Here is a 115,343-nt window from a genome sequence, read left to right as displayed (position 1 = left end):
AGATCCCGAGCGACTCCAGAGCCTTGGCCGCTACGCCCTCACCCTCGTGGATGAGGCCGAGCAGGATGTGCTCCGTGCCGATGTAGTTGTGGTTCAGCATCCGCGCCTCTTCCTGGGCGAGGACGACGACCCGACGGGCGCGATCCGTAAATCTCTCGAACATGTGCTGCTCCCTCACGAGCGGCGTACACCTGCACCGGCGGTACCAGGCCTGACCGCAATGACTCTATGCGCTCCCAACGCACCCACCTACCGGTTGATGCCCTTGTTCGCCAGGGGCGTGACGATGGACGGTCCAGGGACGGCAAACGGCGACCCGCGGGGCGCGACACGCCCGGGAACGGCCCGCGGACGGCGCGTCCAGGCTGATTTCGCGCCGATTCCGCGCAGTTTCTGGCCGTGGTCGTTGACGCCTCACCCGCTACCCGGCAGTCTCGTCCCAGACGCAACCCGCCCCGGGGAGGCCACATGGCGGACGAACCGAGCCCGACCCCCGAGTCCTGGGAACAGATCGTCGCGCGCTTCGCCCGGTTCTCGGGCGTCGTGGGCGAGGTGGACGACCCCCTGACCTGGGGACTGGACCTCGTCGAGGAGGAGGTCACCGGCGCGGCCGACAGCGACGACCCCACCGAGGAGCGGTTCCTGCGGTCCTACCGCACCTTCTCGGGCGAGACGGTCGAGGTCGAGACGCTCCGGGTGCCCGCGACGCCCGCCCAGGTCGAGGACATCGTCCGCGCCGCCTGCAGCGGCGCGCTCGTGGCGCCCCTGCACGCCGACGTCGACCCGGCCGCGCCGCCGGAGATCACCGACGTCGCGGACCTGGCGGAGTCGTACCAGGACTACCGCAGCGCGATGCGGGCCATCGTCGCGGAGGTCGACGACGTGCCCTGCGAGACCCGGCAGTTCCGGGTCGACGGCACCGCCACGCGCTGCATGCGCGTCACCGTCCGCAACGTGACCGCCGTCTACTCACCCGCGGCCGACCGTGCGGTGGTCGTGACGGGTCCGACGGACCTGGTGGACCGCGTGGACGTCGTCACTCGGCCCATCCGCAACCTGCTGCACGGTGAGGAAGGCCCGCGGTTCTGACCCGGCCTCACCCCGGTTACGCACCCTTTGGGGTGGTGTGCGGCGGTAGGATCACCGCTGTGATCCGCGCCACTGCCTCCACCGCACGCCTGCGGTCGACGGCGCAGGGCCCCCGCGCACGGCGCGCCGCTCTGGTCCCCGTGCTGGTGGCGACGGCGTTCGCCCTGGTGAGCGGGGTCGTCGTCGGGCCGGGGGCGGCCGCGGCCGAGCTCGACGACGACGAGCTGCGGGTCAGCGCCGCCGGCGTCGCCTTCGAGCCGAGCCGCTGGACCGACGAGCTCGCGTACGTCGTGCGGCCCGCCGGATCCGGTCGCGGCGGGCAGGCCTTCACCCGTCGCCTGAGCCGCGACGAGCAGCGCGCCGGCTGGGCCGCGTTCTGGGAGGCCCACCAGAGGTACCCGGACGGCTACTGCGTCGTCTGGGTCGAGGTGGAGGACACGGGCACCTGGCACGACCCGGGACAGGGCAGCGCCTGCACCGCGGCCCCGCCGCCGACGGCGCAGCCCACGCCCGCGCCGACCGCCACGACGTCCCGGCCCACGCCGGCTCCGACCCCGGAGCCGGGACGGCCGGAGCCCACACCGACGCCGGACCCGACACCGGCCGCGAGCAAGACCCCGAGCCCGACGCCGACGCCGTCCGCGTCCGCGACACCCAGCCCGAGCGCGTCGCCGTCCGCGACATCCACGCCGAGCCCGTCGCCCTCGCGCGCGCTGCCGACGGCGGCGCTCATGGAGGGCATCCCTCCGCAGCAGCCACCACCCGCCCGGACGCAGGCCGGCGCCGTCGAGGAGCACGAGCTCATCTCGCCGCTGGGCTGGGTGGCCGTGCTCGGCACAGGTGCCGGGCTCACCGCCGGCGGCCTGCTGCTGCTCTGGCGGCGCCTCACCTGACGTCACGGCAGACTGGCCCCGTGACCATCCCCGCGGGCCTCCTCCTGACACCCGGCGCGGGCGCGAGCCGGGAGAGCCCGGCGCTCGTGACCGTCGAGCGCACCCTGGCCGACGCCGACCCGCCGCTGGCGGTACGCCGGGTCGACTTCCCGTACCGCCTGGAGGGGCGCCGCATGCCCGACCGGCCACCGGTCGCCGTCGCGCACCTGCGGGCCGAGGCCGGGGCCTGGGCCGGCGAGCTCGGGGTGCCGACGGACCGCCTGCTGCTCGGCGGGCGCTCCTACGGGGGTCGGATGTGCTCGATGGCCGTCGCCGAGGGGCTGCCGGCGGCGGGTCTGGTGCTGCTGAGCTACCCCCTGCACCCGCCGGGCAGGCCGGAGAAGCTCCGCGTCGAGCACTTCGGGGACATCGAGGTGCCCACGCTGTTCGTGTCCGGCGACAAGGACCAGTTCGGTACGCCCGAGGAGCTCGCCGAGCACGCCGCGACCATCCCGGGGCCGGTCACCACCGTGACGTTGTCCGGCGCCCACGACATGCGCGGCGTCGCACGCGAGAAGGCCGTGGCCGAGGCCGTCGCGGCCTGGGTCGTGACGCTCTGAGAGCCGCTCAGCGTCCGCCGGCCGGCTTCTCGGGGTAGTCCGGCGGCGTCTTGTCGAGCTCGATCGCGATCTCGCGCCGCTCGGCGACGATGTGGGCGCGCTCCTCGTCGCGCTGCTTCAGCGCGTCGGTCTGGAGGTCGGGGCTCAGGTGGTCCCAGTACAGGGTGCCGTCGAGGTGCTGCGACTCGTGGATGAAGCAGCGCGCCAGGTATCCGGCGCCCGAGAGCTGCACCGGAGCCCCGTGCTGGTCCACGCCCCGCACGCTCGCCCGGCCCGGCCGCTCCAGCGGCTCGTAGGCGCCCGGCACGGACAGGCAGCCCTCCTCCTCCGTCGCCGGCTCGGCGTCGAGGTCCATCTCGAGCACCGGGTTCACGACGTGCCCGACGTGCCGGTCCCCCGCGGCGTCCGTGAGGTCGTACACGAACACCCGCAGGTCGACGCCGACCTGGGGCGCGGCGAGGCCCACGCCCTGCGCGGACTCCATGGTGGCGAACATGTCGTCGATCAGGCGGGCGAGCTCCGGCGTCGAGAACTCCTCGACCGTCCGCGCGGGCGTGTGCAGCACGGGCTCGCCGATCTCGGTGATGCGCAGCACCCGGCCGCGCTCCACCTCGGGGGCGATCGCGGGGTACTCCTCGACCGGCTCGCCGAGCAGGTAGGTGACGGGCTTGCTGCGCCGGGTGCGGGTCCATGCCATGGCACAGAGGGTACCTTCGACGCATGCAGCCCAGCCCGATCCGCGACGCCGCGCGCGGGGCGGGCTACGTGCTCGACGACGCCCAGCGCGCCGCCGCCGACCGTCTCGAGGACGTGCTGCGCGGCACGGCTCCGCGTTCCGGCGTCTACCTGTGGGGTCCCGTGGGCCGGGGCAAGACCTGGCTCCTGGACCGGTTCCACGACGCGGCCGGCGGGCCGCGCTTCCACTTCCACGAGTTCTACCGCGCCCTGCACGCGGAGGTCTGGGCCCGTACCGGCACTGCCGACGCCATGGACCGCGCCCTCGACACCCTGCTCGGCGACGCCTCCGTGCTCTGCTTCGACGAGCTCCACCTGCACGACGCCGGGGACGCGACACTGCTCTCCCGGGCGCTGCGCGTGCTGCTCGCGCGGGGCGTGACGCTCGTCGCGACGTCGAACTACCCGCCACAGGGCCTGCTGCCCGACCCGCTGTTCCACGAGCTCGCGGAGCCGCTCATCGCGGCCCTGGAGACGGCACTGGAGGTGGTCCCCGTGGACGGCCCGGTGGACTACCGCACGCGGCGGCCCGCAGCCGACGGCGGGTCGCTCGGCGGCGGGTGGCGCTCCGGCGCCGTCGTCCCGGCGACGGACGGCGAGCCCGCACCGCCGGCACCCCACGAGGCAGTGGACGTGCCCCTGCGCGGCGGGCGGAGCATCCGGGCCCTGCACGCGACCGACGACGCCGTGTGGTTCGACTTCCTGGGCCTGTGCGCCGCACCGGTGTCCGCGCTGGACGTGCTCGGGCTGGCAGAGCGGTTCGACCGCTGGGTGGTCTCCGACCTGGTGCCGTTCGCCGACTGCCACGTGAACACGCAGCAGCGGTTCGTGCACCTGGTGGACGTGCTGTACGACCGCGACCAGCCCCTCGTCGTCACGACGCCCGGACCGCTGGACGACGTGCTCGCGGTGCCGGCCGACCGTCCTGCGCCGCCCGACCTGGCCCGCGCGGTGAGCCGGCTGCGCCAGCTGGGCACCGGACGGGCCGCGACCGCCGGGCGTGCGGCGCGATGAGCCTGCGCGCACGCGCCGTTCCCGCCCTCGCCGCCCTGCTCACGGTCGCGGCAGGCCTGTCCGTCCGGTCCGTGCTCACCGGGGACCTGGCCAAGTACGGGGGCGACGCGCTCTACGCCCTGCTCATCTTCTGGCTGGTGCTGGTGGTCGCTCCGCGCACGCGCGGGTGGGTCGCGGCGCTGGTCGCGGCCGGCTTCAGCGTCACGATCGAGCTCTTCCAGCTCACCGGCGTCCCCGCCGCGCTGGGCGGCACAGCGCGCTCGCGCGCTTGGTGCTCGGCACCACGTTCAATGCGCCGGACCTGCCGTTCTACGTCGTCGGCGCGGCGCTGGGCTGGGCTCTGAGGGCCACGGCGTGTCGCGCCCGGGCGCGTCGCCCGGGGAAGAGCCGCCTTCCCGCGGACGGGTTGCTCTGAGTAGACCGTGTCTACCGTCCGCAACACACCCGCGAGAAAGTGGTCCCCGGCCGAGGCCCGTGCCGGCCCCGGCGCCCACCGGGCGTGCGCCGGGAGTACCCGCGATGCGCAGCGCCCCTCCCGAGACGCAGGAAAACCCCGCCCTACCGTGGCGTGACGCCTGGTAGACCGGGGTTTCCTGAACGGAGCCGCCTGTGGGAATCGAACCCACGACCTTCTCATTACGAGTGAGACGCTCTGCCGACTGAGCTAAGGCGGCGCTCGCACCGCACACCGGTCACGACCGGATGGGTGAGCGGGCCCAACTGTACCCAATGCACCGCCCAGGTTCCAAAGCGAAACCGTGTGACGTGCTCGACCCGCCCCGAGCGGCTCTCAGCAGGTGAGCCCGTCGTCCGGCACGGTGCCCTCCAGCAGGTACTTCTCGACGGCGTTGGCCACGCACGCGTTGGACCGCCCGTACGCCGTGTGTCCCTCGCCCTCGTAGGTCACCAGCACGGCCGAGGACAGGGTCTTGGCCAGCGACTGGGCCCAGCGGTAGGGCGTGGCGGGGTCGTTCGTGGTGCCGACGACGACGATCGGCGGGGCACCCTCGGCTGCGGGGTCGAACTCCTGCTTCGCCGGCGGGTACGGCCAGTCGGTGCACTCGATGCCGGAGTAGCCGAACGACTCGCCCAGCGTCGGGGCCGCCTCCTGGATCTGGGCGGCCAGCGCCTGCATGGTGCCCATGTCTTCCTCGGCGCGGGCGTCGGCGCAGTTGATCGCGCGGAACGCCTCCTCGCTGTTGGACTTGAACGTGCCGTCCTCGTTCCGGTCGTTGTAGACGTCGGCGAGGTAGAGCAGGTCGTCGCCCGTGCCCTGCTGGAGCACCTCCCGCAGCGCCTGCGTGAGGAACGACCAGGACGCCTCGTCGTACATCGTGACCGCGACGCCGTAGAACGCGAGCTTCTTCGTCACGAAGCGTCCGGACGACGTCGGGATGGGGTTGGGCTCGGCGTCCTCGACGATGGCCTGGATCTGCTGGAGGCCGCTGGTGACGTCGCCCGTGAGCGGGCAGTCGCTACCGGCCTGGCAGTCGGTCACGTAGGCGCGCAGGGCGCTCTCGAAGCCCTCGGCCTGCTGGAGCGCCACCTCGTCCGAGCTCAGCGTCGGGTCGAGCGCACCGTCCAGGACCAGGCGGCCCGCACGCTTCGGGAACAGACCGGCGTAGGTGGCGCCGAGCTGGGTGCCGTAGGAGTAGCCCAGGTAGCTGAGCTTGTCGTCGCCCAGCGCGCCACGGAGCATGTCCATGTCGCGTGCCGCCGACTGCGTGTCCACGTTGCCCAGCAGCGGCCCCGTGTTCTCCGCGCACGCCTGGCCCCACGCCCGCACGGAGTCCTTCCGGGCCTCGAGACCCGCCTCCGTGTAGGGGTAGTCCTTGCTCAGGAACTCGTCCTTGCCGGCGTCGTCGTAGCACGTCACCGGCGTCGACTGGCCCACACCGCGCGGGTCGAAGCCCACGATGTCGTACGACGAGCGCAGCGCCTGCCCGAACCGCCCCGGGTCGCCCACGAACTCGACCCCGGAGCCGCCCGGCCCGCCCGGGTTGACCAGCAGCGACCCGATCTTCTGCCCCGTGGCCGGGATCCGCTTGAGCGCGATCTCGATGCTGCCGGCGCCCGCGTCGTGCCAGGACAGCGGCGCGGACGCCGTGGCGCACTGGAAGGGTTCGCCGCAGTCGGTCCACTCCAACGACTGGCCGTAGTAGTCCTCGAAACCCTCGGGCGCGCCCTCCGTCGCCGAGCCGTCCGACCGGCCCACGTCCTCCAGCGCCGTCTGCACCTTCGGCGGCGCGCCGCACGCGGCGAGGAGCAGGACGGTGGTGAGCAACGTGGCGACGACGGCCGCAGGCTGACGACGGCGGGCGGGGCGAATCACCCGGACAACCTACCGGTAGTGCTGGGTAGATTTCTTACCCGCTGGCGAACCGACACGCGACCCTCACGAGTCGAGCCACGCGACCGGTCCGGGCTCCCCCTCCGCAGGTCGCGGCTGCAGCTGGACCTTGCCCTTGTCGCCCAGCATCACCGGGATCTCCGCACCCGTGTCCGCCTCGGCGGGCACCTCGACCACCGTGGTGGTCGGCACGAAGTCCATGGTGCAGATGCCGTCGTCCGCGGGCACGAGCTGCACCGCGAGAACGCCGTCCGCCGCGGCGACGCCGCCGTCCTTGCCGCCCGCGCCGAAGGTCGCCTCGGGCTCGGCGAAGGTGGGGCACGAGCTCGACCCGTTGGTCACGACGTACAGCAGCCCCGCCTCGGGCGACCAGGCCACGCCGACGGTCGACTCGGTGCTGCCCTCCAGGCCCGGCGGCAGGCCGCGCCCGGAGGTGCCCGGCGTCGTCTCCATCTCGGCGGCGTCCGGCAGGCGGTCTTCGTCCGCCGGTTCGCTCGCGTCGTCGGACGGCTCGTCCGTCGGGCTGGGGCTCGCGTCGCTCTGCTCGTCCGACGGCGCCGTGGCCGAGGAGTCGCCACCGGACCCGCCGACGTCGGACTGCGCGCACCCGGAGAGGGCGAGCGCCGCCGTCACCCCGAGTCCCAGCGCCGCCGCCAGTGCTCGTGCCGTGCTGCCGGACTGCTGCATCCGCCTGATCCTCATGCCCAGATCCTTCCACTCGCCGGTGAGAACTGCCGGTCGGGAGGCCGACGACGTCCTCGCGCCGCGCCCCCTACCCCTCACATGTTGCGGCGAGCCCGCGTCTTGCACACGCGGGTGAAACCGGCCGGACGGATCTCAGCGGCTCACACGCGGGCCGTCGAGAAGCGCAGCTTCTCCGGGGTGGCGTCGGCGGGCGTCTTGCGCAGGAACGCCCGGCGGTGCACCGAGAAGGCGTTGCGGTCGTCGAAGAAGTCGCGCGCCATCTCGGCCAGCTCGATGGTCTGGTAGTACGACAGCGGGCGGTCCGTCGCGCGGCGCTCGGCGCGCGCGGCGAGCATCCAGCCGAGCGTGGCGGGCTCCTCGTAGCCCTGGGCGGCCGAGGCCAGCCAGGTGTTGAACTCGCCCCACTCGCGCGGGCCGACGGCGCTGATCAGCCCGATCCGGGCCGCCTCGGCCACCGAGATCGGCAGCTTGCGGTTGAGCAGCAGCGAGGCGCGGTGCTCGCCCACGCGGGCCGGCACGCTCCACGAGTGCAGCTCGGACCCGTAGATGCCCATGTCGTAGTAGGGGTTCAGCACCACGCCCTCGCGAGCGAGGGTCACGTCGGCGCACAGACCGGCCATCACGCCGCCCGCACCCGCGTTCGCCGTGAACGCCGCGACGGTGAGCTGCTCGGCCGTGGCGATCGCCAGGCAGAGCTCGTCGATCGCGCAGATGTTGTCCCACGCCTCCGCGGCCGGGTCCGGCGACGCGTCGATGGCGCCGAGGTGGATCCCGTTGGAGAACGCGTGCTCGGTGCCCTTGATGACCAGGACGCGGGTGTCCTCGGTGAGGGCCTTCTCCACGGCGCTCGTCAGGCGGCGGCACTGCTCGGTGTACATCGCGCCGTTGTAGGAGCGGAACGTCAGGTACCCGACGGCGCCGTCACGCACGTACGTCGTCTCCGCGAGGGCGTCGGGCACCCGGCGGAACGGCGCGTGGTTCGCGTCGATCACCTGCGCGGCGGGGAGCTTCGGGCCGCGGCGGCCGCTCAGCTCGGCCGCGTAGCCCACCCAGAGCGTGCCGACGCCGCAGGCGATCGCCACGGCGTCGAGGTTGCGGCCGACGACGGTGCCGGGCGCCGCGCCGGTGTGCTCGGGCGACGCGACGGCGTCGAACACGCAGACCGACCGGCCGTGCACCTCGGCGGGTGCGCCGGGGGCGCCGTCGGCCGCGGCCACGAGACGCTCGAGCTCGTTCGCCGGGCGGTTCCAGTCGATGCGGAAGTCGGCGCGGCGCAGGAGCGGCAGCTCGCCGTCGACGGGCACGATCCGCAGGCAGGCCTCCGCCGGGATGGGCCGCTCGCCGTCGGCGACCTTGCGGACCACCTCGCCGATGCAGGCCATGGCCGCGTCCGCGACGCGGCTGTTGTAGAGCGCGCTCTTGGAGATCGGCTCGTCCGGCATGTCGAAGACGGCGGTGGCCCACACGGGGCCGGCGTCCAGCTCCTCGACGGCGGACAGCGCGGTGACGCCCCACCGGTCCCGGCCGTCGCGGATCGCGTGGTCCAGCGACGACGGCCCGCGGTCGCCCACGGGGCCCGGGTGCACGATGACGGTGGGCCAGCGGTCGTAGATCGTGTCCGGCACGCGGTGCTTGAGGAACGGGCACAGGATCAGGTCGGGGTCGGCGCGCTCGACGGCGCGTGTCATGGCGGCGCCGGACTCGAAGGTCGGGGCGAGCTCCACGCCCACGTCGTGCCCCTGCTCCCTCAATGAGCACCAGACCCGCTGGGTGAGACCGTTGAAAGCGGATACCAGGAGGAGAATCCTCATCGTCTGGTGGACTCCTTGTTGGATGGAAGTGCTCTGGGGGCGCCCTGCACTCTAGCCAGGGACGGCAATCGGGACAATGTGCCTCGGTGGTTAGATATCACCCGCGCGAAATCTTCACAGGGGGCGCGTCACCCCTGGGGCCGCAGCGCGATGGCCATCGCCTCGAGCGCGAGCAGCGGCGCCACGTTGCCGCCCAGACGGGTGCGGGCCACGCCGATCGAGTCCATGCGGCGGACGGTCTGCTCCGGGGTGGAGTCGGCGGCGAGCGAGCGCACCGTGTCGGCGAGCTCCGCGTTCACGAGCTCCACCTCCGCGCCGAGCTGCACCACCAGCACGTCCCGGTACAGGGACAGCAGGTCGACCATGGCGCGGTCGAGCACGTCGCGCTGGTGCCGCGTGGCGCGCCGCTTCTGGTCGTCCTCGAGCTGCTTGAGCTGGGAGCGCAGGCGCGGCGGCAGCGTCTCGCCGTCGGCCACGCCGAGGGTCCGCAGCAGCTCCGCCTTCTCGGCCGCGTCACGCTCCTGCGTGGCCGACGTCGCCTCCGCCTTGGCCACCTCGACGAGCTCCCCCGCCGCGATCACCGCGTCGCCGACGCCACGGATGCGCCGCGCGATGCTCAGCACGGCGGTACGTCGCTCACGCGCCCCGGCGTCGCGCGCCAGGCGCCGTGCGAGGCCGACATGACTCTGCGCCGCCCGGGCCGCGCTCAGCGCGACCGCCGGGTCGGCGCCGTCCCGCCGCACCAGCAGGTCGGCCACGGCCTGCGGCGGCGGCACGCGCAGCACGACACCGCGGCAGCGCGAGCGGATGGTCGGCAGCACGTCCTGGACCGAGGGCGCGCAGAGCACCCACACGGTGTGCGGGGGCGGCTCCTCGATGGTCTTGAGGAGCACGTTGGTGCTGCGCTCCGCCATGCGGTCGGCGTCCTCGACGATGATGACGCGCCACCGCCCGCCGGACGGCGACCGCGACGCCGTCGTGATCAGGTCCCGCACCTCGTCGATCGTGATGACCACCTTCTCGGTGGCCAGGAGCGTGACGTCGGGGTGGGTGCCCGCCATCGTCGTGGTGCACGCCTGGCAGACGCCGCAGCCGCCCTGCGGGCACTGGAGCGCGGCCGCGAAGGCCCGCGCGGCCACCGACCGCCCGGAGCCGGGCGGCCCCGTCACCAGCCACGCGTGCGTCATCGCGGCCGGGTTCGCCACGGCGGCCTGGAGCGTGGCGACGGCGGACTCCTGCCCGACGACGTCGTCCCAGACCGTCACGACGCGTCCTCCTCCGGGTCGGAGCCCGGCCCCTCGATGCCCGTGGCCTCGACCACCACCGGGGTGAGGCCGAGCCGGACCGCGACGTCCACCCGGACCTGCGCCTGGATGTCCTCGATCGACGCCGCCGCGTCGATGACCACCCAGCGGTCCGGGTCGGCCGCCGCACGCTCCAGGAAGGTGTTCCGCACGCGGGTGTGGAAGTCCAGGCCCGCGCGCTCGAGGCGGTCCAGCCCGCCCTTGCCCTCCGCGGCGGCACGACGCTGCACCGCGTACCCCGGCTCGAGGTCCAGCAGCACGGTGACGTCCGGGCGCAGGCCGCGGGCGGCCCAGAGCGAGATGTGCTCGACCTCGTGCGCGGGCAGGTCCCGGCCGCCGGACTGGTAGGCCACCGACGAGTCGAGGTAGCGGTCGGTGACCACGATGCCGCCCCGCTCCAGCGTGGGGCGCACGACGGTCTCGACGTGGTGGGCGCGGTCGGCGGCGTAGATGAGCGCCTCGGCCCGCGGGCCCATGTCCTGCCCGTGCATCACGGCGGCCCGCAGCTCCTCGCCGAGCGCGGTGCCACCGGGCTCGCGCGTCAGCACGACCTCGCGGCCGGTCAGGCCGGCCAGCCAGTCGCCGAGGAGGCGCGCCTGCGTCGACTTGCCGACGCCCTCGCCGCCCTCGAAGGAGATGAAGTAGCCCGGTGCGTTCACGCCGCAACACTAACCGCGACCACCGACATCTTCAGCGGCGCCCTCACCGGCGCAGCCGGCGGCCCGTCACGTGGGCCGGCGTGATGCGCACCCACGTGTCCCGGGTGTCCTCCAGGTAGCTGATCAGGTTCGTGGCCTCGGCGGCCGCGATGTCGGCGTCGGTCTCCAGGATCTCGGCCGTGCCCTTCACCACCACGCTGTACGCGATCTCCGGACCCCACTGGTCCACCTCGAAGGCGACCTTCTCGTTGATCGCCACCTCGGCGACCTTGGTGCCGGGGATCGTGTGGAAGTAGATGGTCCGGTCCGCGACGGCGAAGTTGAGCGGGAAGATCTCGGGCTCCCCGCCGACGGCCGTGCCCAGCCGCCCGATCGGCTGCATCGAGAGGAACTCCCAGCACTCGTCCTCGGTCATCGCCGTGATGCTCTGCTCGTTGGCGTCCATGTACTCATCGTGCGCCCGTCGGGCCGGCGCCGCCCGCCTTGTGACGTGTCGGACGCCCAGGTCACCCGGGTGACCTGGGCGTCCGACACGTCGTCACTTCTTGGCCGTCGACGCCTTCTTGGCGGCGGGCTTCTTCGCGGGGGCCTTCTTCGTCGTCGTCCGCGTGGTGCGCTTCTTGGCCGGGCCCTGGGCGCGCTTCTCGGCGAGCAGCTCGATGGCCCGCTCGGCGGTGACCGTCTCGGGCGTGAGGTCCCGCGGCAGGGTGCGGTTGGTCTCGCCGTCGGTCACGTACGGGCCGAACCGGCCGTCCTTGACCTGGATCGGCTTGCCGCTGTTCGGGTCGTCGCCCAGCTCGCGCAGCGGCGGCGTCGCCGTCCGCCCGCGCCCGCGCTTGGGCTGCTTGTAGATCTCGAGCGCCTCGTCGAGGGTGACCGTGAAGATGGCCTCCTCGGACGGCAGCGTGCGCGAGTCCGTGCCCTTCTTGAGATACGGGCCGTAGCGGCCGTTCTGCGCGGTGATCTCGTCGCCCGACTCGGGGTCCACGCCCACGACCCGCGGCAGCGACATGAGCTGCAGCGCGTCCTCGAGCGTCACCGAGTCCAGGGACTGCGTCTTGAGCAGCGACGCCGTCCGCGGCTTGGGCAGCGCGGCCAGGGCGCGCTTGCGCGCCGCGGCCGACAGGTCCGGGTCCAGGTCGGGCTCGGGCAGCTGCTCGGTCACGTAGGGGCCGTACCGGCCGTTCTTCGCGACGACGGGGTTGCCCGACTCGGGGTGGGTGCCCAGCACGCGGCCGTCGTCCGCCCCCGCGGCGAGCAGCTCGCGCGCCTTCTCCACGGTCAGCTCGTCGGGCGCGATGTCGTCGGGCACCGAGGCGCGCGGCGGGTTCTTGCCCTCCTCCACCTCGGCCGCGAGGTCCTCGACGTACGGGCCGTACCGGCCCACGCGCACGCGGATGCCCTCGCCGATGTCCACCGAGTTGACGGCCGCGGCGTCGATCTCGCCGAGGTTCTCCACGAGCGCGCGCAGGCCGCCGCCGTCGCTGTCCACGCCGAGCTCGTCGGACGTGCCGAGGTTGCCCTCGGCCTCGCCGAAGTAGAACTCCTTGAGCCAGGCCACCCGCTCGCGGGAGCCCGCGGCGATCTGGTCGAGGTCGGCTTCCATCGTGGCCGTGAAGTCGTAGTCGACGAGCCGGTCGAAGTGCTCCTCCAGCAGGCGGACCACCGCGAAGGCGAGCCACGTGGGCACGAGCGCCTGGCCGCGCGTCACGACGTACCCGCGGTCCTGGATGGTCGAGATCGTGGCGGCGTACGTGGACGGGCGGCCGATGCCGCGCTCCTCCAGCGCCTTGACCAGCGAGGCCTCGGTGTAGCGGGCGGGCGGCGTCGTGGAGTGGCCGTCGGCCGCCAGGTCGGTCCCGGTCAGGGCGTCGCCCTCGGCCATCGTCGGCAGGCGGGTCTCCTTGGCCGCAGCGGCGCCCTCGGCCTCGCTGTCGGCGTCGGCGCCCTCCTCGTACGCGGCCAGGAAGCCGCGGAACGAGATGACCGTGCCCGACGCCGAGAACACCGCCTCGTCGCCGCCCCGCGCACCCCCGACGACGACCGCACCGAGCCGCACGGACGCCGTCGACCCCTTGGCGTCGGCCATCTGGGACGCGACCGTGCGCTTCCAGATCAGCTCGTACAGGCGGAACTGGTCGCCGCTCAGCTCGCCGGCGACCTGCGCCGGGGTGCGGAACGAGTCGCCCGCCGGGCGGATGGCCTCGTGCGCCTCCTGGGCGCCCTTGGACTTGGACTGGTACAGCCGCGGCGCACCCGGCACGTACTCGGGGCCGTACAGCTCGGCGGCCTGCCGGCGGGCGGCGTCGGTCGCCTCCTTCGACAGCGAGGGGCTGTCGGTGCGCATGTAGGTGATGTAGCCGTTCTCGTACAGGGCCTGCGCGGTGCGCATCGCCTGGCGCGACGACATCCGCAGCTTTCGGCCCGCCTCCTGCTGCATCGTGGAGGTGGTGAACGGCGCGGCGGGGCGCCGCGTGTAGGGCTTGGTCTCCAGGCTGCGGACCGAGAAGTCGGCCGCCTGCAGCCCCGCGACGACGGCGTTCGCCGTCGCCTCGTCGAGCTGGACCACGCCCGTGCGGACCTTGAGCCGGCCCCGGTCGTCGAAGTCACGGCCCGAGGCGACCTTGTCGCCGGCGAGCTGGGTGAGGCGCGCGCGGAAGGTGGGCTGGCCGTCGTCCGCCACCGCGAAGGTGCCCGCGACGTCCCAGTAGTCGGCGGGCACGAACGCCATGCGCTCGCGCTCCCGCTCCACGACGAGGCGCGTCGCCACGGACTGGACGCGGCCCGCGGACAGGCCCTGGCGCACCTTGCGCCACAGCACCGGCGAGACCTCGTAGCCGTACAGGCGGTCGAGGATGCGCCGCGTCTCCTGCGCGTCGACGAGGTCCTGGTCCAGCTCGCGGGTGTTCTCCAGCGCGCGGAGGATCGCGTCCCGCGTGATCTCGTGGAACACCATGCGCTTGACGGGGACCTTGGGCTTGAGCTCCTGGATCAGGTGCCACGCGATGGCCTCGCCCTCGCGGTCCTCGTCGGTGGCGAGGAAGAGCTCGTCGGCGTCCTTGAGCGCCTTGCGCAGCTCGCTGACCTTCTTCTTCTTGTCCGCGTGCACCACGTAGTACGGGTCGAACCCGTTGTCCACGTCCACGGCGAACTTGCCGTACGGGCCCTTCTTCATCTCCGCGGGCAGGTCCTTGGGCTGCGGGAGGTCGCGGATGTGCCCGACGCTCGCCTCGACCTCGTAGTCGTCGCCGAGGTAGCTCTGGATCTTTCGAGCCTTCGTGGGCGACTCCACGATCACGAGCTTGCGTGCCTGGGACATCCGGTCCTGCCTGCTTCCTGCGGGTCTGGGGTGGTGCGCCGAGTGGCGTTGGAGAGTTCACGGTACGCCAGGCGCGACGGATCGCACCCTATCCGGCTGACATCGGGTTGCCCCGTGCTTTCACATGACCGTGGTGATTTCGCCTGTGGGATCTCTTCAGGCCGGTCCCTTACGGTGGGCCCATGACGGACCGTACCCTTCCCGCGCCACGGCTGCGGCCCCGCGTCACCGCAGCGGCCGTCGCGCTGCTGGCGCTGTGGGGCGTGTGGTCGACGTGGGACGTCTTCGTCACGTCGGGCCGCGGCCAGCGCGCCGACCAGCTCGCGCTCGACGGTGCCGTCCGCGGGCAGGGCGTGCTCTGGGACCTCGCCGAGCCGGTGCTCGATGTGGTGTCCGCCACGTTCGTCGTCCTGGGCGTGGGCGCGGCGGTCGTCGTCGCGCTGGCCCGTGGGCGCTGGTGGCTCGCGGCACAGGTCGCGGTCCTGGTCGTGGGCGCCAACCTCACCACGCAGGTGCTCAAGCACCTCGTGCTCGGGCGCCCGCCGCTGCTCGACGTGCCCCGCGCCGACGTCAACACCCTGCCGAGCGGGCACACCACGGTCGCCGCGTCGGTCGCGGCGGCGCTCCTGATCGCCGTGCCCCGCCGCTGGCGGCCGCTCGTGGCGCTGGCGGGGGCCGCCTACACGGGCGCCACCGGCATCTCGACGCTGGTCGGGCAGTGGCACCGGCCGTCCGACGTCGTCGCCGCCGTGCTCGTGGTGCTCGCCTGGGGTGCCGGGGTGTCCGCCCTCGGCATGCCGTCCTCGCTCGACGACACCGCCCAGGCCGGCGCGGGTGCGGGCACCGCCGCGACCGCCGGCCTGCTGCTGCTCGGCGGCGCGGGCGCCGGCGTCCTCGCCGCCGGCGCGCTCGGCGGCGTGCTCGGCTACCGCTGGGGCCTGCCCGTGGGCGGCGACCTCACGGCCTACATGGGCGGGCTGCTCGGCGTGGTCGCGGTGACGGCGGTGGCGTTCGCCGTGCTGCTCGTGGTCCGGCAGTCGACGGCACGGCCCTGATCTTTCCTGGCCGACCGGCCGGGCGTGCGGGTCGCGCCGGCGACCCGCACGCCCGGCCTGCCGTCACGGGGTGGACCAGCCGCCCGTGTACGAGCCGGAACCGGAGTAGGCGCGCACGACCCAGCGGTAGGTGCCGGACGTGCCCGAGTAGCTCACGCGCTCGTCGGGCGAGGTGGTGATGCCCTGCGCGACGGTGACCCACGAGCCGCCGCTGACCTTCTGCAGGTACAGGTCGAAGTCGGTGCCGCTCGGGCCGTCGAGGCAGCCCGTGATGGTGCCGGAGCCCGAGGAGAACCCGGAGGTGCCCGGCTCGGCGGCCTGGGCGCCCGAGCTCAGCGAGCCGCTGAACGCCGACTCCTCGCCCGAGCAGCCCGTGGGCGTGCTGCCGCCACCGTTCGTGATGAGCGAGACGCCCGCGGCGCTCAGCGCCTCGTTCACCGGCTGGAAGTAGGTGGTGCCGCCCGAGCGGCAGTTGCCGCTGCCGCCCGACGTCATGCCCTGGGCCTGGCTGCCCGCGAGCAGCGAGCCGCCCGAGTCACCCGGCTCGGCGCACACGTTGGTGCGGATCAGGCCGCTCACGGTGCCCTCGGCGTAGGTGACCGAGGCGTTGAGCGCCTGGATGGTGCCGCAGTGCCAGCCGGTCGTGGAGCCGGAGCGGCAGACCGTGGCGCCGACGGCGGCCGGGGTCGAGCCCGCGACGTTGACCGTGCCGCCGCTGTAGTTGTTCACGGCGCCGATCAGGGTGTCGTCGGAGCCCGTGTTCACGTAGGCGTAGTCGTTGCCGGGGAACGAGGAGACCTGGAAGGTGCCGCTGGGCGAGGTGGTCGTGGCCCCGCGCGAGCCGCAGTGACCCGCCGTGACGAAGCCGCCCGTGGCGGAGAAGCCGACCGAGCAGCGGCCGCCGCCGATGTAGTAGGCGTTGCCGCCGATCACGTTGATGAAGGTGCGCGGCATCTGGGCGACCTCGACCACGGACACGGAGCCCGCCGGGACGCCGGCCTGACGGACGGCGGAGACGACGTCGGCCCGGGAACCCTCCGCGACCTCGACGACCACGGTGTTGGACTCGACGTCCACGTAGGCGCCCGCGACCTTCGAGCCGGCGGCCGCCCGGTAGGCCTGGGTGGCGATCCGGTCGAGACGCTCGAGCGACCGGCCGACGGTGACGGCGTTGGCACCGGCGGCGCGGACCTTCGCGGCCCCTGCCGTGTCGGTCACGGCGACGAACAGCTCGTCGCCCTCGACCCAGGCGCCCGCGTACCGCGCGTCGAGGGTCTTGGCGAGGGTGTGCTGCGTGGCCGACAGGGCCTCGTCGGTGCGCAGGCGGTCCACGGCCTGCGCGGTGGTGAGGCCGAGGTCGCGCTCCATCGCGGCGACCATGCCCGGCGCGTACCGGGACGCCTCGGAGGTGTCGGAACGGGCCGCGGTGCCTGCGGTGGCGGCGGTCATGCCTGCGGCGAGGAGCGTCGCGGCGGCGGTGGCCACGGTGACTGCTCTGAAGGATGTGCGTCTCATGTCCAGCGACTCCTTGTCGTCGGGGCAATGGATTCACCCAGTGCCGGACAGCGTAGGGTCGCTCCCAGGTAACTCCCAGATACCGTTTAGGCCATATCGGGGCAATATGCGGACAAGCCGAAAGGGCGGGTAGGGGAAGCCCCTACCCGCCCACCTGCGGGGTCGGTCAGCTGGTCAGCAGGGACACGCCGGCCGCGCTCAGCGCCTCACCGACGGGCTGGAAGAACGTCTGGCCGCCGGAGGAGCAGTTGCCGCTGCCGCCGGAGGTCATGCCCTGGGCCTGCGAGCCGGCGAGCAGCGAGCCGCCCGAGTCGCCCGGCTCGGCGCAGACGTCGGTCTGGATGAGGCCGGAGACGCTGCCCTCGGCGTAGTTCACCGTGGCGTTCAGCGCCTCGATGGTGCCGCAGTGCCAGCCGGTCGTGGAGCCGGAGCGGCACACGGAGGCGCCGACGGCGGCAGGCGAGGAGCCCTCGACGGCGACCGTGCCGCCGTTCCAGTCGTCGACCACACCCACCGGGGTGTCCGAGTCGACCGAGACGTAGCTGTAGTCGCTGCCCGGGAACTCCGAGACCTCGAACGTGCCCGAGGGCTCGCTCGCCGAGGAGCCGACCGAGCCGCAGTGCCCGGCCGAGACGAAGCCGCCGGTGACCGCGAAGCCGACCGAGCAGCGCGCGGAGCCGTCGATGAAGTACGCCTCCCCGCCGATCACGTCGGCGAAGGTGCGCGGGCGCTCCGTCGCCTGCCGCAGCGAGACGGCGGAGGCGGGCACGCCCGCCGCTGCCACGTCGGCCCGCACGTCGGCCGTCGCGCCCTCGACCACGTCGATGACGATCTCGTTGGTCTCCACGTCCACGTGGTACGAGGTCACGTCGGACGACGACAGCGCGCCGTCCAGGTCGGCCGTCCAGGCGTCCAGCGCCGCGAGCGAGCTGTCGACGACGACCGGGGTCGCTCCCGCCGCGCGGACGGCGGCCGCCCGTGCGGAGTCGGTCACGGCGACGTGCAGGGCGTCCGCGCCCTCGAGCCAGGCGCCGGCGTACGACGCACCGAGCGACTTCTCCAGACCGTGCTGCGTGGCGGCCAGCGCCTCCTGGACCGCGAGGCGGTCCACGGCCTCGGCGGTGGTCAGGCCCAGGTCGCGCTCCATCGCGGCGACCAGGCCGGGCGTGTAGCCCGCGGCGGCGGACTCGGCGTCGGTGGACCCGGCAGCAACGGCGTTGATGGTGCCGGCAAAGAGGCCCACGGTGGCGGTTGCCACGGCGACGCCCCGGAGGGAAGTGCGTCTCATCTCCTGCGACTCCTCAGGTAGGAGAGGGTGAAGTTCCACCCACAGGTGATTTTTCACCCGCTCGCCCACCGTAGGAGGAGTCGGTCGTCACGCCCAGATCACACTCAGGTCATACATATTTCCTATGGAGGGCAAACCACACCCGGCGCGCCGAGCTGGCGGGTCAAGCGAGCATGCCGTACATCGCGAGCCACTGCTCGTACTGCGGGCTGCGGCGCACGGCGTCCCGGTGCGCGCGGTGGGCCGCACCCTCGACGGCCTCCAGGTCCACGCGCAGGTCGGCGTCGTGCCGCCAGCCGAGGTAGTGGGTGCGGCGCAGCGGCGCCCCCGCGAGCGGCACCGTCACGGCCCCCGGTGGGTCCAGCTGGCCGGGCTCCACGAGCGCCACCGCCCGCCCCGCCCGCACCTGGTCGACGGCGGTGGTCCACTCCGCCTCGCCCATGCCGCGCGGCGTGAACCCCGCCCGCACGCACGCCGACACGAAGCACTCCTCGAGGCAGCTGTGCGAGGGCACGCAGAGCCACTGCTCCTCGGCGAGCTCGGTCAACGAGACCTCGGGCTTGCCCGCGTACGGGTGGTGCTCGTCGATCAGCACGAACATGGGGTCGGTGCAGACCCGGGTCCACGCCACCTCGCCCGCCGACGGCGGCGAGACGTCGGAGCACATCCCGACCAGGCCGACGTCGATGGTGCCGCGGGTCAGCCGGGACGCCACGTCGTCGGCCAGGTGGGGCATGGCCGTGGTGACCTCGGCGCCGGGGATGGCGATGTGCAGCTGGTTCACGAACAGGCCGCCGAGCGACGTGCCGGTGATGCCGACCCGGACCGTCTCGCCGCGCGCGACGTCGCCGTTGACGAGCCGCTCCGCGTCGTCCGCCAGGGCCGCCATCGCGGGCAGGAGCACGCGGGCGTGCCGGAGGATCAGGTCGCCGAGCTCCGTCGGGCGCGCGCCGAAGCGGTCGCGGACGAACACGTTGCCGCCCAGCGACCGGTCGATGCGGTTCAGCTGCGCCGTCAACGCCGGCTGCGCGATGCCGAGGGCAGCGGCCGCCTTGGTGACGCTGCCCGACTCGGCAACGGCGACGACCATCTTCAAGTGCCGCATGTCGAGTTCCACACGTTGGAAAATAACTGTCATATCGGCGGATGTCTCGGTTCCGACCAGAATTTATCGGTTCACCCGCCTGACCGTTACGTCCCGGAAACGAACGTGCCGCCGCGGTGCACCCGGGTACAGGGGTTCCGACACCGGCACGTCACTCCGCCAGGAAACCGTCCCGGACCAGGCCACGGACGGCCGGCAGCAGCTCGGCCGCCAGGGCGTCGGCGGGCACCTCGAACAGCGCGGCGAGCGCACCGACGATCTGTCCCACGGTGAGCTCGCCGTCGCACGCGCCGACCAGGGCGGCCAGCGGGCTGGACGCCTGGATGCCGCGGCCGAGCCCGTCACCCTGCCGCACGATCACGACGTTCGGGTCGGCCGCGCCGGGGGTCAGGTAGCGCTCCTCGGTCACGTCGGCGGCCGTGACCAGCCGCGCGGCGGCCAGGGCGGCGTCGTCGCGGGCCGCGAGCCAGTCGTGCCCCGCCAGGCTGCGGGCGATGTGTGCCCCGAGCGGCTGGCGCACCGAGCCGGTGTGCTCCTCGAGGCGGCGGAGCGTGGGCTCCCCCGCCTCCGGGCGGCGCAGCGTGACGATGCCGAAGCCGACCGCCTCGACGTCCCGGCTCGCGAAGTCGTCGAGCCACGCACCGTACGCCGCGGCCCAGGCCCCGGGCTCCCGGTCGGGCGTCGTTCCGCCGTCGCGGATCCAGGTCTCCGCGTACTCGGCGGGGTCCAGCACCTCGCGCTGGATGATCCAGCCGTCCAGGCCGGCCTGGTCGAGCCAGGCGCCCACGCGCTCCGTCCACGGCTCGCCCCTGCGGTGCTCCCAGTTGCCCAGGAGCTGCGCCACGCCACCCGGCGCCAGCACGTCGCCGACGCCGAGCACCAGGTCGCGCACCAGGTCGTCGCCCGCCCGGCCGCCGTCGCGGTACTCGTAGTCGCCCAGCGCGTCGGCGACGGCCTGCCCGGCGGCACCGGCGTGCGGCGTGATGACGAACGGCGGGTTGGAGACCACGAGGTCGAACCGCTCGCCCGCCACCGGGTCGAGCATGGATCCCTCGCGCAGCTCGACGTCCGCGTCGGCCAGCGCGTTGAGCGCGACGTTGAGGCGCGCGAACGCCAGGGCCCGGCGCGAGATGTCGGTGGCGACCACACGCTGCGCGTGCCGAGCCGCGTGCAGCGCCTGGATGCCGCACCCGGTGCCGAGGTCGAGCACGCGGCCGGTCGGGGTGCGCACGGTGACCTGCGCCAGCGTGAGGGAGGCCCCTCCGGCGCCGAGCACGTGGTCGGTGGCGAGGCGGTCGCCGGTGGCCAGCTCGCCCAGGTCGGAGGCCAGCCACCAGCGGGCGTCGCCGAGCGCGTCGGCGGACGAGTACGGGCGCAGGTCGGCGGTGGCGCGCACCTCGTCGTCCGCCCCCTCGCCCTGGGCGGTGACCAGGCCGAGCCGGGCGGCACCGGAGGACCCGGTGGCCGGCAGCGCCCGGTCGAGCGCGGCGCGCGGCACGGGCAGGCCCAGGAGGAACAGCGCGGCCAGCGTGGCGCGCGGGTCGTGGTCGGACGGCGCGACGCCCGCCACCGCCGCGGCCACCGCCCGGCGGGCCGGCAGGGCCTGCTCCCGGTGCAGGGCGGCCGCGGCCAGCGGTCCGAGGAGGTCCTCGACGCCGTCGACGTCGTAGGAGCCGGAGACCAGGTCGGAGCGGAGCGAGGCGACGAGCGCGGGGTCGGTCACGGGAGGCTGCACGAGCCCATCCTGCCCGCAGAACCGGGCCCGGGTCGCGCTAGCCCCGGCAGTTGGACGCCACGTACTCCTGCACCCGCTGGGACGCCGCCACCATCGCGTCGGTGTCCAGCTCCTGCTGCGCGCCGCCGACGGCGGAGGCCACGGCGGGTCCGTCGTTCGGCTTCACCTTCTCGATGTTGTTCGCGACCGTCGAGTAGTAGGTGAAGGCGACCGCCCAGTCCTCGGCGATGGCCTCGGGCGGCGTCACGCCCTCCAGCGCGTTGCGGGCGTTGATGAACCCCTTGCGGAGCGTCTCGGGCTGGTCCGCGACCATCGCCGACTGCGCGTTGGCGGCCTGCGTCCACGCCATCTGGGTCTGGGCGCACGACGCGGCGTCGGCGGCCGAGAGCTCGCCCCCGCCGCCGGCGAGGCTCGTGGCCCAGCCGGTGCCCAGGCCCAGCAGGGCCGCCGTGACGCCCGCCGAGACGAGCACGAGGGGCTTGTCCAGGAGCTTGGGCAGGCCCCGGCGGAGCGTCTTCTTGATGCGCTTCTGCTGCGCGGTGTCCGGGGCTGCCAGGCGACCCCGGGGGCGGGTGCCGCCGGAGCTCTTCCCGCCGGGCCGCTCGGCGGCCCGGCCCGCGGCGGGCGCGGCGGGATCCCCGTCGGTCCCGCCGGGCACGTCCGGCAGGGCGGGCGCCGCGTCGGGCAGGGCGTCGGGCCCGTCGCCGGGCATCGGAAGGGCAGGCGCGACGTCGTCCGCCCGGTCCGCGCCGTCGGCCTCGGTCACCGGGCCGATGTTCAGCGGGAAGCCGCCGGCGGGCGTGGGCGCGACGTCGGCGCCGCTCTTCGGGGCGCCCTTGGCGCCGGACCGCGCGCCCTTGCCCTTGGCGCGCGACTTGCCCGACCGGCCGCCCGACTTCCCCGACTTCCCGCTCTTGCCGCCGGCGTTCTTGCCCCGGCCCCGGGGCAGCGCCGGCTCGGTCGCGGCGACGGACCCCCAGGGGTTGGCGTCGCCGTCCTCGGCCGGGTCGGCCACAGCGGGGGCAGGGATCGGCCCCCACGGCGATCCACCGTCGCCCTCCGCCGGGCTCGGCGGGGTCACGGGCGCCGCGGCGCCCGCACTGCCCCACGGGCTGGGTGCCGGCTCCTTCGCCGCCAGGCCCTCCGCCCACTCCAGCGCGCTGGCGCCGGGGGCCGACTCACCCGACGCGAGGCTCTCCGCCCAGGTGAGCGCGTTGGACGCCGGGGGACCGCCGGCGCGGGACGCAGCACGACCACCCCGTGAGCCCTTGCGCCGTGTCGCACTCATAGCCGCGAACTTTACCCGCAACCACTGGGAGGACAGGAAGGGCGATCGTGTGATAGCCGACGATCCACGGGTGAAGTCTCTACCCGGCCGTCTATCGGCTCAAGTAGCTGATGCTGGCCCAGAACACGACCGCCAGCATGGCGACCAGACCGATCGCGAGCGTGAGCAGACCCCAGTTGCGCGCCCGCCGAGAGGCTTTCCGCGCTTTGTCGTGCTGCCCCGACTTCCAGAGGCCGTTGACGCGCAGCGCGTTCACCAGTGCGACGATTCCGGTCGGAAAGAAGAAGAAGATCGTCACCAGCACCGAGAACAGCAGGTAGGTCCGCGGCGGGTACTGGAGCTGCGCCGGGTAGGTGTGGACGTTGACGTGCACGGGTCCGCGGTCCCCGCCCGGCACGGCCGGCGGCGTGGCAGAGCTGCTCATGGACGTCCCCTTCACTGGTGTAAAGGGAGAACTTAGTCCAATTTCGGCGATTTGTTGAATGCGCAGGTCAGCCCGGGATCTTGCGCAGCACCTCGCGATAGAAATGCACTCCGCGACCCAGGGAATCGACACTCAGTCGTTCACCGGCACCGTGCACCGACCGCCGCTGCTCACGCGTCATGAGGAACGGGCTGAACCGGTAGACGTGGTCGCTGATGGGGGTGAAGGTGCGCGCGTCGGACGAGGAGAGCAGCACCGAGGGCACCACCACCGCGTCGGGGTACGCGGCACCGATCGCCTCGCCGAGGAGCGTGAACTGCTGCCCGTCCGACGGCGAGACCTCGCTGGGCTCGCTGCTCGTCGCGACCTCGATCTCGACCTGCTTGTCCCCCACGACGCGCCGCAGACGCGCGACGGTGCGCTCCACCGTCTCGCCGAGCGCGACCCGGACGTCCAGGTGGGCGCGGGCCGACGTCGCCGCGACGGTGGGGCCCGCGCTGCCCTCGAGCTCGGTGACCGCCGCGGTGGTGCGCACGGCGGCGAAGGCCTCGGGCCCGCCCCGCGCGACCAGCCAGGCGGCGGCCTTCCCGAACGGGCCGGAAGTCAGCCGGGTCGCGACCCGCAGGAGCGCGCCCTGGAAACCCTTCGCCCCGGGCGCCACGCGCTCCAGGAGGGCAGCCGTCGGGGGGCTGACCCGGGCGGCGAACCGGTGCCGGCTCACCCGCGCGACGGCGCGGCCCAGGCGCCCGGTCGCCGTCTGCCGGCCGGGGGTGGCCCCGTGCCCGCCGACGTCGGTGGTGACCAGGTCGATGCCCACCCGCCCCTTCTCGGCCACGCCGACGAGGGCCACCTGACGGTCGCTGCCCGGGACGAGGTCGGTCACGACGCCGCTGCCCTGGTCGACCACGAGCCACGGCCGCACGCCCAGCTCGTACAGCCGCCGGACGGCGCGCTCCGCGGACTGCCCGCCGACCTCCTGGTCGGCGCCGAAGAAGAGCCAGACGTCCCGCTCGGGCACGAAGCCGTCGCCGAGCAGCGTCTCCACGGCGTCCAGCACGGCGACGAGCCCGCCCTTGTCGTCGAGCGTGCCGCGGCCGTGCACCACCCCGTCGCGGATCTCGCCCGAGAAGGGGTTGGTCGGCCAGTCGGTCTCCTGGACCGGCGCCACGTCCTGGTGCGCCATCAGCACCACGGGGAAGGGGTGCAGCACGTCCTGACGCCCGCGGCCCGGCCAGCGGAACAGCAGGCCGTGCTCACCCACGGGCTCGCTCTGCAGCGCGTGCACCCGCGGGTAGAAGGTCGCCAGTGCCGCACGGTGCCGTGCGAACGACTCGTGGTCGAGGTCCTCGGGGTCCCAGGACGACACCGTGGGGATCTGCACGAGCGAGGACAGGTGCGCGGCCGCGATGTGCCCGGCGGCGGCGTGCCCGTCGCCGTACGGCTCGGAGGACGTGAACGACGACGCCCCGGGCCGGTCGGGCAGCACGGCGTCGGGCGCCGCGGGCTGCTCGGGGACGGGCGCCTGCGCCGAGGCCGCGCGTGCCGTCCGGGGGGCCGCGCCGCCGGCGGGCTCGACGGGCGGGGCGGGCGGCGCCGGTGGTGCCGGCCGGGCGGCTGCCTTCGCGATCATCTCCGCCGTGACCTGCGGGATCGCCTCGGTCGGGTCGATGTCGGCACTCACGGGACCTTCTCCTGATCCGGGTCTGCCCCGAGGGGCTCCTGCGTCGGGGCACTCGATAGCACAACACCGCAGACGATAGCGGTCGCACTGCCTTTTCCACATACCCCGGATGCGGTGTATGCCTGCCCATTTTGCCGGATACAGCCCGCTCGCGCCCGACGGCCCGCGCCACGCCGTCGTTGCCGTTGACCTCGGGCGAGGACGCGGGTCCACTGTGGGCATGACGACTGAACGCTGGAGCCGGGCCACGGTCTACCCCGACATGTGGACGGACCCCGACGACGATCCGCGCGAGGTGCTGGCCGACCCGGTCGGCGAGAAGGAGACCCTCTGGAACTACCTCAAGCACTACCGTCTGACGCTGGAGATGAAGTGCGACGGGCTCGACGCCGAGCAGATGGCGCGCCGCTCGGTGCCGCCGTCGACCATGTCGCTGCTCGGGCTCGTGCGGCACCTGGCCCACGTCGAGCAGAGCTGGTTCCAGCGCGTGCTCCAGGGACGGGAGGAGCTGCCGCGCCTGTTCGGCAAGTCCGAGGACCGGCCCGACGCGGACTTCGACGGTGCCGTCGCGGACCCCGCCGTCGTCGCGGACGCGTGGGAGAGCTGGCGGCGCGAGGTCCGGGACGCCGACGCCTGGATGGAGACGCTGCCCGAGGACGGGCTGGGCGCGACCGTCACGCGACGCGGCGACCAGATCCCGGTGCGTGACGTGCTCGTGCACATGGTCGAGGAGTACGCCCGCCACGTGGGCCACGCCGACCTGCTCCGTGAGTGCATCGACGGCCGCGTCGGTCAGTGACGCGGACCCCGACCCACGAGAACGACCTCGGGTACCTAGTCCGGCCGGACTCGGTACCCGAGGTCGTTCTGGAAGCGGACCGCCTGCCGGCGGGCGGGGTCAGACCGAGGCCTGGGCCCTGGCCTGCTCCGCCTCCTGGGCGGCGTCCACGCGGGTCGCGCGCACACGGGACCACACCACGGCGCCGAACGCCACGGCCGCCGCCACCAGCGCGATGCCGATGCGGAGCGCGTGGTTGGCGTCCGCCGGCACGCTGATCGCCACCACCGCGGGGGCGATCAGCAGCGCCACCAGGTTCATCACCTTGATGAGCGGGTTGATTGCCGGGCCCGCGGTGTCCTTGAACGGGTCGCCCACGGTGTCGCCGATGACCGTCGCGGCGTGCGCGTCGGAGCCCTTGCCGCCGAACTTGCCGTCCTCGACGATCTTCTTCGCGTTGTCCCAGGCGCCGCCCGAGTTCGCCAGGAAGATCGCCATGAGCACGCCCGTGCCGATGGCGCCGGCCAGGAACCCGGCCAGCGGGCCGACGCCGAGCCCGAAGCCCACCGCGATCGGCGCGAACGCGGCCAGCAGGCCCGGGGTGACGAGCTCGCGCAGCGAGTCGCGGGTGCAGATGTCGACGACCTTGCCGTACTCGGGGCGCTCGTCGAACGTCATGATGCCCGGGTGCTCGCGGAACTGGCGGCGCACCTCGAACACGATGGCGCCGGCGGCGCGCGTCACGGCGTCGATCGCCAGGCCGGAGAACAGGAACACCGTGGCCCCGCCGAGGATGACGCCCACGAGCGTGACCGGCGAGATGATCTCGTAGCTGAGCATCGACGTCACGAGCCCGCTGCCCACGTCGCCCACCTGCGCCAGCGCGTGCGACACGGCATCGGCGTAGGAGCCGAACAGCGCGGTGGCGGCGAGCACGGCCGTCGCGATGGCGATGCCCTTGGTGATGGCCTTGGTCGTGTTGCCGACGGCGTCCAGGTCGGTGAGGATCTGCGCGCCCTCCTCGTCGACGTCGCCCGACATCTCGGCGATGCCCTGGGCGTTGTCGCTGACCGGTCCGAACGTGTCCATGGCGACGATGACGCCCACCGTGGTGAGCAGGCCGCAGCCGGCCAGCGCCACCAGGAAGATCGCCAGCGAGATCGAGCCGCCGGCCAGCAGGAACACGCCGCAGATGGCGGCGGCGATGATGCCGGCCGTGTAGACGGCGGACTCGAAGCCCACGCCGATGCCGGACAGCACGACGGTCGCCGCGCCCGTGCGGGACGTCTCGGCCACGTGCAGCGTCGGCTTCTTGTCGGTGCCCGTGAAGTAGCCGGTGACCCACAGGATGACGCCCGCGAGCACCACGCCGATGAGCACGGCGAGCGCGGAGACGACCCGCGGGTCGGCGGTCACCTCGGAGAGGTCGGCCGTGCCGGTGAGCTGGTCGAACGACGACGGCAGGTAGACGAAGGCAGCCACGCCGGCCAGCAGCGCGCCCACGACGGCCGAGATGTAGAACCCGCGGTTGATCGCTGCGAGGCCGCTCTCGTTCCCGCGCACGCGGGTGATGAACACGCCCAGCAGGGCCACGAACGCGCCGATCGCGGTGACGATGAGCGGGAACACGAGGCCCTGCTCGCCCATCGCGGCCTTGCCCAGGATGAGGGCGGCCACGAGGGTCACGGCGTAGGACTCGAAGAGGTCGGCCGCCATGCCGGCGCAGTCGCCGACGTTGTCGCCCACGTTGTCCGCGATGGTGGCCGCGTTCCGGGGGTCGTCCTCAGGGATGCCCTGCTCGACCTTGCCGACCAGGTCGGCGCCCACGTCGGCCGCCTTGGTGAAGATGCCGCCGCCGACCCGCATGAACATGGCCAGCAGCGCGGCACCGAAGCCGAAGCCCTCCAGCACGGCGGGCGCGTCGACGTCGTACACCAGCACGACGAGCGCGGCGCCCAGCAGGCCCAGGCCCACCACGGACATGCCGACCACACCGCCGGTGCGGAACGCGATGCGCGCGCCCTCGGCCCGGCCGCCGGGCCGGGTCGCGGCCGAGGCGACCCGGACGTTCGCCCGCACCGCGAGCCACATGCCCAGGTAGCCGATCGCCGCGGAGAACCCGGCGCCGAACACGAACGCCACCGAGCGCCCGACCCGCACGCCGCCGTCGCCCGGCAGCAGGAAGAGCAGCGCGAACACGACCGCGGCGAACAGCACCAGGGTGCGGAGCTGTCGTCTCAGGTAGGCGGATGCGCCCTCCTGCACGGCCTGGCCGATGTCCTGCATCTTCGCGGTTCCGTCAGGTGCCGCGAGCACCTGCCGGCGCAGCACGAGCGCGCACCCCAGGGCGGCCGCCGCGATGAGGGCGATCACCGCCACCGTGGTGTAGCTCCCTGCGCCGAAAACAATATCTTCGGGCATCCGTCCTCCTCGACGAGCTCCGGGGAGATCTCCCCCAGACGTGTTTGTACCCCCATGACCAGCACGAGGCTGATGCGCCCCGCCGGCAACGTCGATGGCGGGAAGAAGCAGAGTCTACCCACATGTGACGGCAGTCACTATGTCGCCGAACGGGCGGCGACGCACCTCGATCCGGTTGCATCGACCGGCCCGTGCCGGACGGCCCTCAGGCCGGTCCGGCCAGGCCCGTCAGGCCCTTGATCTCCTGGATCAGCCGGGGTGCGTCGGTGAGGTCCGGCAGCACGACGTCGGCCCCCGCCCCGGCGAGCCGGTCCGCCGTCGTCGTACCCGACGCGACGGCGATCACGCTCGCCCCGCCCTCCACGCCGGTGCGCACGTCCTCCAGGGAGTCCCCGACGACGACGGTGCTCGCGGGGCCGAACTCGGCGCCGTACCGCTCGCCCGCCCGGTACTGCGCGATCGCGACGAGGGCGGGCCGGTGCGCGTCGTCCGACGAGTAGCCGCCGACCGCCGGGTCGAGGTACCGGTCCATGCCGAACACGTTCAGCTTGATCCGGGCGTTCGCCTCGAGGTTGCCGGTCACCACCGTGGCCACGAGGTCCGGTTCGGCGGCCACCGCCTTGAGCGCCTGCATGGCTCCTGGGAGCACCGTCCCGAGCCGCCGCACGTCCTCGGTGTGCGCCGCGAACCGCCGCGGCACGGCCTCCAGCATGCGGGGCACGAGCTCGTCCGCCGCGGGCCCGCCGACACCGTTGTCCTCCAGCAGGCCTCGGATGGCCAGGGGCATCGTCATCCCGGTGCCCCGGGCCGGGAGGCGTTCGGCCGGTCGTCCCACGACCTCGGCGAACGCCTCCCGGTAGGCCGTTCGATCCACCTCCCCGACATAGACCAGCGTGCGGTCGATGTCCCAGAGCACGAGCGCCCTGGCACCGCGGGAGGTGGCCGCGGCCGTCACGCCAGCGCCGCTATCCGCTCGGTCAGGACGCGTGAGCCCACCGCGGAGCGCCGGGTCGAGCCGCCGCGGCGCAGGTCCGCCGACAGGTCCCGCAGGTGCTCGCGCAGCCGGGCCGACTGGACCGTCTCGGCGATGGCGACCGCCTCCTCGCCGACGGCGCACGCCGCGTCGAGGTCGCCGGCCCGGGCGTGCGCCTGGGCGGCGCGGCTCAGGAACAGCCCGTGCGTGCGGCGCTCGCCGTTGCGCTCCGCGTGGATCGCGTGGCCGAAGCTCTCGACCGCCCGCGCGGTGTTGCCGAGCGCGAGGTGCGCCGACCCGGACTGGCCGTGGATCTCGCCCTCGTTCATCCAGTACAGCCAGTGCGGGTCGTCCTCGCCGCGACCGCGGGCGCACAGCTCCGCGGCCTCGCCCAGGGCGCGGCGGGCGGCCTCGCCCTCCCCGGCGGCGGCGTGACCGCGGGCCTGGCGGGTGAGCAGCGTCGCCGCCAGGTGCGGGGCGTCGAGCCGGGCGATCCGGCGCCGGCCGGCCTCCGCGGCACGCACGGCGTCGCGCGGGTCGCCGCTGGAGTAGCCGTGGATCGCGAGGTAGGACAGGGCTCCGGCACCCAGCCGGTCGTCGGCGGCGGCGTGCGCGGCGCGCAGGCCCGCCAGCATGTAGGCGCGAGCGGCGTCCGGCCGACCGGCGTCGAAGGCGAACCAGCCCGCCTGCGTGGCGGTGTCCGCGGCGACGGCGGCGAGCTTGCGGCCCGTGACCTCGTCGTAGGTACTGCGCTCGAGCACCCGGACCACGAGGGCGAGGTGGGCGCGGGCCAGGTCGGACACCGCGCCGCTGCCCGACCCCTTGTCCATGACGCGCAGCTCGTCGAGCGTGCCCTGCAGGTGGCCGCACAGCTCCAGCGACACCCGGGTGCCCGCGGTGGCGCGGCGCAGGGGCTCGGCCTGCTCGGTGTCCCAACGTTGGATCATCGAGTTCAGTGCGATGCCGGACGCCGGGCGTGACGCGTCGGTCCCGGCGACCTCGCTGGTCGCCGAGGCGGAGACCGGGCCGTTGGCGTCCGCCGCGGGGCGGTCGGCGCCGGTGTCGGCGACGTGCGCCAGGCGGAGCGCGCTGAGCATGCGGTCCGCGGTCCACGGCAGCACCGGGTCCGGGGCCGTCGGCGTCACGGTCGCGGGCGGGGTGGCCGGCGTGGTGGCGGCGGCCCGCGCGGGGGCGGCGTCCGACGTCTGACCGATGCCCGGCAACGGCAGCCGCACCAGGTCCGGCGGCGTGCCCAGTCCCGTGAGGAACTGGACCACGCGCGAGACGTCGGTCAGGCGGCGGTCACCGCACTCCAGCATGGACAGGTACGACTGGCTCAGCCCGGTCAGGGCGGCGACGTCCTCCTGGCGCAGCGGGACGAGCTGGCGCACCATCCGGCTGACCTGACCGAAGTCCCAGTCCGCGAGGGCCGACCGGACGGCTTCGTCCTGCCACACGCGGGTGGGCACGCTGGGCAGCGACACCACCGGGACTGATTCGGTACGCCGGCACGCGGCGCACCGGGCTTCGGAGTTGTAACGGCTGAGAACACAGCCGCATCGGGCACAAGTGCGAACGGTGGCACGAGGCAACGGGGGCTCCTGAGGGTCCGGCATTTCTCTTTTGCCGAGTTCTCGGCTCGGATGACCACAGTGGTATCACCCTCCCGAGGTCCATGCATCCGGACGGTACTAGGTATTCTCTTCCAGGCGCGACACTACCCCGATAGGGCGTTTTCGCTGGTCAGGGAGGACCTTTCTTGGACAATCGTCCAACTAGTGTCCGTATTGCACCTAATGTATACCTGGACAGAACCAACGGAAACCAGCGAAACCCCAGGTCGCTCCGTTTAACCCCGGTTCTCCCGTGATACGGGAGGATTCCTCCGTCCTCAGCGTCCCAGGACGGCCTCCATGGCCCGTGCGAGGTACCACGGGTCGACCACGGCGGTGAGCTCGCGCGCCGAGTGCATCGACAAGATCGGCACGCCGACGTCCACAGTGCGGATACCCAGCCGGGTCGCCGAGATCGGTCCGATCGTCGAGCCGCACGGCAGCGCGTTGTTCGAGACGAACTCCTGGGTGGGCACCCCGGCCGCCGCACAGGCCGCGGTCCAGGCCGCCGCGCCGAACGCGTCGGTGGCGTAGCGCTGGTTGGCGTTGATCTTGAGGATCGGGCCGCCGCCCGCCACCGGGCGGTTGGCCGGGTCGTGCCGCTCCGCGTAGTTCGGGTGCACCGCGTGGCCGACGTCGGACGACACGTGCAGCGACCCCGCGAACGCGCGGGCCCTGGTGTCCTCGTCCGCGCCCAGCGCCGCCGAGACGCGCCGCAGCACCTCCTCGAGGAAGGGGCCCGCGGCGCCCGAGCGCGACGCGCTGCCGATCTCCTCGTGGTCGAAGGCCGCGAACATCTCCACGCTCGTGCCCGCCGCTCCGCCGGCGGCCCGGCCGAGCAGCGCCGTCAGGCCCGCGTGGGTCGAGAGCAGGTTGTCCAGCCGCGGGCTCGCGAACAGCGCCCTGCCCGCGCCGAAGGCCCGCGCGGGCTGCGTGTCCACGAGCACCGCGTCGTAGCCGCCGACGGTCGCCGGGTCGACGCCCGCGTCGGCGGCGAGCTCGGCCAGCAGGTCGGCAGCCTGCGCGTCGCCGAGCCCCCAGACGGGCTGGGTGTGCCGCTGCTTGTCGAGGGTCAGGCCGCTGTCGTTGACGCCGCGGTCCAGGTGGATCGCGAGCTGCGGGATGCGCAGCAGCGGACCCGTGCGGACCAGGTGCTCCGTGCCGTCGAGCGTGACGATGCGGCCGGCGAGCTCGAGCTCGCGGTCGAGCCACGAGCTGAGCAGCGGCCCGCCGTAGACCTCGACGCCGGCCTGCCACCAGCCACCCGGACCGTGCGTCGTCGAGCGCGGCTTGAGCTTGAAGCCCGGGGAGTCGGTGTGGGCGCCGACGATGGTGAACGGCGTGGTCGCGCCCGCGCGGTCGGGCACGGTGAACGCGATGACGGACCCGTCGCGCACCACCACGTAGCGCCCGCCCGGCACGACCTCCCAGGCCGCGTCCTCGGCCAGGCGGGTGAAGCCCGCCTCCTGCGCGCGCCGGGCCGCCTCGGCGGCCGCGTGGTACGACGACGGCGACGCCGCGACGAACGCGCCCAGGTCCTCGGTGTGGGCGCGGGCCGCCGCGGGGACCTCTGCGGGAGTCTGGACAGGGATGCTGCTCTGGTCCGTCATGCGGCCATTATCTGCCGAGGTGTCAGACGCTCAGGCCACCCGGGCGACCTGAGCGTCTGACACCGTCACTCGCCGGTGGTGTAGGAGAGCCAGTCTCCGGACACCGTGATGCCGACGCGCGGACCCGTGTAGCCGGTCACCCGCTGGGCGTCCGCCTCCTTCTGCGTGAGCACGCCCGCCGCCACGAGCTCGGCCCAGGACTCGTCCGAGTCCTGGAACTCCGGGGTCACGACCCGCGGCCAGGTCACCGATGCGTCCGCGCCGCCGTCCGAGAACGCGGGGGTGGTCCCGCCGACCAGGCCGGCCAGCGCGCGGTAGCGCCCACGGTCGGTCTCGGGCAGCGCGAAGGTCTCCTCCGGAGACGCGGCACCGTCCATCAGCTCGGCTCCGTGCTGCCTCGCGTAGGCGGCGAGCGCGTCGGCGTCGCAGACCTGCGCCAGCACCAGGATGCTCCCCGCCGTGGCCCAGGTCTCCTGGGTCATCGCGTCGACGACGGGGTAGTCCGGCTCGTAGCCCCTCGCCGAGCACTCCGGGCCGTCGTCCCCGCCCACCGGCGTCGCCGGCTCGAACGAGACCCAGACCCGGGAGGCACCGTCGGGCACGGAGAGGCGGAGGTCGACCGGTTCGCCGGCGCCGGCCGTGTCCAGGTCCGCGAGCTCGGAGCCGGCCTCGTGGCCGTCGCACGTGACCTGGCCGGCCCCGATCACGTCGCCGGTCGAGGCCCGCACTACCTCGACGGGCAGCAGGTCCTCCGGGTCGGTGCTCGCGCAGACGGCGAGGACCCGCATCGGTGTGGTCGGCAGAGTGCTGCCCCGCGTCAGCGTCGCCGTGTGCTCGTCCGTCGTGCGGTCCAGCTCGAAGCGCGCCACCTGGCCCGCGACAGGTTCCGGGAGCTCGAACCGCGGCCCGGCGGTCCGGGGCGTACCCGGGACGTGCGCGCCGTCCACGTCGAGACGGACCCGCACCGCGTCGCTGACCACCGTGCCCGTCCGCCCCTCACTCTCCGGGAGGGCGACGACGCGCACCTCGTACTCTCCCGCGGGCAGCGGCGTCTCGAAGTCGGGGTCGTCGCCCGACGTCGAGGGCGCGCACGTGGACGCCGGGCCGCCGACGGCCTCGACGGTGCCGTCACCACCGCCGAGCAGCGGCTCGGCCGGACGGCTCCTCTCGACCGACGGCCCCAGGTCCACGACCTCCCCGTCCTGGCTCCACACCAGCACGGGCGCGGTCTCGAGCGAGCCTGCCCCCTCCCGGTAGGTGGCCGCCAGGCCCCAGCTGCGTGCCGCGGAGCCACCAGGCTCCGCCGTCCGGGTATAGAGGTCGCCCGCCACGGCGACCGACCAGCCGGGTGCCGTGGTCTCGAGGTCGGCCGCCGGCATGCCGCACGTCAGGTCCGTCCCGGCGAGCCAGGGCGGCTGGTAGCCGTCCTGGACCCGGAGCTCCGGCGCGCCGGAGCCCGGCGGTACCTCGGACGTGTCCGGCGGCGCGAGCTGCGCCGCGCCGAGCACCAGTGCGCCCACCAGAGCCAGCGCACCGCCGCCGAGGCCGCCCGCCTTCACGGTGCGGCGACGGCGCACCCGCCGGCTCATCGCGGGCAGGGTCGCCGCCGGCCCGGTGGCCGACGCCGGGTCCACCCCGCCGGCCATCGCGCCGAGGGCCTGCTTGAGGACGCCCGCGTCCGCGGGGTCCACCCAGCCGTGGTCGTCGTGGTTCATCGCAGTGCCCCTTCCGCCGAGGCCGATCCGGCCGGTTCCAGTACGTCGCGCAGGACGCGCAGTGCGTCGTGGAGGTGGCGCTTGACGGTGCCAGGGGCGTTCCCGAGCCGGTCCGCCACCTGCTCGATCGAGAGGTCCTCGAAGTAGCGCAGCACCACGCACGCCCGCTGCCGGGGTGTGAGCCGGTCGAGCGCCCGCACCACGTCGGCGCGGGCGGTGATGCCCGAGTCGGGGAAGCGCACGTGGTCGTCCACGGCGACCCGCGGCTCGATGTCGGACCACCGCCTCCTGCGGCGCCAGCCGTCCAGGTAGAGGTTCAGCACCATCCGCCGTACGTACGCCTCCGTGTGCCGCACGGCCCGCCGCTCCGGCTCGTCGGGTCCGTCCAGCGGCACCGCCTGCATGCCCGGTGCGGCCCGGCCGCGTCGTCCGCCCGGACGCACGAGGCGAGAGCAGTACCTGACCAGGGCCTCCTGCACCAGGTCCTCGGCCTGCCGTACGTCGCCGCACAGCGTGTAGGCGTACCCGACGAGCACCCCACCCCGCTCCGTGGCGAGCAGCTCCAGGTCTTCGTGCCAGCCCATCGCCGGCTCCTTCCTGCCGTCCTGACGGTACCGACGAACCAGCGGGCAGCCGGGTTGGGGCCGGGCACGACGATGCCCCGCTCGCGGGGGTGCGAGCGGGGCGGTGCGGGTCCGGTCAGTCGGTCGACGAGTAGTAGCGCCACGAGCCGTTCGCGGCGATGCCCACGACCATGCCCGTGTACCCGAAGGTCTCGTCGGCGCGCTGGGCGGCGGCGTCCTCCTGGGTGAGGAGGCCCGCGTCCACGACCTCCTGCCACGCCGCGTCGTCGTCGCGGAACTCCTCGGTGGCCACGCGCGGCCAGACGACGGTCGGGTTGTCCGCCGGGCCCCCGGCGACCGCGGAGCGGGTGCTGCCCAGCAGCGTGACCAGGGTGCGGTAGTGGTCCCGGTGCTCCGCCTCGGGGAGCGCGAAGGTCTGCTCGGGGGTCTCGAGGCCGAACATGAGCTCGGTCGTCGAGTCGGCCGCGAGCGCGACCAGGGCGTCCTCGTCGCAGGCGCTCGCCGCGGTGACGATCGAGGCCGCGGCCGCGGCGGCGCCGTCGTGCGGGGCGTTGCCCGTGGGGTGGAGCGGGGTGATGCCCGTGGCCGAGCAGTCGCCCGCCGGGTCGGTCTCCTGCTCGGAGGCCGGCTCGGTGGGCTCCGCCGACACCTCGCCGACCGGGGCAGCCGTGCTGCCGGCCCCGGCTTGCTCCGTGCCCTGCCGGGTGTCCTGCTGGGTGTCCTGCTGGCTGCCGCCCGTGCCCGCCGCGTCCGCCTGGCCGGGCGCGAGCTGGACGATCCCGAACGCCAGCGCGGCCACCAGCGCGACGGCGCCGACGCCGACGCCACCCAGCCGGGCCCACTGCCGGCGCCGTTCCTGCCGGGTCGGCTCGGCCGTGGTGCCGACGCCGAGGTCGTGCACGCGGTTGTGGTCCTGGTTCATCTCGGGTTCTCCTGTCCGTCCAGCGGGGTGCTGCCCTCTCGACCTCCATGACGCTCCGTCACCCCCGGACCGTTGGGTGGCGCTGCTCGCCGGCAGACCCGCGGGCGGGTCAGGATGGTGGCATGACCGCGACGGCGTACCCGCTCCGGTACCGCTCCGCCGAGGCACGCGGCACCCGGATCGGCCGGCCGCTGCGTCTGCTCGGCCGGGTGCGTGGGGTGGACGAGGCGCTGCTGGAACGGATCGGCCGGGCGTTCCACGAGCAGGACGAGCCGGCGGCAGCCCTGGCCGCCGCCCTGCGCCTCCCCCGGGGGAGCGAGGGCAGCGTCACCCATGCCCAGCTCAGGGCAGCCCTCGCCGAGGTCGGCCCCTTGTGGCGAGATCGGTCCAGGCCTGTGCCGACCTCGCCACAACCAACCGACCTCGGCGATCGGCCCGCGGCCCTGAAAAGGTTCCTGCGGGAGGTGGCCGCCGTGCCCGGGTGGGCGGACTGGGACCTCGTGGACCAGGGGGCCGCCGTGCTGCGCAGGCTCGGGCAGAACGCCGCCGACGTGCTGCTCCAGCTCTCGCTCGTGGGCGGGTACCGGTTCGGTGGGCCCACCGACCTGCTCGCGGCGACCGGCGCCCTGACCGGCGGCACGCTGCAGCGGCTCGCCCGCACGCAGGAGTGGACGGTCGCCCTGTCCGAGCCCGGCGCGCTCCGGCCCGGCGGCCCCGCCTGGCAGGCGACCGTGCAGGTGCGGGTGACGCACGCCCTGGTCGGGGCGTCGTTCAGTGCTACGGGCGCGTGGGACACCGCCCGCTGGGGCCTCCCGGTCAACCAGGCCGACCAGGCGGCGACGCTCGGGCTGTTCGACGGCACCGTCATCCTCGGCTGCCGGGCGCTCGGCGTGCCCGTCCCGCCGTCGGACAGCCGGGCCCTCATGCACCTGTGGAAGTGGGTGGGCCACCTGCTGGGGGTGCACCCGGACTTCCTGGTCGACGACGAGTGGGCGCGCCACCGGATCAACTACCACGTGCTGCTCGCGCAGGCGGGCGTGTCCGACGCCGGCCCCCGACTCGCCCGCGCCGTCGTCGCCGCCCAGGCCGGACGCGCCTACCCCGGGCCCGCCTGGTGGCAGCCGTGGCGGGCGCAGTGGGAACAGGAGCGGCTGCTGTCGATGCTCACGGTGTTCCTGGGCGTGCGCAGCATGCGCGACCTCGGGCTGCCCCTGCGACCACCCTGGGCCCACGCCTACCTGCTTCCGCTCAACACGTGGCGGTACCGCGTGGCCGGGCGGCTGCCGGGAGGCCGCGAGCGCCTGGACCGCTGGGGCCGCCGCCGCAGCGACGCCATCCTGGCGAGCCACCACCCCCACGACGTGTCAGACGCTCAGGTCACGGGTGCGACCTGAGCGTCTGACACCTGCCGGTCAGTCGGTCGGCGTGTAGTACAACCAGGTGCCGTCCGCGCCGATGGCGATCGTCATGCCGGTGTAGCCGAACACGTCGTCGGCGCGCTGGGCATCGGCGTCCTCCTGGGTCAGGAGGCCCGCGTCCACGACCTCCTGCCAGGCCGCGTCGTCGTCCCGGAACTCGGGCGTCGCGACGCGGGGCCACCGGACGTCGCCGGTGTCGCTGTCGACCGCGCCCGTCGTCCCGGCCAGCAGGGCGACCAGCGTGCGGTAGCGCTGCGTGTCCGTGTCGGGCAGCGCGAACATCTGGTCGACCGTCTCGCCGAACATGACCTCCGTACCATCCTGGTTCGCCCGCTCGACGAGCTGTGCGCTGTCGCAGGCCAGTGCCGCGTTCACGAGGGCCTCGGCGGTCGCGCCGGCCGCCGCGCCCGGCGACCTGGCCGGGTCCCACCGCAGGTCCGTGCCCTCGGCGGAGCAGGCGCCCGCGCTGTCGTCCGAGGCCGCGGGCTGGAGCGAGACCCAGGCCCGCGCGGTGCCGTCGGACACGTCGACCAGGCGGAGGTCGAGCGCGTTCTCCCCGCCCGACAGGACGCCGAGCGGCTCGGTGGTCTCCTCGCCGTCGCAGGTGAGCTGCGCCGTGACCAGGACGTCGCCCGTCGAGGGCAGCACGACCTCGAGCGGGAGCACGTCCTGCGGGTCGGAGCTCTCGCACGCACCGACCACCTGCATGGGGGCGTCGGACGAGTAGCCGCGCCAGGTCTGCCCCGCGGTGGCCCAGGCCGTCGTGCGGTCGAGCTCGAACCGCGTGATCTCGCCGTCCGCCGGTCCGGGTATCTCGATCGTGGCCGCGCCGCCGCGCGTGCCGGTCGGCGTGTGGGCGCCGTCGGCGTCGAGCCGCACCGCGACCGGGTCGCTCACCACGGCCCCCCACCCGCCGTCGACCTGCGGGAAGGCGACGACACGCACCTCGTAGTCACCCTGGGGCAGCGGGGTCTGGTACTCGTCGCCCGCGTCGCCCTGGGACGGCGCGCACGTCGTGTACGCGCCGCTCTCGGCCTGGACGGTGCCGTCGCCGCCACCGAGCAGCGGCTCGGCCGGCGTCGACCCCCCGAACACGTTCGAGCCGAGGTCCACGACCTGGCCGTCCTGGCTCCACACCAGCACCGGCGGCACGTCCAGCGCGCCGCCCTCGACCGTCGCGGCCATGTGCCGGCTCGGCACCGCGTCGCCGCCCTGGTCCGACGTCCGCCCGTACAGGTCCCCGCCCGCGGCCGCCGTCCACCCGTCCGCCGTCGTCGTCAGGTCCTCCACGGGCATGCCGCACTCCAGGCCCAGCCCGAGGTCCGCGATCCACTGCGGCGCGTAGCCGTCGGTGATCACGCTCGTCGCGGGCGGACCGGTCGGTGCGGGGTCCGCGGACGCCGACGTGCTCGGGTCACCGGGCAGGACCGGCTCCGTGGTGTTCCACACGGGCGACTGGGTCACGCCGAAGGCGAGCACCCCCGCCACCGCGAGGCTGGCGCCGGCGAGACCGCCGACCTTGACGGCCCGGCGGCGTCGCACGCGGTCCCGGACCACTCCGAACGAGACGTTCAGGTCGTCCACCTCCCCACCGGGCATCGCGTCGGCTGCGCCACGGAGCGCGCCGCTCAGGAAGTCGTTGTTCAGGTCGTCGTGGCTCATCGGGCGGCCCTCCCCTCGGCAGGTCGGAAGTCGTCGGGTCGCAGGATCTCCTGCAGGTTCTTGGTGGCGTCGGACAGGTACCGCTTGACCGTGCCCTGGGCGGTGCCCAGGGCCTCGGCGATCTGCGGCACCGTCATGTCCTCGAAGTAGCGCAGCACCACGCAGGCGCGCTCGCGGGCCCCGAGCCGGGCGAGCGCCGCCATGACGTCGACCCGCGCCGAGGCGGCCTGGTCGGCGCCGCGGGTGCTGGGGTCGTCGGCCATGAGGTGCTTGATCCCGGCCCAGCGCTGCCGCTTGCGGTAGCCGTCCAGGTAGATGGTGAGGATCGCACGCCGCACGTAGCCCTCCGCGTTCGTGAACGGGGAGTCCAGGTCGTGCGCGCGGCTGCCCGCGGCGACGCCGACCGCGCCGCCCCGGCCGGGGCGGCGCAGCCGCGAGTAGACCTTCACCAGCGCGTCCTGGACCAGGTCCTCGGCCAGCGCGCGGTCGCCCGAGAGCATGTAGGCGTAGCGGACCAGGGCGCCTCCGCGGGCCCGCATGAGCTCATCGAGCTCGCTTTCCCATGCCGCCATGTCCACCCCCCGGGTGCGTGTGTGCTGTCATCGTCTCCACACACCCCATGACGCGCACCGCGAGCGAATCGTTGGTCACTCCCCCACGAGGTAGTCGATGACGGCCTCGACCGCCAGGTAGCGGGGCTCGCCGTCCGCCCCCGGGTCGAGCTGCGTGAGGGCGTACAGCGTGTACGCACCGTCCGGCAGGCCGGCCTCGGGATCGGTGAGGCAGCTCGTGTCCGGCTCCACCGGGACGACGACGGACGCCTGCCCGCCGGGCTCGACCCGCAGCGGTTCCTCGGGCGCCGACCAGACGTCCTGGCCGACGCCGACCACGCGCCCCGCGCTGAGCCAGACCAGCGTGAACGGCGTGCGGGTGGTGTCGACGGCCTCGCCCGCCGTCTCCTCGACGGTGATCGTCACCTCGGACGGCGCCAGGGACTCGCCGCTGGTCTCCGCCGACAGCTCGAGGTTGTCGCGCACCCGTGGCACCCGCGGCCCGGCCGGGATGTCCGACGCGTGGGCGCCGCACTGCAGCTCCGTGCCCGTCAGCCACTCGGGCTGGTACCCGTCGCGGATGTCGACCGTCAGCGGCTCCTCCTCCGGCACCTCGACCGCGGGCACCTCCATGCTGACGGGCTCGCTGACGGCCATCTGCGCCTCGGAGTCCGTGCCGTAGGGCAGGACCGCGTAGACGTCGTACGTGCCCGCCGGGCGCGGGTCGAGGTAGGTGTTGGCGATCGCGCCCACCGTCCAGTCGCCGCAGGCCGTCGTCGCGGGCGCGGTGGCGACGGTGTCCACCGACTCGCCCGCCCCGGGCAGCCCGTACCCGCCCTCGTGCCAGCCCGGTCCGAGGTCGACCACCTGGCCGTCCTTCGCGAAGACGAGCATCGGCTCGCCGCCGCTGAGCTCGGGGCCGTCGGTATCGGTCCGGCTGATCTGCACGGGCACGGACAGGCCGTACTCGTCGGCCGTCACGTCGCCGGTCAGCGTCAGCTCGACCGTGTCGGCCGTCGACGTCAGCTCCGTGACCTCCATGCCGCACCGGTACTGCGCCCCCTGGTCGGTCCACGGTTCCGGCGCCTGCCCGCCGACCGAGCCCTGCTCCGCGGGCGGCACCGGCTCCGACAGGAGCCGGCCCGGCCCCCACAGGGCCGCCATGGCCAGCAGGCCCGCGACCACGAGCGAGGCACCCCCGAGCGCCCCCACCTTCGCCGCCCGACGACGGCGCACCGACCCGGACACCGCGCCGAGCCGCTCCTCGAACGCCGTGTCCATCTCCGGAACGGTCATCTCGGCCAGCGACCCGCGCAACAGCTCCATCGCGTTGGACAGGTGCCGCTTGATCGTGCCCGGGCTCGTGCCGAGCGTCTGCGCGATCTGCGGCACCGTCATGTCCTCGAAGAACCGCAGCACCACCGACTCGCGCTGCCGCGGCGACAGCCGGGCCAGCGCCATGCCCACGTCCACCTTGGCGGTCGCGACCCGCTCCGCCGCCGGCTCGTGCTCCTCGTCGGCCAGCAGGTGCTTGATGCCCGCCCAGCTCGTGCTGCGGCGGTAGCCGTCCAGATAGATGGTCAGCATGGCGCGCCGCACATAGGCCTCCGCGTTGGTCAGCTGCGGCTGGTCCCGGTCCAGGTCCACGACCTGTCCGTCCAGCTCGCGCGGCCGCCGCAGCCGCGAGAACACCTTCACCAGCGCGTCCTGCACCAGGTCCTCGGCCTGCGTCGTGTTCCGCGTCAGCGTGTACGCGTACCCGACCAGTGCGCGGCTGCGCCGCGCCATGAGCTCCTCGAGCTCGATCTCCCACTGCGCCATCGGTGACGCCCCCTCTCCCTGCTCACTACATCCTGACGGGCGGCAGGGCGGGAACGATGACGGCGTCAGGGAATACGGTCCGGCGGGATCAGCCCACGCGGCGCGCCGCCAGCAGCACGGTGGTGTGGTCCACCGTGAATGCGCCGTTGCTGACCGCCGGGTCACCGTCCAGGGCGGATCGTGTGCCGTCCAGGACCACCCGCTGCACCGGCTCGGGCAGGCGGCCGAACCCGCCGGACGTCGGCACCTGGTCGAGCCACTCCGCCACGGTGTACCGGCGCTGCCAGTGGTGCCGCAGGCGCTCCGGTGCGGCGAACCCGCCCGCCTCGGTCAGCCCGTCCTGCGCCCTGTCCAGCATCGCCTCGTACCCGTCCGCCGCGGAGCGACCAGGGGTGTACATCGCGGCACCCGGGGTGCCCTCCAGCGCGGTCGAGTACAGGCGGTGCAAGGCCTCGCGCAGCGTCGGCGGGAGGTCCGCGGCGTGCCAGAACACGGCGAGCACGCCGCCGTCCCGCAGCACGCGGGCCGCCTGCGCGGCCCCGCCGACGGGATCGACCCAGTGCCAGGTCATGCCGGAGACCACGACGTCGAACGTCCGGCCTGCCGGTTGCCACTGCTCGAACCGGGCCACCTCGACGTCCAGGCCGCGCCCGCGCGCCACGGCCGCCATGCGCGGGTCGGCCTCGACGCCGAGCACGTGCGCCCCGGCGGCACGGAACGGGAGCGCGGACAGGCCGGTGCCGATCCCGACGTCGAGCACGCGCGGGGGTGCCGCGGGGGCCGACGCCGCCGCGGGTGGGTAGCCCGCGCCCAGCGGTCCGCCGGCCAGGTAGGCGAGCACGGCGTCCGCCACCGGCCGGGGCGTCACAGGCCGCGCACGGTCGTACCGTTCGGCGTCCGCCCCGAACCCTTCGGCGGCTCCGCGGTGCAGATGGGAGTCCGGCATCCTTGAAGTGGGCATGCGCCCACGCTAGTGGGCGCATGCCCACTCAGGCAACATGGCTGTGGTCGCGTCCCTGTCCGGCCGGAGAAGGAGTCGTACGTGCCCACCGGAGTCGCCCTCGACGACCCGCGCGCCCAGCTCGTCGCCGCGGCGGAACGGCTGCTCGCGACGGGCGGCGCCGGCGCGCTGACCAGCCGCGCCGTGACGGACGAGGCAGGCGTCGCCAAGGGTGTGCTGCACCGGCACTTCGCCGACGTCGACGACCTGCTCGCCGCCCTCGTCCGCGCTCGCATCCAGCAGGCCGCGGACCTCGGCGAACGCCTGGCCGCCGCTTCGGGCTCCGATGACGTCGTGGGCCACGTGACCGGCTACCTCACGGCGACCCTCGACGACGTCGCACTCTCCGTCGTGGCGCTCGTCACCGCGCGTGACGAGCTGCGCCGCCGGCTGCGCGAGACGACGCCCGAGGGACTGCCGCTGCTGACCGAGATCACCGAGGCGCTGGCCACCTATCTGGCCGGCGAGCAGTCGTCCGGCCGGGTCGCACCGGGGGCGGAGCCGCGCCACCTCGCGATGACGCTCGTGGGCACGGGGCACCTCCTGTTCGCGGGCCGGCTCGGGGCGCGCCCGGACGACGCCGCGGTCCGCGAGGTGGTGGAGTCGACACTGGTCGGGGCCCTGCAACCGCCCGGCCGATGAGTCCGGCGCCCCGGGACTGACGCGCGGGCTCAGGCCAGCTCGATGCGGTAGCCGCGCTTGACCACCGTGCGGATCAGGTCGCGGCGGCCCGCGGCCTCGCGCAGCCGGGCGATCGCGACCTCCGCCGCGTGCGTGTCCTGGGACGCTCCCGGCAGGGCCGCGAGCACCTCCTCGCGCGGCACGACGTCGCCCTCGGCCGCCGCGAGCAGCCGCAGCACGGCGACGCCGGTCGGTGACAGGGGCAGCACCTGCCCGTCGAGCACCGCGACGCGCGCGCGGATCACCAGGGACCCCGCCACGGTGCTCAGTGCCAGGGACTCGATGCGCTCGTAGTGCCCCACCAGCGCGCGGACCAGGGCACCGAGCCGCCCGCGCTCGGGCTGCAGCGGCACGATCCCCCGGTGCTCCAGCGGCTTCGCCGTCACGGGGCCGACGGCGGCCGCGACGATCCTGCCGTCGGTGAACCGGAAGCGCACCCGGTCGAGCAGGTCCTCGTCCTCGACGGCCCGCAGCCAGGCCTCGGCGCCCGGGGCGGAGGTGAAGACGACGGCGTCGATCTCGCCGTCGGCCACGGCGTGCGCCGAGTCGCGGACCACGGCGGGGTCGGGCGCGGGGCCCCAGCGGTAGACCACGAGGCTCGCGACCTGGGCACCGGCCTTCTCGAACACCTCGTCCAGCCCGTCGGCGCCCGCGCCGTGGTGCTGGATCGCGATGCGCAGGCCCTGCACACCCTCGCTGAGCAGCACCTCGGCCACCTCGGCCGAGGTCTCGGACTCCGCGACCCAGTCGGCCTGCAGGCCCGTCGCCTGGATGGCGCCGCGTGCCTTGGGCCCGCGCGCCACGATGCGGGTGTCCGCGAGCAGTGCGAGCAGCGGTTCGGCGAGGCCGTGCGCGTCGGCGGCCTCGATCCACGCGCGGAAGCCGATCCCGGTGGTGACCACGACGACGTCCGGCGGGGCGGCCACGATGGCGCGCGTCGCCGCGATCAGCGTCTGGTCGTCCACGTGCGGGATCATGCTGAGCGCCGGGGCGTGGCGGATGGTGGCACCGCGGCGCTCGAGGGCCGCGGCGAGCTCCCCGGCGCGCCGCTCCGCGGTGACGAGCACGGTGGCCCCTGCCATGACCTGGCCCAGCGTCGGGTGGGTCGCCTGGGCGTGGGCGGGCGCCGCGACGTCAGACACCGGCACCTGCCAGACGTCGTTCACGCGTACCCTCCAGAAGCCCTGCCGCGGCCACGTGGCCGATGACGACGACCGCCGGGGACCGGACGCCGCGGGCCGCCGCCACCTCGGCCGCCTCGTCGAGGCGAGCACGCGTGACACGCTGCCCGGGCGTGGAACCGTTCTCCACGACCGCCACGGGAGTTCCGGGATCGGCGCCTGCGGCCAGGGACTGCGCCACGATCGCGCCGAGGGACCGCACCCCCATCAGTACGACAAGGGTAGCCGTGCCGTCGCGCACGCAGGAGAGGGCCGCGGCGTCGAGCGGCCCGGAGCTGTCGGGGGTGGCGCAGTGGCCCGAGACCACGTGGAAGCCCGCCGTCACCCCGCGGTGGGTGAGCGGGATGCCGGCCAGCCCCGGCACGGCGACGGCAGAGCTGATGCCCGGCACCACCTCGACCGGTACGCCCGCCTCGGCGCACGCGAGCACCTCCTCGCCACCGCGGCCGAGCACGAACGGGTCGCCGCCCTTGAGCCGCACCACGTGGGCACCCGCCAGCGCGTGCTCCACGAGCAGCGCGTTGATGCGCTCCTGCGGCACGGGGTGGTGGCCGGGCGCCTTGCCCACGTCGACCACACGGACGTGCGGTGGCAGCTCGGCGAGGATCTCGACGGGGCCGAGCCGGTCGGCCACGACCACGTCGGCGGACTGCAGCGCCCGCCACGCCCGCAGCGTCAGCAGGTCGACGGCGCCCGGGCCGCCCCCCACGAGCGTCACCCGCCCGCCCGTGTCAGATCCCCGGGCCCCTGGGGCGAACCGTGCGTCCGACACGTTCACGGGAGGCCCACGTAGATCACGTCCCCCCGGACCTCGACCGGGTAGGTCACCAGGTCCGCGGGCAGGCCGTCCTTCGGGGTCTTGTCCGCCGCCACCAGGCACACGCCCGTGACCAGCGAGAACACCTGCTTGTACACGGGGGCGGCCACGGTGGGCTCGCCGGCGCGCGTGCCGACGATGCCACGGGACATGACGTGCGCCCCGGAGAACGGGTCCAGGTTCTGCACGGCGTGCACCCGCCCGGCGTGGCCGCCGTAGGCGGCGTCGTCCGGCAGCCGGAAGAGGGCCACCTGGACGTCGCCGAAGAGCGCGGCCGCACCGCGCTCGGGGAACAGGTCGGAGACCAGGCAGGCCCGCTCCCACCGCGCGGGGCCGGCCGGCCCCGCGGCCACGGGGGCCTCGGCCACGTCGTTGACGGTCATGCGCGCACCTCCAGCTTCGGGCCCGCGATGACGACGCCGGCCGCGCGCTCGGCCTGCGTGGCCGGACGGCGCTGGCCGCGCTCGGTCACGTAGGCCAGCGACGGGTCGGCGTCCTTCGGGGCGTTGACGAACGACGAGAACCGGCGCAGCTTCTCCGGGTCCTCCAGCACGGCCTTCCACTCGTCCTCGTAGTTCTCGACGTGGCGGGCCATGGCAGCATCCAGGTCGGCGCAGATGCCGAGCGAGTCCTCCATGATCACCTCGCGCACGCCCTCGAGGCCGCCGTCGACCTCCTCGATCCACGGCGCCGTGCGCTGCAGCCGGTCGGCCGTGCGCACGTAGTACATGAGAAAGCGGTCGATGGTGCGGATGAGCTCCTCCGACGTCAGGTCCTCGGCGAGCAGCCTCGCGTGCCGCGGCGTCTGCCCGCCGTTGCCGCCCACGTAGACGTTCCAGCCCTTGTCGGTGGCGATGACGCCGACGTCCTTGCCGCGTGCCTCCGCGCACTCGCGGGCGCAGCCGGAGACGCCGAGCTTGAGCTTGTGCGGCGAGCGCAGCCCCCGGTAGCGCAGCTCGAGCTCGACCGCCATGCCCACGGAGTCCTGCACGCCGTACCGGCACCACGTCGACCCGACGCACGACTTCACGGTGCGCAGCGACTTGCCGTACGCATGCCCGGACTCGAAGCCCGCGTCGACCAGGCGGCGCCAGATGTCGGGGAGCTGCTCCACGCGGGCGCCGAACATGTCGATGCGCTGGCCGCCCGTGATCTTCGTGTAGAGCCCGAAGTCGCGCGCGACCTCGCCCACCACGATCAGCCCCTCCGGGGTGACCTCACCGCCCGGCATGCGCGGCACCACCGAGTAGGTGCCGTCCTTCTGCAGGTTGGCGAGCATGTGGTCGTTGGTGTCCTGCAGCGTGGACTGCTCGCCCGCCAGGATGTGCCCGTTGCCCAGGCTCGCCAGGATCGAGGCTACGACGGGCTTGCAGATGTCGCAGCCACGGTTGCCCGCCGAGCCCGTGCCGAACCGGGCCACGATGTCGCTGAACGAGTGCAGGTCGGCCACGCGGACGGCGTCGAAGAGCTGGGCGCGGGACATCTCGAAGTGCTCGCACAGCGCCGTGCTGACCTCGATGCCCGCGCGCTCCAGCTCGGTGTCCACGAGCTTCTTGACCAGCGGCAGACAGGCGCCGCACGTCGTGCCGGCCCGGGTGCAGGCCTTCACGCCGGGCACGTCGGTGCACTGGTGCTCGGTGACCGCGCCGCGGATCGTCCCCGCGGAGACGTTGTTGCAGGAGCAGACGTTGGCCTCGTCCGGCAGCTCCAGGCCCGGCGCGGCGCCGCCGCCCTCGGGGAGCAGGAAGGCGCTCGGGTCGTCGCCCGGCAGCTCTGCGCCGAGCATGGGGCGCAGGCTCGCGTACGGTGCGGCGTCGCCCACGAAGACGCCGCCGAGCAGCGTGCGCGCGTCGTCGGACAGGACGAGCTTCTTGTAGACGCCGGCCACGGGGTCGGCCCAGACCACCTCGACGGCGTCCTGGGTGCGGGCGTGCGCGTCGCCGAACGACGCGACGTCGACGCCCGAGAGCTTGAGCTTGGTCGCGGTGTCCGCGCCCGGGAACTCCGCCTGGCCGCCGAGCAGCCGGTCCACGACCACCTCGGCCATGGTGTTGCCCGGCGCGACGAGGCCCAGGCAGCGGCCCTCGATGCACGCGACCTCGCCCACGGCCCAGATGTTCGGGTCCTCGGTGCGGCACGAGAGGTCGACGACGACGCCGCCCCGCTCCCCGACCGGCAGCCCGGCCGCGCGGCCCAGCTCGTCGCGCGGGCGCACACCGGTGGCGACCACGACGACGTCGACGTCGAGCCGGCCGCCGTCCGCGAAGTCGAGCCGCCCCACGTGGCCGGTGCGGCGGTGGGGCCGCATCTGGCTGGTCGCGGTCTCGGCGCGGACGCCGATGCCCTTGCCGTTGATCAGGCGCTTGAGCGCCTGCCCGCCGCCGAGGTCGACCTGGACCCCCATGAGATGCGTGCCGAACTCGATCACGGTGGCCTGCGCGTCGAGCGCGGTCAGCGCGCCGGCGGCCTCCAGGCCGAGCAGGCCACCGCCGATCACGGCGCCGCGCACGGGCTTGCCCGCCGGGTGGCAGCGGCGCTTCTCCTCGACCCAGCCGCGCAGGGCCGCGACGTCGTCGATGGTGCGGTACACGAAGACGCCCGGCAGGTCGTTCCCAGGAATGGGCGGCATGGCCGCGCTCGACCCGGTGGCGAGCACGAGCTCGTCGTAGGGGTGCACGTGGCCCAGGCGGTCCGTGACGGTCTTGGCCGTGCGGTCGATCGACTCGATCCGGCGGTCGGTGTGCAGGGTGACGAGCGGGTCGGCCCACAGGTCCGGGTCGCCGAGCGCGATGCCCTCGGGACCCTCCTCGAACCAGCGGGTCAGACCCACCCGGTCGTAGGGCGCGCGGGGCTCCTCCGCGAAGACGGTGACGCGGTAGCGGCCGGCGTCGTCCCGGGCGCGCAGCGCCTCGACGAGCCGCTGCGCGACCATGCCGCCGCCGACCACGACGAGATGCTGAGGGGTACCGGAGTTGACCATGTCTTGACCGTAGGCGCCCGGTTTTTCGCGCCGGTGCGCCGGTGGTTACCCGGGCCGAACATCTTCCTCACTCCGTGCGTGGGCGGGCTGTGAGAGCTGGTCAGTCCCACTGAGCCAGCAGTTCCTCCGGACCGATCACGACGGCCCCCGCCTCACGGACACGGTCGTCGGCACCGCTGCGACTCACGACCACCAGGGCCGCGCCGTCCGACGCACCGGGAACCTGGCTGCGGTGAGCCACGAGCTCGGCGAGCTCCCGGGGACCGAACGGCTTGCCGGTCCACTTGATCGACCCCACGCCGTAGAGCCGTTTCGCCACCGGCTCCTTGTCCGCCAGCACGAGGTCGACCTCCACGCTATGGGTGCGGTTCCAGTAGCCGCCCACCGCCAACGGCTTGTGCGACGGCGCCCTGAGCTCGCTGTGCGGCATCCGCGCGACCGACTCGCGCACGACCGGTTCGATCGCCCGGCCGCGCCACCGGGTCCACTCGTCACGGATCTGCCGGAGCACCCGGTCACCCCGACCACGCTCGATCTCGGCGAGGTGGGGCGCCAGGAAGCGGAGCCAGAACAGCAGGTAGGGGTCATCGATCCGGTACCTCGTGTCCGTGGACGACCTCAACGAGAGAGGGCGCTCCGCCTGCACCAGTCGCTTGGTCCTGAGCACGTCCAGCGAGCGGGTCAGCGACGTGGCTGTGAGGTCACCCGCACGGGCTCCGATGTCCGTGAAGCGCCGCTGCCCCTGCCCGATCGCCTCCAGGACACGACGCGCCTGCACGTCACCGGGGAACTCCGCAGCGAGGGACCGCTCGGCGCTCACCAGGAGCGACGACGTCGCGTGGCCCAGCGCCCGCTCGAGGTACGCCCACAGGTCCTGGCCCTGCCCCCAGTCGCGGCAGATGAGCGGGAGGCCCCCGCTCACCAGGTAGGCGTCGAACGCGTCACCCGAGGAGAGACCGAGCATCCGCCCCACTTCCGCCGGCGACAACGGTGGTACCACCATCTCGGTCGCTCGCTGGTGGAAGGGCCGGTCGTAGTCGTTGAGCGCCTCCATCATCGCGAGGTCGGAACCGATCCCGACGAGCAGCACGGGTCGTCTGCTGAGCTCCCGGTCGAAGTATCTCTGCAGCACGCCCTCGAAACCACCGTCGGCCGCGGTGACGTACGGCAGCTCGTCGAGGACGACGATCGACGGCCCGTCCGGAGGGAGGGCGGCAGTGAGCAGCCGGAACGCGTTGTCCCAGCTCGACGGCGCGTCACCGGCGAAGAGCTCGGCCCCGGGGAGCGTCGACTCCGCGACGTCCCGCGCGAAGGCTTCGAGATCGTCGCGCACCGAGCGACCCGCGGCGGTGAAATAGACATGGGGCAGCCGCGCCGCGCGGACGAACTCCTCCACGAGACGAGACTTGCCCACCCGGCGGCGACCCCGGATCAGCACAGCCCGGCCGGGACGGTCAGAACTGGTCGTCACCTGGTCCAGCAGGTGCTGGAGCTCAGCGGTCTGGCGCTTCCGCGCGACGTACCCCGGCACGAGGCCCTCCGTTAGTATCATGAAAGATAGTATCTTCGATGATACTAACCTCCGCGGTGAGTATCTGGCCCCTTGATCCAGTTTTCGGCGAGACCTGGTGTCCCTGACCCGGCCCCGCGCTCAGGCCGGCTCCGGCACGGCCTCCTGCGTCCCCGCGCGGAGCCAGTCCACCAGCCCGCACACCGCCTCCGTGCACGAGCCGCAGCCCGTGGTCGCCCGGGTCTCGCGCGCGACCTCCGCCACGGTGTGCGCCCCCGCCGCGCACGTGTGCGCGATGTCACCCTTGGTCACGCCGTTGCACCGGCACACCACGGCGTCGTCGGGCATGTGCTCGGGGGACGACGCCGGGGCCGCCGCCGCCATGACCGGCGTGAGCAGCAGGAACGCCGGGTCCTGCGGCACGGGGGTGCGGCGCGTGTAGGCGGCCGTGAGGTCGGCCGCGACACGCGGGTCGCCCACGCACGTGGCGCCCACCAGGATGCCGTCGGAGACCACCACCTCGATGTACCGGCCGGCGCGCGGGTCGGCCAGACGCACGGCGCGCTGCGCCGGCCCGTCCGGCCGCGCCGGGCCGCAGACGCCCATCGTGGTCACGCTGAGCGGGCCGGCCTTGACCTTGACCACGTCCGTGCCCCGCGTGTCGACGCCCCGGTCGGTCTGGGCGCGGGTCGTGGCCCCACCGGCCAGGAGCGCCCCCAGGCGGACGGCCATGCTGGGGCGGGCCTCGTCGTCCGGGAGCCGCAGGTGTACGCCCGGTGCGGCGGGCGGGGCCTGGGGCTCGACCAGGGACACCTCGACCAGGGACACGAGGTGCTCGGCCAGGCGGCGCGCCTGGTCCCAGCCCTCGGCGACGAGCCCGCGCGAACCGGTCGGCGGCTGCGCGCAGTCCCCGATCGCGTGCACCCGCGGGTCGTCGGGGCTGGCGAGGTCGTACCCGACGACGATGCCGCGGTCGGTCGTGAGCCCGGCCGAGGCGGCGAGCCCCGTCTCCGGGACCGTGCCGACGGCGAACACGATCAGGCGTGCCGCGACCACCTCGTCGTGCGGTGGTGCGCCCGCCGGACGCGCACCCGCGGTGTCGCGCACCCGGATGCCGACGGCCCGGCCCCCGGCCACGAGCACCTCGCCGGCCACCCGGTCGGGCAGCACCGTGACGCCCTGCCCCTCCAGACCCGAGCGGACCACCTCGGCGGCCTCGGGGTCGAGCTGTCGTTCCATCAGCGAGCCCGTGTGGTGCACGAGGGTCACGTGCAGCCCACGGCCTGCGAGCCCGACGGCGGCCTCGAGCCCCAGCACGCCACCGCCGACCACGACGGCGCGCGGCGCGTTGACCGTGGCGGCGACGATCTCGCGCGCGTCGTCCAGGGTGCGCAGCGCGTGCACCCCGGCGGGCAGGCCGCCGTCGGCGCCGCGCAGGCCCGGGATCGCGGGCACGCGGGCCGCGGCGCCCGTGGCGAGCACCAGATGGTCGTAGGGGTGGCGCGTGCCGTCGTCGGCCACGACCACGCGCGACGCCCGGTCCACCGACGCCGCGGTGACGCCCCGGCGCACGGTGACCCGGGCGCCGTCGGGCAGCGGCATGGTGATGGCGGCGACGTCGGTGCGGCCCGCCACGACGTCGCTGAGCAGCACCCGGTTGTAGGGCTCGTACGGCTCGCTGCCCAGCACGGTGATGTCGAAGGCCTCGGGCTCGCGGCGCAGCAGCTCGTCGACGAGCCGTGACCCGACCATCCCGAACCCCACGACGACGACCTTCACGGGGACACGCAGGTTCATGTCGACAGCTCCTTCTCGGTGGGGCGCGGGCGGGCGTCGTCGGGCACGGGGGCGACGTCCACCGCGCAGACCTTGAACTCCGGCATGCCGGAGACCGGGTCGGTGGCGTCCGTCGTGACCCGGTTGACCGAGCCGGCGCCGCTCCAGTGGAACGGCATGAAGACGGTGTCGGGGCGTACGGCGTCGGTCCAGCGGGCCGTCGCCTCGACCTGGCCGCGGTCGCTGGTGAGGCGCACGCGGGCGCCGTCGGGCAGCCCGAGGCGGAAGCCGAGCACCGGGTGCAGCTCGACGTAGGGCTCGGCCACGAGCCGTTCGAGCTCCGCGACGCGGTGCGTCTGCGCGCCCGACTGGTAGTGCTGCAGCACCCGCCCGGTGACCAGGTAGAACGGCGCGCCGGGGCGCACCTCGTCGGACGGCCCCGCGTGGTCGACGGCGACCATCCGCGCCCGCCCGTCCGTCGTGGCGAACCGGTCGAGGAAGATCCGCGGCGTGCCGGTGTGTCCCGGCTCGGCGGGGACCGGCCAGAACAGGCCCGGACCCGCCTCCGCCTCGTCGGCGTCGAGGCGTGCGTGCGACAGGCCCGCGTAGTCGGCCGGACCGCCCGCGGACGCGCGGGCGAGCTCGTCGAACACCTCGGCGGGGTCGGTGGGGAAGGCGAGCGTGGCCGGCGCGCCCAGGCGGCGCGCCAGCTCGGCGAGGATCCACAGCTCGGAGCGGGCCGCGCCGGGCGGCGCCACGACGGCACGACGGCGGATGACGCGGCCCTCCAGCGACGTCATGGTGCCCTCCTCCTCGGCCCACTGCGTGACCGGCAGGACCACGTGCGCCAGGCCCGCCGTCTCGCTCGGCACGAAGTCGCAGACCACGAGCAGGTCGAGGAGCCCCAGCCGCTCGATCACCGCGCCCGCGTTCGGCGCGCTCACCACGACGTTGGACCCGTGCACGAGCAGCGCGCGCGGACCGCCCGGCGTGGCCAGCGAGCGCAGCAGGCGCACCGCGGGCAGCCCCGGACCCGGCAGGGTGTCCGGGTCCACGCCCCAGACGGCGGCCACGTGGGCGCGCGCCGCGGGGTCGTCGATCTTCCGGTAGCCGGGGAGCTGGTCGGCCTTCTGCCCGTGCTCCCGGCCGCCCTGGCCGTTGCCCTGCCCCGTGATCGCGCCGTACCCCGACCCGACCCGGCCGGGCAGGCCGAGCGCGAGCGCCAGGTTGATCGCCGCCGTGACGGTCGCGGTGCCCTGCGTGGACTGCTCGACGCCGCGGCCCGTCAGCACGTACGCGCCCGCGCCGCCGTGCACCGGCGCCGCGGCGGCCAGGAGCCGGGCGACGCGGCGCAGCTCGCCGGCGGGCACGCCCGCGACCGACTCGACGCGCTCGGGCCACCAGGCGGCCACAGAGCGGGCGACGTCGTCGAACCCGGTGGTGCGCGCGGCGAGGTAGGCGGTGTCGGCGAGGTTCTCCGCGAGCACCACGTGCAGCAGCCCGAGCAGGACGGCGAGGTCCGTGCCCGGCACCGGCGCCAGGTGCACGCCCTGGGCGGGCTGGTCCGCGGCCGGGTCGTCCGCGAGCCGGGCCGTGGCCGACCGGCGCGGGTCGACGACGACGAGGCCGCCCGCCGCCCGCGCGCCCGCCAGGTGCTGCACGGCCGGGGGCATGGTCTCGGCGAGGTTCGACCCGAGCAGGAGCACAGCCTGCGCCCCGCCGAGGTCGGCCAGCGGGAACGGCAGCCCGCGGTCGAGGCCGAACGCCCGGTTCATGCCCGCCGCGGCCGACGCCATGCAGAACCGGCCGTTGTAGTCGATGTTCGGCGTGCGCAGCACGGTGCGCGCGAACTTGCCGAGGGCGTACGCCTTCTCGTTGGTGAGCCCACCCCCGCCGAACACCGCCACCGACTCCGGGCCGTGCTCGGCCGCCAGCGCGGCCAGACGGGACGCCACGAGGTCGAGCGCGGTGTCCCAGGAGACCGGGACCAGGGGGTCGGGGTCCGCGTCGTGCGTGTCGACGGCGTCGCGCACGGCCGCCGGGCCGGACGCCGCCGGGTCCAGCAGCGACCGGCGCACGAGCGGGCTGACCAGCCGGTCGGACGCCCCGAGCACCGCGGCCGCCGTCCACCCCTTCTGGCAGAGCCCGCCGCGGTTGGTCGGGAAGTCGCGGGGCTGCACCTCGGGCGGGCCCGGCACGGACCGGCCCGAGGACGCGGCCGCCGTCAGCGACATGCCGCACTGGAGCGCGCAGTACGGGCAGTGCGAGTCCACGCGCGGAGCGGTGTCGGGACGGGGGCCGGAGGCGGTGCCGGACGGGGAGGTGTCGAGCACGGTCAGACCCGCGCCTCGGCCATGGCGCCGCGGCCGTACACGAACCAGCAGACGAAGGCCATCACGGCGTACACGCCGACGAAGAGCCAGAGCGCCGGGACGAGCGAGCCGCTCAGCGTGGTGGACAGCGCGAACCCGCGGGGGATGAGGAACCCGCCGAACGCGCCGATCGCCCCGGCGATGCCGATGCACCCCGCGGCGGCCTTCGCCGTACCGCCGCTGACCCGGAAGACCGCGGGGATCATGCGGTAGACCGAGCCGTTGCCCACGCCCGTGGCCACGAACAGCCCCAGGAACGAGCCGAAGAAGGCCGGGAAGCTCCCCGCGCCGAGGGCCCAGATCGCCCCGATCGCGCCCAGCGCCATGACGCCGAAGGCGGCGAGCGTGACGACCGTGCCGCCCACCCGGTCGGCGAGGATGCCGCCCAGGGGCCGGGCCACTGACCCGACGAGCGCGCCCAGGAACGCCAGGGGGAGGGCGACCTGCGGGAACTCGCTCGCGAGCAGCGTCGGGAAGGCTCCCGCGTAGCCGATGAACGAGCCGAACGTGCCGATGTAGATGAAGCTGATGATCCAGGTGTGCCGGTGGTGCACGGCCACGCCGAAGGAGCGCGGGTCGGCCTTGGCCGTGGAGAGGTTGTCCATCCAGCGCCAGGCCAGGAACGCCGCGAGCAGGATGAACGGGATGAACACGAGGCCGGCCCGGTCCAGCGCCACACCCGCACCCGTGACGATCACGAGCGGCACCGCGAGCTGCACGGCCGCCGTGCCGATGTTGCCGCCCGCGGCGTTCCAGCCCAGGGCCGCGCCCTTCTCCTTCTCCGGGAAGAAGAACGAGATGTTCGCCATCGACGAGGCGAAGTTGCCGCCGCCCAGGCCCGCGAGCGCCGCGGCCGCCAGCAGCACGGGGAACGGCGTGGTGGGGTCGGAGACGGTGAGGATCAGCGCGCCGGTGGGCAGGAGCAGGAGCAGCGCCGAGACGATGGTCCAGTTGCGCCCGCCGAACACCGGGACGGCGAAGGTGTAGGGGATGCGGAGGGTGGCGCCGACGAGGCTGGGCACGGAGATGAGCCAGAACATCTGGTCGACGGTGAGGTCGAAGCCCGCCGCGGGCAGCTGCGGCACGACGATCGACCACAGCGCCCATGCGCCGAAGCCCAGGAACTCGGCGAAGATCGACAGCACGAGGTTGCGCCGGGCGGTGCGGCGTCCGCCGTCCTCCCACAGGGTCTTGTCCTCGGGGTCCCAGTGGTCGATCCAGCGGCCCGTGCGGCGCTGGATCGCGGACCGGGGCGGGGCGGTGGTCTCGCTGGTGACCGGGGTCTGCTCGTCGCGTGTGGTCGGAGTGGACACGGTGTCCTCCCTGCATGGGCGTATGCCCGACGACGCCGGGCGCACCCGGTCCGGCAGGTCGCCGGGCCCGGGGCCGGCCCGACGTCGGACCGACGCTGACGAAACTAGGGAGGCGGTGTTTCATCGCCCGACAAAGAGCAGTTAATCGACCGTAAGGAAGAACGCACAGCACGCGGGCGCACCGTGTGAGGGCGCGGGCGGGCACCGACACGTGCCCCGGCGGGCCGGCGGCTGGCCTAGGGTCGGGGCATGGCGGGAGAGGTGCGGAGCGTCGAGGAGCACGTGGAGCGGGTGCTCGCGCTGGTCGCGCCGCTGACCGTGCGTCCGCGACCGGTCGCGGAGGCGCTCGGCGCCGTGGTCGCGCAGGACGTGCGCGCCGAGGTGTCCGTGCCGCCCTTCGACAGCGCCGCGATGGACGGGTACGCGGTGCGGTCGGTCGATCTGCCGGCCGACGGGACGCCGGTGACCCTGCCGGTGGCGGGCGACGTCGCCGCCGGGCCGGGCGCCGCGCGGGCGCTCCGCCCCGGGACGGCCGTACGGATCATGACCGGCGCGCCGATGCCGCCCGGAGCCGATGCCGTGGTCCCCGTGGAGCACACGTCGACCGGCCGCTTCGTCGCCGGGGCGGCCCGCGCCGAGGAATCGGTGGTGCTCGCCCGGCGGCCCCGGCCGCACGTCCGCTCCACGGGCGAGGACGTGCGCGAGGGAGACCTCCTCGCCCGGGCGGGGACCGAGGTGACGGCCGCCCTGGTGGGTGCGCTCGCGGCGTCCGGCACGGTGGACGTCCCGGTCCGACGGCGGCCGGTCGTCGCCGTCATCTCCACCGGGGCGGAGCTGGTGCCGGTCGGTGCGGCGCTGGGTGCCGGCCAGATCACCGACTCCAACGGGCCGATGCTCGCGGCGGCGGCCCGCGCGGCGGGGGCGGACGTCGTCCGCCTCGGGCCGGTGCCCGACGACCCGGAGGCGCTCCGGGCCGCGCTGGACGGGGCGCTGGACCGGGCGCTGGACCGGGCGCGGGGCCGGGCGCGGGGCCGGAGCGCGCACACGCCTGTGGACAACCCTGTGGACAACGTGGCGGTCGACCTCATCGTGACCGCGGGCGGGGTGTCGGCCGGGGCGGCCGACGTGGTGCGGGAGCTCCTGGCCGCTCAGCCGCCCGCGGTGTCGGAGGCCGACGTCGCCTCCGTCGCCATGTCACCCGGCCGGCCGCAGGCGCTGGCCCGGTGGCGCGGCGTCCCCTGGCTCGCGCTGCCGGGCAACCCGGTGGGGGCGTACGCGTCGTTCGAGCTGTTCGCGCGCCCGGCGATCGGCCGCCTGCGGGGCGCGATCCGCCCGGGGGACGACCGCCTCGCGGAGCTGGGTCGCTCTGCGTCGACACTGTCTACGCAGAGCAACATCCTCGATGGGGCACCGCTCCCGGCGGCCGCCGCGTGGTCCGGTGCGCCCGGTCGGCTCCTCGTCGTCCCGGTCCGGTTCGTCCCGCTGCCCGACGGCAGCGCCGCGGCCCCGGCTGGCCCGAGGGGCTCCGTCGGCGTCGTGCCGGCCGGGTCGCGCCACTCGCTGTCGGCGCTCGCCACGGCCGACGGCCTGGCGCTCGTGCCGCCCGACGTCGAGAAGGTGCGCGCGGGTGACCCGGTGCGGGTGCTGAGGCTGCGATGACGAGGCCGGCGGGGCCGCGACCGGTGGACCTGGCGTACGACGCCGTGGTGCTGGCCGGCGGCCGGGCGGCCCGGCTGGGCGGGGCGTCGAAGGCGGACCTCGTCGTCGACGGCACGGCACTCCTCGACCACGCGCTGGCGGCGGCGTGCCGGGCGCGCCGGGTCGTGGTCGTGGGACCGCCGGACCTGGCGGGCGCTCTCGAGCGGCCGCCGGCCGGGGCGGTGGTGCCGGGCGAGCGTGCGGCGGCGGGCCCCGGCGCGGGGGAACCCGCATCCGAGACGGGCGAGCCGCGCGTCCGGCTGACGCGCGAGGATCCGCCGTTCGGCGGCCCGGTCGCGGGCCTGGCCGCCGGGCTGCGCGCGCTCCCGGACCCGCGTGCGCCGTGGGTGCTGCTCCTCGCGGTGGACGTGCCGCGCGCGGCGCACGCCGTCGCCGCCCTGGAACGGGCGGTCGTCCATGATCCTGCCGACGGCGCCCACCTCGTGCGCGACGGCCGGGCCCAGTGGCTGGTGGGGCTGTACCGCCGCGCCGCGCTCGACGCCGCCCTCGACGGGACGGATCCGGACGGCGCCTCGATGAGACGGCTGGTCGGCGCGCTGCGCTGCACCGAGGTGCCCGACGAGGCAGGCTGGAGCGACGACATCGACACCCCGGCCGACGCCGCCCGCCTGGGCGCGCGTCCCGGCCGCTGAACCCACGGCACCCGAAGGGACACGAGATGGCAGAGCTGGACAGCTGGGTCGCGGCGCTGGAGAAGGAGCTGGGCCTGCCCGCGGGCACGGTCGACGTGCACGCGGTGCTCGACCTGGCCCGGGACGCGGCGCACGCCGTCGCCCGGCCGGCCGCACCCGTGACCACGTACGCCGTGGGCTACGCCGACGGGCTGGCGGCCGCGGGCGGCCTGGGCGCGGCCGCCAGCGGCGACCCGGACGCCGCCGACAAGGCGAGCGGGCTGGCCGGCCGCTGGGCCGCCGAGGCCCAGGGCTGACGACCCCGCCGGCCGTGTCGGTGGCTCCGCCTAGGGTGGGTCGCATGGCGGAGGAGGGGCTCGAGTTCGCGGTGATCCCGACGGCGATCGGGGAGTGCGCGCTGGTCTGGAACGCCGCCGGAGAGATCGTCGGGTCCACGCTGCCGCACGGCGGCGCCGACGAGGTCCGGCGCGCCGTCCGGAGCTGGTGCCCGGGCGCGGTCGAGGCCCCGCCCGCGCCGGTCGAGGCAGCGGCAGCGGCGCTTGCCCGGCTGCTGGCCGAGGGTGTGGGCACGCTCGCGGACGTGCCCGTGGACATGAGCGCCGTGCCCGACTTCGACCGGCGCGTGTACGAGGTCGTGCGCGCGATCCCGCCCGGCGAGACGCGCACGTACGGCGAGGTCGCCGCGGCCCTCGGTGCGCCCGGCGCCGCCCAGGCCGTGGGCCAGGCGATGGGCCGCAACCCCTTCCCACCGATCGTGCCCTGCCACCGGGTGCTCGCCGCGGGGCGCCGCGTCGGCGGGTTCTCGGCCCGCGGCGGCCCACGCACCAAGGTGCGCATGCTGGAGACCGAGGGGGTCTACCTGGAGCAGCCGACGCTCTTCGACCTGTGAGGTCCCGCGCCCCGTCCCGTAGACAACCTTTCCACCGTTCCGTACGTCTGAGTTTCGCCCTGTCCACAGCCGCTCAGGAGGAATGCATGCGCACACGAACCACCGTCCGCCGGTCCGCCGTCACGGGGACGCTGATCCTGGTGCTGGCCGGCACCGCCGCGGTGACACCGGCCGGAGCCGCGGCACCACCTCCCGGGCACGAGCCGCCGCGGGTGCCCACGTCGGTCGGGTACGGGGGCGCCGTCAGCTCCCTCGACCCGGTCGTGTCCGAGGTGGGGCTCACGGTCCTCCGCCGGGGTGGCAACGCCACCGACGCCGCGGTCGCGATGGCCGCCGCGATCGGCGTCACCGACCCGTACAGCGCGGGGATCGGGGGCGGCGGCTTCTTCGTCCACTACGACGCGGGCACGGGCGACGTCGAGACCATCGACGGCCGGGAGACCGCGCCGGCCGCGATCGAGCCCGACGCGTTCGTCGACCCCGCGACCGGCGAGCCGTACCCGTTCTTCCCGGACCTGGTGACCGGCGGCGTCAGCGTCGGCGTGCCCGGCACGGTGGCCACCTGGGACCGCGCCCTCGAACGCTGGGGCACGACCTCCCTGGCCGAGGCGCTCCGGCCCGCGACGCGCGTGGCCGAGCGCGGCTTCGTCGTCGACCAGCTCTTCCACGACCAGACCCTGGAGAACCAGGAGCGCTTCGAGGCGATCACCTCCACGAGCGACCTGTTCCTGCCGGGCGGCGCGGCGCCGGCGGTCGGGTCGGTCTTCCGCAACCCGGACCTCGCGGCCACCTACCGGCTGCTCGCCCGCACGGGCACGGACGCCTTCTACGAGGGTGCCCTCGCCCGGGAGATCGTCGACGCCGTCCAGGACCCGCCCGTGGCGGACGGCACCACGTTGCCCGTGCCGGCCGGGTCGATGACCACGGCGGACCTCGCCTCGTACGAGGTGGTCGACCGCGCACCGACCGTCTTCTCCTACCGCGGGTACGACGTCTACGGGATGGCGCCGCCGTCGTCGGGCGGCACGACCGTCGGCGAGACGCTGAACATCCTGGAGCAGGCCGACCTGACGGGCCTGGACGAGCCCGCCGTCCTGCACCACATGATCGAGGCGAGCGCGCTCGCCTTCGCGGACCGGGCCGCCTACCTGGGCGACGGCGACGTCGTGGACGTGCCCGTGGACGGGCTGCTCGACGACGTCTACGCCCGGGAACGGGCGTGCCTGCTCGATCCTGCCGCGGCGGCCCCGAAGCCGGTGGCGGCGGGCGACGCCCGGTCCTACGACGGCGAGTGCGGCACCCCTGCCGCGCCCGGCTCCGTGCCCCCGGACACCGAGAGCACGTCGACCACGAACCTGACGGCGGTCGACCGCTGGGGTGACGTGGTCGAGTACACCCTCACGATCGAGCAGATCGGCGGGTCCGGGATCGTCGTGCCGGGCCGCGGGTTCCTGCTGAACAACGAGCTCACCGACTTCAGCATCGAGTACGACGCCGACGACCCCAACCGGATCGAACCGGGCAAGCGGCCGCGCTCGTCGATGGCGCCGACGATCGTGCTCGCCGACGGGCGCCCCGTGCTCGCGCTCGGCTCCCCGGGCGGGTCGAACATCATCTCGACGGTGACCCAGATGCTGGTGCACCGGATCGACCTGGGCCGGCCGATCCAGGAGGCCATCGCCGCCCCGCGGGCGGCGCCCCAGAACTCCGCGACCGTCACGGCCGAGCCCGGCTTCATCGGCGCCTACGGCGCGGCGCTGGCCGGGTACGGGCACACCTTCGCGCCCGTGGCACCGGGGAAGGGGATCGGCGCGGCGACCGCCGTCGAGATCGGCCCGGGCGGGCGCCTGACGGCCGTGGCCGAGCCGACCCGGAACGGCGGCGGATCGGCCCTGGTGGTGCGGCCCGCCGGCCGCTGACGCGAGCGGGGCGGCCGCCGCGGCGGCCGCCCCGACGTGTGACGTTCACAACCAGGCGTGCCCGTATCTCATATGTGAGTTAGGGTCGTCACCGTGACTATCGCCAGCACCGAACGACCGCTGACCGGATCGATCCCCGCGGTGGATGCCGCGCAGGTAGGAGCCCTGGTCCGCAGCGCGCGTCAACACCGCGGCCTCACCCAGACCCAGCTCGCCGACCGCCTCAGCACGAGCCAGAGCGCAGTGCACCGCATCGAGCAGGGTGCGCAGAATCTCAGTCTTGAGATGATCGGCCGCATCAGCGCGGCGCTCGACTCCGAGCTCATCACGGTCGGCGCGCCCCGGCGCACCCACCTGCACATCGAGGGCGGGCACCAGCTCTCGGGCACGATCGAGGTGAACTCCTCCAAGAACGGCGCCGTCGCGCTCCTGTGCGCGTCGCTGCTCAACCACGGCCGCACCGTGCTGCGCAACGTGGCTCGCATCGTCGAGGTGGACCGCATCCTCGACGTGCTGCGTTCCATCGGCGTGAGCGCCACGTGGGCCCCGAACGGGCGCGACCTCGAGATCGTCCGTCCCGAGACGCTCGACCTGGCCTCGATCGACGTCGACGCCGCGGTGCGCACGCGGTCGATCATCATGTTCTTCGGCCCGCTGCTCGGCCGTGAGCCGAACTTCGAGCTCCCGTACGCGGGCGGCTGCGACCTCGGCACGCGGACCGTCGAGCCGCACATGATCGCGCTGCGCCCGTTCGGGCTCGACGTGGTCGCGACGGCAGGGCACTACCAGGCCACGGTCACGCCGGGTACCGGCGACCTGTCCATCGTGCTCACCGAGCGCGGCGACACCGTCACGGAGAACGCCCTGATGGCGGCGGCCGGCCGGGACGCGGTGACCACGATCCGCAACGCCAGCCCCAACTACATGGTCCAGGACCTGTGCTTCTACCTGGAGCTGCTGGGCGTGCGGATCGAGGGCATCGGCACCACCACGCTGCGCGTGCACGGCCGCTCCCGGTTCGAGACCGACGTCGAGTACACGGTCTCGGAGGACCCGGTCGAGGCGATGAGCCTGCTGACCGCCGGCATCGTGACGAGCTCGGAGATCACCGTCACGCGCGTGCCGATCGAGTTCATGGAGATCGAGCTCGCCACCCTCGCCGAGATGGGTCAGCGGTACACGCTCAGCCCGGAGTACCTGTCGCGCAACGGCCGCACGCGCCTGGTCGACGTCACCGTGCACCCGAGCGACCTGCGCGCCCCGATCGACAAGATCCACGCGATGCCGTTCCCCGGGCTGAACATCGACAACCTGCCGTTCTTCGCCGTCATCGCCGCGCGCGCCACGGGCACGACGCTCCTGCACGACTGGGTCTACGAGAACCGGGCCATCCACCTCACCGACCTCACGCGGCTCGGCGCGGACGTGCGGCTCATGGACCCCCACCGCCTGCAGATCACCGGCCCCACGCGCTGGCGCGGCGCCGAGGTGAGCTGCCCGCCGGCCCTGCGTCCGGCGGTCGTCATCCTGCTGGCGATGCTCGCGTCGACCGGCACCTCGGTGCTGCGCGACGTCGACATCATCGCCCGCGGCTACGAGCAGCTCGCCGAGCGCCTCATCGAGCTGGGCGCGCGGATCGAGACGTTCCGCGACTGATCCCGCCGGCCCCGACGTCGGGCCGCCACCACCTCCGGCCGGGGCTACCGCGCAGGTCGCCCCGGCCGGCGTGCGTCAGCGGACGACCGGTGGGCGAGCGACCCCCAGGTGCGAGACTGTGCACCGTGCCCGAGGTCTCCACCCACCCCCTGCTCGACGTGCTGCTCGCCGGCGGCGCGCGCGCCGAGCGGATGACGGCGTCACGCGTGCTCCCGGCGCGGACCGCCCGGCACGCCGACTGGCCGGACTGGGCCGACGCGACGGTGGTGCAGGGGTACCGGAAGCTCGGGGTCGAGCGGCCCTGGACGCACCAGGCGCTCGCCGCCGACCTCGTCCACCAGGGCCGGCACACCGCGCTGGCCACGTCCACCGGGTCGGGCAAGTCGCTGGCGTTCTGGCTGCCCGCGCTGTCCGACGTCCGGACCGCCGCTGCCTCGGCCACGCTCGACCCGGGCAACATCTCCTCGGCGCGTGCCCGGCCCACGACGCTCTATCTCAGCCCGACCAAGGCCCTGGCGGCCGACCAGCTCAGCGCCCTGGAGCGCCTCCTGGACGCGGCGGGCACCCGCGACGTGCGGGTCGCGACGTGCGACGGCGACACCTCACGGGAGCAGCGCACCTGGGTGCGGGACCACGCCGACGTCGTGCTGACCAACCCCGACTTCCTGCACTACTCGCTCCTGCCGAACCATCGGCGCTGGTCGCGGCTGCTCAAGGGGCTGCGCTACGTCGTGATCGACGAGGGGCACGCCTACCGCGGCGTCTTCGGCGCGCACGTCTCGCACGTGCTGCGCCGGCTCACGCGCCTCGTCGAGCGGTACGGGGGCAGCGCGCCCACGTTCGTCGTGGCCTCGGCGACGACGGCGGAGCCCGCAGCCGGTGCGGCCCGCCTCATCGGCGTCGCGCCGGACGACGTCACGGCCGTCACCCAGGACGCGTCCCCCTCGGGCCGCCGCACGGTGGTCCTCTGGCAGCCCCCGGAGATCGCCTCGTGGCGCCCGGCCCCCGTAGGAGACGCCGAGGTCGGCCCCTTGTCCCGAGATCGGTCCAGCGATGTGCCGATCTCGATGCAACGTGCCGACCTCACGGAACCCGACCCCTGGGCCGTGGGGTCCCAGGGGCCGGCAGATGATCCCGAGGTGGACGCTGTCGCCACCGAGGCGCCGCCCGAGCACCCGCGGCGGTCGGCGACCGCGGAGGTGGCCGACCTCCTCGCCGACCTCGCCGCGTCCGGCGCCCGGAGCCTGGCGTTCACGCGCTCGCGGCGCGGTGCGGAGTCGGTGGCCCAGCAGGCCCGCGACCACCTGCGGCACGCCCCGGACGCCGCCGGGCGGATCGCCGCCTACCGCGGGGGCTACCTGCCCGAGGAGCGCCGCGAGCTGGAGCAGGCGCTGCGCACCGGCGACCTGCTCGGGCTGGCGACGACCAACGCGCTCGAGCTGGGGGTCGACATCTCCGGGCTGGACGCCGTGCTCATCGCCGGCTGGCCGGGCACGCGGATGTCGCTGTGGCAGCAGGCAGGCCGCGCGGGGCGGGCCGGGGCGGACGGGCTGGTCGCGTTCGTCGCGCGCGAGGACCCGCTCGACACCTACCTGGTGACCCACCCCGAGGCCGTCTTCGACGCCCCGCTGGAGGCGACGGTGTTCGACCCGGCCAACCCGCACGTGCTCGCGCCGCACCTCTGCGCGGCGGCCCAGGAGGCACCCCTGCGGTCGGAGGACCTCGCGGCGTTCGGCGACCCGGCGCACGTGCGCGGCATCCTGGACGTGCTCGTCGCCCGGGGTGCGCTGCGCCGCCGCAGCTCGGGCTGGTACTGGACCCACCACCAGCCCGCCACCGGTCTGACCGACCTGCGCGGCGCCGGCGGCACGCCGGTGCGCGTGGTGGAGCACGGCACGGGACGCATGCTGGGCACTGTCGACGCGGCGTCGGCCGACGGCCAGGTGCACGACGGCGCGGTCTATGTGCACCAGGGCACCACCTACGTGGTGACGCACCTGGACCTGGCCGACCACACCGCCGTCGTGCAGCGACGCCGGCTCGACTACGGGACGTGGTCCCGGTCGGTCATGTCGGTCGCCATCGAGGGCTGGGACGACGACGAGCCGCGCGCCGAGGTCGACGACACCGGGCACGACCTCGTGACGCGGCAGTGGGGGCCGGTCACCTGGGGTCTGGGCCCCGTCGAGGTGACGTCCCAGGTGGTGAGCTACCAGCGCCGCCGCATCCCGGACATGCAGGTGCTCGGCACGGAACAGCTGGAGCTGCCCGAGCACACGCTCGGCACAGTGGCGGTGTGGTGGTCGGTGCCCGAGTTCGTGCTGCGCGCCGCCGACATCTCCGCCGAGCAGGCACCGGGCGCGCTGCATGCCGCCGAGCACGCGGCGATCGGCCTGCTGCCCCTGCTCGCGACCTGCGACCGCTGGGACCTCGGTGGCGTGTCGACGGAGCTGCACCCGGACACCGGGGAGGCGACCGTGTTCGTCTACGACGCCTACCCCGGCGGCGCGGGCTTCGCCGAGCGCGCCTACGATCTCGGGGCCACGTGGCTCCGCGCCACCCGGGACGCGATCGCCGCGTGCCCCTGCGCGGACGGCTGCCCGGCGTGCGTGCAGTCGCCCAAGTGCGGCTCGTACAACGCCCCGCTCGACAAGGACGCGGCGGTACGGCTCCTGGACGCCGTGCTCGCGCACGATCCCGGGGTCACGCACCCAGCCGCTTGAACGGGGTGGTCGAGAACACCACCTCGACCGCCACGTCGAAGTACTCCGCGATGCGCAGCGCGAGGTGCAGCGACGGGCTGTACTCACCGCGCTCCAGGTAGCCGACGGTCTGGTAGTGCACCCCGAGTGCCTCGGCCAGCTCGCGCCGTGAGACGCCGCGCTCGGCGCGCAGCATCGCTATGCGGTTGTGGACGACGTCGCTCTGTTCACCCACCGGCTCAGTACCCCTTGGCCATGAAACGTTCCCGTGCCGCGGCCACCGTGGAGCCCGACTCCCGGCGGGCCATCCTGCGGAGCACGATCGGCGCGAGCACCATACCCACGACGGCCCAGATGCCGAGCACCACGAACATCTCGGCGGTGCGCCACGACCCGCCGATCTCCGCGACGACCATGGCCTCGGGCAGCATCGCCGACCGGGCACCCAGCCCGAGCCAGTAGTAGGGGAACGCCTGACCCACCCACTGGAGCCAGGTGGGCAGCGCGGTGATCGGGTAGAAGATGCCGGAGGGGATGATCAGCGCCGTCGACGCCAGGAACAGCAGCCCGGTCTGCGCCGAGGTCTTGAACAGCGACCCGAGGGCCACGCTCGCCGGGACGGTCGCCACCATGCCCACCACGAAGATGAGCACCAGCAGGACCCACGTCCGCGCGTCGAGGCGGAGGTCCCCGGCCACCGTGAACGCCGGGATCACGAGCGCCACCAGGCTGACCGCCGCGGTCAGCGTGAACATGAGGATCTTGCCGACGAGGTAGCCGATCATCCCGTTCGGCGTCGCCTTCGCCCGCAGCAGCGTGCCGTCCTCGCGGTCGACGGCGATGGTGCTCGCCGCACCGGTCAGCCCGCCGAACGCGATCGACATGCCGACCAGGCTCGGCAGCACCATGGCGCCGAGCGCGAAGTCCGTGCCGGGCACGGTGCTGCCCCGCATGAACAGCAGCACGACCGCGTAGATGACGGGGAACGCGAGGTACCAGACGACGTCCGCGGGTTCGGCGAGCGAGTACTTCGTCTCCAGCCACCCCCGGGAGAGCCCCGCGCGCACGGCTGCCCGGCGCGCCTCGGTACGACCGGTCGTCGTCATGACTGCACCTCCTCGGTCTGTTCGGTGACCTGTCCGTCCAGGTCCTGCTGCCCGGGGCCGGCGGTCTCGGCCCGGTGGACCAGCGCCATGTACGTGTCCTCGAGGCTGGCCCGCCTGACCTCGAGGTCGGTGACCCCGGGATCACCGGCCAGGAGCCGGCGGACGAAGTCCGTCGGGTCGCCCTCGGCGACCGCGTGGACCTGCCGTCGGCCGTCGGCCGTCCAGCGCACCTCCGCCTGGGTCGTCAGCTCGCGCGCGAGCTGCTCGGCCGACCCGTCGGCCACGATCGTGCCCTCGTCGAGCACGAGGATCCGGTCGGCGAGCTTCTCCGCCTCGTCGAGGTCGTGCGTGGTGAGCAGCACCGTCGTGTTCTCGAAGTCGGCCAGGCGGTGCACCAGGTCGTGGAACTCGCGCCGGGCGTGCGGGTCGAACCCCGCCGTCGGCTCGTCGAGGAAGACGAGCTCCGGCCTCCCGACGATGCCGATCGCCACGTCGAGCCGCCGGCGTTGACCGCCCGACAGCTTCAGGATCTTGGCGTCCGCGTGCTCGGCGAGCCCGACCACCCCGATCAGCTCGTCGACGTCCCACGGCCGCGGCACCTCGGCCGTGGAGTACGGCGCGTAGAAGCGGGCGAGATACCCGAGCAGGTCCCGCACCCGCCACCGGCCGTGATCGCGCCACGACTGCAGCACCACCCCGAGCCGGGCGCGCCAGGCCTCGTCGCCCCGCGCCGGGTCCTGTCCCAGCACGGTGACCTCGCCCGCCGACCGCATCCGGAAGCCCTCGAGGATCTCGATGGTCGTGGTCTTGCCCGCACCGTTGGGGCCGAGCAGCGCGACGACCTCGCCGCGGCGCGCCGTGAACGAGACGCCCGTCAGCACGTCCTTCGTGCCGTACCGCATCCGCAGGTCGCGCACGTCGAGCGCGAGCTCGCCCGACGGCGGAGGCACCGGGTCCGTCATCGCATCCTCCGTACTGTCCATAGCAGGAATACTACGAGTCGTACCCCGGTCATGTCAGTCGATTTTTCCGGGCCGGTCCTCCGGAGGACCGGCCGCGGGGCCCGGGCGCGGTCCGGCTCGCGCCGAGCCGTGAGCGGTCCCGGGCACGAGATGGCGCAGCGGCCCACCGACCGGCCGGCTCGCCACGACGCGCACCACGCCGCCGCCGAGCTCCTCGCAGGACACCATCCCGGCACCGTTCCGCGTCACGGCCTCGGACGCCGCGGCGCACGCGTCGAACCCGTCGCGCAGGGCGGTGCCGCCCGCGAGCGCACCGAGGTCCGCCGCGGCCTGCGCCGCCCCGCGCGCGTTCTGCGCCGCACCCAGCGCCGCGATCCCGACGGCGAGCAGCAGGACCGCGGCGACGACCCCGAGCACCAGGACGGTGCCCGCGCCGCGCTCGTCCGGCTGCACCGGACGGTTCGCCGGACGGTTCGCCGGGCAGTTCGCCGGGCGGTTCGAGCGGGCCCGTCTCATGGTTCGACCCAGGCCGTCGCGGATCCCGTGGCCCGCAGCGGGCCGAACGCGCCGTCCCCCGCCACGGGCCGGGTGACCGTCACCCGCACCCACCGGCCCTCGTGCGACAGGGACATCTCCGCTCCCGGGCCGCCCACGCGTGCCACCACGGCCCGCACCGCGGGCTCCTGTTCTCCGATCGCCACCGCCCGTGCCCCCGCGCGGGCCGCGTCCAGGGCGCGCATCTGCGCCGTGGACGCGGCCGCGAGGGTGAGCACGGCGACGAGGACCAGCACCACCGCGGGCAGCCCGACGGCCAGCTCCGCGGTCACCGTGCCCCGTTCCGACTCACGTCTCGCCATGGGTCAGCCCAGCGAGAGGGCCGACTGGATCAGGGACGTGAGCATCCCCTTGATGTCGCCGCCCTTGATGACGGCGAGCAGGATCCCCGCGAAGGTGGCGGCGGCCACCGTCGCGATCGCGTACTCGGCCGTCGCCAGACCGCTCTCCGGATCGCGCCCGTCGGTCTCCGTCTGCGCCCCGTCCTCGGGCGCATCGCCCACCACAGCTCTCCTGACGACCATCTGTCCCCCTTCTCCGCCCGTGTCCGGGCTGTCCGGCCCGTGCACCGGCTCGACCGCCGGCGCACGAGCACCCTGTCCGGCCCGCCGTGGCGGGCCTCCGTCCACCGAGCGGTGGACGGCGTCGACGCGCCGGTGCGCGCCGAGGTCGTTCTCCGGTCCCCGCCCGCGCGTGGTCCGGCCGTCATCCCGCGAGCAGGTCGATGCCGAGGGCCAGCAGCACCGGAACCAGGCCCACCAGCACGAACGCCGGCAGGTAACAGGCCCCCAGGGGAAGCACGAGCCGTACTCCGAGCCGGGCCGCGGCGGTCCGCGCCGCCGAGCGCCGCTCGTGCTGCACCTCGTCACCCGCGGCACGCAACGCCTCGCCAGGCGCGGCACCGTCGAGCCAGGCACCGCGCAGCGCCCGGACCATCGGGGTGAGCGCCGCGGGAGCCCCCGCCCACGCCCGGTCCCAGTCGGCCCCGAGCACCAGAGCGCGTGCCGCACGCCTGAGCGCGCTCCCGAGCGGGCCCCCGACCGCCCCGCCCGTCGCCCCGAGTGCACGGGGTACCCCCGCGCCCGCGGTCAGCGCGGCCGCCACGAGGGACAGCACCACCTGCAAGTCCACGCCCGGCGGGTCGGTCCCCTGGGCCGCGCTCACCAGCCGGTCCGACCAGATCCGCCCCGTTCCCGCGAGCACCAGCCCGACGCCGACAGCCGCCGTGCCCACCCCGCCGTCCGTGGCCGTGGCGACCGGGTCCGCACCGAGCACCCAGCCCAGCAGCCCGCCCGCGACCGGCAGCCACGCGAGCATCCGGCCGGTGGTCCGCGGGCCGGCGAGCGCGGCGTCGCGTTCGGCACCCGCCTCCGCCTCGGCGACGAGGGTCCCGGAGACCTGCTCCAGCACCTGTCCGAGCGGCGCCCCCACCTCCAGCGCGAGCCGGGTCGCGGCGACCACCGCCTCGGCGTGCCGCGCGCCGAGCAGTGCCGTGAGCCCGGTGCGGTCGGGCACCCCGGTCAGGTCGACGCCCACGCCGGCCGCGCGGGACCAGGCAGGGCCGGGTGCCGCACCGGCGCGCAGGAGCGCGACCACCTGCATCACGACGACGCGGACGTCGCCCTCGGGACCGCGCCGGGCCCGGCGCGCCACCCGGTGAGGGCGCCAGCGGGGCCCTCGTCCCAGCCGCGTCCGCCTGCGTACCGACGCGGTGCCCACGGCTGCCCCGTCGCGGTCCCCGTCGCCCCGTGGGGGCAGCACGTCCCGCAGGCGCCGTCCGCCGTGTGCGAGCACGAGCCACGCCCCGGCCGCAACCAGCAGGCCCACCACGACGGTCGATCCGGCGGTCACCACGGGCCGTACCTGCTCACGAGCTCGTCCCAGGCCCGTCGGTCCACGGTCCCTGCGCTCCGCAGGTCCCAGTCCGCCGCCGTCCGGACCTCCAGCTCCCCGGAGGTGGTACGCCCCACGACCCCGATCTCGGCGAGGTGCCGCACCCCGCGCGTCCGCCTCAGGTGCAGCACCACGTCGAGCGCCCCGGCCGCCTGGGCCGCCACGGCCTCCCGGGGCATCCCCGCCAGGCTTGCCAGCGCCTCCAGCCGGGCGGGCACCACGGCCACGGCGTTGGCGTGCAGGGTCGCGAAGCCGCCGTCGTGGCCCGTGTTCATGGCCATGAGGACCTCGCGGACCTCCGCGCCGCGGCACTCGCCCAGCACGATCCGGTCGGGTCGCATGCGCAGCGCGTTGCGCACCAGCCCCGCGAGGTCGACGGCCCCCGCGCCCTCGACGTTGGCCCGCCGGGCGGCGAGGTGCACCACATGGGGATGCGCGGGCCGCAGCTCCCGTGCCTCCTCGACGGTCACCACCCGCTCGCTGCCGGGCACCAGTGACAGCAGGGCCGCGAGCAGCGTCGTCTTGCCCGTCCCGGTGCCGCCGCTGATCAGCACGTTGGCGCGCCGTCGCACGAGCGACCGCAGCAGGGCGGCCCAGCCTGCGGGCAGTGCCCCGCCGGCCACGAGCTCGTCGAGCGTGAGCACCCGCGTGCGCAGCACGCGGAGCGAGATCACGGCGCCGGCCTCGGCGAGCGGTTCCAGCACGGCGTGCAGCCGCGTACCGTCCGGCAGACGCGCGTCCACCGTGGGGCAGGCATCGTCGAGACGTTGGCCACCGAGGGCCGCCAGACGCACGGCGAGCGCCCGCACGCGTGCGGCGGACCCCAGGTCCAGCGCCACCCGGTCGAGGCCGGTGCCGCGGTCCACCCAGACGTCCCGCGGCCCGTTGACGAGCACGTCGGTCACGCCGGGCGCGTCGAGCAGGGCCTGCAGCGGCCCGGCGCCCGTGAGCTCGGCCCGGGCGCTGCGCTCGAGGTCGCGCAGCGCCTCGGAACCGAGCACCCGGCCGGAGTCCCGTACGGCGTCCCGGACCGCCACGTCCGCCGCGGTGCGGCCGTCGGCCAACCGTGCGCGGACGTCGTCGAGCAGCGAGACCGGCGCGCTCACAGCGCGCTCGCGAGGTCGCCGGCGAACCGCCCGAGCCGCGACCGGGACGACACCGCCGGACCGGCCCCCGCCTCCACCGCGCGGGCGAGCCGTTCGTCCCGCGGCATGGTCGCGACCACCGGCAGACCCAGACCCGCCTCGATCTCGCCGTCGTCCACGGCACCCGGAGCCGGGGCGCGCCCCACCAGCCGCACGTCGGACGTCCCGGCCTCCCCCAGGGCGTGGTGCAGGCGCCGCGCGCCGACGGCGGCCCGCAGCGTCAGCGGCACCACGACCAGGACCGTCGTGCACCCTGCGAGCAGCGTCCGCACCGCCGGGCCGTGGGCGCCCGGCCGGGGCAGGTCGAGCACCAGGGTCTCGCCGGAACGCACCAGCCCACGGCACACGTCGAGCACGACGTCGTCGTCGGGCGGCGGACCCGACGCCGTGCCGCTCACCACCGGCACCACACCCCAGCGCGGCAGCGCGGCCACCAGGCCCGCGCCGTCGACGTCGCCGCGCGCCTCGGCCAGGTCCGGCCAGCGCGCACCGCGCGCGCCGTCGTTCCCGAGGAGCAGCTGCAGGCCCGGGCCGTGGGCGTCGAGGTCGACGAGCGTCGCGCGCTCGCCGGTCCGGCGCAGCCCGTGGGCCAGGCACGCGGCCACCACGGACGCCCCGGCCCCGCCGCACGCCCCGATCACGCCGACCACCCGCCCCGGTTCCGACCCCTCGTACGCTGCGCCGACCATCGCCGCCTCCTCCACCCGGACGTGCCGGACCTCAGCCGGACGCCTGCGCCCGGGCCTCGCGCCACCGGCGGGCTCGCCGGGGCTCCGGTACGAGACTGGACGGCCCCGACCCGGTGCTGCCGCGACGATCCGGCACGCTGTGCACAACTCCGGAAAGGTGCCTCCTGTGGTCGATCTCCCGGGCTGCCGGCCTCGCCACCAGGGTCTGCGCGGGGACCGCACGAGTTTCGCCACGAGTGCCGGACACCCCGGCCGGGAGCCGCCACCGGCCGGGCCGCGCCGCTAGGCTCGGCGGGTGACCGAGCAGGTTCCCCAGACCGCACCCCCGCCGACGGCGCGCGCACCGCGCACCGCGGCGTTCTTCGACCTCGACAAGACGATCATCGCCACGAGCTCGTCGGCCGCCTTCTCCAAGCCGTTCCTCGCCGGCGGGCTGCTCTCGCGCGCCGACGTGCTGCGCAGCGCGTACGCCCACTTCGTGTTCCTGATCGGGAACGCCGACGCCGACCAGACCGAGCGCATGCGGGCGCACCTGTCGTCGCTCGTCACCGGCTGGGACGTGGAGAAGGTCCGCCAGATCGTCACCGAGACGGTGCACGAGCTCATCGACCCCTACGTCTACGCGGAGGCCGTCGAGCTCATCGCGGAGCACCACGCGGCCGGCCGGGACGTGGTGGTCGTGTCGGCGTCGGCCGCCGTGCTCGTGGAGCCGATCGCGGCGGTCCTCGGTGCGGACCACGTGCTCTCCACGCAGATGACGGTCGAGGACGGCCGGTTCACGGGCGAGATCGACTTCTACAACTACGGCGAGAACAAGGCGGGGGGGCTGCGCCGGCTCGCCGCCCGCGAGGGATACGACCTCGCGCAGAGCTTCGCCTACTCGGACTCGATCACCGATGCCCCGATGCTCGAGGCGGTGGGTCACGGCTACGTGGTCAACCCCGACCGGCTGCTCCGCCGGCGTGCCGCCCAGTCGGGCTGGGGCGTGCTCGCGTTCACCCGCCCGGTGGCGCTGCGGCCGCGCATCGAGCCCGCTCCGCTGATCGCCGTCGTCGGCGCGGTGGCCGTGGGCCTGGGCGTGTGGCTGGTCTGGCGCGCGGTCCGGCGCCGCGCCCGGCGCCGCTGACCCGACCCCCGGGCCCGCGGATCGGCAGGCTACAGGTCAAGCAAAAGTAAGGCCGAAGATTTTCCCCGCCAATTGGTCACATGACAGGAATTGGCAATTGTGAAGATCGGCCCGCCCAGGTTGCATTCACGCGCACAAAGCAGTGTGATTGTGTTCACAGCAAGTATTCAGGACGGAAGGGACCGCGCGAGCGTGGTCACCCCGTCCAGCTGGTGAGAGCGGTATCCGGCTTGAGGATGCTCCCGGACTCCGTACTCGTGGGCCGAGATCTCGCCACCGCAGTGGCCGGGCCCTCGCACTTCCGGATCGCGAACGGAAATTGCGAGGAGCCCGGCCGCACGGCGAATCGTTTCGCGGAATGCACGCCGGCTCGAAAGAACCACCACGCCCGACATTCAGCTGTCGCAGGCAGACGACCCCGCCCGTTCACCGCCACCGAGCGCGTGAGTACTGCGGCTGGGCCCCCACCCCGGCCTCCACCGGAGCCGTCCCGATCGCGTCGCCCAGCACATGAGCCGCCCGCAGGGGCCAGTACGGGTCGCGCAGCGCCTCGCGCCCGAGCATGACGGCGTCCGCCGAACCCTCCACCAGGATCTGCTCGGCCTGGTGCGGCTCGCTGATCAGGCCCACCGCGCTGACCGGGAGCCCGCTGACCTCGCGCACGCGCCGGGCGTGCGGCACCTGGTAGCCCGGACCCACGGTGATCGACGCGGGCGCGAGCCCGCCGGTCGACACGTCGATCAGGTCCGCGCCCAGCTCCCCGAGCCGCCCGGCGACCGCGGCGACGTCGTCCACCTGGAGCCCGCCGTCCAGCCAGTCGGTGGCGGACAGCCGCACCAGCACGGGCAGCTCGTCGGGCCACGCGGCCCGGACCGCCCGCACCGTCTCCTCGGCCAGCCGCGAGCGCGCCTGCGCCGACCCGCCGTACCCGTCCGTGCGGGTGTTCGCGAGCGGGGACAGGAACTGGTGCAGCAGGTACCCGTGGGCCGCGTGCACCTCCACCACGTCGAACCCCGCCTCCCGGGCCCGCCGCGCCGCGGCCGCGAAGTGCTCGGGGAGGTCCGCGACCTGGTCCGGCGTCATCTCGGCGGGGACCGCGTACCCGGGATACGGCGTCGCCGACGGACCCACGGTCGGCCACCCGCCGTCCGCCACGGGGACGCTGCCCTGCTCGGGCGCCCACGGGCGGTAGGTCGAGGCCTTGCGGCCCGCGTGGGCGAGCTGGATGCCGATGCGGGCCCCGCGGGCGTGCACGAAGTCCACGATCCGCTGCCACGCGGCGGTCTGCTCGTCGTTCCAGATCCCGGTGTCCTGCGGCGAGATCCGCCCCTCGGGGACGACGGCGGTCGCCTCGGTCAGGACCAGCCCGAACCCGCCGGCGGCGCGGGACCCGAGGTGGACGAGGTGCCAGTCGTCCGGGACCCCGTCCTGGGCCGAGTACTCGCACATCGGCGACAGCCAGGCGCGGTTGGGCAGGGTCAGGCCACGGAGGGTGACGGGTTCGAGGAGGAGGCTCACGTCAGGCCCCAACGTGGCCGGTGGCCGGGCAATTCCGTATCGGTCACGAACCGGTCTCAGGTGCTGACACGGGGTTGTGAGGAGTGTCACCGACCGGGACTACACTCACCGACCAGAGACAACGTCAAGGCAGCCCCAAGTCCCTGCCGAACCACCGCGACGACGACGCGCACCGGAGGTCACCGTGACAGAAGCCCACCCGACGTCGGGCACGGCATCCAGCCCCAGCCTCGAGAACCTGCTGCACGAGACCCGGAGCTTCCCGCCCGGCGCGGAGTTCGCGGCTCAGGCGAACGCGCAGGCCGACCTCTACGACAAGGCAGCGGCGGACCGTCTGGAGTTCTGGGCCGAGCAGGCCCGGGAGCTCGTCACCTGGCAGACGCCGTTCACCGAGACGCTCGACTGGAGCGGCGCCCCGGTCGCACGGTGGTTCGCCGACGGCACGCTGAACGCCGCCTACAACGCGGTGGACCGCCACGTCGAGGCGGGTCACGGCGACCGCGTCGCCATCCACTTCGAGGGCGAGCCGGGCGACACCCGCACCGTCACCTACGCCGACCTGCAGCGGGAGGTGTCACGGGCGGCCAACGCGCTGACCGACCTGGGAGTGAGCACGGGCGACCGGGTGGTCATCTACCTGCCGATGCTCGTCGAGTCGGTCGTCGCGATGCTGGCCTGTGCCCGCATCGGCGCGCCTCACTCCGTGGTCTTCGGCGGCTTCTCCGCCGACGCGCTGCGCAGCCGGATCGCCGACGCCGAGGCCACGCTGGTCATCACCGCGGACGGCGGCTACCGCCGCGGTGCGCCGTCGGCGCTCAAGCCGGCCGTCGACGAGGCGCTCGCCCCGAAGGAGGGCGCCGAGCCGACCACGGTGCAGAAGGTCCTCGTGGTGCGCCGCACCGAGCAGGATGTCGACTGGGTCGAGGGACGGGACGTCTGGTGGCACGACGCCCTCGCGGCGGCCTCCGACCAGCACGAGCCGGTCGCCGTCGAGGCGGAGCACCCGCTCTTCATCCTGTACACGAGCGGCACCACGGGGAAGCCGAAGGGCATCCTGCACACCACGGGCGGCTACCTGACGCAGGCCGCCTACACGCACAAGAACGTCTTCGACCTCAAGCCGGAGACCGACGTCTACTGGTGCACGGCCGACGTCGGCTGGGTCACCGGCCACTCCTACGTGGTCTACGGCCCGCTCGTGAACGGCGCCACGCAGGTGCTGTACGAGGGCACGCCGGACACCCCGCACCGCGGACGCTGGTGGGAGCTCATCGAGAAGTACAAGGTCTCGATCCTGTACACGGCGCCCACCGCGATCCGCACCTGCATGAAGTGGGGCGACGACATCCCGGGCGGCTTCGACCTGACCTCCCTGCGGGTGCTCGGCTCGGTGGGCGAGCCCATCAACCCCGAGGCGTGGATGTGGTACCGCCGCGTCATCGGCGGCGACCGCACGCCGATCGTCGACACGTGGTGGCAGACGGAGACGGGCGCGATCATGATCAGCCCGCTGCCCGGCGTCACCGCGGCCAAGCCCGGTTCGGCGCAGGTCCCCCTGCCCGGCATCGCGGCCACGGTCGTGGACGACGAGGCCAAGCCGGTGCCCGACGGCGGGGGCGGCTACCTGGTGCTCTCGGAGCCCTGGCCCTCCATGCTCCGCGGCATCTGGGGCGACCTGGAGCGCTACAAGGAGACGTACTGGTCGCGGTTCGAGGGCCTCTACTTCGCGGGTGACGGTGCCAAGAAGGACGAGGACGGCGACATCTGGCTGCTCGGCCGCGTGGACGACGTGATGAACGTGTCCGGTCACCGGCTGTCGACCACCGAGATCGAGTCGGCCCTGGTGTCGCACGAGATCGTGGCCGAGGCCGCCGTGGTGGGCGCGGCGGACGACACCACCGGTCAGGCCGTGGTCGCGTTCGTCATCCTGCGCGGCGACCACGCCGGCCGGGCCTCCACGCCGGAAGGTGCCGCCGAGGTGCAGAAGGAGCTGCGCGACCACGTGGGCAAGGAGATCGGCCCCATCGCCAAGCCCAAGAAGATCCTCGTGGTGCCCGAGCTGCCCAAGACGCGGTCCGGCAAGATCATGCGCCGCCTGCTGCGCGACGTCGCCGAGGACCGTGCGGTGGGCGACGCCACGACCCTCGCCGACTCGTCGGTGATGGACCTCATCACAGCGGGCCTGCAGGCGCCGTCGGCCTCGTCGGAGGACTGACCGCCTGACTCCCGGAACCCTGGCGAAGCGCTCCGCTTCGCCAGGGTTCTCCTCGTCCCGGACGCGTGCGGACCGTCGCCCATGCAGGAGGACACCCGTGCAGGAGGACGCCCATGCAGGAGGATAGGAAGATGCGTATCGCCGCTCCCATCGACATCGGCCCGCTCGACACCGAGGCTCAGCAGGCCGTCCGCGACCTGGCCGCGGCCGCCGAGGCGCACGACGGCGTGGCTCCGCTGTCGGAGCAGCCCCTCCTGAACCTGGGCACCGACGCCGAGTGGATCACGCACGTCGTCGCGCACACGACGTCCGGCAGCACCATCGGCTACGTGCAGATCGACCGGTCGGGCGAGACCGCGAGCGCCGAGCTGGTGGTGCACCCGGACCACCGCCGCAACGGCCGCGGTCGTGTGCTGCTGCGCACGGCCGAGCGGGACGCCACGCTCCCGTCGCGGTCGGGTGAACCGGGTCAGCACGGCAAGCAGCTCCGGGTCTGGGCGCACGGCGACCTCGAGCCGGCGCGTGGCTTCGCCCGGGCCCTGGGCCTGCGCCCGGTGCGCGAGCTCCTCTTCCTTGCCCGCCCGCTCGACGCGGCGGCGCTGCGTGCGCCCGAGCCGCCCGCCGGCTACCGCCTGCGCACGTTCCGGCCCGGTCCGGACGACGACGCGTGGCTCCGGGTCAACGCTCGCGCCTTCGCGGCCCACCCCGAGCAGGGCCGCATGACGCTCGACGACCTGCGCGCCCGCCAGGCCGAGCCGTGGTTCGATCCGGAGGGCTTCTTCCTGCTCGTGCCGGAGGACGCCCCGGACGCGGACCCTGCTGCCTTCCTGTGGACGAAGGTCGATCCGTCCGGCCCGGACGGAGCCCGCGAGGGCGAGACCGACGGTGCGATCGACGGTGAGATCTACGTGCTCGGCGTGGACCCGGACCACCAGGGCAGGGGTCTGGGCCGGCTGCTCACCGGCGTCGGCCTGGCGCACCTGGCGCGTGCGGCCACGCGCGCCGTCCTGTACGTGGAAGGAGACAACGCCCCCGCTCTCGCCACCTACGAGCGGGCCGGCTTCGCACGTGCCGCCGTCCACGTGCAGTACGCCCGCGCCTGACGAGATGTCCCGTCCGGATACACCTACTGTGTACCGAACGGTGACACCATGTGCCCTATGAAGGACAGCGCGGGGAACACCGTCGCCAGACCCCGGGACAAGAAGGGTCGATTCGTGAAGCAGAGCCCTCGCACGACGCCCGCCACGACCGAGAACGGTGTGCCCGGCGACCCCGCCACCGCGCCGTCCGACAAGCCGGCGGACAAGCCGTCCGACAAGCCGGCCCAGAAGCAGGACGAGAAGCAGGACGGCGCGCCCGCCCCGGACCTCACCGACCACGTGCCGGTCGAGGCCTCCGCCGACGAGATCCTGGACCCCCGCTCGGTGGACCCGAGCCTCGCCGCCCACATCGCCGAGCACATCGCGGAGAGCCCCGAGGGCACCAGTCTCCTGGAGCCGCAGCGCGGCGAGCCGCTGCCCGTCGACCGGTTCGCGGACCGGGAGCTGGGCTGGCTGGCGTTCAACCAGCGCGTGCTGGAGCTCGCGGAGGACTCGCGCATCCCGCTGCTGGAGCGCGTCCGCTTCCTGGCCATCTTCGCGTCGAACCTGGACGAGTTCTTCATGGTGCGCGTCGCCGGCCTGAAGCGCCGCATCGCGACCGGTATCGCGGTCACCAGCGCGTCGGGACTGAGCCCGCGGCAGGTGCTGGGGCGCATCTCGACCGAGGCGCACCGGCTCATGGAGCGGCACGCGCGCGTGTTCGAGGACGCGGTGCAGCCCGCCCTGGCCGCCGAGGGCATCACGCTGGTGCACTGGGGCGAGCTGGACGGCAAGGAGCAGGAGCGGCTGCACAAGTTCTTCCGCAAGCAGATCTTCCCGGTGCTGACCCCGCTGGCGGTGGACCCGGCGCACCCCTTCCCCTACATCTCGGGGCTCTCGCTCAACCTGGCGGTCGTCGTGGCCAACCCGGCGACGGGCAAGGAGCACTTCGCCCGCGTGAAGGTGCCGCCGCTGCTGCCCCGCTTCATCGCGGTGGACGCGTCCGGCAAGCCGCGGCGGCCGGGCACCAAGAAGGCGGACCCGCAGCGAGGGCCGATGTCCTTCGTGCCCCTGGAGGAGGTCATCGCCCAGCACCTGGACTACCTCTTCCCGGGCATGGAGGTGCGTGAGAACCACACGTTCCGCGTCACCCGCAACGAGGACGTGGACGTGGAGGAGGACGACGCCGAGAACCTGCTCCAGGCCATGGAGAAGGAGCTGCTGCGGCGCCGGTTCGGGCCGCCGGTCCGGCTGGAGATCGCGAAGGACATCAGCCCGCGCATCCGCGACCTGATCGTCCGCGAGCTCGGCGTGAAGGAGGAGGAGGTCTACGAGCTGCCCGCCCTGCTGGACCTCACGGGCCTGAACCTCATCGCCGACCTCGACCTGGCACCCCTGCACTACCCGCCGTTCGTGCCCTCGACGCACCGGCACCTGGCCGAGGTCGAGAGCTCCAAGCCGACCGACGTGTTCGCCGCGATCCGCCGGCGCGACATCCTGCTGCACCACCCGTACGACAGCTTCTCCACGAGCGTGCAGACGTTCCTGGAGCAGGCGGCGGCGGACCCGGACGTGCTGGCCATCAAGCAGACCCTGTACCGGACGTCGGGCGACTCCCCGATCGTGGACGCACTGATCGACGCGGCCGAGGCCGGGAAGCAGGTGCTGGCCCTGGTCGAGATCAAGGCGCGGTTCGACGAGGAGGCCAACATCTCGTGGGCGCGCAAGCTCGAGGAGGCGGGCGTCCACGTCGTCTACGGCATCGTGGGCCTCAAGACCCACTGCAAGCTCTCGCTCGTGGTGCGCCAGGAGTCCGACGGTTCCCTCCTGCGGTACTGCCACGTCGGCACGGGCAACTATCACCCCAAGACGGCCCGCATCTACACCGACCACGGCCTGCTGACCAGCGACCCGGACGTCGGGCAGGACCTCACGCGGCTGTTCAACCAGCTCTCGGGGTACGCCCCGAAGTCCACCTTCCACCGGCTGCTCGTGGCGCCCCGCGCCGTGCGGTCGGGTCTGGTGGACCGCATCGAGCGCGAGGCCGCGGCAGCCCGGGCGGGCCACGAGGCCTGGGTCAAGATCAAGGTCAACTCGGTGGTCGACGAGACGGTGATCGACGCCCTCTACCGGGCCTCGCAGTCCGGTGTGAAGGTCGACCTCGTCGTCCGCGGCATCTGCGCCGTGAAGGTCGGCGTGCCCGGCCTCAGCGAGAACATCCGGGTGCGCTCGATCCTCGGCCGGTTCCTGGAGCACTCGCGGATCTTCGCGTTCGCCAACTCGGCGGGCCCGGCTCTCGGCGAGGGCGCGGAGTCCGGCCCCGAGGTGTTCATCGGGTCGGCCGACCTGATGCACCGCAACCTGGACCGTCGCGTCGAGGCGCTCGTCCGGGTCACCGACCCGGGACACATCGGCGAGCTGCTCGGCCTCCTCGACGAGTCCATGGCCGACACCACCGCGTCCTGGCACCTGCTCCCGGACGGCCGGTGGGAGCGACCGGGGGGCGTGGACGGCAACGGCCTGCGCGACCTGCAGTCGGTGCTGATCCAGCGCCAGCGGCGCCGGCTCGAGCCCGTCCGGTGACCGGGCTGCGGTCCAGCGTGGGCACCGAACCGGCCGCGACGGGCAGGTCTCACACGCCCGTCGTCATGACGGCGGGCGGGCTCGTCTGGCGCCGCCGCGGCGGCGAGCTCCAGGTGCAGCTCGTGCACCGGCCCCGCTACGACGACTGGTCCTGGCCCAAGGGCAAGGTCGAGACCGGGGAGTCCCTCCAGGGCACCGCGGTGCGCGAGGTCGCGGAGGAGACGGGCCGGGAGATCGTGCTCGGCCGCCCGCTGCCCGGCCTGCAGTACCTCACGCCCGACGGGCGCGTGAAGCGCGTGCACTACTGGGCGTCCCACCGCGCCCGCCGGAAGAAGGACGCCGCCGCGCTGGCGGCTCGCGCCCCCGTGGCGCCCGTCGACCGGACCGAGGTGGACCAGGCCGAGTGGCTCAGCGTGACCGAGGCCGCCGCTCGGCTCACCCGCACGTCGGACCGCGGGCCGTTGGACGCGCTGGTGCACGCCGAGGAGGAGGGCACGCTGGGCACTCGTGCCCTCGTCATCGCCCGGCACGGCCGTGCCGTCCCGCGGACGGCATGGCACGGCGCGGAGCGCGACCGGCCGCTCACCCCCGCCGGGCACGGGCAGGCGGCCGCCCTGGTCCCGGTGCTGGCCGCGTACGGCGTCGAGCACGTGATCAGCTCCCGCTGGGAACGGTGCGCCACCACCATCGACCCCTACGTGCGGGCCGGGGGCCTGCGCCCCAGCTACAGCGAGAACCTCACCGAGGCACAGCACGAGCGCTCGCCGTCCCGCGTCGCGGCCACCGTGAGGGAGCTGCTGGAGGAGGCCACCGAGTCCTCCGTGCTCTGCACCCACCGTCCCGTCCTGCCGACGGTCCTGGACGTGCTCGGCCGCCACGCGCCCCGCGCGGTGGCGGACGGGCTGCCGTCCGCGGACCCGTACCTCGAACCGGGTGAGGTCCTGGTGGCGCACGTCGCCGACACGCCCGGCGGGCCGCGCGTCGTCGCCACCGAGAAGGTGAGCCCGCCGGTCTGGTGACCGCGCTGGTGGTGGACACACGTTCCAGATCGGCGCACTATCGGTCACCATGAGCAGCGACCAACGACCGCCGAGAAGGCCGGCCATGCTGGACCCCCGGGACGCCGACGCGCTCCCCGGGGACGTGGATCCCGCCCTGCGCGACGAGGTCGCGCACGCGACGGCGCGCGCGCTCGTGGACCGGGCACGCACCACCGAGGACCCGAAGGTCGTCGAGCGGCTCATCCACCTGGTCGAGAACGAGGGTCTGGACACCGTGGCGGGCCTCTGGGCGGACGCCGCGCCCGTCTCCCTGCCCGGGTCGCTCTGGCGGCTGTACGTGCTGCGGGAGTGGGTGCGCCGCGACATGCCGACCGTCATGCTCCGGTATCGGCTCGGTGTGGAAGCGGCCCCCGTCCAGGAGGCCGTCGCAGGCGTGCCGAGCCCGCCCGAACCCGGTGACCTCCAGGTTCTCGCCGATGCCGTGCTCTCCGGCGTCTTCACCGGCGACCTCGCCGTCGCGCTGGAGCGCGCCGGCGCGTTCTGCCGCATCCTCTCCACGGGCGCCGCCTTCGACGCGGACTCGCGCGAGGTCGCGGACCCCACCGGCGCGACGCGCATGACGCGCAGCGCGAGCTCACTGCTGCGTACCGCCGAGGAGCTCGAGCACGCCGGCGACCTGTGGCGTACGGGCTCCCTGGAGTGACCCCACCCGCCGGTGTGACGTGTCGCGGGTGTGAGATCCGACCCCCTTGGCAGATCCCGGCACACGACTAGGATGGTGCAGGCGACGCCGGGCTGCGGTAGCCCCGGGCTCCACCTCAAGCCGCTACGAGCGGCCCCGCGCCGAGAGGCGCTCCCGGTTCGGCGTCGCTCTCACCCTTCCCGGTCTGGCGGCCGACGACGCGCGCGTGCCCTGCGGCGGGCCTGTGCCGTGCGTCACGAGTCCGCCAAGCAGGACCTTGCAAATTGGCGATAGTCGGCAACAGCCCTACGCTGAGCCTGTTCCAGAGCACTCACAACGGGAGCCCTCGTGCGCCTTACTCCGCGCGACACCACGTACTTCGATCTTCTCGCCGCCTCGGCCCAGCACCTGGTCAGGGGGGCGTCCTTGCTGGCAGAGCTGCTCGGGGCCGACCGGCCGGGCCGGGAGAAGCTGGCCGAGGAGATGCACGACGTCGAGCATCTCGCCGACGACGCCACGCACTCGATCATGCGCCGCCTGAACCAGACGTTCGTGACGCCGTTCGACCGCGAGGACATCTCCGGCCTGGCGTCGGCGCTGGACGACTGCATGGACGAGATGGACGAGGCAGCGGACCTCATCGTCCTCTACAAGGTCGACGCCCTGCCCGACCGCGTGTCCGAGCAGGTCCAGGTTCTGCAGCGGTGCGCGGAGCTGACGGCGGAGGCCATGCCGCGCCTGCGCTCGATGGACAAGCTCGCCGACTACTGGGTCGAGGTGAACCGCCTCGAGAACCAGGCCGACAAGCTGCACCGCAAGCTCATCGCGCAGCTGTTCGACGACCTCGCGAGCGACCCCGTCCAGCTCATGAAGCTGAAGGAGATCGTCGAGGTCCTCGAGAACGCCGCGGACAGCTTCGAGAAGGTGGCGAACATGGTCGAGACCATCGCCCTCAAGGAGTCCTGAGTTGGAGGTCGCCCTCGTCGTCCTCGTGGTGGCGCTCGCCCTGAGCTTCGACTACACCAACGGCTTCCACGACGCCGCCAACGCCATCGCGACCTCCGTCTCGACCCGGGCGCTCACGCCCCGGGTCGCTCTCCTGATGGCGGCGGTCATGAACTTCACCGGCGCCCTGCTCGGCACCGAGGTCGCAGAGACCATCGCCAAGTCGATCGTGAACCTCGAGGGCGCGGGCACCCACGCGGAGCTCGCCGTCGTCCTGTGTGCCCTGCTCGGGGCGATCGTCTGGAACCTGATCACGTGGTGGTTCGGGTTGCCCTCGTCGTCCACGCACGCCCTCATCGGCGGGCTGGTCGGGGCCGGCCTCGCCGGCGGCATGAGCGTCTACTGGTCCGCGATCGTGGACAAGGTGGTGCTGCCGATGATCATCTCGCCCGTCGTCGGCTTCGGCCTCGCCTTCGGCGCCATGGTCGCCGTCATGTGGATCTTCCGGAACGCGGCACCCGCCAAGGCGCACCGTCGCTTCCGGATCGCGCAGACGGCGTCGGCCGCCGCGATGGCCCTGGGCCACGGCCTGCAGGACGCGCAGAAGACGATGGGCGTCATCTACCTGGCGCTGCTGACGGTCGGCTGGGCCAACCCGGCCGACGGCATCCCGCTGTGGGTCAAGCTGTCCGCCGCGGCCGCCATCTCCGCCGGCACGTACTCGGGCGGCTGGCGCATCATGCGCACGCTCGGCCGCAAGATCATCGAGCTCGACCCGGCGCGCGGGTTCGTCGCCGAGTCCGTCTCGGCGCTGGTGCTCTACGTCAACGCGTTCGCGCTGCACGCCCCGGTCTCGACCACGCACACGATCACCTCGGCGATCATGGGTGTCGGCGCGACCCGGCGGCTGTCCGCCGTCCGCTGGGGCGTGGCCAAGAACATCGCCGTCGCCTGGGTGCTCACCATCCCGGCCGCGGCCCTGGTGGCCGCGCTCGCGACGTGGGCGCTCTGGCCGCTGCTCACCTGACGTACCGGCGGGCCGTCCGACCGGTCGCGCGGCGGGCGATCCGCTCCCCGCGCGACCGTCACCGGGTGAGACTTAGCATCGAACGCATGAGCACCACGCCAACGGCCCCGGACGCCGGAGCCAGATCAGCCCACCGCAAAGCAACGGCCCTCGCCTTCGCCGCAGCGGTGGGCGGTTTCTTGTTCGGGTTCGACAGCTCGGTGATCAACGGCGCGGTGAACGCGATCGAGGGTCAGTTCGAGCTCGACCCGTCGGTCACCGGGTTCGTCGTCGCCGTCGCGCTGCTCGGCTGCGCGCTCGGTGCGTGGGCCGGCGGCCGTCTGGCCGACCGGTGGGGACGCACCCACGTCATGGTGCTCGGCGCGATCCTGTTCTTCGTCTCGTCCATCCTGTCCGCCATCGCGTTCACCGCCTGGGACCTCGCGGTGTGGCGGTTCATGGCCGGTGTGGGCATCGGCATCGCGTCCGTCATCGCTCCCGCCTACATCGCGGAGATCGCCCCGGCCGCGATGCGCGGCCGGCTCGGCTCGCTGCAGCAGCTCGCGATCACGGTCGGTATCTTCGCGGCGCTGCTCTCGGACCAGATCCTCGCCGAGTCCGCCGACGGCGCCGCCAACGTGCTGTGGCTCGGGTGGGAGGCCTGGCGCTGGATGTTCCTGGTCGCGGTGGTGCCCGCCGCCGTCTACGGCATCCTGGCGCTCCGCATCCCGGAGTCGCCCCGCTACCTCGCGGCGCAGGGGCGCGACGACGAGGCCCGCGCCGTGCTGGCGAGCGTGCTCGGCCCGGACGAGGACGCCGACGACCGCCTCGCCCAGATCCGCCGCAGCATCGCCGCGGACGAGGAGAACGCCGAGAAGGGCACCCTGCGTGGCAGCGCGCTCGGCCTCAAGCCCATCGTCTGGGTAGGCATCCTGCTGTCGGTGTTCCAGCAGTTCGTGGGCATCAACGTGATCTTCTACTACTCGACGACGCTGTGGCAGGCCGTCGGCTTCGACGAGAGCCAGGCGTTCCTGGTCTCCACCATCACGGCGGTCACGAACGTCGCGGTCACCTTCATCGCCATCGCGCTGATCGACAAGGTGGGCCGCCGTCCCCTGCTCCTGATCGGGTCCGCCGGCATGACCCTGTCGCTCGGCCTCATGGCGATCGCGTTCACGCAGGCCACCGGCTCGGGTGACGAGATCACGCTCGGTGGGCCGTGGGGCGTGATCGCACTGGTCTGCGCCAACGCGTTCGTCGTCTTCTTCGGTGCGTCGTGGGGCCCGCTCGTGTGGGTGCTGCTGGGCGAGATGTTCCCCAACCGCATCCGTGCGGCCGCCCTCGGTGTCGCCGCGGCCATGCAGTGGATCGCCAACTTCGTCATCACCATGACGTTCCCGCCGCTGCTCTCCGCCTTCGGCGCGGCCGTGCCGTACCTCCTGTACGCGATCTTCGCGGCGCTGAGCTTCTTCTTCGTGCTCACCAAGGTGCGCGAGACCAAGGGCATGGAGCTGGAGGACATGGGCGAGGAGAGCCGCTCCGCCGCCTGACCCCGCCGCACACCCGCAGGACCGCCGGCGCCGTCCCCCACCCGGGGGCGGCGCCGTTCGCGTACCCGCGCGACGCCGGTGTCGCGCACGTCACACGAATGTCGCCCCGACAGACACTTGCATTCGGCAACTATCGAGTTATCGTTGCCTTAAGCAATCAAATGCGAGGCACGATGTCTTCCACCCTGAGCCGGTCACCGTCCGGCACCGAAGCTCCGGCCGTCGCCCTGGTCACCGCGCTGCAGAGTCTCGCGCGCGCCCAGCGGGAGGCGGCGGGACGCATCGCCCACGAGCTCGACTGGCCCCGGTCGGGCGTCGCCCTGCTGCACCTGCTCGCCCGGTGCGGCCCGACCTCCCTGACCGACGTCGCGGCTCACCTCCGCGTCGACCTCTCGGTCGCGAGCCGCCAGGTCAGCACGCTGGTCGACGGCGGCTACGTCGTCCGCACCGTCGACGCGGACGACCGCAGGGTCCGCACCATCGAGCTGACCGACGCCGGGCTCGCGCTCGCCGCCGAGGCCCGTGAGCAGTACGCGGCACTGATCGACCGGGCGTTCTCCGCCTGGTCACCCGAAGACCTCGACGAGGCGATCCGCACGCTGGACCGCCTGGTCGACACCATCAGCGCGGACACCGAGCGCCGGCGCGCACCCCAGAACCAGCAGGAGTTTGCATGACCAGCCCCACCACAGAGACCGTCGCGGCCGAACCCGGCCACCTCCAGGGCGAGCCGCCCGCCATGACGCACAACGAGGTCCTCCGGGCCCTGTCCGGGATCCTCCTCGGCATGTTCGTGTCGGTGCTCGCGATGTCCGTCGTGTCGTCGTCGCTGCCGAAGATCATCACCGACCTCGGCGGCGGCCAGTCCGCGTTCACCTGGGTGGTGACGGCGACCCTGCTGACCTCGACGATCTCCACCCCGATCTGGGGCAAGCTCGCCGACCTCACGAACCGCAAGACGCTCATCCAGATCGCGCTGGTCATCTCGGTGCTGTCCGCGGCCGCCGCGGGCTTCGCCCAGGACGCCGGCCAGCTCATCACCTTCCGCGCCTTCCAGGGCATCGGCGCGGGCGGCCTCCAGTCGCTGTCGGCCGTGCTCATCGCCGACATCATCAGCCCGCGCCAGCGCGGCCGGTACATGGGCCTCATGGGCTCGATCATGGGCGTCGGCATGGTCGGCGGACCGATCCTGGGCGGGTTCCTCACGGACGCCATCAGCTGGCGCTGGAACTTCTTCGTGGGCCTGCCGTTCGCGGTCGCCTCGATCATCGTGCTGCAGATGACGCTCAAGCTGCCGAAGCGGCCCCGCGGCTCGGCCCGGATCGACGTCATCGGCGCCACCCTGATCTCCCTGGGCGTCGCGACGCTGCTGCTCTGGATCACGTTCGCGGGCAGCAGGTTCGACTGGCTCTCCTGGCAGACGGCGGCCATGCTCGGCGGCTCCCTGGTGGTCCTCGCGATCGCGGTGCTCGTGGAGCTGCGCGTGGCCAACCCGCTCATCCCGATGTACCTGTTCAAGAACCGCACGCTGGTGCTCGCCGTCATCGGCTCGGTGGCCGTGGGCGTCGCGATGTTCGGCTCCTCGGTGTTCCTGAGCCAGTACATGCAGCTCTCGCGCGGCAAGACGCCGACTGAGTCCGGCCTGTACACGATCCCGATGGTCGTGGGCCTGTTCCTGTCGTCCACGGTGGGCGGTCAGCTCATCTCCCGCACCGGCCGGTACAAGCCGTACATGGTGACGGGCGGCGTGCTCCTGACGGGCGGCCTGCTGCTGCTGTCGACGCTGGACTACCAGACGTCGTTCGTGCTGGTCTCGATCTACCTGTTCGTGCTCGGCGCCGGGGTCGGTCTGCTCATGCAGAACATGGTGCTGGCCACGCAGAACACGCTGCACATCAAGGACTCGGGCTCGGGCACGTCGACCGTGACGTTCTTCCGTTCGCTCGGCGGCGCCATCGGCGTCTCGGCGCTCGGTGCCGTCCTGGGGCACCGCGTGAAGGTGGGCCTGGAGGACGGCATCACCGACATCGCCCCGCAGCTCGCGAAGCAGGGCATCGACCCGTCGGCCTTCCAGTCGGGCGGCGACACGCTCCCTGACCTCGCGACGCTCCCGCCGCTGCTGGTCCAGGTCGTCGAGAAGGCCTACGCCAACGGCATCGCGGAGATCTTCCTGGCCGCCGTGCCGCTCGCCGTGGTGGCGCTGATCTGCGTGATCCTCATCAAGGAGGTCCCGCTGGGTCACCGCTCGGGCATCGACCAGCTCAAGGACCTGGAGCCGACGGCTTCCTGATCCTGCCGGCGAACCCACACGAGGTCGGTCCCTTGTCTCGAGATCGGTACATCACTGTGCCGATCTCGAGACAAGGGACCGACCTCGCGGCATGCGCGGGCTACGTGGGGTCGATCAGGGTGCGGACGATGGCCGCGACGGCTGTGGTGTCATGGCGGGTGGCATCGTGGCGGGTGACCCGCTCCAACGAGACCGTGCGCGGCTGCTCACAGATGGCGTAGGAGCCCGGAGCTACTTCCCGCTCGATGGCATGTTCGCGCAGCCTGAGCGGGCCGAAAGGGTGGGCCCCCCGGGGATCGAACCCGGAACCCGCGGATTAAAAGTCCGCTGCTCTGCCAGTTGAGCTAGAGGCCCGTGCGCCGGCCACACCGGACGGCGCGAGCAGCAAGCCTACCCGTCAGCGCTGGCAGAGTGGTCGAGGCGGAACCAGCGGGGCACCGTACGGCTTCTCACATTCGTTGTCACGCGCTGTCTCACCCAGCGGGAGATATCAGGCCAAACGCGTCTCACGCTTGCGGACGAGGTACGGGCTTGGTTCGGTGGACTGGTCCGCGGAGAACCAATGTGAGGAGCTCATCGTGCTCACCGTGACTGACAACGCTCGTACCGCCGTCCAGGACCTCGCCCAGCAGGCGGGGGTGCCGGTCGAGGGCGGTCTGCGCATCGCGCAGGCGTCCGGCCAGCCGGGCAACTTCGAGCTCGCGCTGGTTCCGGCGCCGCAGCCCGACGACCAGGTCGTCGACGCCTCCGGCTCCACCAACGTGTTCGTCGAGGCGCAGGCAGCCCCCGCGCTGGAGACGCTGACCCTGGACACCGACCCGGGTGCCGAAGGTCCGGGTTTCGTGCTCACGCCCACGGCGTGACGTCGGCGCCTCCGGGCGCCGCACCGCACCATCGCCGAGGCCCCGGGCCACCCACCGCACGGTGGGTACCCGGGGCCTCGTCGTGCGCCAGAGAGTGCGCCAAGGGAGTACGCCAGGAAGCGGGCTACAGCGCCACGCCCAGCGTCCACGCACCGCCCAGCACCAGGGCGCCGAGGGTCACGAGCACGAACATCAGCACCCAGAACAGCCCCGGCACCCCGGTCAGGCGGGCGAGCATGTCGGCGTCGGACGTCCTCGCCTGGCCCCGGGAGCGCTGCACCTGGAGCTCGAACACCGGGCGCACGGCGCCCAGCAGCAGGAACCAGGTCACGGCGTAGGCGACGGCGCTCTGCACCGGGGCCGTGAGGAACCAGGTCACGAACACGAGACCGGCGCCGCTGACCAGGATCGACCACAGGCCGAACCAGTTGCGGATCTGCAGCAGCAGCAGTGCGAGCAGCACCACCAGCAGCCAGAGCAGGCCGACGGCGTACCCCTGCCGCAGCAGCCACGCGGCGCCGAGGCCGATGATGCCGGGACCCACGTAGCCGGCGAAGGCCGTGATGACCATGCCCGGGCCGCGCGGCTTGCCGCGGGAGACGGTCAGGCCGGACGTGTCGGAGTGGAGCCGGATGCCCTCGAGCTTGCGGCCGGTGAGCAGGGCCCCGAGGCCGTGCGAGGCCTCGTGGGCGATGGTGATGACGTGGCGCGTCACGTGCCACAGGGGCCGGAACACGACGACGACCAGCGCGATCGCGCACATGGCGAGCACCGTCAGGTCCGACGGCGGCTCCACCGGGGTGACCGCGTTGGTCCAGATGGTGCCGAGCACGTCGCCGAGGGTGGCGAACGGCCCGGCCGTGCTGGTCGCTGCGGAAATCATGCGGCACATAGAACCACACCGAACGTGACGTTCGCCGCAGCCGGGTGTCACAGGGGCGTGAGATGATGACTGGTCGTGGGCGGCTCCAGCCGCCTGCCGTCGTGGCCCCGGCCCGGGTACCAACCCGCCGCCCGGTGTGAGCACGGCGGACCACCGGCGCGGTACGCGCCGCCACCGAGCCCGAGAGGCCCATCTCTTTTGACCACCTTTGCCGACCTCGGTCTGCCCGCGCCCGTCGTGAGCGTGCTGACGGACCGCGGCATCACCACGCCGTTCCCCATCCAGACGGCATCCCTGCCCGACTCCCTCGCCGGCCGTGACGTGCTCGGCCGCGGCCGCACCGGCTCCGGCAAGACGCTCGCGTTCGCGCTGCCGGTCGTGACGCGCCTGGCCACGTCGGGCGCCCGTGCCGCCGCGGCGGGGCAGCCGCGCCGCGTCGCGGGCCGTCCCCGCGCGCTGATCCTCGCGCCCACGCGCGAGCTCGCCAACCAGATCGACGAGTCGGTCGCGCCCCTCGCGCAGGCCCTCGGTCTGAAGACGACGACGATCTTCGGCGGCGTGGCGCAGTCGCGCCAGGTCACCGCGCTCAACGCGGGCGTGGACATCGTCATCGCCTGCCCCGGCCGCCTCGAGGACCTCCTCGGCCAGCGGCACCTCACGCTCGACGACGTCGAGATCACCGTGCTGGACGAGGCCGACCACATGGCCGACCTCGGCTTCCTGCCGGGCGTGAAGCGCATCCTCGACAAGACCGGCTCGCGTACGCAGCGCCTGCTGTTCTCGGCCACGCTGGACAACGGCGTGGACGTGCTGGTCAAGCGCTACCTGCACCAGCCGGTCACCCACTCGGTGGACGACGCCGCGGCGCCGCCCCCGCAGATGACGCACCACATCCTCGCCGTCGCCGACAAGGAGGCGAAGAAGAACGTGGTGCAGCAGCTCGCGCAGGGCACGGGCCGGCGCGTCCTGTTCACGCGGACCAAGCACCAGGCCAAGAAGCTGGCCAAGCAGCTCACCGCGGCGGGCGTGCCCGCCGTCGACCTGCACGGCAACCTCGGCCAGGGCGCGCGCGAGCGCAACCTCGCCGCGTTCTCGTCGGGCGCGGTCAAGGTTCTCGTCGCCACGGACATCGCCGCCCGCGGCATCCACGTGGACGACGTCGAGCTCGTGGTGCACGTCGACCCGCCGGCCGAGCACAAGGCCTACCTGCACCGCTCGGGGCGCACGGCGCGAGCCGGCTCCGGCGGTGACGTCGTGACGATCATGCTGCCGGAGGAGCGCGGCGACGTGCGGGACCTGACCCGCAAGGCGCGGATCACCGCCCGCCCGCAAGACGTCGCACCCGGCGACGCGACCGTGACCCGCCTGGTCGGCGAGGTCGCGCCGTACGTCGAGTACGTGCCGCCGGCCCCGCCGCAGCAGCAGGGCCGTCAGGGCGCGTCGAAGCAGGGCGGCGGACGCTCGCGCTCGGGCCGCCAGGGCGGGCCGAGCCAGAACGGTGTCGGCCAGAACGGCGGCCGGCAGGGCCAGTCGCGCGCCCAGGGCGGCTCCCAGGGGGCGGGGCAGCGCGGTGTCGCACGTCCGGCGTCGGGCAGCGGCGGCCAGGGCGACCACGCGGACGGCGGCCCCCGCCGTCGTCGGCGCCGGGGCGGCCGCGGGCGCGGTGCGGGCAACCCGAACGCCTCGGCGACGAGCTGATCCCAGCCCCGGATCCGAACGTGTCAGACCCTCAGGCCACCCCGGTGACCTGAGGGTCTGACACGTTCGTAAGAAGTGGAACACTGCCGGCCGGCCGGCAGTTGCTCTGAGCGGAGGTGTCGAGATGACCTACAAGATTTCGAAGTCCGACCAGGAGTGGCGCGAGCAGCTGTCGCGCCAGGAGTACGCGGTGCTGCGCCAGGCCGGCACCGAGCGGGCGTGGACGGGTGAGCTGCTCGACGAGAAGCGCACCGGTGTCTACCGCTGTCGGGCGTGCGACGCCGAGCTGTTCCGCTCGGACACCAAGTTCGACTCCCACTGCGGCTGGCCCTCGTTCTACAGCCCGCTCGCGGGCGACGCCGTCGAGCTGATCGAGGACCGCTCCCTGGGCATGGTGCGCACCGAGGTGCGCTGCGCGACGTGCGGCTCGCACCTGGGTCACGTCTTCGACGACGCGCCGCAGACGCCCACGGGCGACCGCTACTGCATGAACTCGGTCAGCCTGACCTTCGAGGAGGGCTGACGGTTCGAGGAGGACTGACGGCGGGCGGGCGCGCTCAGCGTCCGCTCTGCTTCCACGCCACGATGTCCGCCGAGTAGCGGCGCAGGAGCGTGGCCAGCTGGGCGACGTCCTCCTTCTCCCAGGTGGACAGCGCCGCCTCGAGCATGGCGACCCGGCTGGTGCGGGCGCGGTCGAACCGGTCGGCACCGTCGGGCGTCAGCGTGATGCGCTGGCCCCGGCTGTCCTCCGGGTCGACCGTGCGCTCGACGAGACCGAGCTCGACCAGACGGCTCAGCTGCCGGGACACGGTCGCCCGGCCGACGCCGAAGTACGACGCGAGGTCCGAGCCTCGCGCACCCGGCCGCTCGGCGATGTGGGCGAGCAGCGGATACGCGCTCGCCTCGAGCTCGGGGTGCACGCGCCGTGCGATCGACGCCCCGTTCGACTGCGCGCGGCGGATCAGCAGCCGGATCTCGCGCTCCAGCCCCTCGAACGGTCCGAGGTCGCCGACCCCGGCGTCCTCGGCGGGCACGCGGGCGGAGGCGTCCGCCTGGTCCTCGGAGGCGTCCGTACCGGACTCTGTGCTGGAGAGCATGGGCCCATGATGACGCCTCGTGCGACAGGATCCCAGTCCGGTGCCCAGAAATCCCCCGTCAGGACGCCGTCGCACGTCCGTCGCGGTGGCGTGACTCACGCCACAGGGGGCTTTGTCCGGAAAAGACGGATAACCGCGCAGGATATGCCAGATCCGCACAAGACCTCATCCACGAAAAGGGCACCAACCCCGCCATCCGTACCGGTACCGTGGTCGCCCGACACGACGCTGAGGGGCACACATGGCACAGCTCGACCGCCGAACCTTTCTTGCAGGCGCCGCCGTCGTCGCATTCGACCCGGCCACCTCCCGCTGGCTCACCAGCCTCCCCGAGAACAGCGGAGCCGTCCGCATCCCCCACCTCGACGGTGAGCTCGTCACCGACGAGGCCTCGCTGGTCGAGGCCGCCACGGACTACGGGCACCTGGCCCACCTCATGCCGCGCGCGGTGCTGCGGCCGGGCTCCGTGGACGACATCGTCGCCGTGGTCCGGTTCGCCAACGAGCACGGGCTAACCGTCGCCGTCCGCGGCCAGGGCCACTCCACCTTCGGCCAGGCACAGGCCGACGGCGGCGTCGTGATCGACTCGCGCACGCTCGCCACCATCCACGAGATCGCGCCGGACCGCGCCGTGGTCGACGCCGGCGTGCAGTGGCTGGACCTGGTCCGGACGGCCCTGGCCGAGGGCGTCGCGCCGCCCGTCAGCACCGACTACCTCGGCCTCTCGGTGGGCGGCACGCTCAGCGTCGGCGGCATCGGCGGTGCCTCGCAGCACTTCGGGCTGCTCGTCGACAACACGCTGGAGCTCGACGTCGTCACCGGTGACGGCCGGCTCGTGACCTGCTCCGACACCCAGGAGCGGGACCTGTTCGAGGCGGTGCTGGGCGGGCTGGGGCAGTTCGCCGTCATCGTCCGCGCGACCGTGCGCCTCCAGGCGGCCCCCGCCATGGCGCGCGTCTACACGCTGACGTACCCGCGGGTCACCGACCTCACCGCGGCCCAGCGCACCGTCCTGGCCGACGGCCGGTTCGACTACCTGGAGGGCCAGTTCGTCCCCACGGACGACGACGACTTCGCCTTCGTCCTCGAGGCCGGCGCCTGGTACACGATCGAGCCGCCGGACGACGACACCCTGCTGGCCGGCCTCGCGCCGTCGGGCGTCGACGTCGTCGACGTGCCCTACTTCGACTGGCTGAACCGGGTCTACGAGACCGTGGAGCAGATCGAGGCGCTCCGGCTCCCGGGGCCGTGGCTGAACGTGCTGATCCCGGACGCCGCCACGGACGAGATCGTCACCGACCTCCTCACGACGCTCACCCCGGCCGACGCCGGCGGGGTCGCTCTGCTCTACCCCACGGACCGGACGCTGATCAGACGCCCGCAGGTGCAGGTGCCGGAGGGGCCCGTGTTCTTCCTGCTCGCCCTCCTGCGCGCGGTGAGCCCGCCGGACGACGCCGAGGCCGAGCGGCTCGTCGCCGACAACGACGCGCTCTACGCACGCGTCCGGGCGGCGGGCGGCACGCAGTACCCCGTGAACGCGCTGCACCTGACCACCGCCGACTGGCGCGCCCACTACGGGGAGCGCTGGCCGGTCGTGCGCCAGGCGAAGGACCGCTACGACCCGCGCCGCGTGCTCACGCCGGGCCAGGGCATCTTCGGCTAGCCCGGCGGCGGCTCAGCAGAGCTCCTCGAACGCCTTGAGGCCCTCGACCGTCGAGGCGATGTCGAGCTCGATCTCCTGGTCCGCGCCGAGGTCCAGGCCCTCCTGGAGCTGCAGGAACGGCACGCGGACCTGCTCGACCGGAGCCCGGAACTCCTCGGGCACGCGCGTCTCGAGCCGGCCCAGCTCCACCGCGAGGGCGTGCATCTCGTCGGCCGACGTGCCGGTGAGCTCCTTGCTCGCCCCGACGAGCGCGGCGCCGACGCGCTCCTCGAGGGTCCTGCCCTGACCGTCCGCGTCGACGTACATGGCGGCGCACGCCTGGTTCGCGTCCAGGGGCGCGTCGGGGTCGGCGGGCGATCCTGCGGGCTCGGGCGACGTCGCGCTCCCCGACGGCGCTGCGCTCGCCCCGTCGTCCGCGGCGCCGCCACCCGAGCATGCGGCGAGCAGGAGGACGACGGCGGTCACGGCGGTCACGCCGCGGGTGCGGAGGTTGACGGAGGGAACCATGGCGCACATGAAACCATCCGGGGCCGGGAATCCGCGCATCCGGGGGACCGGGCGGTGAACTGTCCCGGAACACTCCCGGAACACCCGCCCCAGGTGTGGGAACCCGCACGCCGCACGCCTAGCGTGGTCTCCGTACCGCAGACCCGGAGGTCAGCATGGCCGTCGCCCACCCCGCCGTCGTCGCGCACCGCGGGTACTCCGCGGTCGCCCCGCAGAACACGCTCGCCGCGATCGAGGCGGCGTGCCGCGCCGGCGTCGACGCCGTGGAGATCGACCTCCAGCCCACCGCGGACGGCGTCGGCGCCGTGATCCACGACGAGACGGTCGACGCCACCACGGACGGCACCGGCAAGGTCGCCGCGCTCACCTCGGGCGAGATGCACGCGCTCGACGCCGGTACGTCCTTCTCCCCCGTCTTCTCCGGACAGCGCGTGCCCACGCTGGCCGACGTGCTCGGCGTGCTCGCGCGGCACCCGGGGACGGACCTGCTGCTGGAGCTCAAGGGTTCGTGGGGTGCCCGGCACACCGGTCGCGTGGCGGCGACGATCGCCGAGGCGGGGTTCAACGACCGGGTCCTCGTGCAGAGCTTCTGGCCGGGCACGGTGGGCACGGTGCGCGACGTCGCGCCGCACCTGCCGCGGGGTCTGCTCGTCTCGTTCGACCCGCCCGGCCTGCTCCAGCTCTGCGAGCGCCTGGACGTGTCCGCGTGCAACCCGTCCGTCGCGACCGTGGCGGGCAGCCCGCGCCTCGTGCGCCGCCTGCACGAGGCGGGACTGCGGGTCATGTGCTGGACGGCGAACGACCCGGCCGCGTGGGCGGTCCTGACCGCGGCGGACGACGGCGCGGGCGTCGACGCCGTGATCACCGACCGGCCGGAGCGGTTCACCGGGTGGCTCGCGGGCCGCGCAGAGCTCCCGGCGGCGGCGCCGGTGCCGGGCCGCGGGGGCATCCGCCTGCGCCGGCGCCGGCTGCCCCCGCCGGGTCGCGTCAGGTCCGGTGGAGCCAGCCGTGCAGGCGGCGCGTGACCCAGGGCAGCACCCAGTAGGCCATGATCGGCGTCAGGATCAGGGTGGAGACCAGCACGCGGAGCACCAGCGGGACGCTGTCCCAGCCGGGTACCAGGTAGGTGAACAGTGCCGTGAACAGCAGGTTCACCGGGAAGAACCCGAGCCAGATGCTCGTGGCCTGTTTCCACCGCGGCGGTACCACGACGGCGGCGACGTCGGCCGGCTCGTCGGTGCGCGTCGGGTCGTCGAACCAGCCCTCGATGCCCGTGCGCCGCTGGTAGCGCAGCTCCTCGACGAGGCCGGTGCCCTGCGCCAGCCAGTCGCGGCGCTCGGCGGACCGCTCCCAGGCGGCGAGCCGGTCGGCGTCGGCGAAGCGGTAGAGCATGTGCCAGTCGCGGGAGCCCTCGGCGGCCCGGATCCAGCCCGACCCGAGGAAGCCGTCCCAGCGGTTGGCGAGGTTGACGCCCGCCTGCACCCAGCTGGTGACCTCGGGAACGTGGTCGGGGTGGACGACGCGGTGGATGGACACGGTCACGGGTTGTCCGGCGGGGATGTGCTCGGACCCGTTCGCGGCCTGCTCGTGATGGGCCATGGCCAGAAGTCTCACGCATGCCCCGGAACCCCTCAATGTGAGCGCGCACACCCCGGGTTGTCTGCCCTTCACGGCAGCGCCACGGTCTGCCCGCAGTTTTTGTGAGGCATGCCTCCGTGAGGGGGGTTCCGCGACTGTTGGACGGTCGTTCAATATTGAATGGTTGCCGCACGGAGACCGCCCCCCTGGGCCGAACGAGCCCGGTCCCGTGCGGCGACCGCCATGACCGCGGACACCGCGCGACGTGGCCCAGACAGCAGCCGGTGCACGCGCCGCCGCCGCACGAAGGAACCGATCTTCACGGCGGCGCCCCCTGCCCGGCCGCGAGAACGGAAGCTCAGCGTGCCCCAGACGCCGAACCCCGTCGCGCCCACGGCGCGTCCTGTCCCTGCCCCCGAGTGTCAGGTGTGCCCTTGACGCGCGAACACCAGCTCGTCCCCCGTCGGACGCGACGCCCGGGCGCGCACAGGGCGCACACGACCGTCGCGGCGCACCCCGCGCACCCGGCCGTCCGCCGCTCGTCCCTCGTCCTCGCCGCCGCGCTCACGTCGGTGGCCCTGACCACCACAGCGGCGGTCAGCCTCACCGGGAGCGACAACGGCACCCCCGGAGCCGCGACCGCCGTCGAGCCGACGGCGCTGCCCAGCGCCGCCGCCGCCGACCCCGAGGTGCGGTCCGCCGCCGAGAAGGCGGACGCCGTCCTCTCCGACGCCGCGTACGTCACCCGCGAGGGCGACCTCTCCGCGAAGGAACGCAAGCGCCTCCAGAAGGCCGCTCAGGAGCTCCGCACGATGGTGGAGCAGGCCCGGCAGCCCGGTGGCACCCCGAGCCCCGCGCGTGAGGCCGTCGCCTCGCGCAGCGCCGGGCGCACCCCCCTCGCGGAGCGTGCGGCGCAGGCTCCCGCCACGGAGAAGGACGACGCCGCGGACCCGGCTCCCTCCGCCGACCCCACCGCGCCCACGAACCTGCCGGCCGCCACCGGCGCGGCACCGATCGCCGAGACCACCAGCGGTCTGACGATCCTGGAGACGCCGCTCTCGACCTCGATCGAGGCCTCGGCCGGGAGCCCGGCCGAGGACGACGGCACGCCCGCCGCGGCACCGTCGGACGCCGAGAAGCCGGCGGCGTCGGACGCCGAGCCGTCGGCCGATGCCGCTGCGCCGGCCGACACGGGCGCGCCGTCGGCCGCCCAGATCACGAAGGAGACCCGGTCGCTCGAGCGGCTGGTCGCCACGACCGGCGGTGGCGTGGTCTCGGTCAGGGCGGGCCCCACGCCCGAGGAGATCGCCGCCGCGAAGAAGGCGGCCGCGGAGCGGAAGGCCGCCAAGGCCGCCCGCGCCGCCGAGCGCGCGGCCGCCCAGGCCGCCGCCGAGGCCAAGAAGATGGCCGAGGCCGCGAAGAGCTACGGCAACGGCCAGATCCCGTCGGACGTGCTCTGCGGGCTGAGCTGGACCAACAGCGAGCAGCTGCGCTGTGACGCGGCCGCGGCGCTGGAGGACCTGAACGGCGCCTTCCGGGCCGCGTTCGGCCGCAACCTCGACCTCACCGACGGGTACCGCTCGTACGGCGAGCAGGTGTCGGTCGCGGCGACCCGCGGCGGCCTCGCCGCGGTGCCGGGCACGTCGAACCACGGCCTCGGCCAGGCGGTCGACCTGTCGGGCGGCATCGAGTCGTTCGGCAGCGCCGAGCACGCCTGGATGGTGGCGAACGCCGGCAAGTACGGCTGGAAGCACCCCGCCTGGGCCCAGGCGGGCGGCTCGAAGCCCGAGGCCTGGCACTGGGAGTACGGCACCACGTACTGACCCAGCGCACGACGGAGCGCCTGCCCGGCCCCGCGGCCGGCAGGCGCTCCGTCGTGCGTGCCGGCCTGTCAGCCCCACCCGAGCTCGTGCAGGCGCTCGTCGTCGATGCCGAAGTGGTGGGCGATCTCGTGCACCACGGTGATCGCGACCTCCTCGACGACATCCTCGCGCGTGTCGCAGATGGCGAGCGTCGGGTTCCGGAAGATGGTGATGCGGTCGGGCAGCGCACCCGCCGCCCACATGTGGTCCCGCTCCGTGAGCGGTACGCCCTCGTAGAGCCCCAGCAGCTCGGGGTCGTCGGCGGGGGCGTCGTCCTCCACGAGCACGACAACGTTGTCCATCTGCGCCGCGAGGTCGGCCGGCACGAGGTCCAGCCCTTCGCTGACGGCAGCCTCGAAGTCCTCGCGCGTCATCTCCACCACGCACCCATCATCCCCTGGGCACGCCGGCCCGGACGACGCGGTGACCACGGCGTGGACCGTGCGGCGGCACCGCCGGTCGCCTGTAGACTTGCCGCGTCCCAGCCCCCATCGTCTAGCGGCCTAGGACCCCGCCCTTTCACGGCGGTAGCACGGGTTCGAATCCCGTTGGGGGTACGAAGGGGCTCGTCAGAGCCTCGTCTCGACCGCTGTGAGGCAGGTCATCCCGGCGCGGTCGGATTCTGATTTCAGATTCGGCCCCGCGGTGGGTTAGGATTCTCACGGTTCGAAACGAGCCCCCCGGATGCGGGAAGCATCCAGCAGTTCAAGGCCCTGTAGCGCAGTTGGTTAGCGCGCCGCCCTGTCACGGCGGAGGTCGCGGGTTCAAGTCCCGTCAGGGTCGCGCGAGAGGCGCCCGGGTTGTCGGTCTCGACTATCCGGGCGTTCGCGCTAGGGCTCTGTAGCTCAGTTGGTAGAGCGTTCGACTGAAAATCGAAAGGTCACCGGATCGACGCCGGTCGGAGCCACAGCAGAACCCCCGGAACCATCAGGTTTCGGGGGTTCTTCGTTTCTGCCGGTCAGCCGGCAAGGTGACCGAGCTCAGCGGACGTGGCGTCTCCGGATCGCAGCCCCGACGACCGCCGTTGCCGTCGCCAGCACAGCCACGATCATGGCCACCGCCAGGACCTCTGCATCGTTCGGCAGTATCGGGCAGCCGGCAGGCGCGTCGTCGTCAGGGCAGGTGCGCCAGGGCTGCAGGAAGTAGATGAACGACACCGTCGCTCCGGCCACTGCGAGCGCCGAACCGCCGATGATCGACGCCGACGACGTCCGTGTCCTCATCCGGCGAGAGTAGGGCATGGCGAGGATCGGACCGACGTCGGTCGGAGCCATAGAGCCCCGGGACGGTGAGGTTCCGGGGTTCTTCACTTCCCGGGTGAAGAACGGGCCCGGCGTGCTGATCGCCGGCGCCGCGCTGCTACGTTCCCGCCATGGCTTCGCATGCTCTCGACATCCCCGCCGTCTCGGGCCAGGTCGACCTCGTACCCGACGTGTGGTGGGGCCGCAGCTATCTGACGGTCGACGGCACCAAGGCGCCGAGCGCCGGCAAGCGTGCGTTCACTCTGCAGGGCGCCGACGGCCAGCCCGTGATCGCGAAGCTCGGGCGCACCGCGCTGTTCTCGCCGGTGCCTCCGGTCGAGGTGAACGGAGCGACGTACCTCGCCGTCGAGCCGCTGCCCGTCCTCGTGCGTATCATCGGCGTCCTGCCGATCCTCCTCGTCGCGCTCGGCGGGATCGTGGGCGGTCTGGTCGCCGTGCTCACGATCGTCGTGAACCTCAGGATCGCCGGGAGCCGCCTTTCGACCGGCGCGAAGACCGCGGCCATGATCGGTACGGCCGCTGCCGCCTTCGTGATCTGGCTGCTGGTCGGCAGCGCCGTCATGGCAGCCCTTTGATGACCTCGAAGGGGTCCGGCGAGCCCGTACCTCATTGCCGGTCCGGGGCACCCTGAACGCAAAACACCACACGAAACAGCATTTCCGGTAATTGGTTCCGCGCCCGGAGACGCTGCGCGTGTTTCCTTTCACACGTTTTCGGTGCGGGACGCGCCGTCTCTGGAATTGCCGCGTACGCCGTTGACCTGTTGAGTTGTCTTCAACGGCGTACACCGATGCCGGGCACGGGAGGGCAGATGATCGAGGACGCGAAGGTCGACGGCCAGGCGGGCCCCACCACGAGCGGCACACCGGATCCCGGCCGGCCCGCCTCGCTGGGCAAGCTGGTCGAGCAGATCTCCGAGCAGGCGACCCGCCTGGTCCGCGCGGAGATCGCGCTCGCCAAGGCGGAGCTCACCGAGAAGGCGATGAAGTCCGGCATCGGGATCGGGCTGCTCGTCGTGGCGCTCCTGATCCTGGCCTACGCCGTCGGAGTGCTGTTGCTGGCGGCCGTGTACGGCCTGGGGACCGTGTGGCCCCTGTGGCTGTCCGCGCTCGCCATCGGCGGGTTCATGGTGCTCGTGACGGTCGTCCTGGCGCTCGTGGGCGTGCAGCTGCTCCAGAAGGGCACCACCAAGCCGGAGAGCATCCAGCGCGTCAAGGACGACATAGCGTCGATCAAGGAGGGGATGGGCCGATGAGCACTCCTACCACACCGCCCAGCAGCACCGAGCTCAAGGCCGAGGTCGTCCGCACGCGTGCGGACCTCGCCGCAGCGATCGACGAGCTGACGACCCGCCTGAGCCCGGGGTACCAGGCGGCGCGGGTCGCGCGCGAGGCCAAGCAGGCAGCCTCAGACGCCGGCGCGATGTTCACCGGCTCGTTCGACGAGAACGGCCCGGCGCACGATCCGCGCCGGGCCCGCAACGCCAAGATGCTGATCGGGGCCACTGTCGGCCTGGTGGCCCTCGGTACGGCGATCGCCGTGACCGTCGTGCTCAGGCGCGCGCGGGGCTGAGCTGGGGGGCAGCACCCGGCGCGCCTTCGTCCTACCTGCCGACCAATCCGTCAACGACGTCCGACTCAGCTGTCGGAGTCGCCCGAGCTGTCCGCCGCCGCACCGAGCAGCGCCCGAACCTCGGACTCCTTGTAGCGGCGGTGACCGCCCAGTGTCCGGATCGACGAGAGCTTTCCCGCTTTTGCCCAACGCGTTACTGTCTTGGGGTCAACACGGAACAAGCTCGCTACCTCGGCAGGCGTGAGCAGGACCTCGGATTCTCCGTGGATGGACATCCCCGCACCTCCTCCGGAACGGTGCCGGCCTGGCCGTACCAGGCGGTTGACGACACCCGCTCTTGCACCATTGTTAGCAGCAAACGGGATTTAGGCGACTTGGGGACGGGGTTTATTTCCTCACTTTCTCCGCCGCTCGCCACGCGCGCCCGTTTCGGGCGAGTCTGGGACACGTGCGACACGCCGCCCACTGATCCACCGTCACCGGGCGGGCGCGACACGCCCATGTTCTGTACACATCCGGGACCTGTCGTGGCATCGGTAAAGCACTCGGTGCGATGCCCGGGAATCGCCGCGCAAGCCACCGACGACGGAGCGCGACCTCGGCTGTACCGGCCGGACCCGAAAGGCAAGCAACGGCCTGCCGATCACCAAGGGATACCCAAGCACCCGGCGCCCGCGTGGGTCCGGAGCGATCCGAACGTCACACCGGAGGATGGGACGAATCACGTCCACGGACTGGAAGAAACGTCGTACCAGCATGTAACGTTGGAACCTGGACAGACGAAACGCTACGGGGCCGCACGTCCATGCACGGTGCCGCCCCGCTCCTACGTTGAGGGGGTCGGAGCCATGGGCCGCGGCCGTCAGAAGGCAAAGCAGACCAAGGTTGCTCGCGCGCTGAAGTATTACAGCCCGGAGACCAATTATCACGCCCTCGAGCAGGAGCTCAGCGGGAACTCCCGCACGGACGTGGTCACTGAGTCACGGTGGGAGTCACCGGAGGACGAGGAGTACGACAACAGGTACTCCGACTGGGCAGAGCAGGACAACACGCGCTGAGGGTGCCGGCGCCTTCGCGCCGGCCCCGCGCCCGGCAGTCCGCCAGGTCCCGCCTCCGCGTCACCCGCGGTAGTCGTTCACCAGCCTGACCGCCCCGCCGGACACACCCTTCGTCCCCGCGACCAGGTCCGCCTGCTCCGCGGTGGCGTCCAGCGTCTCCACGCCTCCGAGCGTCCATGCCGGCACGCCCAGCGCGGCGAGCCGTGCGAGGGCCGCGTCGGCGCCGTCGACCCCCACGACCGCGACCATGCCCACCCCGAGGTTCAGGGTGTTCTCCAGGTCGCGGTCCGGCACGCCGCCGAGCTCGCGCACCATCCGGAAGACGGCCGGGACGTCCCAGGACGCCCGGTCCACCGTCGCGACCAGGCCCGGGGGCAGCACGCGCGCCAGGTTCGCCGCGAGACCGCCGCCCGTGACGTGCGTGAAGGCGTGCACCTGGGCCGCCTCGTCCGCCGCCAGCGCCAGGCAGTCCGAGGCGTACACCCGCGTGGGCTCCAGCAGCTCCTCGCCCAGCGTGCGCCCCAGCTCGTCCACGTGGCGGTCCAGCGACCACCCGGCGTGCCGGACCACGGCGCGCACCAGCGAGTACCCGTTGGAGTGGAGCCCGCTGGACCCCATCGCGATCAGCACGTCGCCGGGCTGCACGCGGTCCGGACCGAGCACCCGATCGGCCTCCACGATGCCTGTGGCCGCGCCCGCGACGTCGTACTCGTCGGGCGCGAGCAGGCCCGGGTGCTCGGCGGTCTCGCCGCCGACCAGCGCGGTGTCGGCCACCTCGCAGGCCTGCGCGATGCCGCGCACGATGTCCGCGATGCGCTCCGGGACCACCTTGCCCGTCGCGATGTAGTCCGTCATGAACAACGGCTTCGCGCCCATCACGACGATGTCGTCCACCACCATGCCGACCAGGTCGAACCCGATGGTGTCGTGCTTGTCGAGCGCCTGCGCGATCGCCACCTTGGTGCCGACGCCGTCGGTGGACGTGGCCAGCAGGGGCGCGCGGTACTCCTTGAACGCCGAGAGATCGTACAGTCCGGCGAACCCGCCCACCCCGCCGAGCACGGCCGGACCCTGCGTGCGGCGCACGGCGTCCTTCATGAGCTCGACGGCCTTGTCGCCCGCCTCGGTGTCCACGCCGGCGGCGGCGTACGTCAGGCCTTCGGAAGTCACTGGTGCTCCTGCGTCGTTCGAGAGGTCGTTCGGGTGGTGCCCGCGGTCACGGGTGGTCGAGCGCGGTCGCGCCACCGGTGCTCACCGCGAGGCGCGTGAGCCCGTCCTCGGGCGGGCCCAGCGGCAGCTCGGCCTGCTCCAGCAGGTGCTTGCCCAGCTGGTCGTCCGGGGGCAGCTCGATCGGGTACTTGCCGGTGAAGCACGCGGCGCAGAGCTGCGAGCTGGGCTGCTCGGTGGCCGCGATCATGCCCTCGGTGCTGATGTAGCCGAGGCTGTCGGCGCCGAGCGACTGGCCGATCTCGTCGACGGCCAGGCCGTTGGCGATGAGCTCCGCCCGGGACGCGAAGTCGATGCCGTAGAAGCAGGGCCACTTGACCGGCGGCGACGAGATGCGCACGTGCACCTCGGCGGCGCCCGCCTCGCGGAGCATGCGGATCAGGGCGCGCTGGGTGTTGCCGCGCACGATCGAGTCGTCCACCACCACGAGGCGCTTGCCCTTGATGACCTCGCGCAGCGGGTTCAGCTTGAGCCGGATGCCGAGCTGTCGCAGCGTGTCGGACGGCTGGATGAACGTGCGTCCGACATAGGCGTTCTTCGTGAGCCCCTGGCCGAACGGGATGCCGGACTCGGCCGCGTAGCCGACGGCGGCGGGCGTGCCCGACTCCGGCGTCGGGATCACGAGGTCGGCCTCGACGGGGTGCTCGCGAGCCAGCTGACGCCCCATCTCGACCCGGGCCGCGTGGACCGACCGCCCGTTGAGGGTGTTGTCCGGCCGGGCCAGGTAGACGTACTCGAACACGCAGGCGGCCCGCTCGGCCTCGGCGAAGCGCGCCGAGCGCATACCGTCGGCGTCGATGCAGATGAGCTCGCCCGGCTCGACGTCCCGCACGTACGACGCGCCCACGATGTCGAGGGCCGGCGTCTCGCTCGCGACCACCCAGCCGCGGTCGAGGCGGCCGAGCACGAGCGGCCGGACACCCTGCGGGTCACGGGCGGCGTAGAGGGTGTTCTCGTCCATGAAGACGAGGGAGAACGCGCCGCGCAGTCGGGGCAGCACCTCGAGCGCCGTCGCCTCCAGCGTGCGGTCGGCGTCGCCGGCCAGCAGGGCGGTGATGAGGGCCGTGTCGGTGGTGTTGCCGCGGGCGAGCTCGCCGCGCCGCTGCGCGCCGTAGCGCTCCGCGACGAGGTTGACCAGCTCGGCCGAGTTCGTCAGGTTGCCGTTGTGACCCAGGGCGACCGTGCCGGACGCCGTCGGCCCGAGCGTCGGCTGGGCGTTCTCCCAGGTGACGCCACCGGTGGTGGAGTACCGGCAGTGCCCGACGGCGATGTGGCCGGTCAGGGCGTTGAGGGCGGTCTCGTCGAACACCTGGGAGACGAGCCCCATGTCCTTGTAGACCAGGATCTGCTCACCGTTGCTGGTGGCGATGCCCGCGGACTCCTGTCCGCGGTGCTGGAGGGCGTACAGACCGAAGTACGCGAGCTTGGCGACCTCCTCGCCGGGTGCCCAGACCCCGAAGACGCCACATGCGTCCTGGGGGCCCTTCTCGCCGGGCATGAGGTCGTGGTTGAGTCGGCCATCTCCGCGCAGAGGCATGGTCCGAGTATCCCATGCGAGCGGATCTGCTCGACCGGCCCCTGCTGTGACCCTCGCGGCAGACCGCCGGTCGAGGTCAGGGGCGAGATCAGCGTCCGCGGAGACTCCGACGGTCCGCGATCACCGCGAGGAGACCCGCCAGGAGCGTCGTGACCAGCGTGACGAACGCGGTCAGCACCGTGACGTAGACACCGGGCTTCATCATGGCGGCGCCGGAGGGTGAGCCCACCAGGTAGAGCGACAGGGCCAGGCCGAGCACGACGCCGACCAGGGCGCCCGTCCAGAAGAAGGCCTTGTACCGCGGCGCACGGCGCACGGTGGCCGGGTCGACGACGGCACGGACGTCCACGTCGCCCGTCGGGTCGCTGGTTGCCTCGGTGTCGCTCACGTCCCCAGGGTACGCGCCCACCCTGCCGAGGTGGTCACCCCGCGGGGCGACCACCTCGGCGAGTGGAGGGTTGGTGGAGGGTCAGCCGATCAGCTTCCAGGGGCTGTGCCGGCCCACGCCCGGGATCTGGAGGATCGTCGGGCGGGTCGCCTCGTACACCTCGCCCCGGAAGGACACGGTGTCACCCCACCAGTAGAGCTTCCACGGGATCCAGGCGGGAGCCTCGGGCTCCTCCGGGGTCGCGGCCTCGACGGTCAGCGGGAGCCGGGCCGTGGTGTCCGACGGCGACGCCTGCACCAGGAGCTGGTACGCGCCCGCCGCCGTGCCGGCCGGGACCGTCACGGTGGCCGACGTCGCCCCGGCGGACACCGGGCTGGTGCCCAGCGAGACGCCGTCGGACGCCGCACCGCCCTCCGGGACGAGGTACGTCTCGACCGCGGTGTTCTGCGGGGCGCCGAGCGAGGTCAGGTCCAGTCCGGACAGGCTCACCTCGGTGGTGGCACCCGCCTCGACCGTGCCCGGCAGCGCGGCGGCGACCGTGCGGGTGCGGGCGAAGCTCGGCGTGACGGGTGCGGAGTCCCGCAGGTACGTGATCCAGGCGTCACGGTCGACGAGACCGGAGTCGCGGCCGTCCGTGCCCTCGGTGAACACCCGGAAGTTGTCGCCCCCGGAGATCAGGAACGAGAACGTCGCGATGCGGTACTCCGCGGCCGGGTCGACGGGCACGCCGTCGATGGTGATCGACGAGACGTTGTCACCCGGCGTCGCGTTCGGGTCCGCCGTCGTGGTCGTGTACGACACGTTGTCGGACAGGCCGAGCGCCAGGTAGGGCCGCGACGGCCGGTCGCCGTTCGCGTCCGTCTGCCACTGCTGCTCGAGCAGCGTGTCCAGCTGGGCGCCGGTCAGCGTGATCGTCCACAGGTTGTTGACGAACGGCAGCACCGCGTTGGCCTCGGCATAGGTGATGACGCCGTCCTCCCCGAAGTAGAGCTCGTTGCGCAGGCCACCGGGGTTCACGACGCCGAGGTCGGCGCCGCCCCGCTCGTCCGCGGCGAGCGAGTCCCGCAGCGAGTTCGCCACGAGGTTGCCGAGCGCGGACTCCGACGCGCGGTCGTCCCGGTTGCCGCCCGTCCAGACGCCGTCGGTGTACGAGCCGCCGGCGAACGCCGTCGTGACGTCAGCGGTGACCTCGCCGATCGGCTGGGCGCCGATCTCCTCGGCCTCGGCCAGCGCCGCGTCCACGATCCCGTCCACCTCGGCGACCGCCGGGTAGGTGGCGATCAGCTCGTCGGCCGGGGTGGCGGTCCGCGCCACGTTCTCGACGGTGTAGTCCGTGACGTCGAACGACTCGGCGTCCACCGTGAGGGAGACGTGGCCCAGGAACTCGCCGTAGTTGCCGGTCTGGATGATCGGCCGGGTCTCGTTCTCCGTGCCGGGCACCGGGGCGTCCCACGCGTACTGCTTGTGCGTGTGGCCGGTGAAGATGGCCGCGACGCGCGGGTCCGTGCCCTGCACCAGGTCGGCGAAGGGGCCGCCGGCGGCGACCTCCTCCTCCAGCGTGGAGCCGTCCGGCGTCCCCGCACCGGCGCCGTCGTGCGCGAGCGCCACCACGAGGTCGGCCTCGCCGTTGGCGGCGTCGCCGTCGAGCAGCTCGTCCGTCACGCGGTTGAGCGCCTCGACCGGGTCGCCGAACTCCAGGCCCACGATGCCCGACGGCGTGACGAGCGTCGGCGTCTCCTGCGTGACCACGCCGACGAAGCCGACGTCGACGCCGTTCACGGGCACCACCTGGTACTCGGGCAGAGCGGGCTCGCCCGTGTCCTCGTCGTAGACGTTGGCGCCCAGGTACTCCCAGTCGGCGGCGTCGGTGACGCGTCCGGTGAGGTCCTCCATGCCCTGGTCGAACTCGTGGTTGCCCACCGCGGAGGTGGTCAGTCCGAGCGCATCGAGGACGTCGATCGTGGGCTGGTCCTGCTGCAGCGCGGACGCGAACAGCGAGGCGCCGATGTTGTCGCCCGCCGAGACGAACGCGGTGCCCTCCGGGTTCTGCGCCCGGAGCTCCTCGACCGTGCCGGCGAAGGCCACGGTGTTGGCGTCGATGCGGCCGTGGAAGTCGTTGATCGCCACGAGGTCGAGGTCGACCGTGCCCGGCTCGGTGGTGGTCCCGCCGAGGTCGAGGCCGACGAGCACCGGGTCGTGGTCGGAGGACCGGAACGGCGACTCGTCGTACAGGATGGTCGCGTTGTAGTTGTAGCGGCTGTACTCGTTCGCCAGCGGCTCGTAGGCATTGATGTTCCAGATGTCGGTGCCGGTCACGGCCTCGGTGGCGGCCGGCGAGGCCAGCACGTGGTCGAGCGAGCCGACCATGCCGTCGAAGCTGTAGCTGTACTCGCCCGTGGCGGCACCGAGGTCCGTGTACCCGGCCTCGACCAGCGTCTGGATCGGGTCCTCCTGCTCGTAGGCGTTGAAGTCACCCACCAGCAGCACCTTGTCCGTGCCGGCCGCGGAGGCCTGCTCCTGCGCGAAGGCAGCGAGCGACGTCGCCTGGCGCGTGCGGGACTCGTTGGAGGCGCCCTGGCCGTCACCCTGGTCCTCGTCACCAGGCCACGGGCCGGCCGATCCCTTCGACTTGAAGTGGTTGGCGACCACGAGCACGTCGTCGCCCGCGTCGGCGGCACCACCGGCGGGCTGGAACACCTGCGCCAGCGGCTGCCGGGCGTTGCCGAACGCCTCGTCACCGATCAGGATGGTCGACTCCCCGACCGGCTCCGCCGTGGCGGTCCGGTAGATGAAGGCGTTGCGGATGACGTCCTCGGTGTCGGGCACCTCGGCCGGCGAGGCCACGTAGGCCCAGGTGCCGGCGCCCTCCGCGGCGTTCAGGGCGTCCACCAGGGTGCCGAGGGCCTCGTCGCGCGGGCCGCCCAGCGTGGCGGTGTTCTCGATCTCCAGCAGCGCGACGACGTCCGCCCCGAGGGCCGTGATCGCCGCGACGATCTTGGTCTGCTGCCGCTGGAGGTCCTCCTCCTCGGCCGCACCGCGGGCGTCGCAGCCGCCCGAGACGGTGACCGGGTCGCCCGTGCGGTCGGTGTAGTAGGTGCAGCCCTCGAGCTCGTCGCCCGTCGTGCTGAAGTAGTTCAGCACGTTGAAGGTCGCGACCTTCAGGTCGCCGCCCACCGCGGCGGGCGCGTCCTCGCGGGTGTTCTCGAACGTGGCCGGCTGCACGGTCTCCGCGACGTCGGGCGTCAGGTGGGTCAGCGGCTGGAAGCCCCACGCGTCGTAGCGGTAGTCGAGGATCACCGGGGTGGTGAACGTGACCCCGGCGCCGACCCGCAGCGGCGCGCCGCCGGTCAGGTAGGGCAACGGCTTCGACTTGTTCGCGTTCGAGCTGTAGTTGGTCGACGACCCGTCGTCGAGCAGCACGGCACGCGCCGCGTTGTCCGCGACCTGTGCGTCGTACTCCGCCGAGCCGGGCCGGGCCACCGTCGTCGGCTGCACCAGCGGGTCGTCGCCCGCGGCGAGCCCGATGGTGCCGTAGAAGTTGGTGTCGTAGTTGTCGGTCACGGTGAACTCGCCCTGCGGGGCGAGCAGCATGCCCTCAAGCGCCTCGCGGCCCGCCGCGTCGGCGGGCCACCCGGCAGGCGTGGGCTCCACGGAGGCCGCCGTGTCGAGCACGGTCCAGCCGCCCGACGCCGGGGTGAGCTCCGTCAGCCCGTTGTACTCCGAGACGACACCTGTCACCTCGACGTGGTCGCCGATCGAGACGGCGGCGGCAGCGGCGGCGGAGAAGACGAAGACGGCGTCCGAGGCCCCGGGCGTGGCGTCGGCGTCGCCGCCGGTGCCCGCGGTCTGCAGGTAGAAGCCGTTGAAGCCGCCGGTCGGGTAGACGGCGGTCACGACGCCCTGGGTGGTCACGGTCTCGCCGGCCAGCGGGCTGGCGTCGCCGGTGCCCTGGATGTCGGCGATCGGCGTGACGTCCAGCGCCTGCGCCGGGGCCAGGCCGGCCAGGGTGGTGGGGACGGCCAGGGCGGCCGTCAGGGCGGCGGCCACGACAGGGCGGGCCGGCCTCGCGGATCTCGGTGAGGATCGGAGCGTGCTGGGTACCACGCTGACTCCTTCTGCAGTTGAAGCGGGGGTGCTCGGGTCACGCCACGAGCGCACCCAACCAACCACGGCGCGATGAATGCGCGGTTACGAACGGGGACCCACGGGAAAAATTCCCGGTCTCCGAGGCTGCGCACCGATCGTTGTGCTCGCCGCGGCTCGTCGAGCGAGCACGCGCGCCGAGAGTAGCGCGCGTCACCCACACGCGCCACGAACGCGCGGACGGTTACTGACTCAGCGGCAGCAGCGGCGAGATGTCCGAACGCTCGCCCGATGCCCGCACCCGGCCGTCCCCGACGGCGTCCGCCCAGGTCACGGCACCGGTCGCCAGTCCGAGCCAGGTGGCCGGATCCGTCTCGACCACGTTCGGCGGAGTTCCGCGCGTGTGCCGGGGTCCAGCCACCGCCTGCACCGCCCCCGCGGGGGGCACCCGCACCTCGACCGAGTTCCCGGGCGCACGGTCGGCCAGCTCCTCCAGCGTGAACCGCACGGCGGTGGTCACGTCACGGCGGTCCGCCGCGCCCCGGGCCCAGGCGTCGACGGCGGCGCGGCCGGCCTCCGGGTCGGTCCGCCGGCGCGGCGGCACTACCGCACCGCCAGGAAGTCGCCGAGCCGGGTCCAGCCGGACCGCTCGAGGCTCGTGAAGTCCGTGCCCGGCACCACGAACATGGCCGTGTCCTCGCCGTTCGACACCTCGGTGCCCGTCGGGTTCGGCGTCATCGTGCAGCCCGCGATCGTGTCGCCCTCGGCGGGGGCCAGCACGAGGCAGGTGGACGCACCGTCCTCGGTGCGCGCGGCGTAGTAGGTGGTGCCGCTCTCCTCGGCGAGCCGGCGCGTCGTGTCGCCGTCGACGGTGATGTCCTCGAGCTGGGCGTCGGAGAGCACGTCGTCGGCCTGCTGCTCCTCGTCGAACACGGCCTCCAGGTCCTGCACGCCGTCCGCGGGCGTACAGCCCGTGAGCAGGGCGGACAGACCGAGGGCGGCTACGGCACGGGACCTGCGGACAGCGAGAGCGGCAGACGTCATGGGGTCAGTATGACCGGGCCGGTCATACCGGTGACCGCGTCAGTAGCGGTAGCCGTCGGGGATGCGGCCCTCGACCGCGAGGAGGTCCGCCGCGACCACGAGGGGCAGCTCGCGCGACGACAGCACCGGGTACTCCCCCAGGTAGGCGCCGCCCGGGTAGCCGTCCGGCCGGACGACCGGGACGGGCTGCGACATCGAGGCGAGCCGGCGGGCGGCCGGGGCACGCCGGGGCCACGGCTCGGACATCGGCACCTCGTCCCGGACCTGCGGCCGTACCGGGCGGCGCATCGGCGGATACCCGACGCCGTGGCCCGGGTGCGACGCGGCGGGCGCGCCCTCGGCTCCCTGCGGCGCCTGCTCCGGGCCGGACGCCGCCGGTGTGTCGGGCCGGGACCGGTACGGCTCGGCCTGGGCGGCAGGCCGGGCGGCATACGGCTCGTCCGGCTCCGGCCGGGCCGAGTAGGGCGGCTCCGGCGAGTAGGGCGACGCTGACGGGTACGGCTCCGGCCGGGACCGTGGCGACGGGTACGGCTGAGACGGGTACGGCTCAGACGCGTACGGCTCAGACGAGTACCGCCGGTCGGTCTGCGCCTCGTCGGCGCGCGCCTCGTCGGGTCGCGGCTGGTGGGCGTATCCCTGGTCGGTGTACGCCTCGTCGGCAGCGCCCGGGTACGGCTGGGGACCGCGCGAGTCGGCACCCGCACGGCTCGCGAACGACTCGCCGCTGGTGCGGTCCGCGACGGTGCGGTCCGCGACGGCGGCACCGTGGTGCACCGCGCGCCGGCCCGGGTAGGGCCGGCCGCCGGAGAGCCGGGCGGGCGGGTACGACCGGGGGTACGACGCCGGGGGCGGCTGCGGGGCCGGCTCACGGGTGCCTGCCGGCTCGGCGCCGGACAGGAGCGCGCCGTGGGCGGGCACCGGCCCGTCGTCCGGCCGCGCGAACGGCGTGGGCGACCCCGAAGGCGGCACCGGAGACGGGCCGCGGTACGGCGCGCGAGCAGGTGCGGAACCGAAGGCCGGCGGCGGCGCGGACGGGGCCGCCGACGACGAGCCCGGCACCGCACGGCCGGACGGCACAGGGTTCGATCCCCCGGGGCCCGATCCCCCAGGGCCTGATCCCCCAGACCCGGAGCCGCCGGAACCGGACGCCGCAGAATCGGACGTCGTAGGGCCGGACGTCGCAGGGCCGGACGCCCCGGGCGTCGCACGATCAACCAGCCCCGAGCCGGCCGACGCACGACCCGACGACCCCGGTGTGGGCGAGGGCCCGGGCGACGGCGACGGCTCGGCCTTCCGGCGTGGCGCCGGCCCGCGACGCCCCGCCGTGCGTCGGCCCCCGCCCTCCGGGGAGGCCGCCGGGCCCGGCTCGCCCCCGGGCGGGTCGCCCAGCGTGAACAGGACGCGCCGCTCGGACACGTCGGCCTCGGCCAGCCGCACCCGCACCTCGTCGCCCAGCGGGAGGCTCGTACCCGTGACCCGCGCCCGGACCGCGGGGTCGCGCAGCACGACCTGGCCCCGCTGCCGCTCCCGGCCGGACTTGTCGTCGTCCTCGACGTCGACCACCACGCCCGCGAACTCCTCGCCCAGGCGGTCCGCGAGCATGGACGCCTCGACGATGTCGATGCACTCGCGCTCGAACGACGCCGACCGGCGCCCCGTCTCGGCCATGATCCCGGGCAGCTCGGGCATGGCGTCGAGCACCCAGTCCGGGACGGGCGTGCCCGCGGAGACGGCGAGGCAGATCTCGGTCGCGTACCGGTCGATCAGGCGGCGCAGCGGCGCGGTCACGTGTGCGTAGTCGGCGGCGATGGCGGCGTGCCGGGTGTCCTCGGGCGCGGGCACCACGGCGCCGTCGGGCCCGGGCATGCCGAACGCGACGTACCCCGCCCCGCGGAACAGCGTGGTCGCCTCGTTGAGGAACGCGGCGTGCTCCGGGATGCGGGAGACGAGCGTGGGCACCAGCCGCGCGTACGGCAGCGTGTCCGGCCACTCGATGCCGAGCGCACGGGCGGTGCGGTGCAGCCGGGCCAGGTCGCGCGGGTCGGCCTCGGGCAGCGTGCGCAGGAGGCCCACGCCGGCCTCGCGCATCAGGTGCGCGGCGGCGATGCCGGTGAGCAGCGAGATCTGTGCGTTCCACTCCTCGACCGGCAGGTTCCGCCGGAACGAGAGCGTGTACGTGCCGTCCTCACGCCGCTCGACCTCCTGCTCCGGCACCTCCAGCGAGACGCCGCCGCGCGCCACCTCCAGGGACTGGCGCAGGCGGCCGACGTCCGCCAGGAGCTGGAGGGACTCGCTCGCGGTCCCGGCGTCGAGCCCCGACTGGACCTCCGCGTAGGTGAGCCGCTCGCGGCTCCGCACGAGGGCCCGCTCGAGCCCGGCCCCGGTGATGATGCCGCGCGAGCTCAGGGTGACCGTCCACAGCACGGCCGGGCGGTCCTCGTCGGGCAGGAGGCTGGCCGCGCCCTCGGAGAGGATCTTGGGGTGCAGCGGGGTCCGGGCGTCCGGCCCGTAGACGGTCATGCCGCGCTTGCGCACCTCGGTGTCGAGGGCGCCGCCCGGGGTCACGAACGACCCGACGTCCGCGATCGCGTAGTGCACCACGTAGCCCTCGCCGGACTGCTCGACGTGCACCGCCTGGTCCAGGTCCTTCGAGCCCGGCGGGTCGATGGTGACGAACTCGATGTCCCGGCGGTCCGCCCGGCCCGCCGTGAAGTCCTGCGCCGCCGCTGCCCGCGCCTCCTCCAGCACGTCCTGCGGGAACATCGCGGGCAGCCCGACCTCGGCGCGCAGCGCCGCGAGGGCACTCGTCACGTCGTCGGGGGCGGAGGGCGCGAGGCGCATCTGACGAGTGGGCACATCTGCGAACATAAGCCGGTTCCGCGCTCACCGCGCGGTGTCGCTGTGCTATCGCACGACGACGGTGGCCAGCAGCGCCCGGTGGTCCGTGCCGGCCACCTGCACGGGCACGACGTCGGAGACCGGCATGTCCCGCTCCACCACCACGTGGTCCAGCGCGAACAGCGGCGGCACCCGGCTGCCCTCGGGCCAGGTCACCGCCGGACCCGACCCCCACTCGCGCGTGGCGTCCACGAACCGCGACCCGAGCAGGTCGCGGAAGGTCGCGTGGTCGTAGGTGGCGTTGAAGTCGCCGGCCACGATCTGCGGTGTCTCGTCCGCGTGCAGCCTTCCGGTGAGCTCGACGAGCTCGGTGCGCCAGGTCGCCGTCTCGCCGGGCAGCGGCGGGTAGGGGTGCGCCACGCTGACGCGCACGTCGGTGCCACCCACGTCGACCAGGGCGGACGGCATCGAGAAGCTCGTGCCGCGCAGCTGCTCCGGCTCCGTCAGCGGCTCCGACGACCAGAGGCCGCTGCCGCCGGGACCGTCGTCGGCGGGCACCGTGAAGCTGTGGGTCAGCAGGTCGTCGAGCCCTGCGTCCGACAGGGCCGACGCGAGGCCGGGCGTGAGCTCCTGCACGGCGAGCACCTCGACGTGCTGCGTCTCCACGAGGTCGACCACGGCCTCGGCGTCCGCCTGCCCGAGGTGCGCGTTCAGCGTCATGACGCGCAGGGTCCCGGCGTCGGCCGGGTCGGCGGGCGCCGTGGCGGGCGGCGGCACGAAGAACGGCGCGGTCCAGTACAGGAAGCCCGCGAGCGACGCCGTGAGCAGCACCGTCAGTACCCAGCGCCGGGAGAAGAGGGCGATGACGAGCAGCGGCAGCGCCACCAGGCCCGCCCACGGCGTGAAGGGCGCGATCAGCGGCAGGGGCGGCACATTGTCGAACGGGAGCACCCGGGCCAGCGCCACCAGGAGCAGGGGGGCCGCGAGGACCCAGAGCACGAGGGACACGAGCCCGCGGACAAATCGCACGCCCCGGACCCTACCGGCCCGGGGCGCCCACCCCGGCCGCCGGCGGGGTGAGAAAGCGAGATCTGTGTGACAGAGCTGCTCCGGTCAGCCGAAGATGGCGGGCAGGGTGGCCTCGTGGGTCTCGCGGGCCTCGGCCAGCGGGATCTCGAAGTGGCCCTCGACCACCAGGGCGTCGCCGCCCGTGGTGCCCAGGCGCAGCACCGGCACGCCGGCGTCCTCGGCCAGGTGGGTCAGCTCGCCCTCGTGCTCCGGGTCGACGGCGACGACCACGCGCCCCGTCGACTCCGAGAACAGCGCCACGAACGGGTCCACCTTGTCGCGGCCGGTCACGCCCTCCAGCGCCACCGTCGCGCCGACGCCGAACCGCAGCGACGCCTCCAGCAGCGCCTGCACGAGCCCGCCCTCGGACAGGTCGTGCGCGGCGGCCGCGAGGCCCGTCTTCCGGGCCTCCACGAGCGCGCCCGCCAGCGCCTTCTCCGCGGCCAGGTCCACGCGCGGCGGCAGTCCGCCGAGGTGACCGTGCACGACGTCGGCCCAGGCCGAGCCGTCGAGCTCGTCCCGCGTGGTGCCGAGCAGCAGGAGCGACAGGCCCTCCGTGCGCCAGCCGGACGCGAGCGCGGTGCTCACGTCGTCGACCACGCCGAGCACGCCCACCACGGGGGTCGGGTGGATCGACGAGTCGATCTGGCCCGGCTCGCCCGTGCCGTTGTAGAGGGAGACGTTGCCGCCGGTGACCGGCACGCCGAGCTCCTGGCACGCGTCGGCGAGCCCCTCGATCGCCTCGACGAGCTGCCACATCGAGTCCGGGTGCTCCGGCGAGCCGAAGTTGAGGCAGTCCGTCACGGCGAGCGGCTCGGCGCCCGACGTGGCGACGTTGCGGTACGCCTCCGCCAGCGCGAGGGCCGCACCCGTGCGCGGGTCGAGCTTGCCGTAGCGGCCGTTCGCGTCCGTCGCGAGGGCGACGCCCAGGCCCGTGGACTCGTCGACGCGCACGACGCCGCTGTCGTCAGGCTGGGCCAGCGCCGTGTTGCCCTGGACGAACCGGTCGTACTGGTCGGTGACCCACGCCTTCGACGCGAGGTTCGGGGAGCCCAGGAGCGCCAGCGCGGTGGACCGCAGCTCCTCGCCGCCCGCGGGGCGCGGCAGGCCGGCCGCCGCCGTCGAGTCGGCCTGGAGCGCGTCCTGCCACTCCGGGCGCGCGTACGGGCGCTCGTAGACCGGACCCTCGTGCGCGACCGTCTTCGGGTCGACGTCGACGATCCGCTGGCCGTGGTGGTCGATCGTGAGGCGGCCGGAGTCGTTCACCTCGCCGATGACGGCGGTCTCGACCTCCCACTTCGCCGTGATCGCGAGGAACGCGTCGAGCTGGTCGGGCCGGACGACGGCCATCATGCGCTCCTGCGACTCCGACATGAGGATCTCGCCGGCGTTCAGCGTGGGGTCACGCAGCAGCACGTCGTCGAGGTCCACGTGCATGCCGCCGTCGCCGTTCGAGGCGAGCTCGGACGTGGCGCACGAGATGCCCGCGGCGCCGAGGTCCTGGATGCCCTCCACGACCTTGGCGGAGAACAGCTCCAGGCAGCACTCGATGAGCACCTTCTCCATGAAGGGGTCGCCCACCTGGACCGACGGCCGCTTGGCGGGCACGCCGTCCTCGAACGTCTCGGAGGCGAGGATCGAGGCGCCGCCGATGCCGTCGCCGCCCGTCCGCGCGCCGAAGAGCACGACCTTGTTGCCGAGGCCGGACGCGTTGGCGAGGTGGATGTCCTCGTGCCGCAGCACGCCGAGGCAGAGCGCGTTCACGAGCGGGTTGCCCTGGTAGGAGCCGTCGAAGACGAGCTCGCCGCCGATGTTCGGCAGGCCGAGGGAGTTGCCGTAGCCGCCGACGCCGGAGACGACGCCGTGCACGACGCGGGCCGTGTCGGGGTGCTCGACGGCGCCGAACCGGAGCTGGTCCATGACCGCCACGGGGCGGGCGCCCATCGAGATGATGTCGCGGACGATGCCGCCCACGCCGGTCGCGGCGCCCTGGTAGGGCTCGACGAACGACGGGTGGTTGTGCGACTCGACCTTGAAGGTGACGGCCCAGCCGTCACCGATGTCGACGACGCCGGCGTTCTCGCCGATCCCGACGAGGAGGTGTTCCTTCATCTCGTCGGTCACGCGCTCGCCGAACTTGCGCAGGTGCACCTTCGACGACTTGTAGGAGCAGTGCTCGCTCCACATCACGGAGTACATCGCGAGCTCGGCCGCGGTGGGGCGGCGGCCCAGGATGTCCTTGATGCGCTGGTACTCGTCCTCCTTGAGGCCGAGCTCGCCGTACGGCTGCGCCTCGTCGGGGGTGGCCGCCGCGTTCTGGACCGTGTCCAGGGTCGGGACGGGAGTCGGGCGGGAGGGTGCCTGGGACGCGGGCGCGGTCATGTAGAACCTCTGCGTGCGGGGTAGGTTTCCGGGCGCCGGAGCGCCCGCCCCAGTCTACGACGGTCGGCACGACGGGGCGGTCGCGCCCTCGTCACACGTGTCGGACGCGCAGGCCGCCCCGGCGACCTGCGCGTCCGACGACGCCGAGGGGTCAGAGCTGCGAGTCGTAGACCCGCACGTAGTCGACCACCATCTGCTGCGGGAACTGCGTGCTGCCGTCCGGGTAGCCGGGCCAGTTGCCGCCCACGGCCACGTTCAGGATGAAGAAGAACGGCTGGTTGTAGACCCACGGGTTGCCGTTGGTGTTCGCGGGCGTGAACGTCTGGTAGGCGTTGCCGTCCACGGGCCAGGTGATGGAGTTCGGGTTCCAGTCGATGGCGAAGGTGTGGAAGTCGTCGGCGAAGGACCAGCCCTGCGGGTGCATGTACTGGCCGGTGATGGGGTTGCCGCCGGAGTAGCCGGGGCCGTGCAGCGTGCCGTGCACGAGGTGCGGCTCGTACCCGACGTTCTCCATGATGTCGATCTCGCCCGCGTCGGGCCACGGGGTGCCCGGGAACTGGCCGCCGAGCATCCAGAACGCCGGCCAGATGCCCTGGCCCCG

At 73.6% G+C, this 115,343-nt stretch carries 99 protein-coding genes and 5 tRNA genes (1 of these 104 cut by a window edge); 40 read left to right on the top strand and 64 right to left on the bottom strand.

Annotated features, from left to right (window positions below):
- Positions 1-163, bottom strand: partial view of an ATP-dependent Clp protease ATP-binding subunit gene (locus APR03_RS04455; protein WP_253833463.1) — the 5' end (the start) only. It extends 2,399 nt beyond the left edge of the window; the window shows 163 of its 2,562 coding nt (coding positions 1-163); it begins with the start codon at positions 161-163; its stop codon lies off the left edge, out of view.
- Between the two features lie 305 nt (positions 164-468).
- Here APR03_RS04455 and APR03_RS04450 point away from each other — a divergent pair, with 305 nt between their 5' ends.
- From APR03_RS04450 to APR03_RS04440, 3 genes are read left to right on the top strand one after another with little or no spacing between them, the layout of a single operon-like run.
- Complete coding sequence (locus APR03_RS04450; RefSeq protein WP_253833159.1) at positions 469-1,089, top strand: hypothetical protein; 621 nt, start codon at positions 469-471, stop codon at positions 1,087-1,089.
- Between the two features lie 59 nt (positions 1,090-1,148).
- Positions 1,149-1,982 carry a hypothetical protein gene (locus APR03_RS04445; RefSeq protein ID WP_253833482.1) on the top strand — a complete coding sequence of 278 codons (834 nt, stop codon included), beginning with the start codon at positions 1,149-1,151 and terminating at the stop codon, positions 1,980-1,982.
- A 20-nt stretch (positions 1,983-2,002) separates the two neighbouring features.
- Positions 2,003-2,581: an alpha/beta hydrolase family protein gene (locus APR03_RS04440; protein WP_253833462.1), complete on the top strand. Its 579-nt coding sequence runs from the start codon at positions 2,003-2,005 to the stop codon at positions 2,579-2,581.
- A gap of 7 nt (positions 2,582-2,588) precedes the next feature.
- On the opposite strand, the gene def is transcribed toward APR03_RS04440, so the two are convergent.
- On the bottom strand, positions 2,589-3,278 hold the full coding sequence (def, locus tag APR03_RS04435; protein WP_253833157.1) for a peptide deformylase: 690 nt from the start codon (positions 3,276-3,278) through the stop codon (positions 2,589-2,591).
- 23 nt (positions 3,279-3,301) lie between these two features.
- Here def and zapE point away from each other — a divergent pair, with 23 nt between their 5' ends.
- Both zapE and APR03_RS04425 read left to right on the top strand, forming a co-directional pair.
- The gene (gene zapE / locus APR03_RS04430; protein ID WP_253833155.1) at positions 3,302-4,330 is read left to right on the top strand and encodes a cell division protein ZapE; all 1,029 of its coding nucleotides are present in this window, start codon (positions 3,302-3,304) and stop codon (positions 4,328-4,330) included.
- Complete coding sequence (locus tag APR03_RS04425; RefSeq protein ID WP_253833153.1) at positions 4,327-4,674, top strand: ribosomal maturation YjgA family protein; 348 nt, start codon at positions 4,327-4,329, stop codon at positions 4,672-4,674. The genes zapE and APR03_RS04425 overlap by 4 nt, the downstream gene beginning before the upstream one ends.
- A gap of 257 nt (positions 4,675-4,931) precedes the next feature.
- Here the strand turns inward: APR03_RS04425 and APR03_RS04420 are convergent.
- The 8 genes from APR03_RS04420 to topA all read right to left on the bottom strand — a co-directional run bounded on the left by APR03_RS04420 (position 4,932) and on the right by topA (position 14,478).
- Positions 4,932-5,004, bottom strand: a tRNA-Thr gene (locus APR03_RS04420).
- A gap of 116 nt (positions 5,005-5,120) precedes the next feature.
- Complete coding sequence (locus APR03_RS04415; RefSeq protein WP_253833152.1) at positions 5,121-6,662, bottom strand: alpha/beta hydrolase; 1,542 nt, start codon at positions 6,660-6,662, stop codon at positions 5,121-5,123.
- Between the two features lie 63 nt (positions 6,663-6,725).
- Complete coding sequence (locus tag APR03_RS04410; protein ID WP_253833150.1) at positions 6,726-7,382, bottom strand: hypothetical protein; 657 nt, start codon at positions 7,380-7,382, stop codon at positions 6,726-6,728.
- Between the two features lie 143 nt (positions 7,383-7,525).
- Positions 7,526-9,109: an enoyl-CoA hydratase-related protein gene (locus tag APR03_RS04405; RefSeq protein WP_253833147.1), complete on the bottom strand. Its 1,584-nt coding sequence runs from the start codon at positions 9,107-9,109 to the stop codon at positions 7,526-7,528.
- Positions 9,110-9,324: 215 nt separating this feature from the next.
- Positions 9,325-10,461 (bottom strand): DNA polymerase III subunit delta', encoded by a 1,137-nt coding sequence (locus APR03_RS04400; protein ID WP_253833145.1) that lies wholly within the window; start codon positions 10,459-10,461, stop codon positions 9,325-9,327.
- Positions 10,458-11,159, bottom strand: coding sequence for a dTMP kinase (gene tmk, locus APR03_RS04395; RefSeq protein ID WP_253833143.1), 702 nt, complete (start codon positions 11,157-11,159; stop codon positions 10,458-10,460). Before tmk ends, APR03_RS04400 begins: the two co-directional genes overlap by 4 nt.
- Positions 11,160-11,202: 43 nt before the next feature.
- A complete protein-coding gene (locus APR03_RS04390; RefSeq protein ID WP_253833141.1) occupies positions 11,203-11,604 on the bottom strand; it encodes a pyridoxamine 5'-phosphate oxidase family protein in 402 nt (133 codons plus the stop codon).
- Between the two features lie 93 nt (positions 11,605-11,697).
- Positions 11,698-14,478 carry a type I DNA topoisomerase gene (gene topA, locus APR03_RS04385; protein ID WP_253833139.1) on the bottom strand — a complete coding sequence of 927 codons (2,781 nt, stop codon included), beginning with the start codon at positions 14,476-14,478 and terminating at the stop codon, positions 11,698-11,700.
- 182 nt (positions 14,479-14,660) lie between these two features.
- On the opposite strand from topA, the gene APR03_RS04380 reads away from it, so the two are divergent.
- Positions 14,661-15,533 carry a phosphatase PAP2 family protein gene (locus APR03_RS04380; protein WP_253833137.1) on the top strand — a complete coding sequence of 291 codons (873 nt, stop codon included), beginning with the start codon at positions 14,661-14,663 and terminating at the stop codon, positions 15,531-15,533.
- A 63-nt stretch (positions 15,534-15,596) separates the two neighbouring features.
- Here the strand turns inward: APR03_RS04380 and APR03_RS04375 are convergent, their stop codons facing one another.
- The 7 genes from APR03_RS04375 to APR03_RS04340 form a co-directional block, all read right to left on the bottom strand.
- Positions 15,597-17,048: a S1 family peptidase gene (locus APR03_RS04375; RefSeq protein WP_275977088.1), complete on the bottom strand. Its 1,452-nt coding sequence runs from the start codon at positions 17,046-17,048 to the stop codon at positions 15,597-15,599.
- A gap of 166 nt (positions 17,049-17,214) precedes the next feature.
- Entirely contained in the window at positions 17,215-18,336 is a 1,122-nt protein-coding gene (locus APR03_RS04365) for a S1 family peptidase (RefSeq protein WP_253833135.1), read from the bottom strand.
- Between the two features lie 163 nt (positions 18,337-18,499).
- Positions 18,500-19,441, bottom strand: a complete 942-nt coding sequence (locus APR03_RS04360; protein WP_253833133.1) for a LysR family transcriptional regulator — start codon at positions 19,439-19,441, stop codon at positions 18,500-18,502.
- Positions 19,442-19,592: 151 nt separating this feature from the next.
- The gene (locus APR03_RS04355) at positions 19,593-21,176 is read right to left on the bottom strand and encodes a DUF7059 domain-containing protein (protein WP_253833131.1); all 1,584 of its coding nucleotides are present in this window, start codon (positions 21,174-21,176) and stop codon (positions 19,593-19,595) included.
- Between the two features lie 37 nt (positions 21,177-21,213).
- A complete protein-coding gene (locus APR03_RS04350; RefSeq protein WP_253833129.1) occupies positions 21,214-22,464 on the bottom strand; it encodes a hypothetical protein in 1,251 nt (416 codons plus the stop codon).
- Positions 22,465-22,555: 91 nt separating this feature from the next.
- The gene (locus APR03_RS04345) at positions 22,556-22,888 is read right to left on the bottom strand and encodes a CD225/dispanin family protein (protein WP_253833127.1); all 333 of its coding nucleotides are present in this window, start codon (positions 22,886-22,888) and stop codon (positions 22,556-22,558) included.
- 67 nt (positions 22,889-22,955) lie between these two features.
- Positions 22,956-24,569 carry a M20/M25/M40 family metallo-hydrolase gene (locus APR03_RS04340; protein WP_253833125.1) on the bottom strand — a complete coding sequence of 538 codons (1,614 nt, stop codon included), beginning with the start codon at positions 24,567-24,569 and terminating at the stop codon, positions 22,956-22,958.
- A 220-nt stretch (positions 24,570-24,789) separates the two neighbouring features.
- Between APR03_RS04340 and APR03_RS04335 the strand changes: the two genes are divergently transcribed.
- Positions 24,790-25,368: a DinB family protein gene (locus tag APR03_RS04335; protein ID WP_253833123.1), complete on the top strand. Its 579-nt coding sequence runs from the start codon at positions 24,790-24,792 to the stop codon at positions 25,366-25,368.
- Between the two features lie 99 nt (positions 25,369-25,467).
- On the opposite strand, the gene APR03_RS04330 is transcribed toward APR03_RS04335, so the two are convergent.
- The 7 genes from APR03_RS04330 to APR03_RS04300 all read right to left on the bottom strand — a co-directional run bounded on the left by APR03_RS04330 (position 25,468) and on the right by APR03_RS04300 (position 35,185).
- The gene (locus APR03_RS04330) at positions 25,468-27,768 is read right to left on the bottom strand and encodes a sodium-translocating pyrophosphatase (protein ID WP_253833121.1); all 2,301 of its coding nucleotides are present in this window, start codon (positions 27,766-27,768) and stop codon (positions 25,468-25,470) included.
- 205 nt (positions 27,769-27,973) lie between these two features.
- Entirely contained in the window at positions 27,974-28,723 is a 750-nt protein-coding gene (locus APR03_RS04325; RefSeq protein WP_253833119.1) for an HAD family hydrolase, read from the bottom strand.
- Positions 28,720-30,225, bottom strand: coding sequence for an NsdA family TPR-like regulatory protein (locus APR03_RS04320; RefSeq protein ID WP_253833117.1), 1,506 nt, complete (start codon positions 30,223-30,225; stop codon positions 28,720-28,722). Before APR03_RS04320 ends, APR03_RS04325 begins: the two co-directional genes overlap by 4 nt.
- A gap of 407 nt (positions 30,226-30,632) precedes the next feature.
- On the bottom strand, positions 30,633-31,964 hold the full coding sequence (locus APR03_RS04315) for a M18 family aminopeptidase (RefSeq protein WP_253833115.1): 1,332 nt from the start codon (positions 31,962-31,964) through the stop codon (positions 30,633-30,635).
- Between the two features lie 65 nt (positions 31,965-32,029).
- Positions 32,030-33,679: a hypothetical protein gene (locus tag APR03_RS04310; protein ID WP_253833113.1), complete on the bottom strand. Its 1,650-nt coding sequence runs from the start codon at positions 33,677-33,679 to the stop codon at positions 32,030-32,032.
- Complete coding sequence (locus APR03_RS04305; protein ID WP_253833111.1) at positions 33,676-34,263, bottom strand: sigma-70 family RNA polymerase sigma factor; 588 nt, start codon at positions 34,261-34,263, stop codon at positions 33,676-33,678. Before APR03_RS04305 ends, APR03_RS04310 begins: the two co-directional genes overlap by 4 nt.
- 115 nt (positions 34,264-34,378) lie before the next feature.
- Positions 34,379-35,185 (bottom strand): hypothetical protein, encoded by an 807-nt coding sequence (locus APR03_RS04300; protein ID WP_253833109.1) that lies wholly within the window; start codon positions 35,183-35,185, stop codon positions 34,379-34,381.
- Positions 35,186-35,307: 122 nt separating this feature from the next.
- Between APR03_RS04300 and APR03_RS04295 the strand changes: the two genes are divergently transcribed.
- Positions 35,308-36,579 carry an oxygenase MpaB family protein gene (locus tag APR03_RS04295; protein ID WP_253833107.1) on the top strand — a complete coding sequence of 424 codons (1,272 nt, stop codon included), beginning with the start codon at positions 35,308-35,310 and terminating at the stop codon, positions 36,577-36,579.
- 18 nt (positions 36,580-36,597) lie between these two features.
- Here APR03_RS04295 and APR03_RS04290 read toward each other — a convergent pair whose 3' ends face one another.
- The 4 genes from APR03_RS04290 to APR03_RS04275 form a co-directional block, all read right to left on the bottom strand.
- Positions 36,598-38,265: a hypothetical protein gene (locus APR03_RS04290; protein WP_253833105.1), complete on the bottom strand. Its 1,668-nt coding sequence runs from the start codon at positions 38,263-38,265 to the stop codon at positions 36,598-36,600.
- Entirely contained in the window at positions 38,262-38,837 is a 576-nt protein-coding gene (locus tag APR03_RS04285; protein WP_253833103.1) for a sigma-70 family RNA polymerase sigma factor, read from the bottom strand. Before APR03_RS04285 ends, APR03_RS04290 begins: the two co-directional genes overlap by 4 nt.
- 75 nt (positions 38,838-38,912) lie before the next feature.
- Positions 38,913-40,637 carry an RNA polymerase sigma factor gene (locus APR03_RS04280; RefSeq protein ID WP_253833101.1) on the bottom strand — a complete coding sequence of 575 codons (1,725 nt, stop codon included), beginning with the start codon at positions 40,635-40,637 and terminating at the stop codon, positions 38,913-38,915.
- Positions 40,638-40,725: 88 nt separating this feature from the next.
- Positions 40,726-41,598 carry a class I SAM-dependent methyltransferase gene (locus APR03_RS04275; RefSeq protein ID WP_253833099.1) on the bottom strand — a complete coding sequence of 291 codons (873 nt, stop codon included), beginning with the start codon at positions 41,596-41,598 and terminating at the stop codon, positions 40,726-40,728.
- Between the two features lie 81 nt (positions 41,599-41,679).
- On the opposite strand from APR03_RS04275, the gene APR03_RS04270 reads away from it, so the two are divergent.
- A complete protein-coding gene (locus APR03_RS04270; RefSeq protein WP_253833098.1) occupies positions 41,680-42,279 on the top strand; it encodes a TetR/AcrR family transcriptional regulator in 600 nt (199 codons plus the stop codon).
- Between the two features lie 29 nt (positions 42,280-42,308).
- On the opposite strand, the gene APR03_RS04265 is transcribed toward APR03_RS04270, so the two are convergent.
- The 8 genes from APR03_RS04265 to APR03_RS04230 form a co-directional block, all read right to left on the bottom strand.
- Complete coding sequence (locus APR03_RS04265; protein WP_275977131.1) at positions 42,309-43,400, bottom strand: uroporphyrinogen-III synthase; 1,092 nt, start codon at positions 43,398-43,400, stop codon at positions 42,309-42,311.
- Positions 43,401-43,452: 52 nt separating this feature from the next.
- Positions 43,453-44,217 carry a uroporphyrinogen-III C-methyltransferase gene (gene cobA / locus APR03_RS04260; protein WP_308216437.1) on the bottom strand — a complete coding sequence of 255 codons (765 nt, stop codon included), beginning with the start codon at positions 44,215-44,217 and terminating at the stop codon, positions 43,453-43,455.
- Between the two features lie 56 nt (positions 44,218-44,273).
- Complete coding sequence (locus APR03_RS04255) at positions 44,274-44,699, bottom strand: nitrite reductase small subunit NirD (RefSeq protein WP_253833096.1); 426 nt, start codon at positions 44,697-44,699, stop codon at positions 44,274-44,276.
- Positions 44,696-47,296: a nitrite reductase large subunit NirB gene (gene nirB, locus APR03_RS04250; protein ID WP_253833095.1), complete on the bottom strand. Its 2,601-nt coding sequence runs from the start codon at positions 47,294-47,296 to the stop codon at positions 44,696-44,698. The genes APR03_RS04255 and nirB overlap by 4 nt, the downstream gene beginning before the upstream one ends.
- A gap of 100 nt (positions 47,297-47,396) precedes the next feature.
- Entirely contained in the window at positions 47,397-48,848 is a 1,452-nt protein-coding gene (locus APR03_RS04245; protein ID WP_253833094.1) for an ATP-binding protein, read from the bottom strand.
- A gap of 99 nt (positions 48,849-48,947) precedes the next feature.
- Entirely contained in the window at positions 48,948-50,603 is a 1,656-nt protein-coding gene (locus APR03_RS04240) for an FAD-dependent oxidoreductase (RefSeq protein WP_253833093.1), read from the bottom strand.
- The gene (locus tag APR03_RS04235; RefSeq protein ID WP_417715077.1) at positions 50,600-52,915 is read right to left on the bottom strand and encodes a molybdopterin oxidoreductase family protein; all 2,316 of its coding nucleotides are present in this window, start codon (positions 52,913-52,915) and stop codon (positions 50,600-50,602) included. Before APR03_RS04235 ends, APR03_RS04240 begins: the two co-directional genes overlap by 4 nt.
- Before the next feature lie 2 nt (positions 52,916-52,917).
- On the bottom strand, positions 52,918-54,267 hold the full coding sequence (locus tag APR03_RS04230; RefSeq protein ID WP_253833091.1) for an MFS transporter: 1,350 nt from the start codon (positions 54,265-54,267) through the stop codon (positions 52,918-52,920).
- A gap of 249 nt (positions 54,268-54,516) precedes the next feature.
- Between APR03_RS04230 and APR03_RS04225 the strand changes: the two genes are divergently transcribed.
- From APR03_RS04225 to sftH, 7 genes are all read left to right on the top strand, one after another.
- Positions 54,517-55,926: a molybdopterin molybdotransferase MoeA gene (locus tag APR03_RS04225; protein WP_253833089.1), complete on the top strand. Its 1,410-nt coding sequence runs from the start codon at positions 54,517-54,519 to the stop codon at positions 55,924-55,926.
- Positions 55,923-56,618, top strand: a complete 696-nt coding sequence (gene mobA, locus APR03_RS04220; protein WP_253833087.1) for a molybdenum cofactor guanylyltransferase — start codon at positions 55,923-55,925, stop codon at positions 56,616-56,618. The genes APR03_RS04225 and mobA overlap by 4 nt, the downstream gene beginning before the upstream one ends.
- Positions 56,619-56,644: 26 nt before the next feature.
- Positions 56,645-56,914 (top strand): DUF6457 domain-containing protein, encoded by a 270-nt coding sequence (locus tag APR03_RS04215; RefSeq protein ID WP_253833085.1) that lies wholly within the window; start codon positions 56,645-56,647, stop codon positions 56,912-56,914.
- Between the two features lie 44 nt (positions 56,915-56,958).
- Positions 56,959-57,507, top strand: a complete 549-nt coding sequence (locus APR03_RS04210; RefSeq protein ID WP_253833083.1) for a methylated-DNA--[protein]-cysteine S-methyltransferase — start codon at positions 56,959-56,961, stop codon at positions 57,505-57,507.
- Positions 57,508-57,593: 86 nt separating this feature from the next.
- On the top strand, positions 57,594-59,426 hold the full coding sequence (ggt, locus tag APR03_RS04205) for a gamma-glutamyltransferase (protein WP_253833081.1): 1,833 nt from the start codon (positions 57,594-57,596) through the stop codon (positions 59,424-59,426).
- Between the two features lie 99 nt (positions 59,427-59,525).
- On the top strand, positions 59,526-61,082 hold the full coding sequence (locus APR03_RS04200; protein ID WP_372494765.1) for a UDP-N-acetylglucosamine 1-carboxyvinyltransferase: 1,557 nt from the start codon (positions 59,526-59,528) through the stop codon (positions 61,080-61,082).
- Positions 61,083-61,273: 191 nt separating this feature from the next.
- On the top strand, positions 61,274-63,805 hold the full coding sequence (gene sftH, locus APR03_RS04195; RefSeq protein ID WP_253833458.1) for a DEAD/DEAH box helicase: 2,532 nt from the start codon (positions 61,274-61,276) through the stop codon (positions 63,803-63,805).
- Here the strand turns inward: sftH and APR03_RS04190 are convergent.
- The 9 genes from APR03_RS04190 to ssd all read right to left on the bottom strand — a co-directional run bounded on the left by APR03_RS04190 (position 63,786) and on the right by ssd (position 70,134).
- On the bottom strand, positions 63,786-64,019 hold the full coding sequence (locus APR03_RS04190) for a helix-turn-helix transcriptional regulator (protein WP_253833078.1): 234 nt from the start codon (positions 64,017-64,019) through the stop codon (positions 63,786-63,788). The genes sftH and APR03_RS04190 overlap by 20 nt on opposite strands.
- 4 nt (positions 64,020-64,023) lie before the next feature.
- Positions 64,024-64,890 carry an ABC transporter permease gene (locus tag APR03_RS04185; RefSeq protein WP_253833076.1) on the bottom strand — a complete coding sequence of 289 codons (867 nt, stop codon included), beginning with the start codon at positions 64,888-64,890 and terminating at the stop codon, positions 64,024-64,026.
- Positions 64,887-65,873: an ABC transporter ATP-binding protein gene (locus APR03_RS04180; RefSeq protein ID WP_253833074.1), complete on the bottom strand. Its 987-nt coding sequence runs from the start codon at positions 65,871-65,873 to the stop codon at positions 64,887-64,889. Before APR03_RS04180 ends, APR03_RS04185 begins: the two co-directional genes overlap by 4 nt.
- Before the next feature lie 33 nt (positions 65,874-65,906).
- Positions 65,907-66,368 carry an Rv3654c family TadE-like protein gene (locus APR03_RS04175; RefSeq protein ID WP_253833072.1) on the bottom strand — a complete coding sequence of 154 codons (462 nt, stop codon included), beginning with the start codon at positions 66,366-66,368 and terminating at the stop codon, positions 65,907-65,909.
- Positions 66,365-66,709, bottom strand: a complete 345-nt coding sequence (locus APR03_RS04170; protein WP_253833071.1) for a TadE family type IV pilus minor pilin — start codon at positions 66,707-66,709, stop codon at positions 66,365-66,367. The genes APR03_RS04175 and APR03_RS04170 overlap by 4 nt, the downstream gene beginning before the upstream one ends.
- Before the next feature lie 3 nt (positions 66,710-66,712).
- Positions 66,713-66,910, bottom strand: a complete 198-nt coding sequence (locus tag APR03_RS04165) for a DUF4244 domain-containing protein (RefSeq protein ID WP_253833070.1) — start codon at positions 66,908-66,910, stop codon at positions 66,713-66,715.
- 202 nt (positions 66,911-67,112) lie between these two features.
- On the bottom strand, positions 67,113-68,261 hold the full coding sequence (locus APR03_RS25165; protein ID WP_253833069.1) for a type II secretion system F family protein: 1,149 nt from the start codon (positions 68,259-68,261) through the stop codon (positions 67,113-67,115).
- Positions 68,255-69,406 (bottom strand): TadA family conjugal transfer-associated ATPase, encoded by a 1,152-nt coding sequence (locus APR03_RS04155; RefSeq protein ID WP_253833068.1) that lies wholly within the window; start codon positions 69,404-69,406, stop codon positions 68,255-68,257. The genes APR03_RS25165 and APR03_RS04155 overlap by 7 nt, the downstream gene beginning before the upstream one ends.
- Complete coding sequence (gene ssd, locus APR03_RS04150; RefSeq protein ID WP_253833067.1) at positions 69,403-70,134, bottom strand: septum site-determining protein Ssd; 732 nt, start codon at positions 70,132-70,134, stop codon at positions 69,403-69,405. The genes APR03_RS04155 and ssd overlap by 4 nt, the downstream gene beginning before the upstream one ends.
- A 295-nt stretch (positions 70,135-70,429) precedes the next feature.
- Here ssd and APR03_RS04145 point away from each other — a divergent pair, with 295 nt between their 5' ends.
- The gene (locus tag APR03_RS04145) at positions 70,430-71,260 is read left to right on the top strand and encodes an HAD family hydrolase (protein ID WP_253833064.1); all 831 of its coding nucleotides are present in this window, start codon (positions 70,430-70,432) and stop codon (positions 71,258-71,260) included.
- Between the two features lie 426 nt (positions 71,261-71,686).
- On the opposite strand, the gene APR03_RS04140 is transcribed toward APR03_RS04145, so the two are convergent.
- Positions 71,687-72,778, bottom strand: a complete 1,092-nt coding sequence (locus tag APR03_RS04140; protein WP_253833062.1) for an NADH:flavin oxidoreductase/NADH oxidase — start codon at positions 72,776-72,778, stop codon at positions 71,687-71,689.
- Positions 72,779-72,962: 184 nt separating this feature from the next.
- Here APR03_RS04140 and acs point away from each other — a divergent pair, with 184 nt between their 5' ends.
- From acs to APR03_RS04090, 10 genes are all read left to right on the top strand, one after another.
- Positions 72,963-74,993, top strand: coding sequence for an acetate--CoA ligase (gene acs / locus APR03_RS04135; protein WP_253833060.1), 2,031 nt, complete (start codon positions 72,963-72,965; stop codon positions 74,991-74,993).
- Positions 74,994-75,124: 131 nt separating this feature from the next.
- Positions 75,125-76,096 carry a mycothiol synthase gene (gene mshD / locus APR03_RS04130; RefSeq protein WP_253833058.1) on the top strand — a complete coding sequence of 324 codons (972 nt, stop codon included), beginning with the start codon at positions 75,125-75,127 and terminating at the stop codon, positions 76,094-76,096.
- A gap of 48 nt (positions 76,097-76,144) precedes the next feature.
- On the top strand, positions 76,145-78,658 hold the full coding sequence (locus APR03_RS04125; protein WP_372494754.1) for an RNA degradosome polyphosphate kinase: 2,514 nt from the start codon (positions 76,145-76,147) through the stop codon (positions 78,656-78,658).
- Between the two features lie 65 nt (positions 78,659-78,723).
- Positions 78,724-79,677: an NUDIX hydrolase gene (locus tag APR03_RS04120; RefSeq protein ID WP_253833454.1), complete on the top strand. Its 954-nt coding sequence runs from the start codon at positions 78,724-78,726 to the stop codon at positions 79,675-79,677.
- 85 nt (positions 79,678-79,762) lie between these two features.
- On the top strand, positions 79,763-80,362 hold the full coding sequence (locus APR03_RS04115) for a hypothetical protein (protein ID WP_253833056.1): 600 nt from the start codon (positions 79,763-79,765) through the stop codon (positions 80,360-80,362).
- 327 nt (positions 80,363-80,689) lie between these two features.
- Positions 80,690-81,307: a DUF47 domain-containing protein gene (locus APR03_RS04110; protein ID WP_253833054.1), complete on the top strand. Its 618-nt coding sequence runs from the start codon at positions 80,690-80,692 to the stop codon at positions 81,305-81,307.
- Between the two features lies 1 nt (position 81,308).
- Positions 81,309-82,313, top strand: coding sequence for an inorganic phosphate transporter (locus APR03_RS04105; protein WP_253833052.1), 1,005 nt, complete (start codon positions 81,309-81,311; stop codon positions 82,311-82,313).
- Positions 82,314-82,399: 86 nt separating this feature from the next.
- The gene (locus APR03_RS04100) at positions 82,400-83,842 is read left to right on the top strand and encodes a sugar porter family MFS transporter (RefSeq protein WP_253833050.1); all 1,443 of its coding nucleotides are present in this window, start codon (positions 82,400-82,402) and stop codon (positions 83,840-83,842) included.
- A 173-nt stretch (positions 83,843-84,015) separates the two neighbouring features.
- Positions 84,016-84,519 (top strand): MarR family winged helix-turn-helix transcriptional regulator, encoded by a 504-nt coding sequence (locus APR03_RS04095; RefSeq protein WP_253833048.1) that lies wholly within the window; start codon positions 84,016-84,018, stop codon positions 84,517-84,519.
- Positions 84,516-86,132 carry a DHA2 family efflux MFS transporter permease subunit gene (locus tag APR03_RS04090; protein ID WP_253833046.1) on the top strand — a complete coding sequence of 539 codons (1,617 nt, stop codon included), beginning with the start codon at positions 84,516-84,518 and terminating at the stop codon, positions 86,130-86,132. The genes APR03_RS04095 and APR03_RS04090 overlap by 4 nt, the downstream gene beginning before the upstream one ends.
- A 281-nt stretch (positions 86,133-86,413) precedes the next feature.
- Here APR03_RS04090 and APR03_RS04085 read toward each other — a convergent pair.
- A tRNA-Lys gene (locus APR03_RS04085) sits at positions 86,414-86,486 on the bottom strand.
- Positions 86,487-86,710: 224 nt separating this feature from the next.
- On the opposite strand from APR03_RS04085, the gene APR03_RS04080 reads away from it, so the two are divergent.
- A complete protein-coding gene (locus tag APR03_RS04080) occupies positions 86,711-86,995 on the top strand; it encodes an iron-sulfur cluster biosynthesis family protein (RefSeq protein ID WP_253833044.1) in 285 nt (94 codons plus the stop codon).
- A gap of 124 nt (positions 86,996-87,119) precedes the next feature.
- Here the strand turns inward: APR03_RS04080 and APR03_RS04075 are convergent, their stop codons facing one another.
- Positions 87,120-87,887, bottom strand: a complete 768-nt coding sequence (locus APR03_RS04075) for a M50 family metallopeptidase (RefSeq protein WP_253833042.1) — start codon at positions 87,885-87,887, stop codon at positions 87,120-87,122.
- 189 nt (positions 87,888-88,076) lie between these two features.
- On the opposite strand from APR03_RS04075, the gene APR03_RS04070 reads away from it, so the two are divergent.
- Positions 88,077-89,576 carry a DEAD/DEAH box helicase gene (locus APR03_RS04070; protein WP_253833040.1) on the top strand — a complete coding sequence of 500 codons (1,500 nt, stop codon included), beginning with the start codon at positions 88,077-88,079 and terminating at the stop codon, positions 89,574-89,576.
- Positions 89,577-89,700: 124 nt separating this feature from the next.
- Positions 89,701-90,099 carry a peptide-methionine (R)-S-oxide reductase MsrB gene (msrB, locus tag APR03_RS04065; RefSeq protein ID WP_253833038.1) on the top strand — a complete coding sequence of 133 codons (399 nt, stop codon included), beginning with the start codon at positions 89,701-89,703 and terminating at the stop codon, positions 90,097-90,099.
- 34 nt (positions 90,100-90,133) lie between these two features.
- Here the strand turns inward: msrB and APR03_RS04060 are convergent, their stop codons facing one another.
- Positions 90,134-90,673, bottom strand: coding sequence for a MarR family winged helix-turn-helix transcriptional regulator (locus APR03_RS04060; protein WP_253833036.1), 540 nt, complete (start codon positions 90,671-90,673; stop codon positions 90,134-90,136).
- Positions 90,674-90,914: 241 nt separating this feature from the next.
- Here APR03_RS04060 and APR03_RS04055 point away from each other — a divergent pair, with 241 nt between their 5' ends.
- The gene (locus tag APR03_RS04055) at positions 90,915-92,336 is read left to right on the top strand and encodes an FAD-binding protein (protein ID WP_253833035.1); all 1,422 of its coding nucleotides are present in this window, start codon (positions 90,915-90,917) and stop codon (positions 92,334-92,336) included.
- Positions 92,337-92,348: 12 nt separating this feature from the next.
- On the opposite strand, the gene APR03_RS04050 is transcribed toward APR03_RS04055, so the two are convergent.
- Positions 92,349-92,843, bottom strand: a complete 495-nt coding sequence (locus APR03_RS04050; RefSeq protein ID WP_253833033.1) for a hypothetical protein — start codon at positions 92,841-92,843, stop codon at positions 92,349-92,351.
- Positions 92,844-92,998: 155 nt separating this feature from the next.
- Between APR03_RS04050 and APR03_RS04045 the strand changes: the two genes are divergently transcribed.
- Complete coding sequence (locus APR03_RS04045) at positions 92,999-93,868, top strand: glycerophosphodiester phosphodiesterase (protein ID WP_253833032.1); 870 nt, start codon at positions 92,999-93,001, stop codon at positions 93,866-93,868.
- Here the strand turns inward: APR03_RS04045 and APR03_RS04040 are convergent.
- Entirely contained in the window at positions 93,831-94,442 is a 612-nt protein-coding gene (locus APR03_RS04040) for a putative antibiotic biosynthesis monooxygenase (RefSeq protein ID WP_253833031.1), read from the bottom strand. The genes APR03_RS04045 and APR03_RS04040 overlap by 38 nt on opposite strands.
- A 413-nt stretch (positions 94,443-94,855) precedes the next feature.
- On the opposite strand from APR03_RS04040, the gene APR03_RS04035 reads away from it, so the two are divergent.
- Positions 94,856-96,244 carry a D-alanyl-D-alanine carboxypeptidase family protein gene (locus APR03_RS04035; RefSeq protein ID WP_253833030.1) on the top strand — a complete coding sequence of 463 codons (1,389 nt, stop codon included), beginning with the start codon at positions 94,856-94,858 and terminating at the stop codon, positions 96,242-96,244.
- 68 nt (positions 96,245-96,312) lie between these two features.
- On the opposite strand, the gene APR03_RS04030 is transcribed toward APR03_RS04035, so the two are convergent.
- Positions 96,313-96,657 (bottom strand): metallopeptidase family protein, encoded by a 345-nt coding sequence (locus APR03_RS04030; RefSeq protein WP_253833452.1) that lies wholly within the window; start codon positions 96,655-96,657, stop codon positions 96,313-96,315.
- Positions 96,658-96,767: 110 nt separating this feature from the next.
- On the opposite strand from APR03_RS04030, the gene APR03_RS04025 reads away from it, so the two are divergent.
- From APR03_RS04025 to APR03_RS04015, 3 genes are all read left to right on the top strand, one after another.
- Positions 96,768-96,840 (top strand) — tRNA-Glu (locus APR03_RS04025).
- Between the two features lie 152 nt (positions 96,841-96,992).
- A tRNA-Asp gene (locus tag APR03_RS04020) sits at positions 96,993-97,066 on the top strand.
- 51 nt (positions 97,067-97,117) lie between these two features.
- Positions 97,118-97,190: transfer RNA gene (locus APR03_RS04015), tRNA-Phe, on the top strand.
- A gap of 73 nt (positions 97,191-97,263) precedes the next feature.
- Here APR03_RS04015 and APR03_RS04010 read toward each other — a convergent pair.
- Entirely contained in the window at positions 97,264-97,506 is a 243-nt protein-coding gene (locus APR03_RS04010; RefSeq protein ID WP_253833029.1) for a hypothetical protein, read from the bottom strand.
- Between the two features lie 149 nt (positions 97,507-97,655).
- Here APR03_RS04010 and APR03_RS04005 point away from each other — a divergent pair, with 149 nt between their 5' ends.
- The 3 genes from APR03_RS04005 to APR03_RS03995 all read left to right on the top strand — a co-directional run bounded on the left by APR03_RS04005 (position 97,656) and on the right by APR03_RS03995 (position 99,117).
- Positions 97,656-98,120, top strand: a complete 465-nt coding sequence (locus APR03_RS04005) for a hypothetical protein (RefSeq protein WP_253833028.1) — start codon at positions 97,656-97,658, stop codon at positions 98,118-98,120.
- Positions 98,121-98,356: 236 nt separating this feature from the next.
- The gene (locus tag APR03_RS04000) at positions 98,357-98,800 is read left to right on the top strand and encodes a phage holin family protein (RefSeq protein WP_253833027.1); all 444 of its coding nucleotides are present in this window, start codon (positions 98,357-98,359) and stop codon (positions 98,798-98,800) included.
- Entirely contained in the window at positions 98,797-99,117 is a 321-nt protein-coding gene (locus APR03_RS03995) for a DUF3618 domain-containing protein (RefSeq protein ID WP_253833026.1), read from the top strand. The genes APR03_RS04000 and APR03_RS03995 overlap by 4 nt, the downstream gene beginning before the upstream one ends.
- A 65-nt stretch (positions 99,118-99,182) precedes the next feature.
- Here the strand turns inward: APR03_RS03995 and APR03_RS03990 are convergent, their stop codons facing one another.
- Positions 99,183-99,392, bottom strand: a complete 210-nt coding sequence (locus tag APR03_RS03990; protein WP_171106831.1) for a BldC family transcriptional regulator — start codon at positions 99,390-99,392, stop codon at positions 99,183-99,185.
- Positions 99,393-99,965: 573 nt separating this feature from the next.
- Here APR03_RS03990 and APR03_RS03985 point away from each other — a divergent pair.
- The gene (locus APR03_RS03985) at positions 99,966-100,175 is read left to right on the top strand and encodes a DUF3073 domain-containing protein (RefSeq protein WP_253833024.1); all 210 of its coding nucleotides are present in this window, start codon (positions 99,966-99,968) and stop codon (positions 100,173-100,175) included.
- 60 nt (positions 100,176-100,235) lie between these two features.
- Here the strand turns inward: APR03_RS03985 and purM are convergent, their stop codons facing one another.
- The 10 genes from purM to APR03_RS03935 all read right to left on the bottom strand — a co-directional run.
- Positions 100,236-101,345 (bottom strand): phosphoribosylformylglycinamidine cyclo-ligase, encoded by a 1,110-nt coding sequence (purM, locus tag APR03_RS03980; protein ID WP_253833022.1) that lies wholly within the window; start codon positions 101,343-101,345, stop codon positions 100,236-100,238.
- 46 nt (positions 101,346-101,391) lie between these two features.
- Positions 101,392-102,939 carry an amidophosphoribosyltransferase gene (gene purF, locus APR03_RS03975; RefSeq protein WP_253833020.1) on the bottom strand — a complete coding sequence of 516 codons (1,548 nt, stop codon included), beginning with the start codon at positions 102,937-102,939 and terminating at the stop codon, positions 101,392-101,394.
- Positions 102,940-103,027: 88 nt separating this feature from the next.
- Positions 103,028-103,327 carry a hypothetical protein gene (locus tag APR03_RS03970; protein ID WP_253833018.1) on the bottom strand — a complete coding sequence of 100 codons (300 nt, stop codon included), beginning with the start codon at positions 103,325-103,327 and terminating at the stop codon, positions 103,028-103,030.
- Positions 103,328-103,408: 81 nt separating this feature from the next.
- Positions 103,409-107,374 carry an ExeM/NucH family extracellular endonuclease gene (locus APR03_RS03965; RefSeq protein ID WP_253833015.1) on the bottom strand — a complete coding sequence of 1,322 codons (3,966 nt, stop codon included), beginning with the start codon at positions 107,372-107,374 and terminating at the stop codon, positions 103,409-103,411.
- Between the two features lie 280 nt (positions 107,375-107,654).
- Complete coding sequence (locus APR03_RS03960; RefSeq protein WP_253833013.1) at positions 107,655-108,014, bottom strand: sterol carrier family protein; 360 nt, start codon at positions 108,012-108,014, stop codon at positions 107,655-107,657.
- The gene (locus APR03_RS03955; protein ID WP_253833011.1) at positions 108,014-108,454 is read right to left on the bottom strand and encodes a hypothetical protein; all 441 of its coding nucleotides are present in this window, start codon (positions 108,452-108,454) and stop codon (positions 108,014-108,016) included. Before APR03_RS03955 ends, APR03_RS03960 begins: the two co-directional genes overlap by 1 nt.
- A gap of 39 nt (positions 108,455-108,493) precedes the next feature.
- Entirely contained in the window at positions 108,494-111,310 is a 2,817-nt protein-coding gene (locus tag APR03_RS25160) for an RNB domain-containing ribonuclease (RefSeq protein WP_308216435.1), read from the bottom strand.
- A 48-nt stretch (positions 111,311-111,358) separates the two neighbouring features.
- The gene (locus APR03_RS03945) at positions 111,359-112,321 is read right to left on the bottom strand and encodes an endonuclease/exonuclease/phosphatase family protein (RefSeq protein WP_253833009.1); all 963 of its coding nucleotides are present in this window, start codon (positions 112,319-112,321) and stop codon (positions 111,359-111,361) included.
- A gap of 84 nt (positions 112,322-112,405) precedes the next feature.
- A complete protein-coding gene (gene purL / locus APR03_RS03940) occupies positions 112,406-114,742 on the bottom strand; it encodes a phosphoribosylformylglycinamidine synthase subunit PurL (RefSeq protein WP_253833007.1) in 2,337 nt (778 codons plus the stop codon).
- Positions 114,743-114,893: 151 nt separating this feature from the next.
- Positions 114,894-115,343, bottom strand: a 450-nt coding sequence (locus APR03_RS03935; protein WP_253833005.1) for a glycoside hydrolase family 16 protein, incomplete at its 5' end; no start/stop codon positions are given.

Source organism: Promicromonospora thailandica (assembly GCF_024171955.1).
Classification (GTDB): Bacteria; Actinomycetota; Actinomycetes; order Actinomycetales; family Cellulomonadaceae; genus Promicromonospora; species Promicromonospora thailandica.
The sequence above is the reverse complement of the archived record's forward strand: the minus strand, read 5'-3'. Positions and strand labels throughout refer to the sequence as shown.

Bases quoted from the DNA above. Each gene is read 5' to 3' on its own strand.
- APR03_RS04450 (WP_253833159.1), top strand. From the start codon at position 469: ATGGCGGACGAACCGAGCCCGACCCCCGAGTCCTGGGAACAGATCGTC.
- def (WP_253833157.1), bottom strand. From the start codon at position 3,278: ATGGCATGGACCCGCACCCGGCGCAGCAAGCCCGTCACCTACCTGCTC.
- zapE (WP_253833155.1), top strand. From the start codon at position 3,302: ATGCAGCCCAGCCCGATCCGCGACGCCGCGCGCGGGGCGGGCTACGTG.
- APR03_RS04425 (WP_253833153.1), top strand. From the start codon at position 4,327: ATGAGCCTGCGCGCACGCGCCGTTCCCGCCCTCGCCGCCCTGCTCACG.
- APR03_RS04410 (WP_253833150.1), bottom strand. From the start codon at position 7,382: ATGAGGATCAGGCGGATGCAGCAGTCCGGCAGCACGGCACGAGCACTG.
- APR03_RS04390 (WP_253833141.1), bottom strand. From the start codon at position 11,604: ATGGACGCCAACGAGCAGAGCATCACGGCGATGACCGAGGACGAGTGC.
- topA (WP_253833139.1), bottom strand. From the start codon at position 14,478: ATGTCCCAGGCACGCAAGCTCGTGATCGTGGAGTCGCCCACGAAGGCT.
- APR03_RS04380 (WP_253833137.1), top strand. From the start codon at position 14,661: ATGACGGACCGTACCCTTCCCGCGCCACGGCTGCGGCCCCGCGTCACC.
- APR03_RS04375 (WP_275977088.1), bottom strand. From the start codon at position 17,048: ATGAGACGCACATCCTTCAGAGCAGTCACCGTGGCCACCGCCGCCGCG.
- APR03_RS04365 (WP_253833135.1), bottom strand. From the start codon at position 18,336: ATGAGACGCACTTCCCTCCGGGGCGTCGCCGTGGCAACCGCCACCGTG.
- APR03_RS04360 (WP_253833133.1), bottom strand. From the start codon at position 19,441: ATGCGGCACTTGAAGATGGTCGTCGCCGTTGCCGAGTCGGGCAGCGTC.
- APR03_RS04350 (WP_253833129.1), bottom strand. From the start codon at position 22,464: ATGAGTGCGACACGGCGCAAGGGCTCACGGGGTGGTCGTGCTGCGTCC.
- APR03_RS04345 (WP_253833127.1), bottom strand. From the start codon at position 22,888: ATGAGCAGCTCTGCCACGCCGCCGGCCGTGCCGGGCGGGGACCGCGGA.
- APR03_RS04335 (WP_253833123.1), top strand. From the start codon at position 24,790: ATGACGACTGAACGCTGGAGCCGGGCCACGGTCTACCCCGACATGTGG.
- APR03_RS04330 (WP_253833121.1), bottom strand. From the start codon at position 27,768: ATGCCCGAAGATATTGTTTTCGGCGCAGGGAGCTACACCACGGTGGCG.
- APR03_RS04315 (WP_253833115.1), bottom strand. From the start codon at position 31,964: ATGACGGACCAGAGCAGCATCCCTGTCCAGACTCCCGCAGAGGTCCCC.
- APR03_RS04310 (WP_253833113.1), bottom strand. From the start codon at position 33,679: ATGAACCACGACGACCACGGCTGGGTGGACCCCGCGGACGCGGGCGTC.
- APR03_RS04305 (WP_253833111.1), bottom strand. From the start codon at position 34,263: ATGGGCTGGCACGAAGACCTGGAGCTGCTCGCCACGGAGCGGGGTGGG.
- APR03_RS04300 (WP_253833109.1), bottom strand. From the start codon at position 35,185: ATGAACCAGGACCACAACCGCGTGCACGACCTCGGCGTCGGCACCACG.
- APR03_RS04295 (WP_253833107.1), top strand. From the start codon at position 35,308: ATGACCGCGACGGCGTACCCGCTCCGGTACCGCTCCGCCGAGGCACGC.
- APR03_RS04290 (WP_253833105.1), bottom strand. From the start codon at position 38,265: ATGAGCCACGACGACCTGAACAACGACTTCCTGAGCGGCGCGCTCCGT.
- APR03_RS04285 (WP_253833103.1), bottom strand. From the start codon at position 38,837: ATGGCGGCATGGGAAAGCGAGCTCGATGAGCTCATGCGGGCCCGCGGA.
- APR03_RS04280 (WP_253833101.1), bottom strand. From the start codon at position 40,637: ATGGCGCAGTGGGAGATCGAGCTCGAGGAGCTCATGGCGCGGCGCAGC.
- APR03_RS04275 (WP_253833099.1), bottom strand. From the start codon at position 41,598: ATGCCCACTTCAAGGATGCCGGACTCCCATCTGCACCGCGGAGCCGCC.
- APR03_RS04265 (WP_275977131.1), bottom strand. From the start codon at position 43,400: ATGGCAGGGGCCACCGTGCTCGTCACCGCGGAGCGGCGCGCCGGGGAG.
- APR03_RS04255 (WP_253833096.1), bottom strand. From the start codon at position 44,699: ATGACCGTCAACGACGTGGCCGAGGCCCCCGTGGCCGCGGGGCCGGCC.
- nirB (WP_253833095.1), bottom strand. From the start codon at position 47,296: ATGGTCAACTCCGGTACCCCTCAGCATCTCGTCGTGGTCGGCGGCGGC.
- APR03_RS04245 (WP_253833094.1), bottom strand. From the start codon at position 48,848: ATGATACTAACGGAGGGCCTCGTGCCGGGGTACGTCGCGCGGAAGCGC.
- APR03_RS04240 (WP_253833093.1), bottom strand. From the start codon at position 50,603: ATGAACCTGCGTGTCCCCGTGAAGGTCGTCGTCGTGGGGTTCGGGATG.
- APR03_RS04225 (WP_253833089.1), top strand. From the start codon at position 54,517: ATGGCGGGAGAGGTGCGGAGCGTCGAGGAGCACGTGGAGCGGGTGCTC.
- mobA (WP_253833087.1), top strand. From the start codon at position 55,923: ATGACGAGGCCGGCGGGGCCGCGACCGGTGGACCTGGCGTACGACGCC.
- APR03_RS04215 (WP_253833085.1), top strand. From the start codon at position 56,645: ATGGCAGAGCTGGACAGCTGGGTCGCGGCGCTGGAGAAGGAGCTGGGC.
- APR03_RS04210 (WP_253833083.1), top strand. From the start codon at position 56,959: ATGGCGGAGGAGGGGCTCGAGTTCGCGGTGATCCCGACGGCGATCGGG.
- ggt (WP_253833081.1), top strand. From the start codon at position 57,594: ATGCGCACACGAACCACCGTCCGCCGGTCCGCCGTCACGGGGACGCTG.
- sftH (WP_253833458.1), top strand. From the start codon at position 61,274: ATGACGGCGTCACGCGTGCTCCCGGCGCGGACCGCCCGGCACGCCGAC.
- APR03_RS04185 (WP_253833076.1), bottom strand. From the start codon at position 64,890: ATGACGACGACCGGTCGTACCGAGGCGCGCCGGGCAGCCGTGCGCGCG.
- APR03_RS04180 (WP_253833074.1), bottom strand. From the start codon at position 65,873: ATGGACAGTACGGAGGATGCGATGACGGACCCGGTGCCTCCGCCGTCG.
- APR03_RS04175 (WP_253833072.1), bottom strand. From the start codon at position 66,368: ATGAGACGGGCCCGCTCGAACCGCCCGGCGAACTGCCCGGCGAACCGT.
- APR03_RS04170 (WP_253833071.1), bottom strand. From the start codon at position 66,709: ATGGCGAGACGTGAGTCGGAACGGGGCACGGTGACCGCGGAGCTGGCC.
- ssd (WP_253833067.1), bottom strand. From the start codon at position 70,134: ATGGTCGGCGCAGCGTACGAGGGGTCGGAACCGGGGCGGGTGGTCGGC.
- mshD (WP_253833058.1), top strand. From the start codon at position 75,125: ATGCGTATCGCCGCTCCCATCGACATCGGCCCGCTCGACACCGAGGCT.
- APR03_RS04125 (WP_372494754.1), top strand. From the start codon at position 76,145: ATGTGCCCTATGAAGGACAGCGCGGGGAACACCGTCGCCAGACCCCGG.
- APR03_RS04120 (WP_253833454.1), top strand. From the start codon at position 78,724: ATGACGGCGGGCGGGCTCGTCTGGCGCCGCCGCGGCGGCGAGCTCCAG.
- APR03_RS04115 (WP_253833056.1), top strand. From the start codon at position 79,763: ATGCTGGACCCCCGGGACGCCGACGCGCTCCCCGGGGACGTGGATCCC.
- APR03_RS04100 (WP_253833050.1), top strand. From the start codon at position 82,400: ATGAGCACCACGCCAACGGCCCCGGACGCCGGAGCCAGATCAGCCCAC.
- APR03_RS04095 (WP_253833048.1), top strand. From the start codon at position 84,016: ATGTCTTCCACCCTGAGCCGGTCACCGTCCGGCACCGAAGCTCCGGCC.
- APR03_RS04090 (WP_253833046.1), top strand. From the start codon at position 84,516: ATGACCAGCCCCACCACAGAGACCGTCGCGGCCGAACCCGGCCACCTC.
- APR03_RS04075 (WP_253833042.1), bottom strand. From the start codon at position 87,887: ATGTGCCGCATGATTTCCGCAGCGACCAGCACGGCCGGGCCGTTCGCC.
- msrB (WP_253833038.1), top strand. From the start codon at position 89,701: ATGACCTACAAGATTTCGAAGTCCGACCAGGAGTGGCGCGAGCAGCTG.
- APR03_RS04060 (WP_253833036.1), bottom strand. From the start codon at position 90,673: ATGCTCTCCAGCACAGAGTCCGGTACGGACGCCTCCGAGGACCAGGCG.
- APR03_RS04055 (WP_253833035.1), top strand. From the start codon at position 90,915: ATGGCACAGCTCGACCGCCGAACCTTTCTTGCAGGCGCCGCCGTCGTC.
- APR03_RS04050 (WP_253833033.1), bottom strand. From the start codon at position 92,843: ATGGTTCCCTCCGTCAACCTCCGCACCCGCGGCGTGACCGCCGTGACC.
- APR03_RS04045 (WP_253833032.1), top strand. From the start codon at position 92,999: ATGGCCGTCGCCCACCCCGCCGTCGTCGCGCACCGCGGGTACTCCGCG.
- APR03_RS04040 (WP_253833031.1), bottom strand. From the start codon at position 94,442: ATGGCCCATCACGAGCAGGCCGCGAACGGGTCCGAGCACATCCCCGCC.
- APR03_RS04030 (WP_253833452.1), bottom strand. From the start codon at position 96,657: ATGACGCGCGAGGACTTCGAGGCTGCCGTCAGCGAAGGGCTGGACCTC.
- APR03_RS04010 (WP_253833029.1), bottom strand. From the start codon at position 97,506: ATGAGGACACGGACGTCGTCGGCGTCGATCATCGGCGGTTCGGCGCTC.
- APR03_RS04005 (WP_253833028.1), top strand. From the start codon at position 97,656: ATGGCTTCGCATGCTCTCGACATCCCCGCCGTCTCGGGCCAGGTCGAC.
- APR03_RS04000 (WP_253833027.1), top strand. From the start codon at position 98,357: ATGATCGAGGACGCGAAGGTCGACGGCCAGGCGGGCCCCACCACGAGC.
- APR03_RS03995 (WP_253833026.1), top strand. From the start codon at position 98,797: ATGAGCACTCCTACCACACCGCCCAGCAGCACCGAGCTCAAGGCCGAG.
- APR03_RS03990 (WP_171106831.1), bottom strand. From the start codon at position 99,392: ATGTCCATCCACGGAGAATCCGAGGTCCTGCTCACGCCTGCCGAGGTA.
- APR03_RS03985 (WP_253833024.1), top strand. From the start codon at position 99,966: ATGGGCCGCGGCCGTCAGAAGGCAAAGCAGACCAAGGTTGCTCGCGCG.
- purF (WP_253833020.1), bottom strand. From the start codon at position 102,939: ATGCCTCTGCGCGGAGATGGCCGACTCAACCACGACCTCATGCCCGGC.
- APR03_RS03955 (WP_253833011.1), bottom strand. From the start codon at position 108,454: ATGACGTCTGCCGCTCTCGCTGTCCGCAGGTCCCGTGCCGTAGCCGCC.
- purL (WP_253833007.1), bottom strand. From the start codon at position 114,742: ATGACCGCGCCCGCGTCCCAGGCACCCTCCCGCCCGACTCCCGTCCCG.